Annotated in this window: 87 protein-coding genes (1 of these 87 only partly in view); 50 read left to right on the top strand and 37 right to left on the bottom strand. The window is 61.1% G+C overall.

The annotated features are described in order from the left end of the window. From DT23_RS15330 to lpdA, 4 genes are all read left to right on the top strand, one after another. Positions 1-821, top strand: partial view of a 2-oxoglutarate dehydrogenase E1 component gene (locus DT23_RS15330; RefSeq protein ID WP_038132618.1) — the 3' end only. The gene continues 2131 nt to the left of window position 1, outside the view; only the last 821 of its 2952 coding nucleotides appear in the window; its start codon lies beyond the left edge, outside the window; it ends in the stop codon at positions 819-821. 3 nt (positions 822-824) lie between these two features. Then, on the top strand, positions 825-2348 hold the full coding sequence (odhB, locus tag DT23_RS15335; RefSeq protein ID WP_038132620.1) for a 2-oxoglutarate dehydrogenase complex dihydrolipoyllysine-residue succinyltransferase: 1524 nt from the start codon (positions 825-827) through the stop codon (positions 2346-2348). Positions 2349-2452: 104 nt separating this feature from the next. Beyond that, entirely contained in the window at positions 2453-2848 is a 396-nt protein-coding gene (locus tag DT23_RS15340) for an MAPEG family protein (protein WP_038132622.1), read from the top strand. A 49-nt stretch (positions 2849-2897) separates the two neighbouring features. Then, positions 2898-4286 carry a dihydrolipoyl dehydrogenase gene (gene lpdA / locus DT23_RS15345; protein WP_038132623.1) on the top strand — a complete coding sequence of 463 codons (1389 nt, stop codon included), beginning with the start codon at positions 2898-2900 and terminating at the stop codon, positions 4284-4286. A gap of 92 nt (positions 4287-4378) precedes the next feature. Here the strand turns inward: lpdA and DT23_RS15350 are convergent, their stop codons facing one another. The 3 genes from DT23_RS15350 to panB are packed head-to-tail and all read right to left on the bottom strand — an operon-like array spanning position 4379 to position 6558. Continuing rightward, positions 4379-4882: an acyl-CoA thioesterase gene (locus DT23_RS15350; RefSeq protein WP_038132625.1), complete on the bottom strand. Its 504-nt coding sequence runs from the start codon at positions 4880-4882 to the stop codon at positions 4379-4381. Between the two features lie 15 nt (positions 4883-4897). Next, positions 4898-5737: a pantoate--beta-alanine ligase gene (gene panC, locus DT23_RS15355; protein ID WP_038132626.1), complete on the bottom strand. Its 840-nt coding sequence runs from the start codon at positions 5735-5737 to the stop codon at positions 4898-4900. After that, positions 5734-6558 (bottom strand): 3-methyl-2-oxobutanoate hydroxymethyltransferase, encoded by an 825-nt coding sequence (gene panB, locus DT23_RS15360; protein ID WP_038132627.1) that lies wholly within the window; start codon positions 6556-6558, stop codon positions 5734-5736. The genes panC and panB overlap by 4 nt, the downstream gene beginning before the upstream one ends. 206 nt (positions 6559-6764) lie before the next feature. Between panB and DT23_RS15365 the strand changes: the two genes are divergently transcribed. Beyond that, on the top strand, positions 6765-8237 hold the full coding sequence (locus DT23_RS15365; RefSeq protein ID WP_038132628.1) for an ABC transporter substrate-binding protein: 1473 nt from the start codon (positions 6765-6767) through the stop codon (positions 8235-8237). Between the two features lie 99 nt (positions 8238-8336). Beyond that, a complete protein-coding gene (locus tag DT23_RS15370; protein ID WP_038132629.1) occupies positions 8337-9854 on the top strand; it encodes a bifunctional metallophosphatase/5'-nucleotidase in 1518 nt (505 codons plus the stop codon). Between the two features lie 75 nt (positions 9855-9929). Here DT23_RS15370 and DT23_RS15375 read toward each other — a convergent pair whose 3' ends face one another. Beyond that, the gene (locus DT23_RS15375) at positions 9930-10499 is read right to left on the bottom strand and encodes a carboxymuconolactone decarboxylase family protein (RefSeq protein WP_038132630.1); all 570 of its coding nucleotides are present in this window, start codon (positions 10497-10499) and stop codon (positions 9930-9932) included. 127 nt (positions 10500-10626) lie between these two features. Here DT23_RS15375 and DT23_RS15380 point away from each other — a divergent pair, with 127 nt between their 5' ends. After that, on the top strand, positions 10627-11253 hold the full coding sequence (locus DT23_RS15380) for a TetR/AcrR family transcriptional regulator (RefSeq protein ID WP_038132631.1): 627 nt from the start codon (positions 10627-10629) through the stop codon (positions 11251-11253). Positions 11254-11307: 54 nt separating this feature from the next. On the opposite strand, the gene DT23_RS15385 is transcribed toward DT23_RS15380, so the two are convergent. After that, positions 11308-12234 (bottom strand): L,D-transpeptidase, encoded by a 927-nt coding sequence (locus tag DT23_RS15385; RefSeq protein ID WP_240473637.1) that lies wholly within the window; start codon positions 12232-12234, stop codon positions 11308-11310. A gap of 171 nt (positions 12235-12405) precedes the next feature. Here DT23_RS15385 and DT23_RS15390 point away from each other — a divergent pair, with 171 nt between their 5' ends. The 7 genes from DT23_RS15390 to DT23_RS15420 are packed head-to-tail and all read left to right on the top strand — an operon-like array spanning position 12406 to position 20536. Then, complete coding sequence (locus tag DT23_RS15390; protein ID WP_038132632.1) at positions 12406-13350, top strand: ABC transporter permease; 945 nt, start codon at positions 12406-12408, stop codon at positions 13348-13350. After that, positions 13347-14162 carry an ABC transporter permease gene (locus tag DT23_RS15395; protein ID WP_038132633.1) on the top strand — a complete coding sequence of 272 codons (816 nt, stop codon included), beginning with the start codon at positions 13347-13349 and terminating at the stop codon, positions 14160-14162. Before DT23_RS15390 ends, DT23_RS15395 begins: the two co-directional genes overlap by 4 nt. Continuing rightward, positions 14159-15742: an ABC transporter ATP-binding protein gene (locus DT23_RS15400; RefSeq protein WP_038132635.1), complete on the top strand. Its 1584-nt coding sequence runs from the start codon at positions 14159-14161 to the stop codon at positions 15740-15742. Before DT23_RS15395 ends, DT23_RS15400 begins: the two co-directional genes overlap by 4 nt. Then, entirely contained in the window at positions 15739-17184 is a 1446-nt protein-coding gene (locus tag DT23_RS15405; protein WP_038132637.1) for an aldehyde dehydrogenase family protein, read from the top strand. Before DT23_RS15400 ends, DT23_RS15405 begins: the two co-directional genes overlap by 4 nt. Before the next feature lie 38 nt (positions 17185-17222). Beyond that, positions 17223-17963: an SDR family oxidoreductase gene (locus tag DT23_RS15410; protein WP_038132639.1), complete on the top strand. Its 741-nt coding sequence runs from the start codon at positions 17223-17225 to the stop codon at positions 17961-17963. A 48-nt stretch (positions 17964-18011) separates the two neighbouring features. Next, positions 18012-19022 (top strand): P1 family peptidase, encoded by a 1011-nt coding sequence (locus tag DT23_RS15415; protein ID WP_038132642.1) that lies wholly within the window; start codon positions 18012-18014, stop codon positions 19020-19022. Between the two features lie 35 nt (positions 19023-19057). Then, a complete protein-coding gene (locus DT23_RS15420) occupies positions 19058-20536 on the top strand; it encodes an NAD-dependent succinate-semialdehyde dehydrogenase (protein WP_038132644.1) in 1479 nt (492 codons plus the stop codon). A 57-nt stretch (positions 20537-20593) separates the two neighbouring features. Here the strand turns inward: DT23_RS15420 and DT23_RS15425 are convergent, their stop codons facing one another. From DT23_RS15425 to DT23_RS15445, 5 genes are read right to left on the bottom strand one after another with little or no spacing between them, the layout of a single operon-like run. Continuing rightward, a complete protein-coding gene (locus DT23_RS15425; RefSeq protein ID WP_038132645.1) occupies positions 20594-20800 on the bottom strand; it encodes a formate dehydrogenase subunit delta in 207 nt (68 codons plus the stop codon). Then, positions 20797-21567 carry a formate dehydrogenase accessory sulfurtransferase FdhD gene (gene fdhD / locus DT23_RS15430; RefSeq protein ID WP_038132646.1) on the bottom strand — a complete coding sequence of 257 codons (771 nt, stop codon included), beginning with the start codon at positions 21565-21567 and terminating at the stop codon, positions 20797-20799. The genes DT23_RS15425 and fdhD overlap by 4 nt, the downstream gene beginning before the upstream one ends. Then, positions 21564-24428, bottom strand: a complete 2865-nt coding sequence (gene fdhF, locus DT23_RS15435) for a formate dehydrogenase subunit alpha (protein WP_038132648.1) — start codon at positions 24426-24428, stop codon at positions 21564-21566. The genes fdhD and fdhF overlap by 4 nt, the downstream gene beginning before the upstream one ends. Continuing rightward, positions 24425-25948 carry a formate dehydrogenase beta subunit gene (locus DT23_RS15440; protein ID WP_038132650.1) on the bottom strand — a complete coding sequence of 508 codons (1524 nt, stop codon included), beginning with the start codon at positions 25946-25948 and terminating at the stop codon, positions 24425-24427. The genes fdhF and DT23_RS15440 overlap by 4 nt, the downstream gene beginning before the upstream one ends. Further along, complete coding sequence (locus tag DT23_RS15445) at positions 25945-26397, bottom strand: formate dehydrogenase subunit gamma (protein ID WP_038132652.1); 453 nt, start codon at positions 26395-26397, stop codon at positions 25945-25947. Before DT23_RS15445 ends, DT23_RS15440 begins: the two co-directional genes overlap by 4 nt. Before the next feature lie 144 nt (positions 26398-26541). Between DT23_RS15445 and DT23_RS15450 the strand changes: the two genes are divergently transcribed. The 9 genes from DT23_RS15450 to DT23_RS15495 all read left to right on the top strand — a co-directional run bounded on the left by DT23_RS15450 (position 26542) and on the right by DT23_RS15495 (position 33923). After that, a complete protein-coding gene (locus DT23_RS15450) occupies positions 26542-27381 on the top strand; it encodes a S49 family peptidase (protein ID WP_038132653.1) in 840 nt (279 codons plus the stop codon). A 4-nt stretch (positions 27382-27385) separates the two neighbouring features. Next, positions 27386-27562, top strand: a complete 177-nt coding sequence (locus DT23_RS19830; RefSeq protein ID WP_038132654.1) for a hypothetical protein — start codon at positions 27386-27388, stop codon at positions 27560-27562. After that, positions 27559-28515 (top strand): calcium/sodium antiporter, encoded by a 957-nt coding sequence (locus tag DT23_RS15460; RefSeq protein WP_038132655.1) that lies wholly within the window; start codon positions 27559-27561, stop codon positions 28513-28515. The genes DT23_RS19830 and DT23_RS15460 overlap by 4 nt, the downstream gene beginning before the upstream one ends. After that, positions 28512-29288 carry an SDR family oxidoreductase gene (locus tag DT23_RS15465; RefSeq protein ID WP_038132656.1) on the top strand — a complete coding sequence of 259 codons (777 nt, stop codon included), beginning with the start codon at positions 28512-28514 and terminating at the stop codon, positions 29286-29288. Before DT23_RS15460 ends, DT23_RS15465 begins: the two co-directional genes overlap by 4 nt. Positions 29289-29652: 364 nt before the next feature. Then, on the top strand, positions 29653-31494 hold the full coding sequence (uvrC, locus tag DT23_RS15475) for an excinuclease ABC subunit UvrC (protein ID WP_038132756.1): 1842 nt from the start codon (positions 29653-29655) through the stop codon (positions 31492-31494). 3 nt (positions 31495-31497) lie between these two features. Then, on the top strand, positions 31498-32565 hold the full coding sequence (locus DT23_RS15480; protein WP_038132658.1) for a lysine-2,3-aminomutase-like protein: 1068 nt from the start codon (positions 31498-31500) through the stop codon (positions 32563-32565). 45 nt (positions 32566-32610) lie between these two features. Continuing rightward, a complete protein-coding gene (pgsA, locus tag DT23_RS15485; protein WP_038132659.1) occupies positions 32611-33240 on the top strand; it encodes a CDP-diacylglycerol--glycerol-3-phosphate 3-phosphatidyltransferase in 630 nt (209 codons plus the stop codon). After that, complete coding sequence (moaD, locus tag DT23_RS15490) at positions 33233-33481, top strand: molybdopterin converting factor subunit 1 (protein WP_038132758.1); 249 nt, start codon at positions 33233-33235, stop codon at positions 33479-33481. The genes pgsA and moaD overlap by 8 nt, the downstream gene beginning before the upstream one ends. 1 nt (position 33482) lies before the next feature. Then, positions 33483-33923, top strand: coding sequence for a molybdenum cofactor biosynthesis protein MoaE (locus DT23_RS15495; protein WP_038132660.1), 441 nt, complete (start codon positions 33483-33485; stop codon positions 33921-33923). On the opposite strand, the gene DT23_RS15500 is transcribed toward DT23_RS15495, so the two are convergent. Together DT23_RS15500 and DT23_RS15505 are read right to left on the bottom strand one after the other, a co-directional pair. Continuing rightward, positions 33924-34304 (bottom strand): HIT domain-containing protein, encoded by a 381-nt coding sequence (locus DT23_RS15500; RefSeq protein WP_038132661.1) that lies wholly within the window; start codon positions 34302-34304, stop codon positions 33924-33926. 11 nt (positions 34305-34315) lie between these two features. Continuing rightward, complete coding sequence (locus DT23_RS15505) at positions 34316-35890, bottom strand: DUF5928 domain-containing protein (protein ID WP_038132665.1); 1575 nt, start codon at positions 35888-35890, stop codon at positions 34316-34318. Positions 35891-36038: 148 nt separating this feature from the next. On the opposite strand from DT23_RS15505, the gene DT23_RS15510 reads away from it, so the two are divergent. Continuing rightward, positions 36039-36857, top strand: a complete 819-nt coding sequence (locus tag DT23_RS15510; protein ID WP_038132667.1) for a sulfotransferase family protein — start codon at positions 36039-36041, stop codon at positions 36855-36857. 81 nt (positions 36858-36938) lie between these two features. After that, entirely contained in the window at positions 36939-38138 is a 1200-nt protein-coding gene (locus DT23_RS15515) for an MFS transporter (RefSeq protein WP_038132669.1), read from the top strand. Here DT23_RS15515 and DT23_RS15520 read toward each other — a convergent pair. Genes DT23_RS15520 through ectA form a run of 4 tightly spaced genes read right to left on the bottom strand, consistent with a single transcriptional unit; the run spans position 38122 to position 41859 of the window. Beyond that, positions 38122-39552 carry an aspartate kinase gene (locus DT23_RS15520; RefSeq protein ID WP_038132670.1) on the bottom strand — a complete coding sequence of 477 codons (1431 nt, stop codon included), beginning with the start codon at positions 39550-39552 and terminating at the stop codon, positions 38122-38124. The two genes, DT23_RS15515 and DT23_RS15520, sit on opposite strands and share 17 nt — an antisense overlap. Positions 39553-39560: 8 nt before the next feature. Beyond that, the gene (locus DT23_RS15525) at positions 39561-39962 is read right to left on the bottom strand and encodes an ectoine synthase (RefSeq protein WP_038132671.1); all 402 of its coding nucleotides are present in this window, start codon (positions 39960-39962) and stop codon (positions 39561-39563) included. A gap of 39 nt (positions 39963-40001) precedes the next feature. Further along, positions 40002-41285 carry a diaminobutyrate--2-oxoglutarate transaminase gene (gene ectB / locus DT23_RS15530; RefSeq protein ID WP_038132672.1) on the bottom strand — a complete coding sequence of 428 codons (1284 nt, stop codon included), beginning with the start codon at positions 41283-41285 and terminating at the stop codon, positions 40002-40004. A gap of 43 nt (positions 41286-41328) precedes the next feature. Beyond that, positions 41329-41859: a diaminobutyrate acetyltransferase gene (gene ectA / locus DT23_RS15535; RefSeq protein ID WP_038132674.1), complete on the bottom strand. Its 531-nt coding sequence runs from the start codon at positions 41857-41859 to the stop codon at positions 41329-41331. A gap of 251 nt (positions 41860-42110) precedes the next feature. On the opposite strand from ectA, the gene DT23_RS15540 reads away from it, so the two are divergent. From DT23_RS15540 to DT23_RS15565, 6 genes are all read left to right on the top strand, one after another. Next, positions 42111-42590 (top strand): MarR family winged helix-turn-helix transcriptional regulator, encoded by a 480-nt coding sequence (locus DT23_RS15540; RefSeq protein WP_038132761.1) that lies wholly within the window; start codon positions 42111-42113, stop codon positions 42588-42590. 68 nt (positions 42591-42658) lie between these two features. Beyond that, the gene (locus DT23_RS15545) at positions 42659-43843 is read left to right on the top strand and encodes a M24 family metallopeptidase (protein ID WP_038132675.1); all 1185 of its coding nucleotides are present in this window, start codon (positions 42659-42661) and stop codon (positions 43841-43843) included. Between the two features lie 4 nt (positions 43844-43847). Next, positions 43848-44999, top strand: a complete 1152-nt coding sequence (gene argE / locus DT23_RS15550; protein WP_038132676.1) for an acetylornithine deacetylase — start codon at positions 43848-43850, stop codon at positions 44997-44999. A gap of 283 nt (positions 45000-45282) precedes the next feature. Further along, positions 45283-46293 (top strand): ABC transporter substrate-binding protein, encoded by a 1011-nt coding sequence (locus tag DT23_RS15555; protein WP_038132677.1) that lies wholly within the window; start codon positions 45283-45285, stop codon positions 46291-46293. A 94-nt stretch (positions 46294-46387) separates the two neighbouring features. Then, positions 46388-47299 carry an ABC transporter permease gene (locus tag DT23_RS15560; RefSeq protein ID WP_038132678.1) on the top strand — a complete coding sequence of 304 codons (912 nt, stop codon included), beginning with the start codon at positions 46388-46390 and terminating at the stop codon, positions 47297-47299. After that, on the top strand, positions 47292-48410 hold the full coding sequence (locus DT23_RS15565; RefSeq protein WP_051697350.1) for a quaternary amine ABC transporter ATP-binding protein: 1119 nt from the start codon (positions 47292-47294) through the stop codon (positions 48408-48410). The genes DT23_RS15560 and DT23_RS15565 overlap by 8 nt, the downstream gene beginning before the upstream one ends. Positions 48411-48568: 158 nt before the next feature. Here the strand turns inward: DT23_RS15565 and DT23_RS15570 are convergent, their stop codons facing one another. Continuing rightward, the gene (locus DT23_RS15570) at positions 48569-48871 is read right to left on the bottom strand and encodes a hypothetical protein (RefSeq protein ID WP_051697351.1); all 303 of its coding nucleotides are present in this window, start codon (positions 48869-48871) and stop codon (positions 48569-48571) included. A gap of 359 nt (positions 48872-49230) precedes the next feature. Here DT23_RS15570 and DT23_RS15575 point away from each other — a divergent pair, with 359 nt between their 5' ends. Further along, a complete protein-coding gene (locus DT23_RS15575) occupies positions 49231-50409 on the top strand; it encodes an efflux RND transporter periplasmic adaptor subunit (RefSeq protein ID WP_051697352.1) in 1179 nt (392 codons plus the stop codon). Between the two features lie 12 nt (positions 50410-50421). Beyond that, positions 50422-53490 (top strand): efflux RND transporter permease subunit, encoded by a 3069-nt coding sequence (locus tag DT23_RS15580; RefSeq protein ID WP_038132680.1) that lies wholly within the window; start codon positions 50422-50424, stop codon positions 53488-53490. A 288-nt stretch (positions 53491-53778) separates the two neighbouring features. Here the strand turns inward: DT23_RS15580 and DT23_RS15585 are convergent, their stop codons facing one another. After that, complete coding sequence (locus DT23_RS15585; protein ID WP_038132681.1) at positions 53779-55374, bottom strand: GMC family oxidoreductase; 1596 nt, start codon at positions 55372-55374, stop codon at positions 53779-53781. Positions 55375-55542: 168 nt separating this feature from the next. Between DT23_RS15585 and DT23_RS15590 the strand changes: the two genes are divergently transcribed. From DT23_RS15590 to DT23_RS15600, 3 genes are all read left to right on the top strand, one after another. After that, entirely contained in the window at positions 55543-56751 is a 1209-nt protein-coding gene (locus DT23_RS15590) for a 3-deoxy-D-manno-octulosonic acid transferase (protein WP_038132682.1), read from the top strand. A gap of 70 nt (positions 56752-56821) precedes the next feature. Continuing rightward, positions 56822-57262: a DUF1178 family protein gene (locus tag DT23_RS15595; RefSeq protein WP_038132684.1), complete on the top strand. Its 441-nt coding sequence runs from the start codon at positions 56822-56824 to the stop codon at positions 57260-57262. Between the two features lie 51 nt (positions 57263-57313). Next, positions 57314-58717, top strand: coding sequence for an FAD-binding oxidoreductase (locus tag DT23_RS15600; protein WP_038132686.1), 1404 nt, complete (start codon positions 57314-57316; stop codon positions 58715-58717). 110 nt (positions 58718-58827) lie between these two features. Here the strand turns inward: DT23_RS15600 and DT23_RS15605 are convergent, their stop codons facing one another. The 4 genes from DT23_RS15605 to DT23_RS15615 are packed head-to-tail and all read right to left on the bottom strand — an operon-like array spanning position 58828 to position 61624. Beyond that, entirely contained in the window at positions 58828-59370 is a 543-nt protein-coding gene (locus DT23_RS15605; RefSeq protein WP_038132687.1) for an adenine phosphoribosyltransferase, read from the bottom strand. 4 nt (positions 59371-59374) lie between these two features. Next, positions 59375-59521, bottom strand: coding sequence for a DUF2269 family protein (locus tag DT23_RS20215; RefSeq protein WP_338064227.1), 147 nt, complete (start codon positions 59519-59521; stop codon positions 59375-59377). Further along, on the bottom strand, positions 59499-60761 hold the full coding sequence (locus tag DT23_RS15610; RefSeq protein WP_038132688.1) for an SDR family oxidoreductase: 1263 nt from the start codon (positions 60759-60761) through the stop codon (positions 59499-59501). Before DT23_RS15610 ends, DT23_RS20215 begins: the two co-directional genes overlap by 23 nt. Then, positions 60758-61624, bottom strand: a complete 867-nt coding sequence (locus tag DT23_RS15615) for an S-methyl-5'-thioadenosine phosphorylase (RefSeq protein WP_038132690.1) — start codon at positions 61622-61624, stop codon at positions 60758-60760. The genes DT23_RS15610 and DT23_RS15615 overlap by 4 nt, the downstream gene beginning before the upstream one ends. 138 nt (positions 61625-61762) lie before the next feature. Here DT23_RS15615 and DT23_RS15620 point away from each other — a divergent pair, with 138 nt between their 5' ends. Beyond that, positions 61763-62629, top strand: coding sequence for a DMT family transporter (locus DT23_RS15620; RefSeq protein WP_038132691.1), 867 nt, complete (start codon positions 61763-61765; stop codon positions 62627-62629). On the opposite strand, the gene DT23_RS15625 is transcribed toward DT23_RS15620, so the two are convergent. Continuing rightward, positions 62626-63219, bottom strand: a complete 594-nt coding sequence (locus tag DT23_RS15625; RefSeq protein WP_038132693.1) for a flavin reductase family protein — start codon at positions 63217-63219, stop codon at positions 62626-62628. The genes DT23_RS15620 and DT23_RS15625 overlap by 4 nt on opposite strands. Before the next feature lie 68 nt (positions 63220-63287). Between DT23_RS15625 and DT23_RS15630 the strand changes: the two genes are divergently transcribed. Both DT23_RS15630 and DT23_RS15635 read left to right on the top strand, forming a co-directional pair. Next, positions 63288-63770 (top strand): GNAT family N-acetyltransferase, encoded by a 483-nt coding sequence (locus DT23_RS15630; RefSeq protein ID WP_038132694.1) that lies wholly within the window; start codon positions 63288-63290, stop codon positions 63768-63770. A gap of 53 nt (positions 63771-63823) precedes the next feature. Further along, the gene (locus tag DT23_RS15635; protein ID WP_051697355.1) at positions 63824-64579 is read left to right on the top strand and encodes an EcsC family protein; all 756 of its coding nucleotides are present in this window, start codon (positions 63824-63826) and stop codon (positions 64577-64579) included. 13 nt (positions 64580-64592) lie between these two features. Here DT23_RS15635 and ptsP read toward each other — a convergent pair whose 3' ends face one another. The 11 genes from ptsP to coxB form a co-directional block, all read right to left on the bottom strand. Further along, positions 64593-66836: a phosphoenolpyruvate--protein phosphotransferase gene (ptsP, locus tag DT23_RS15640; protein ID WP_038132696.1), complete on the bottom strand. Its 2244-nt coding sequence runs from the start codon at positions 66834-66836 to the stop codon at positions 64593-64595. Positions 66837-66878: 42 nt separating this feature from the next. Beyond that, positions 66879-68132 carry an aspartate kinase gene (locus tag DT23_RS15645; protein WP_038132773.1) on the bottom strand — a complete coding sequence of 418 codons (1254 nt, stop codon included), beginning with the start codon at positions 68130-68132 and terminating at the stop codon, positions 66879-66881. 75 nt (positions 68133-68207) lie between these two features. Further along, positions 68208-68792, bottom strand: coding sequence for a GNAT family N-acetyltransferase (locus DT23_RS15650; protein WP_038132698.1), 585 nt, complete (start codon positions 68790-68792; stop codon positions 68208-68210). Next, positions 68792-70051, bottom strand: coding sequence for a M16 family metallopeptidase (locus DT23_RS15655; protein ID WP_038132702.1), 1260 nt, complete (start codon positions 70049-70051; stop codon positions 68792-68794). The genes DT23_RS15650 and DT23_RS15655 overlap by 1 nt, the downstream gene beginning before the upstream one ends. Beyond that, complete coding sequence (gene thrC / locus DT23_RS15660; protein WP_038132704.1) at positions 70048-71445, bottom strand: threonine synthase; 1398 nt, start codon at positions 71443-71445, stop codon at positions 70048-70050. Before thrC ends, DT23_RS15655 begins: the two co-directional genes overlap by 4 nt. A gap of 9 nt (positions 71446-71454) precedes the next feature. Next, entirely contained in the window at positions 71455-72132 is a 678-nt protein-coding gene (locus DT23_RS15665; protein ID WP_038132705.1) for an SURF1 family protein, read from the bottom strand. 83 nt (positions 72133-72215) lie between these two features. Then, entirely contained in the window at positions 72216-73019 is an 804-nt protein-coding gene (locus DT23_RS15670; RefSeq protein ID WP_038132706.1) for a cytochrome c oxidase subunit 3, read from the bottom strand. An 18-nt stretch (positions 73020-73037) separates the two neighbouring features. Then, on the bottom strand, positions 73038-73625 hold the full coding sequence (locus DT23_RS15675) for a cytochrome c oxidase assembly protein (protein WP_038132707.1): 588 nt from the start codon (positions 73623-73625) through the stop codon (positions 73038-73040). Then, a complete protein-coding gene (locus tag DT23_RS15680; protein ID WP_038132708.1) occupies positions 73622-73828 on the bottom strand; it encodes a hypothetical protein in 207 nt (68 codons plus the stop codon). The genes DT23_RS15675 and DT23_RS15680 overlap by 4 nt, the downstream gene beginning before the upstream one ends. 3 nt (positions 73829-73831) lie before the next feature. Then, complete coding sequence (gene cyoE / locus DT23_RS15685; RefSeq protein WP_038132709.1) at positions 73832-74764, bottom strand: heme o synthase; 933 nt, start codon at positions 74762-74764, stop codon at positions 73832-73834. Positions 74765-74797: 33 nt separating this feature from the next. After that, positions 74798-75676, bottom strand: a complete 879-nt coding sequence (gene coxB, locus DT23_RS15690) for a cytochrome c oxidase subunit II (RefSeq protein WP_420804693.1) — start codon at positions 75674-75676, stop codon at positions 74798-74800. Positions 75677-75844: 168 nt separating this feature from the next. Between coxB and tldD the strand changes: the two genes are divergently transcribed. Together tldD and dprA are read left to right on the top strand one after the other, a co-directional pair. Next, the gene (gene tldD / locus DT23_RS15695) at positions 75845-77272 is read left to right on the top strand and encodes a metalloprotease TldD (RefSeq protein WP_038132711.1); all 1428 of its coding nucleotides are present in this window, start codon (positions 75845-75847) and stop codon (positions 77270-77272) included. Between the two features lie 178 nt (positions 77273-77450). After that, on the top strand, positions 77451-78590 hold the full coding sequence (gene dprA / locus DT23_RS15700; protein ID WP_038132713.1) for a DNA-processing protein DprA: 1140 nt from the start codon (positions 77451-77453) through the stop codon (positions 78588-78590). 5 nt (positions 78591-78595) lie between these two features. Here the strand turns inward: dprA and DT23_RS15705 are convergent, their stop codons facing one another. Continuing rightward, the gene (locus tag DT23_RS15705) at positions 78596-79039 is read right to left on the bottom strand and encodes a hypothetical protein (protein ID WP_038132714.1); all 444 of its coding nucleotides are present in this window, start codon (positions 79037-79039) and stop codon (positions 78596-78598) included. Positions 79040-79190: 151 nt separating this feature from the next. Between DT23_RS15705 and topA the strand changes: the two genes are divergently transcribed. From topA to DT23_RS15745, 8 genes are all read left to right on the top strand, one after another. Continuing rightward, positions 79191-81914 carry a type I DNA topoisomerase gene (topA, locus tag DT23_RS15710; protein ID WP_038132716.1) on the top strand — a complete coding sequence of 908 codons (2724 nt, stop codon included), beginning with the start codon at positions 79191-79193 and terminating at the stop codon, positions 81912-81914. A gap of 153 nt (positions 81915-82067) precedes the next feature. After that, positions 82068-82805, top strand: coding sequence for a CoA transferase subunit A (locus DT23_RS15715; protein WP_038132718.1), 738 nt, complete (start codon positions 82068-82070; stop codon positions 82803-82805). Next, positions 82805-83434, top strand: a complete 630-nt coding sequence (locus DT23_RS15720) for a 3-oxoacid CoA-transferase subunit B (protein WP_038132719.1) — start codon at positions 82805-82807, stop codon at positions 83432-83434. Before DT23_RS15715 ends, DT23_RS15720 begins: the two co-directional genes overlap by 1 nt. A gap of 132 nt (positions 83435-83566) precedes the next feature. Next, positions 83567-84049, top strand: coding sequence for an Lrp/AsnC family transcriptional regulator (locus DT23_RS15725; protein ID WP_038132777.1), 483 nt, complete (start codon positions 83567-83569; stop codon positions 84047-84049). 132 nt (positions 84050-84181) lie between these two features. Continuing rightward, on the top strand, positions 84182-85552 hold the full coding sequence (locus DT23_RS15730) for an aspartate aminotransferase family protein (protein ID WP_038132720.1): 1371 nt from the start codon (positions 84182-84184) through the stop codon (positions 85550-85552). Positions 85553-85669: 117 nt separating this feature from the next. Then, entirely contained in the window at positions 85670-86665 is a 996-nt protein-coding gene (locus DT23_RS15735) for a lysylphosphatidylglycerol synthase transmembrane domain-containing protein (RefSeq protein ID WP_038132722.1), read from the top strand. Positions 86666-86688: 23 nt separating this feature from the next. Further along, on the top strand, positions 86689-87987 hold the full coding sequence (locus DT23_RS15740; RefSeq protein ID WP_038132724.1) for an FAD-binding oxidoreductase: 1299 nt from the start codon (positions 86689-86691) through the stop codon (positions 87985-87987). Next, a complete protein-coding gene (locus DT23_RS15745) occupies positions 87984-88718 on the top strand; it encodes an SDR family NAD(P)-dependent oxidoreductase (RefSeq protein WP_038132726.1) in 735 nt (244 codons plus the stop codon). Before DT23_RS15740 ends, DT23_RS15745 begins: the two co-directional genes overlap by 4 nt. Positions 88719-88850: 132 nt before the next feature. Here the strand turns inward: DT23_RS15745 and DT23_RS15750 are convergent, their stop codons facing one another. Together DT23_RS15750 and DT23_RS15755 are read right to left on the bottom strand one after the other, a co-directional pair. Next, positions 88851-90272, bottom strand: a complete 1422-nt coding sequence (locus DT23_RS15750) for a UbiA family prenyltransferase (protein ID WP_038132730.1) — start codon at positions 90270-90272, stop codon at positions 88851-88853. 2 nt (positions 90273-90274) lie between these two features. After that, positions 90275-91141, bottom strand: coding sequence for a lytic transglycosylase domain-containing protein (locus DT23_RS15755; RefSeq protein WP_038132731.1), 867 nt, complete (start codon positions 91139-91141; stop codon positions 90275-90277). A gap of 363 nt (positions 91142-91504) precedes the next feature. Here DT23_RS15755 and DT23_RS15760 point away from each other — a divergent pair, with 363 nt between their 5' ends. Continuing rightward, positions 91505-91699: a hypothetical protein gene (locus DT23_RS15760; RefSeq protein WP_038132733.1), complete on the top strand. Its 195-nt coding sequence runs from the start codon at positions 91505-91507 to the stop codon at positions 91697-91699. Positions 91700-92293 lie beyond the last annotated feature (594 nt).

Here is a 92293-nt window from a genome sequence, read left to right on the forward strand (position 1 = left end):
CGCTGGCAGAACCGAACACGCTGACCCTGTGGGAAGCCCAGTTCGGCGATTTCGCCAACGGTGCGCAGATCATGTTCGATCAGTTCATCAACTCGGGCGAGCGCAAATGGCTGCGCATGTCGGGTCTCGTCTGCCTGCTGCCGCATGGCTTTGAGGGGCAAGGCCCCGAACACAGCTCGGCCCGTCTTGAGCGCTATCTGCAAAACTCGGCGGAAGATAACTGGATCGTGGCGAATTGCTCGACGCCTGCGAACTACTTCCACATTCTGCGCCGCCAGATCCATCGCGACTTCCGCAAGCCGCTGATCCTGATGACGCCGAAATCGCTGCTGCGTCACCCGAAATGCGTCTCTAAAGCCGATGAATTCACCACCGGCTCTACGTTCCACCGCGTGCTGTGGGATGATGCCGAAATGGGCAACTCGGATCTCAAGCTGAAATCCGACGACAAGATCAAACGCGTCGTGATTTGCTCGGGCAAGGTCTATTACGATCTGCTCGCTCAGCGTGATGAGCGCGGGTTGGACGATGTCTATCTGCTGCGTCTCGAACAGTTCTACCCGTTCCCCGCGCAGGCCATGACCAAGGAACTCACCCGGTTCAAGAACGCCCAGATCGTCTGGTGTCAGGAAGAGCCGAAAAACCAAGGCGCGTGGAGCTTTGTGGAGCCCTATATCGAATGGGTTCTTGCGAAGGTCGACGCCAAACATGCCCGTGCGCGCTATGCCGGTCGTGGGGCTTCGGCCTCGCCCGCAACGGGTCTGGCAAGCCGCCACAAAGCCGAGCAAGAAGCGCTCGTCAACGATGCATTGGAGGGTTGATCAATGTCCACTGAAGTCCGCGTCCCCACGCTTGGTGAAAGCGTCACCGAAGCCACCGTCGCCACCTGGTTCAAGAAGCCCGGCGATCCGGTCGCTGCCGACGAAATGCTGTGCGAATTGGAAACCGACAAGGTAACCGTCGAAGTGCCCGCGCCCGCCGCTGGCACTTTGGGCGAGATCGTTGCCGCCGAGGGGGAAACCGTTGGCGTCGACGCTCTGCTTGCTACAATCGAAGCCGCCGGGGCTGGCACCGCCGCTCCGAAACAACAAGAGAAACCGGCGGAGAAGCCCGCTGCAGCCCAATCGAATGAGGGAAAAATGGTCGATGTAATGGTGCCCAGCCTTGGTGAATCGGTCACCGAGGCGACAGTCTCGACATGGTTCAAAAAGGTTGGCGATGTGGTCGCGGCCGATGAAATGCTCTGCGAGCTGGAAACCGACAAGGTTTCGGTCGAAGTGCCCGCTCCTGCGGCTGGCGTGTTGAAAGAAATCGTCGCCGAAGAAGGCGCGACCGTCGATGCCTCGGCCAAGTTGGCCGTGATCGCCGAGGGCGAAGGTGCCGGTTCCGCCGACAGCGCGCCCAAGGCGGACGAGAGCAAATCCGAGGCCCCCGCCAAAGGTGGCAAGGACGTCGAAGACGCGCCCTCGGCCAAGAAACTGATGGCGGAAAAGAATATCGACCCGTCCTCGGTTCAAGGCTCGGGCAAAGATGGCCGGATCATGAAAGAAGACGTGACCAAAGCAGCGAGCGCGCCCAAGGCCGCCTCTGTTTCGGTCGCCCCCGCCCCCGCATCCGCACCGCGCGGCCCGGTCAATGCCGATGACGGCGCACGCGAAGAACGGGTGAAGATGACCCGCCTGCGCGCCACTATCGCCAAGCGCCTGAAAGACAGCCAGAACACCGCCGCCATGCTGACCACCTATAACGAGGTGGACATGTCGGGCGTCATGGGCCTGCGCAACGAATACAAAGACCTGTTCGCCAAAAAGCACGGCGTGAAACTGGGCTTCATGTCCTTCTTCGTCAAAGCCTGCTGCCACGCGCTAAAAGAAGTCCCCGAGGTCAATGCCGAGCTTGACGGCAACGAGATCGTCTACAAGAACTACGTCCATATGGGCGTGGCCGTGGGCACGCCCTCGGGTCTCGTGGTGCCGGTGGTGCGCGATGCCGATCAGATGGGCTTTGCCTCGATCGAGAAAACCATCGCCGAAATGGGCACCCGTGCGCGTGACGGAAAACTCTCGATGGCCGACATGCAGGGCGGCTCGTTCACCATCTCGAACGGCGGCGTCTATGGCTCTCTGATGTCCTCGCCGATCCTCAACCCGCCGCAATCGGGTATCCTCGGGATGCACAAAATCCAGGAACGCCCGATGGTCGTGAACGGTGAAATCGTGATCCGCCCGATGATGTATCTGGCGCTTAGCTACGATCACCGCATCGTCGACGGCAAAGGCGCCGTGACCTTCCTCGTGCGGGTGAAAGAGGCGCTCGAAGACCCGCGCCGGTTGTTGATGGATCTGTGATCCCTCTGGAAGGCGCCCTCTGCCCTTCCTCTTGATCGAAATATCCCCGGGGGGTCCGGGGGGCAGGCAGCCCCCCGGTCCGTCCTCTCAACCGGGAGCTACCCATGACCCCCGAACTCACCACCCTCGCACTCACGGTTCTGCTGCATATGAGCCTGATGGCCGCCTATTCGGTGAAGGCCAATCGCGAGCTGGGACCGGACTACCCGATGTCGCCGCGCGATGGCGCGCCGCCCAAGCCGCTTTCGCCCGCCTGTGCGCGGATGCAGCGCTCGGTGAACAACTCTTTTGAAAGCCTGATCCTATTCGCGCCCGTCGCGCTGATGGTCGGTCTTACCGGGCAATCGACGGGCGTCACCGCGACGTTTGCGGTGATCTTTCTGATCGCCCGCCTGCTGTATATCCCGGCCTATGTGATGGGGCTGGTGCCTTGGCGCTCAATGATCTGGGGCGTTGGATTTTTCGCAACACTGGCGCTGGCGATTGCCGCGCTGATCTGAACACTGGCGCGCCCAACGCGCCTTAGAATGAACCGTAAGGAGCAAGAAAATGGCTGATTATGATGTGATCGTTATCGGCGCTGGCCCGGGCGGCTATGTCTGCGCCATCCGCTGCGCCCAGTTGGGGCTGAAAACCGCCGTGGTCGAAAGCCGCGAGACGCTGGGCGGCACCTGCCTGAACGTCGGCTGCATCCCCTCCAAGGCGCTGCTGCACGCCACGCATGAGCTGCACGAAGCCGAGCATAACTTCGCCAAGATGGGCCTCAAAGGCAAATCGCCTTCGGTCGACTGGAAGCAGATGCAGGCCTACAAACAGGACGTTGTCGATGGCAATACGAAGGGCATCGAATTCCTGTTCAAGAAGAACAAGATCGACTGGCTCAAAGGGCGTGGCGCGATCCCCGAGGCGGGCAAGGTCAAGGTCGGCGATGACGTCCACAACGCCAAGTCGATCGTGATCGCGACCGGCTCTGAACCTGCCTCGCTGCCCGGTATCGAGGTCGACGAGAAGACTGTCGTGACCTCGACCGGCGCGCTTTCACTCGGCAAGATCCCGAAATCGATGGTCGTGATCGGCGCGGGTGTGATCGGGTTGGAAATGGGCTCGGTCTATGCGCGTCTGGGGGCCGAGGTGACGGTCGTGGAATATCTCGACGCGATCACGCCGGGCATGGATAGCGAAGTCGCGCGCTCCTTCCAAAAGATCCTCACCAAACAGGGGCTGAAATTCGTCCTTGGCGCTGCGGTGCAAGGTGTGGATGTGAAGAACGGCAAGGCCACGGTGAAATACCAGCTGCGCAAGGACGAAAGCGAAGCCACGATTGACGCCGAAACCGTGCTGGTCGCGACTGGTCGCAAGCCGTTCACCGAAGGGCTGGGCCTTGAGGGCGTGAGCGTCGAGCTGCTGCCGCGCGGTCAGATCAAGACCGACGCGCATTGGCAGACCACCGCCAAGGGCATCTACGCAATCGGCGATGCGATTGTTGGCCCGATGCTGGCCCATAAGGCCGAAGACGAGGGCATGGCCGTCGCCGAGGTCATCGCGGGCAAGCATGGCCATGTGAATTACGGTGTGATCCCCGGCGTGGTTTACACCACCCCCGAGGTTGCCTCGGTCGGGCAGACGGAAGACGCGCTCAAGCAAGAGGGCCATGCCTATAAGGTCGGCAAGTTCTCGTTCATGGGCAATGCGCGCGCCAAGGCGGTGTTCCAAGGCGAGGGTTTCGTCAAACTGATCGCCGACAAAGAGACCGACCGTATCCTTGGCTGCCACATCATCGGCCCCGGCGCTGGCGATCTGATCCACGAGATCTGCGTGGCGATGGAATTCGGTGCCTCGGCGCAGGACGTGGCGCTGACCTGCCACGCCCACCCGACCTTCTCGGAAGCCGTGCGCGAAGCCGCACTGGCCTGCGGCGACGGCGCGATCCACGCCTGATCAAGCGCGATCCAGCAATGACAAAGGGCGGCCCCGTGGCCGCCCTTTTCACATTCCGGCAGGGCTTTGATTCACATTCGCCTGTTCCGCCCTCAATCCTCACTGTGATCCGCTGCCGCATCCATCTTCTGCGCAAACTCACGGCGCAACTCGCGGCGCAATTCGGCGGCACGCCAGCGGTGCTTTTCTTCGCGCGTTTCCGGCTCCAACTTGGCCACTTCCACGGGCTTGCCGCCCTCATCGACTGCGACCATCGTGAAATAGCAGCTATTGGTGTGGCGGCGCGTGCCTGCGGTGATGTTTTCCGCCTCAACGCGGATCCCGATCTCCATCGAGGTGCGGCCCGTATGGTTGACGCTGGCGCGAAACGTCACCAGCTCGCCCACGTTGATCGGTTGCTGAAAGGTCACCTGATCCACGCTCAGCGTCACCGCGTAGTGGCGCGAATAGCGCGAAGCGAGGGAAAATGCGACCCGATCAAGCCACGCCAGCAGCGCGCCCCCATGCACCTTACCCGAAAAATTCGCCATCTCGGGCGTCATCAGCACCGACATTTCCAGCCGCTTACGTTCTTCGGGGGTGAGTGGCGTCGTCATAGCATTCCTTTCAGATCACACCGCGATATTGTCGATCAGGCGCACATCGCCCAGCCAAAGCGCGGCCAGCATCCGCGCCGGCTGTGACAGATCGGGCGCGGGGCGCAAGCCCTCAACCGTGCGCAACTCTAGATATTCGATGTCGCGAAAGCCTGCCTCTAGCAGTTCGGCCTGCGCATCCATCAGCGCAGTTTGCACCGGCTTGCCCGCGCGCATGTCGCTGGCGGCGGCCTGCATCACCGCATGCAGAACGGGGGCAGTTGCGCGCTCAGTCGCACTCAGGCGGACATTGCGCGACGACATCGCCAGCCCGTCCTCCTCGCGGATCGTCGGGCAGCCGATAATGCGCACGGGGATATTAAGATCGCGGACAAAACGCTGCACGACCTGCAATTGCTGCCAGTCCTTTTCGCCAAAAAACGCGCGCCCTGCCTGCGTCATGCCAAACAGTTTGGAACAAACCGTGGCGACCCCGTCGAAATGGCCGGGGCGAAACGCGCCCTCGAGCGGCTCGGTGATGCCACTGACCGAGACGGTGGTGGCAAAGCCGTCTGGGTAGACCTCATCGACGCCGGGCGCGAACAGCACATCCACACCCTCGCTATCGAGCAGCGCCAGATCATGCGCCTCATCGCGGGGGTATTTTTCCAGATCCGAGGCATTGTTGAACTGCATCGGATTGACGAAAACGGTCACGATCACGCGGTCAGACTGTTCACGCGCGGCGCGGGCCAGCGACAGGTGACCGTCATGCAGCGCGCCCATCGTCGGCACCACACCCACCAACATCCCCGAGCGTTTCCACCCCGCCACCTTCTCGCGCAACTCATCGGCACTGCGGATCACTTCGGTCATTTATTCGCCTCATCGGCAAAGACATGTTCAGGACCGGGGAAGGCGCGCGCGCGCACCTCGGCGGCGTAGTTGGCAACGGCCTGATCGGCGGCCTCACCCAGCGCGCCAAAGCGTTTGACGAATTTCGGTTTGAACTCGGTGAAGAGGCCCAGCATGTCGTCAACCACCAGCACCTGCCCGTCACAGCCCGCCCCCGCGCCAATGCCTACGGTGGGGATGGCGATGTCAGCGGTGATCTGATCAGCCAGCCCTTGCGGCACCTTTTCCAGCACCACCGAGAACGCGCCCGCCTGTGTTACCGCGCGCGCATCGCCGATCAGACGTGCGCGATCATCGCCGCGCCCCTGCACCTTATAGCCGCCCAGCGTGTTCACCGATTGCGGCGTCAATCCGATATGCGCCATCACCGGAATGCCCCGCGCGACGAGAAAGGCGATGGTTTCGGCCATATGCTGACCGCCCTCCAGCTTGACCGCGCCTGCCCCGGTTTCGGCCATCAGAATAGCGGCATTTGCAAAGGCCTGCTGCGGGCTTTGTTCATAGCTGCCAAAGGGCATGTCGATCACCATCAGCGCATTTTGCAAGCCCCGCGCCACCGCCTGCCCGTGCATCACCATCATCTCCATCGTGACGCCAAGGGTCGAGGGCAACCCGTGCAGCACCATCCCCACGGAATCCCCGACCAGCACCAGATCGCAATGCGGATCTACCGTTTTGGCGATCGGCGTGGTGTAGGCGGTCAGGCACACAATCGGCGCGCCGCCTTTCATCGCAGCAATATCGGCGGGCATTTTTTGGCGAACGGTTCCGGTGACACTCATGGCATTCCTCCCTTGCCTTGGGGTCAAATTCCTAGCGGCACTGCCCCGATAAGGAAAGATATCACTGCGCCAACGCCGCGTTACAGGGCAAAGCGGGGGCGAATAGTCTCGCGAAAGCTCTCGTTTGCTCGCCGCGCCGTGATGACACTTGATCGCAAGACGAAACCCGCCGATCATCACCCCGTTCAAAGCTATCGGAGACCCCCATGAAGATGCGCCTTTTCACTGCCCTCGCAGCGCTTGCGCTATCGGCCACAAGCGCTTGGGCTGCCAAGGATACAATCACGCTGGGAATGGTGCTTGAGCCGCCAAACCTTGACCCCACAGCAGGCGCAGCAGCCGCAATTGACGAGGTGGTTTACGCCAACGTCTTTCAGGGCTTGACGCGTTTTGGCCCCGATGGGTCCGTGCGGCCAGATCTGGCGACAAGCTGGGATGTATCGGAGGATGGCACGGTTTACACGTTCAATCTGCAAATGGGCGTGACGTTTCAGGACGGTTCAAGTTTTGACGCCAAGGATGTGAAATTCTCGCTGGATCGCGCGCGTTCGGACGATAGCGTCAATGCGCAAAAGCAGTTGTTTGCGGGGATCGAAAGCGTCGATGTGGTCGATCCGCTGACGGTGAAGGTGACACTGAACGCCCCCGATGGTGCGCTGCCGTTCAAGCTGGCTTGGGGCGATGCGGTGATGGTCGCGCCTGAAAGTGCCGATCAAAACGCAACGCATCCCATCGGCACCGGCCCGTTCATGTTCAAGGATTGGGCGCAGGGCGATCATATCACGCTGAGCGCCTATGAGGGCTACTGGGGCACGCAGCCGAAACTGCGCGAGGCGACGTTCCGGTTTATCTCTGATCCGACTGCGGCGTTTGCTTCGATGATGGCGGGCGATGTCGATGCCTTCCCGAACTATCCCGCGCCCGAAACGGCAGCGCAGTTCAAATCCGATCCGCGGTTCAAGCTGATCATCGGCTCCACCGAGGGCGAAACGATCCTTGCGATGAACGAACGCAACGCACCGCTCAACGATATTCGGGTGCGTGAAGCCATCGCCCATGCGATCAACCGTCAGGATTTGATTGACGGGGCGATGTTTGGCTATGGCACGCCGATTGGCACCCATTTCGCGCCCCATAACCCCGCCTATGTCGATCTGACGGACCTGTCGGATTACGACCCGGAAAAATCCAAGGCGCTGCTGAAAGAGGCAGGCGTGAGCAATCTGAAACTGCGCCTTGCGCTGCCCCCGCCGTCTTATGCGCGCCGCTCGGGCGAGATCATTCAGGCGGAACTGGCCGCCGTGGGTATTCAGACCGAGATCACCAATATGGAATGGGCCGACTGGCTGGAACGGGTGTTCAAAGGCCATGATTACGACCTCTCTATCGTCAGCCATACCGAGCCGATGGATATCGGAATCTATGCGCGCCCCGATTACTATTTTGGCTATCACAGCGATAAATTCAACGCGGTGATGGCGGAGTTGGACAAAACGACCGATGCCGCCAAACGCACCGAATTGCTGCAAGAGGCCCAGCGCATTCTGGCACAGGATTACGCCAACGCCTTCTTGTTCCAACTGCCCAAGATCGGCGTGGCGAATGCCAAGATCGAGGGCCTTTGGGAGAACGCGCCCACGCAGGCCAATGATCTGACCGAGGTTTATTGGGACGATTGAGGGGGGGCTAAAACGCCACCGCGCGCCCCGCCCGTCACGGATTTGACAGACAGCTTGGCCAGACTGCGGCCAACCAAAGCCATCTAACAGGAGATAGAGATGAACCAAATCAAGCGCCGCCTGTCCGCCCTCATGCTGGGGGTCGCCGCAACAGGGATGCTCGCCGGCCCCATTCAGGCCGAGACCGTCAAGCTGACGATCCTTGGCGTGGGCGATATCTACAATTTCGACGGCGACGGCCATCGCGGCGGGTTTGCCCGCCTCAACGCGGTCGCCAAGAAAGAGCGCGCCGACAATCCCAACACTCTGTATGTTTTTGACGGCGATATGCTGTCGCCCTCGCTGCTATCGGGCATTGATGAAGGGCAGAACACGATTGATCTGACCAACCTCGTGCCGTTTGACATTGCGGTGCCGGGCAATCACGAGTTCGATTTCGGCCCCGAAAATTTCGCGCGCAAACAGGCGGGATCGAAATACCCTTGGGCCGCGATCAATGTCACACAGGCCGATGGCTCGCCCATTCAAGGGCTTGGCGGCGTTATGACCAAGGAAATCGCCGGTCTGAAAGTCGCGCTGATCCCCGTCGCGCAAGACACCACCCCCGAGGTCGCGAATTCCGGTGATCTGAAGTTTGAACCCACCGTCGACACCGCCATCGCGGCGGCCAAAAAGGCGCGCGAGGACGGGGCGGATCTGGTGATTGGCGTGGTGCAAACCGATCAAAGCAACGACCGCAAGCTGATCGCAAGCCAGGATTTCGATGTCATCATGTCGGGCGACGATCACCTCAACGCGATGTTTTATGACGGGATCACCGCTTATGTCGAAACCTCGATCGACGCGCGCTACCTGCAACCGCTCGATCTGACGGTCGATATCAGCGAGAAAGATGGCGAGCGCAAAGTCAGCTGGACGCCCACTTTCCGCTGGATTGATACGGCGGATGTGACACCCGACCCGGAATCGATGGAGCTGGTGAACGGCTTCAAAAAGCAACTCGATGACAATCTGGGTCAGGTGCTTGGCACCTCGGAGGGGCCGCTGGATTCGCGCCGCAACGTTGTGCGCTCGCAAGAAAGCGCGATGGGCGATCTGATCGCGGATGCGCTGCGCGATGCGACCAAGGCTGATGTGACGCTGATCAATGGCGGCGGCATTCGCGGTGATACGACCTATGACGCGGGCCACAAGCTGACGATCAAGGACGTGATGACCGAACTGCCCTTTGGCAACAAAACCGTCGTGACCGAAATCCCCGGCTCGCAGCTTCTGGCCGCGCTGGAGAACGGCTTTAGCCAAGTCGAAAAAGGCGCGGGCCGCTTCCCGCAGATCTCGGGGATGGATGTGGTTTATGACCCAAGCGCGCCTGCGGGATCGCGTGTGGCCTCGGTGACGATCGGTGGTGAGCCGCTTGATCCGAACAAGGTCTATAAGGTCGCGACCAATGATTACATGCTAGGTGGCGGCGATGGCTACACCGCATTGGGCGGCGGCAAGGTGATCATCAATGCGGGCAATGGCAATCTGATGGCCAATGACATGATGGGCTATATCGAAAAGAACGGTGCCGTGACGACCAAGGTTGACGGGCGCATCAAGAAGGTCGGCGAGTAAAACCGACCCCAAGCTGAAATGAACCGCATCGCCCTTGGCCGTAGCCTTGGGCGATGCTTTTTTATGCTGGCGACTTTAGGCGTTAACTGCCGTCTTTTTCGTCCATGCGAATTGCTGCATCGGCGCATCTACCGGAGTTTGCGCCAAATGGTTGGTGTAGTTCGACATCACCTTTTGCGCGACGCCAAGGACCACTTCAAGGATCTGACGCTTGGTGTAGCCCGCATCCAAGAACGTCTGCACTTGCGCGTCCGTTACATCGCCACGCTGGCGCACGACCTGCAAGGTGAAGGTCCGCAGCGCCTCGAGATGGGCGTTCGGAAGCGGCGTTTCATCGCGCAACGCATCGGAAATCGCGTCATCCACCTTCATCATTTTCGCAATGCCGGTATGGGCGGGCACACAGTAATGGCAGGCATGCTCGACATTGATCGTCTGCCAAACGACCGTCAGCTCATCTTTGTCAAAGCTGGTGTCCTGCGCGAACAGCCGGTGCAGGTGCTTGTAACCTTCCAGCAAAGCGGGCGCTTCGGCCATCGTGGCGTGCAGACCGGGCACGCGCCCGAACGCCTTGTTGGAGTCTTCCAAAAGCGCGCGGCTCGCTTGCGGGGCGCTGTCGAGTGTGTGGATCGGAAAGTCGGTCATGCGTGTCTCCTGCGGGAATTTTTGAGCGATCACTCAAATTCATATCCCACACCTAACTTTACTTGAGCGATCATTCAATATATATTTTGAGTGATCGCTCAAATATCATGAACCGGGGCTGAAACACATGGCAAGACATGCCAGCTACGACAGGGACGCCGTGCTGAAACGCGCGCTCGAACTCTTTTGGGCCAAGGGCTATCACGCGACCTCGCTGAAGGATCTGGAAGTCGCGCTGGATATGCGCCCCGGTTCGATCTACGCGGCCTTCGGGTCGAAAGAGGCGCTTTATGGCGAGACGCTACGTCTGTATGCGCAGATGTCACAAACCCAGTTTGAGGAACTGCTTGCAAAGGCGCCAACCCGCTTGGCGGGGCTGGCCGCGCATGTGCGCGCCTTGGGATGCGTAGCGCCCGAAAGCGTGCCTTCGCGCGCCTGCATGCTGGTCAAAACGCTACTTGAGACGCCCGATGATGACCCGGTCTTGCGCCAGTTGACCGAAGACATGATGCGCAAGGTCGAAATTGCCTTCGCCAATATCTACCGTGCTGCACGCGACGCCGGAGAAATTCCCGAAACCGCCGATCCCGAGCGACTGGCCAGCCGCTTACAGATCGAGATTTTCGGCCTGCGCGCCTATGCTCAGCGCACCGATTCGGGGGCGCGTGTTGCAGCGCTGGCTGATGATATCGCGCGCGACATCGAAGCCTTGGCCATATCCGAACCCACCACGGCAAACGCCCCCGCACAATAAAAGCGGCGCCGCTTTTAAAAACGACGCCGCCAGATCACTCTCGAGCACGCTACCTTAGTTACTACCGACGCAGGTCCCCGTGCCTGAATAGCCGCAATCGACCGTCGATTGCGCGTTTTCACCCGAGGACCCGACCTGCTCGGCCATTTGCACGGAAGCCTGATGCTGTTCCTGCTCGACCTTGGCGGGGTCCTGGATTTTTCCGGCCTTCCAGGCCTCTTCATCGGCGTTGATCGCAACCTGATTATAGGCTGAAACGACATAGCCCGAATGCAGTTGCACGACCGGACCTTCCATATCGAGGCTTTCTTCGCGGGTGCGCACCTTCACCTCGGTCCCTTTCGGAACTTTTTGGAACAGGTCGATGATGTCCTGATTGAACAGCCGGATACAGCCCGCCGAAGTCGCCCGCCCGATTGAAGACGGGTCCATCGTGCCGTGAATACGGTAATAGGTGTCCCTGCCGTTCTTATACAGATACAGCGCGCGCGCCCCAAGCGGGTTATCCAGACCGCCGGGCAGCCCGTTTTTGAGCGGACCATACAGATCAGGATCTTCCTTGATCATGTTCTGCGTTGGCCTCCAGCTGGGATATTGCTGCTTGCGCTGAATTGTGGCGTCACCGGCAAAGCCTTTGCCCTCGCGACCGACGGCAACGCCATAGCGTTCAGCTTTGCCCGGTGCGGTGATATAGTACAAGAACCGCGCATAGGGATCAATCACGATACTGCCGACGGCCTCGGGTCCATGATAGGGCACCATCTGGCGGCGGTTACGCTCGACCAGATATTTCGGGTTCACGGCCGCGATCTCGTTGCCGTCATCCTCGCGGGCCTGATATTCCGACGGAACAGCTTTGCTGGACTGCGTCGGCTGGGCATATTGATGCGGATCGCTGGCACATGCGGCCAGCGCTACCAAAGCGGCAGCCATCAAGGCGGGGCGGGTTACTCGTTTGATTAGCGTAGAACTCGCGATCACTTAACTTTTCCTGTCTGTCTGCGGGGCATGCGCAAGCTCCCCTCGGCGGAAGGTCAACCCCCCAGATAGTGCAAAGTTCCTCTAGCTCACACTAACATGAATGTGAACAGGCTATATTGGCGGGAATCTGCCCTCTTGACTGTCCGGGAGCGGCAGCGGACCTTGCCGGTTATGCGCCGCTACCTGTTTCGCCGCCTCATCATATTACTGGCCAGCCTGTGGGTGGCAAGCGGAGTGATTTTTCTCCTCGTCGAAGGCGTGCCCGGTGATCCGGCAAGTTTCATGCTGGGCGTCAATGCCGCGCCCGATACTTTGGCGGCGCTGCGCGCGCAGATGGGGCTCGATCAACCCTTCGTGTGGCGCTACCTGCATTGGCTGGGCGGCATGCTGAGCGGCGATTTTGGCACCTCGTTTACCTATAAAACGCCGGTGGCCGGGCTGATCGCGGCGCGGCTGGCGGTGTCGCTACCGCTGGCGGGGATTGCGCTGTTTCTATCGGTGGCGCTGGCCGTGCCGATGGGGCTGCTCGCGGCGGCGCGACGCGGAAAAGTGAGCGATGGCGCAGTGATGGCAGGCACGCAGCTTGGCATTGCGGTGCCTAATTTCTGGTTCGCGATGCTGTTGGTGTTGTTGCTGGCGGTGCGCTGGCACTGGTTTCCGGCGGGTGGCTTTCCGGGCTGGTCCGATCCGCTGATGGCCCTGCGCGCGCTGACCTTGCCCGCGATTGCGCTGGCGCTACCGCAGGCAGCGATCCTGACGCGGGTTCTGCGCTCGGCGCTGATTGAGACCTTGGGGCAGGACTACATTCGCACCGCGCGCGCCAAGGGGCTAAGCCGCGCGCGCGCCCTGACCCGCCATGCGCTGCGCAACGCGCTGATCCCGGTGCTAACGATTCTGGGGCTGCAATTCTCGTTCCTGCTGGCAGGCGCGATCATCATCGAAAACGTATTCTATCTGCCCGGCCTTGGGCGGCTGATCTTTCAGGCGATCACGCAACGCGATCTGATCGTGGTCGAATCAGTGGTGATGGTGCTGGTCTTCGCCGTGATCATGGTGAACTTCCTCACCGATCTGGCCTATGCGGCGGTCGATCCCCGCTTGCGGAGGCGCACATGAAGCTGTCGCTGGTAATTGGCGGGGTTCTCAGCGCGGCGGCCCTGCTGGCCGCGCTGGTCTCGCTGGTCTGGACGCCCTATGACGTCGGCGCGCTCGACATTGCCCACAAGCTGCAAGGGCCGAGTGCCGCGCATTGGCTGGGCACCGATCATTTCGGGCGCGACATTGCCTCGATGCTGATGGCGGGGGCGCGCACCTCGCTGGCGGTCGCGCTGGTGGCGGTCACGATTGGCATGGGGTTGGGTGTGCCGCTGGGGCTGTGGGCGGCGGCGCGGCGTGGCTCGTGGATTGACGAGGGGATCATGCGCGCCAATGACCTGATCTTCGCCTTTCCCGCGCTGGTAATCGCGATCCTGATCACCGCCACTTTTGGCCCCTCGGCCACCAATGCAATCATCGCTATCGGCATCTTCAACATCCCCGTTTTCGCGCGGGTGACGCGGGCGGGCGCACTGAGCCTTTGGCAACTCGACTACATCCGCGCTGCGCAGGTCGCAGGTAAAAACCGTGCGCGGATCTCGGGTGAACATATTCTGCCCAACATCGCCAATCTGCTGATCGTTCAGGGCACGATCCAGTTCAGCCTTGGCATTCTGGCCGAGGCCGGGCTGTCCTATGTCGGGCTTGGCGCGCAGCCGCCCACCCCAAGCTGGGGGCGTATGCTGGCGGAGTCGCAAACGATGGTCGCGCTGGCGCCCCATGTCGCGATCATGCCGGGGCTGGCGATTGTGCTGACGGTGCTTGGCTTGAACCTGCTGGGCGACGGGCTGCGCGATGCGCTGGACCCAAGATTGCGGGGGCGGCTGGCATGACGCTTCTCAGCCTTGATCATCTGACTGTGCAGATCGGCAATCTCGCGATCCTGCGCGATGTGAGCCTGAAACTGGCGCGCGGGGAGATCCTTGGACTGGTGGGCGAAAGCGGGTCGGGCAAGTCGATGAGCGCGCTCGCCGTGATGGGCCTGCTGCCTGATCGCGCGCGGATTTCGGGCGATATTATCTTAGGCGGGGTGAACCTGCGCCACCGATCTGAACGCCAGATGTGCCAGCTACGCGGCAATGACATTTCGATGATCTTTCAGGAACCGATGAGCGCGCTCAACCCGATGATGAGTATCGGCGATCAGGTGGCCGAGACGCTGATGCTGCACCGCAAGATGCCGCGCAGCGAAGCCCGCGCCATCGCACGCGAGAAACTGGACCGGGTGGGGCTACGCGCGCCGCGCTTTCCGCTCTCGCTCTATCCGCATGAACTGTCGGGCGGGCAGCGCCAGCGGGTGGCGATTGCAATGGCGATTGCGCTGCACCCCAAGCTGCTGATCGCGGATGAGCCGACCACGGCGCTGGACGTCACGACGCAGGCCGAGGTGTTGGATCTGCTGCGCGATCTGGCGCGCGAAGAGGGCATGGCGCTGATCCTGATCACACATGATCTCGCGGTCGTGGCGGGCATGGCCGACCGGGTAGCAGTGATGCAAGCAGGCCAGATTGTGGAAACCGCGTCGACCGAGCCGCTGTTTCGCACACCACGCGCGCTTTACACACAAGCGCTGCTCGCCGCCTCGACCCATCAACCACCGCCTGCGCGCCGCGCAAGCGCCAAGCCGTTGCTACAGGTTGAAAACGCCACGCGCACATACCCCCTGCCCCGCCCCTCCGCCTTTGCACCCCATCCCGAATTGCGCGCCGTCGACGACGTGTCTTTCACCATCCATGCCGGGGAATCGCTGGGGTTGGTTGGTGAAAGCGGCTGTGGAAAATCCACCCTCACCCGCGCGATCCTTGGCCTTGATGCGCTGCAAGGCGGTGCGATTCATCTGGACGGCCACCCCATCAGCCCCGCGATACCCAGCGCCCAGCGCGCCAATATGCAGATCGTGTTTCAGGACCCTTACGGCTCGTTCAACCCCCGCCAAAGGGTCGAGCGGCTGATCTGCGAACCCTTTCACCTGACGGGTCGCCCCACTGATTGGCGCGACCGCGTAGCCGAGGCGCTGCGCGAGGTCGGTCTGTCACCGGATGACAAAACCCGCTTCATCCATGAGTTTTCCGGCGGCCAGCGACAGCGCATCGCAATTGCGCGCGCGCTGATCATTCGCCCCAAACTGATCGTGCTGGATGAGGCGGTTTCCGCGCTGGATGTGCAGGTGCGCGCTCAGGTGCTCGATCTGCTGAGCCATCTGCAAGCCACGCATGATCTGGCCTATCTGTTTATCTCGCATGACCTGTCGGTGGTGCGCGCCGTGACCTCGCGCTGCCTTGTGATGCAGGCGGGAAAAATCGTCGAAGAAGGGCCGACCGAGGCGCTCTTCACCGCCCCGCAAAACCCCTATACACAAAGTTTGATCGCTGCCACGCCGCGCATTCCCCAACATTGGAAGGAGCCTGCATGACCCTGCCCCTCTGGTTCGACCCGACCGAAATCCTGATCGGCGGAACATGGCAAAGCACCCCGCGCACCCTGCCCGTCGAAAACCCTTCCAATGGCGAAGAAATCGCGCAGATCGCACGCGGCGAGGCCCGCGATATCGACGCCGCCGTTAGCGCCGCGCAAGCCGCGTTAGAAGGCGAATGGGGCCAGTTGAGCGCCGCCGAGCGTGGCCGCCTGTTGCTGGCAATGTCGCGCCGCGTCACCGAGCGCGCGGTGGAACTGGCAACGCTTGAAGCGATGGACGTGGGCAAGCCGCTGGCCCAAGCGCGCGCCGATGTCACGGCACTGGCGCGTTATCTCGAATTTTATGGCGGTGCGGCCGACAAGGTGATGGGGCAAACGATCCCGTTCCAGCAGGGTTATACCGCTTACACCCTGCGCGAACCCCATGGCGTGACCGCCCATATCGTGCCGTGGAACTACCCGATGCAGATCATCGGGCGCTCGGTCGGGGCGGCGCTGGCGATGGGCAACGCGGCGGTGCTCAAACCTGCTGAGGAAGCCTCGTTGACGGCGCTGGCCTTCGCGCGCATCGCCGATGAGGTCGGCATGCCGCCCGGCGCGATCAACATCGTGCCCGGTCTTGGCGAAGAGGCAGGTGCGGCGCTCTCGGCCCATCCCGGCGTGAACCACATTTCCTTTACCGGATCGGTGGCCGTCGGACAAAAAATCCAAGAGGCGGCGGCAGCCAACGTCGTGCCGGTGACGCTGGAACTGGGCGGCAAATCCCCGCAACTTGTGTTTGGGGATGCCGATTTAGGCCGCGCGCTGCCATTTCTGGTCAATGCCGGTATTCAGAACGCCGGTCAGACCTGTTCAGCCAGTTCCCGCATTCTGGTGCAGCGCGCGATTTACGATGATGTTCTTGAGCAAATGGCCGCGCGCTATCGCGATCTGGTGGCTGGTCCTGCGATGGCGGACCGCGACCTCGGGCCGCTGATTTCCGCGCGCCAGAAAGAGATCGTCGCGGGCTATCTGCGCCTCGCTTCTGATCTGCCGATTGCCGCGCGCGGCCAGATCGCGCCCGATGCGCCTGAGGGCGGGCATTACGTCGCGCCCACGCTGATCGGCGGCGGCTTTGGCGCGCATCGCTTGGCGCAAGAGGAGATCTTTGGCCCCGCGCAGATCGTGATCCCGTTCGAGGATGAGGAAGAGGCCATCGCGATTGCCAACGGCACCGAATACGGGCTTGTCGCCTCGGTCTGGTCGGAGAATGGCGGGCGCACGATGCGGCTGGCGAAACGGTTGCGCGTCGGGCAGGTGTTTCTGAACAATTACGGCGCAGGTGGCGGGGTCGAGCTGCCCTTTGGCGGCGTCGGCAAGTCGGGTCATGGGCGCGAAAAGGGCTTTGAGGCGCTTTACGGATTTTCCGCGCTCAAGACGGTTGCGGCGTGGCACGGATAGGGATTTGATCGGGCAGACGAAGTGGGGGGGGAGACGGGATGAGACTTGAGGGGAAAACCGCGATCATAACCGGCGCGGCGTCAGGCTTTGGCGCAGGCATCGCACGCCGTTTCGCGCTTGAGGGCGCGCAGGTGATGGTCGCTGATCTGAACGGCGCGGCGGCGCAATCGGTCGCGGATGAAATCGGCGGGATCGCCTGTGAGGTCGATGTCAGCCGCGATGCCTCAGTCAAGGCGATGGTGCAGGCGGCGCAGGTCGCTTGGGGGCGCATCGACATTCTTGTGAACAACGCTGGCACCACCCATCTGCCCAAGCCGATGGACGAGGTCACCGAGGAAGAGTTTGACCGCGTGCTCGCGGTGAACGCGAAATCGGTTTACCTTGGCGCGCGTCATATCGTGCCGCTGATGAAATCGGCAGGAACTGGCGCAATCCTCAACGTCGCCTCGACCGCCGGGGTCAGCCCGCGCCCCAACCTGAGCTGGTATAATGCCTCGAAGGGCTGGATGATCACCGCGACCCGCGCGATGGCGGTGGAACTGGCCCCGATGGGCATCCGGGTGAACGCGATCAACCCGGTGGCAGGCGAGACGCCCTTGCTGAAAAGCTTTATGGGGCAGGATACGCCTGAAATTCGCGCGAAGTTTCTCGCGACAATCCCGCTGGGGCGATTTTCGACGCCCGAAGATATGGCGAATGCGGCCTTGTTTCTGTGCTCGGACGAGGCCAGCATGATCACCGGCGTCGCAATGGAAGTGGATGGCGGGCGCTGCATCTGACACCTGCGCGGGGGCCAGCCCCCGCACCCCCGGAGTATTTTGAGCTAGATGAAACAAGGGCCAAGAAATCTGATTACCGATGTGGAGGGTCTGCTTGTGGGCAATGCCCATGACGCAGGCTTGCGCTCGGGGGTGAGCGTGCTGACGGGAGCGCGCCCCTTTACGGCGGGGCTGCATGTGATGGGCGGCGCGCCGGGCACGCGCGAAAGCGATTTGCTGGCACCCGACCGGCTGGTGCAACAGGTCGATGCGCTGGTTCTTTCGGGCGGCTCGGCCTTTGGGCTGGCGGCCTGTGACGGGGTGATGGCGGGGCTACGTGCGCAGGGGCGCGGGTTCGCGGTGGGTGATCAAAGCGTGCCGATTGTGCCCGGCGCAATCTTGTTCGATTTGCTCAACGGCGGGAATAAGGCGTGGCAGGCGAACCCCTATCCGGCGCTGGGGCTGGAGGCGTTGAACGGGGCAAGCGACAGGTTTGCGATTGGCACGGCGGGCGCAGGGTTTGGCGCGATGACGGGCACGCTGAAGGGCGGGCTGGGATCGGCCTCGGCGGTGCTGTACAGCGGCTTGACGGTCGGCGCGCTGGTGGCGGTGAATGCGTTGGGATCGGTGAATGTGGGTGAAGGCGCGCAGTTCTGGGCCGCCCCTTGGGAGATGGATGCAGAGTTTGGCGGGCTGGGTGCGGCGCGCGCCTACGATCCGCATTTCGAACCCGAACCCGCCAAACGCGCGGGCGAGGCCACGACGATTGCCATCATCGCAACCGACGCGGCGCTGGATCAGGCGCAGCTGACGCGGATGGCCACGGCAGCGCATGACGGGATGGCGCGCGCGATCCATCCCTCGCACAGTTTGCTGGATGGCGATCTGGTGTTTGGCGCAGCGACCGGTGCCAAAGAGTTGACCGATCCGCTGCGCGACATCTTCCAGCTTGGCCATGCCGCCGCTTGCGTGCTTGCCCGCGCGATCGCGCGCGCCATCTATGAGGCCAAGGCGATGCCGGGCGATCTGCAGCCGTGCTGGCAGGATGTTTACGGAACACAAACGCGGGCTGCTCATTGAGCCTGCAAACAAGCACCGAAATTGCGGAGGACACTATGCTTGACGACAAAACTGACCTGAAATCGATCCTCAAAGATCCCTCGTTGCTGGTGAGCAAGGCCTTCGTGGCGGGCGAGTGGGTCGATGCTGATGACGGCACGACTTTTGACGTGACCAACCCAGCACGCGGTGATGTGATCTGCACCGTGCCCGATCTGGGGCGCGCCGAGACCGCGCGCGCCATTGAAGCGGCGCGGATCGCGATGAAAGCGTGGGCAGCGCGCACCGGCAAAGAGCGCGCGCAGGTGCTGCGCAAATGGTTCGATCTGATGATGGAAAATCAGGACGATCTGGGGGCGATCCTGACCGCGGAAATGGGCAAACCGCTGGTCGAGGCCAAGGGCGAGGTCGCCTATGGCGCGGGGTTCATCGAATGGTTTGGCGAAGAGGCCAAGCGCGTTTACGGCGAAACCATTCCCGGCCATATGCCCGACAAGCGCATCACCGTCATCAAGCAGCCGATTGGCGTTGTCGGCTCGATCACGCCGTGGAATTTCCCCAATGCGATGATCGCGCGCAAGGCGGGGCCTGCTCTGGCGGTGGGCTGCGGGTTTGTGTGCCGTCCGGCCTCGGAAACGCCGCTTTCGGCGCTGGCGATGGCGGTGCTGGGGGAACGCGCGGGCCTGCCCAAGGGGATATTGTCGGTCGTGACCTCAGGCAAAGCGTCTGACATCGGCAAAGAGTTCTGCGAGAACCCGACCGTGCGCAAGCTGACCTTCACCGGCTCGACCGAGGTCGGGCGCATCTTGCTGCGCCAAGCGGCGGATCAGGTGATGAAATGCTCGATGGAGCTGGGCGGCAATGCGCCGTTTATCGTGTTCGATGATGCCGATCTGGACGCGGCGGTGCAGGGCGCGATGGCCTCGAAATTTCGCAATAACGGCCAGACCTGCGTTTGCGCCAACCGGATTTATGTGCAGGCCGGGGTGTATGATGCGTTTGCCCAAAAACTTGCCGATGCGGTCGATGCACTGAAGGTGGGTGATGGGCTTGAGGATGGCACCGATGCCGGGCCGCTGATCAACGAAAAGGCGGTCGAAAAGGTGCAGGATCACATCAAGGATGTGGTGGATCACGGCGGTCAGGTCGTCACCGGCGGTGCGCGCCACTCCAAGGGCGGCACCTTCTTTGAGCCAACGGTTCTGACGGGCGTGACGCAGGATATGAAGGTCTCGACGGAAGAGACGTTTGGCCCCGTCGCTCCGCTGTTCAAATTCGACACCGAACAAGAGGCGATCGACAAGGCCAATGCCACGATCTTCGGTCTTGCGAGCTATTTCTACGCCCGTGATGTGGGACGTATCACACGCGTGCAGGAGGGGCTGGAATACGGGATTGTCGGCGTGAATACCGGCATCATCTCGACCGAGGTTGCGCCCTTTGGCGGGGTCAAGCAATCGGGGCTTGGCCGTGAAGGTTCGCATCACGGGATCGAGGATTACCTTGAAATGAAGTATATCTGCCTGTCGGTTTAACGCCGGAAATCAGGCACTGTCCCCGCATTGACCAAGGTCGGTGCGGGGCAGCGCCGCTCAGGCCGGGCGGCGGATCTCTGGCAGCGCTGCGGTAACCAGTGGATGCAGCGCCTGTTCTGGCGCGCCATCCAGAAATTGCGCGCGCATCGCTGGCGCCCAATTGGCATTGATATGATCGGCCACGGCGCGCGCCTGATCGCCCGGTTGGCTTTCAAAGAACATCGCGATCTGATTGGCCATATGACCGAGTTTCTCGGGGCTCATGATATGGCCTCCTGCGGTTGGGTGAATATGGCAAGGGTCCGCCCGGCCCTTGCGATCAGGGTCAGGCCAGCGGCCTCGGCCTCGGTTACTGCAAGGGCGGTGGGGGCAGAGGGACCAGCGATCATCGGGATGCCGTAGATCGCGGCCTTTTGCACCAGATCGACCGATAGCCGCGAGGTCATCACCAGCGCGCCACTTGCGCCTGCGATGCCAGCACGTGCGAGCGACCCGATCAACTTGTCCAGCGCATTATGGCGGCCTACATCCTCGCGCAGCGCCACGATTCCGCGACCGGGCTGCCAGAACGCGCTGGCATGGGCGGCGCGGGTTTCGTCTTGCAGCGGTTGATGATGGCGCAGGGCATCAATCGCTGCCTCGGCTTGCTGCGGCGTGATCTGCCACTGCGGCGCAGCGACACGCGGCAGGTTGCGCCGTGCCTGCTCGAGTTGCTCGATCCCGCAAAGCCCGCAGCCGACCGGGCCAATCGTGGCGCGCCTGCGCTGCGCAAACCGCGCACCGGCGGGGGCGGCAAGCCAGCTGCGCAACTCGATCCCGGCTTCTTGATGGGCGATCTCATGGCGGGTGATTTCGGCGGGCGTTTCAATCAACCCCTCGCTCAGCGCAAAGCCCAAGGCGAAATCCTCAAGATCGCCGGGCGAGGCCATCATCACCGCCTGCGCGACCCCGTCATAAACAAGCGCAACCGGCACTTCCTGCGCCAGTTGCACCCGCCCGCCACCGGGCAAAGCCCAATCGCTTATGCTCATTGCGCGGGCTCGATCTGGCGCGTCAATTCGCTTTGCGCCTCGTAAAGCTCCTGCCAGTCAGACGGGCCGTTTGACAGCGCCACCTGCACCGCCGTGACCTTGTATTCGGGGCAGTTCGTGGCCCAGTCGGAATTGTCGGTGGTCACCACATTGGCCTGCGTATCGGGGTGGTGAAAGGTCGTGTAGACCACACCGGGCGAGACCCGATCCGTCAGCGTCACGCGCAAGGACGTCTCGCCTGCACGCGAGGCCAGACGCACCCAATTCCCATCCGAAATACCGCGCGTTTCCGCATCATGAGGGTGCATTTCCAGCAGATCCTCGCCATGCCAGACCGAGTTTTCCGTACGCCGGGTCTGCGCACCCACGTTATACTGCGACAAGATCCGCCCCGTCGTCAGCAGCAACGGGAAGCGCGGTCCGGTGCGTTCATCTGTGGCAACATAGGCGGTGCGCATAAAGTGCCCCTTGCCGCGCACGAACCCGTCGATATGCATCACCGGAGAGCCCTCCGGATGGGCCTCGTTACAAGGCCATTGGATCGAGCCTTGTGCGTCAAGCAAATCATAGGTGACGCCTGCAAAACTGGGTGTGGTGCGCGCGATTTCGGCCATGATTTCAGACGGGTGCGTGTAGTTCCAATCTGCGCCCAGCGCATTTGCCAGTGCCTGCGTCGCCTCCCAATCGGCCAAACCCGCCTTGGGGGCCATCACGCGACGCACCGGGTTGATCCGGCGCTCGGCATTGGTGAAGGTGCCGTCCTTTTCCAGAAAGGTCGAGCCCGGCAAAAACACATGCGCATAGCGCGCGGTCTCGTTGAGAAACAGGTCATGCACGATCACGCAATCCATCGCGGCCAGCCCGGCCGCGACGTGGCGCGTATCGGGATCGGATTGCAAGATATCCTCGCCCTGAATGTAGAGCGCCTTGAATTGGCCCGACACCGCCGCGTCCAGCATATTGGGGATGCGCAAGCCCGGTTCGGGATCAAGCGTGGTGTTCCACTCGGCCTCAAACATCGCACGCGCGCTGTCATCGGACACATGGCGATAGCCCGGCAATTCATGCGGGAAGCTGCCCATATCGCAGCTGCCCTGCACGTTGTTCTGGCCGCGCAACGGGTTCACGCCCACGCCGGGACGCCCGATATTGCCCGTCATCATCGCAAGGTTGGCAATCGCGATCACGGTGGTCGAGCCTTGGGAATGTTCCGTCACACCCAGCCCGTAATAGATCGCCCCGTTGGGCGCGCTGGCATAGGTGCGCGCAGCTTGGCGCAGGGTTTCAGCGGGCACGCCGGTCAATTCGGCCACCGCCTCGGGGGAATGGGCGGGATCGGCGGCGAATTCGGCGTAATCAGCCCATTCATCCCAATCGCAACGGCTGCGGATAAAACCTTCGTCAAACAGCCCTTCGGTCACGATCACATGCGCCAGCGCGGTCAGCACCGCAACATTCGTGCCCGGACGCAGCGGCAGATGCAGCCCCTCGCCCATGTGCGCGGTTTCCAGCAAGTCGATCCGGCGCGGATCCACGACGATAAGCGAGGCCCCCTGACGCATCCGCTTGCGCAGGCGCGAGGCAAAGACCGGGTGGCCATCGGTCGGGTTTGCGCCGATCACCACGGCGCAATCCACCTGCTCGACGCTATCGAAATCCTGCGTGCCTGCCGAGGTGCCAAAGGTCTGTTTCAGCCCGTAGCCGGTGGGCGAATGACAGACCCGCGCGCAGGTGTCGGTGTTGTTCGTGCTCATCACCGCGCGCGCGAGTTTTTGCACGAGGAAGGTTTCCTCATTGGTGCAGCGCGACGAGGTAATGACGCCAGCCGCATCCTTGCCGTGATCGGCCTGCGCCTTGCGGATGCCTTTGGCGGCGAACGCCAGCGCCTCGTCCCAGCTCACTTCGCGCCAAGGGTCGGTGATGGCGTCGCGGATCATCGGATTCAAGATCCGGTCGCCGTGATTGGCATAGCCCCAGGCAAAGCGCCCCTTCACGCAAGAGTGGCCACGGTTCGCCTTGCCCTCTTTCCACGGCACCATGCGCACCAATTGATCGCCGCGCATCTGTGCCTCAAAGCTACACCCTACGCCGCAATAGGCGCAGGTCGTCACCACCGCGTGCTCGGGAATGCCGATGTCCTCGACGGTTTTCTCCTGCAAGGTGGCGGTCGGGCAGGCCTGCACGCAAGCGCCGCAACTAACGCAATCGGAGTTCAGGAAATCATCCGTGCCGGTTGAGATACGCGCATCAAAGCCGCGCCCCTCGACAGTCAGCGCGAACGTGCCTTGCACCTCTTCGCAGGCCCGCACGCAGCGCATGCAGACGATGCATTTCGCCGGGTCATAGGAAAAATACGGATTAGAGACGTCCTTGGCGATATAAAGCGGGTTCTCGACCTCGGCGGCACGGGTTTCGAAATGGTTTTCGCCCTTGGCATAGCGCACATCGCGCAGCCCCACCGCACCCGCCATATCCTGCAATTCGCAATCGCCATTGGCCGCGCAGGTCAGGCAATCGAGCGGATGATCCGAGATATACAGCTCCATCACGCCACGGCGCAAACGGCCAAGCTGATCGGTCTGGGTCTTGACCACCATACCCTCGCGCACCGGGGTCGTGCAGGAGGCCGGCGTGCCGCGCATTCCCTCGATCTCGACCACGCAAAGCCGACACGAGCCGTAGGCGTCCAGCATGTCGGTGGCGCACAGCTTGGGCACGCTGATTCCGGCCTCGGCAGCGGCGCGCATCACGCTGGTGCCTTCGGGGACGGTGATATTCATGCCGTCGATGGTCAGGCAAACGGGCGCACCAGTTTTCGCGGGTGTGCCCTTGTCTTTGGATGGGATGATAAAGTCCTTCATTCCGCAGCCTCCCGCACCGGGGTGAATTCATCAGGGAACAACCGGATCGCCGAGCGCACGGGATACGGCGTAAAGCCCCCCATCGCGCAAAGCGATCCCTTTTCCATAATCTCGCACAGATCCTGCAACAAAGCGATTGCTTGCTCGTCCCCCGCCGCGATCCGGTCCAGCGTTTCCATGCCCCGCACGGCGCCGATCCGGCAGGGCGTGCATTTCCCGCAGCTTTCAATCGCGCAGAATTCCATCGCGTAACGGGCGAGCGCCAGCATGTCGGCGCTTTCGTCATGCACAACGAAGCCAGCATGACCAACCAAGCCGCCCTGCTCGGCAAAGGCCTCGTAGCAGACGGGCAGATCGAAATCCTCGTCGCTGTGATAGGCGCCCAAAGGCCCGCCCACCTGCACCGCCTTAAAGGGCCGCCCCGAGGCCGTGCCGCCGCCGATATCATTGACCAACTCGCCCAAGGTCAGGCCGAAGCCGGTTTCAAACAGCCCGCCATGGGCGACATTGCCCGCGATCTGGATCGGGATCGTGCCGCGTGACCGCCCAAGGCCATAGTCGGCATAAGCCGGCCCGCCATGCGCCATGATCCATGGCACAGCGGCCAGCGACAGCACGTTATTCATCACGGTGGGTTTGCCAAATGCGCCTTCAAGCGCTGGCAAAGGCGGCTTGGCGCGCACCATGCCGCGCTTGCCTTCAAGCGAGTTCAGCAGCGACGTTTCCTCGCCGCAAATATAGGCCCCCGCACCCACGCGCACCTCAAGGTCAAAACGCGGTCCCTGCCCCAGCAGCGCAGGCCCGATGATGTTCGCGTCACGGGCATTGGCAATCGCGCCCTCGAACACACGGATCGCATCCGGATATTCCGAGCGGATATAGACAAAGCCCTTGGTCGCGCCCACCGCCAGCGCGGCAATCGCCATGCCTTCGATCAGGCAGAACGGGTCGCCCTCCATCAACATGCGATCCGCGAACGAGCCGCTATCGCCCTCATCGGCATTGCACACGATGTATTTCTGCGCGGCGTCTGCGTCAGCAACGGTTTTCCATTTGATCCCGGTCGGGAACCCCGCGCCGCCGCGACCGCGCAGGCCCGAAGCGGTGATTTCCTCGATCGTGGCACTCCCGCCGATCTCAAGCGCACGCCGCAGCCCCTGCCAGCCCTCAGCCGCCTCGTAGTCGGCCAGAGACAGCGGGTCGCTGCGCCCGCAGCGGGCGAAGGTCAGCCGCGACTGGCGCGCAAAAAACGGGATCTCCTCAACCGGGCCAAGCGCCTTGGGATGGGTGCCATCCTCGAACAGGGCGGGCACGTCTTCGGGGGTCATCGGACCAAAGCCGTGGCGCGCCCCGTCCACCTCAATCTCGACCAGCGGCTCCAGCCAGACCATGCCGCGCGTGCCGTTGCGAATGATCGTAACCTCGCGCCCGCGCAGCCCCGCTGCCGAGGCAATCGCCGCCGCCACCTCATCGGCCCCGCAAGCTTTGGCTGCTGCATCGCCGGGAACCCAGATCTTCATGCCGTCACCTCCGCGACCAGCGCTTCAAGACGCGCGGCACTTGCGCGCCCGATCAACTGCCCGTCGACTTGCGCAGCCGGACCACAGGCGCACAGGCCCAGACAATAGACCGCCTCCAGCGTGATATCGCCCTTGGTTTCGCCAAGTTTCATCCCCAAAGCCGCCTCGAGCCGCGCGATCAAATCGCTGCCGCCCATCGACTGGCAGGCCTCGGCACGGCAGAGCTTGATCACGTGGCGCCCAGCGGGTTGCGCGCGGAAGTCATGGTAAAACGAGACCACCCCCGCGACTTCAGCCCGACCAAGGCGCAACGCATCGGCGATCGGCTGATAGACATCCTCGGGCACATGGCCGAACGCCGCCTGCACGTCATGCAAAATGGGCAGCAAAGCCCCCTCGCGCCCGCGATGCACCGCAAGGATTTCGGCCAGCCTGTCATTCGTGTTCATAACGTCCTCCCACGCCCATAGTGCAGCGAGCTTGCCCCACCTGACAAGTCACGGATCTGACAATCGCGAACAGGCGCGGTCCGGATGCGTCATTTGCCGCGCCTGCGCTTGCACGGGCGGGGGGGAGCCTCTACATCCCTAGACATGAAATTGATCCAACGCCTCCCCTTCGTCAAGAAACCGCCCTTCGTCGCCTTGCTGCGGCTGCAAGGCGCGATTGGAATGTCACGGCCCGGCGCGCCCGGCCTGTCCGATGCCGCGATGGCCCCGCTGATCGAGCGGGCTTTCGCGCGCGGCAAACCCGCTGCGGTGGCGCTGCTGATCAATTCGCCCGGCGGCTCGCCGGTGCAATCGGCGCTGATCGCAAGCCGCATTCGTCGGCTGGCCGAGGAAAAGAACATCCCCGTGCATGCCTTTGTCGAGGATGTGGCCGCCTCAGGTGGCTATTGGCTGGCCTGCGCGGCCGATCATATCTGGGCCGATCCGACCTCGGTTGTCGGGTCTATCGGGGTGATTTCAGCCGGGTTCGGACTGGATCAGTTCATCGGCAAATACGGGATCGAGCGGCGCGTGCATACGGCGGGTGGCTCGAAAAGTTTCATGGACCCGTTCCGCCCCGAAAAAGAAGAAGATGTCGCGCGTCTGAAACGGCTGCTTGAAGATATGCATGTCAGTTTCACCGAATATGTGCGCACGCGGCGCGGGGCGAAGTTGGCAAGTGATCGCGACCTGTTCACCGGCGATATATGGACCGGGCGGCAAGCCTTGGCCGAGGAAACCGGGCTGATCGACGGGATTGCGCATGCGGTGCCCAAGCTCGAGGAACTGTATGGCGACAAAATTCGCCTGCTCGATTACGCGCCCAAACGCTCGATCTTTCGCCGCTTTGGCGCGCAGCTTGGGGCTGAGATCGGGATGGGTGCGTCCGGCGCGCTGATCGACACGGCTGAGGAGCGCGCGTTGTGGGCGCGCTACGGGCTGTAATCGCATGTTAATCAAGGGCATGACCCTGTTTCTCGTCGTGATGGCGGTGCTGGCAATGTTTGGCAAGCTGCGCATTCCCGGCTCCAAAACCGCGCGAAAACTGTCGGGGCGCTGCCCTGACTGCGGTCGCCCGAAAATTGGCCGCGCGCCCTGCCCGTGCAAAAAAGGACGGCGCGGATGATCTGGGATTTTGGCTATATCGCGGTCGGGCTCGTCCTGCTCGTCGTTGCTGGCGATTTGCTGGTCAAAGGCGCGGTGGCCTTGTCGCTGCGCTTTGGTATTCCGGCGCTGATCGTGGGTCTGACCGTTGTGGCCTTTGGCACGTCTGCGCCCGAGTTGATGGTGTCGGTCGCGGCGGTGCTTGATCACGCGCCAACGCTGGCGCTGGGCAATGTGGTCGGCTCGAATATCGCCAATATCCTGCTGGTGCTGGGCTTGCCCGCGATCATCTCGGCCATTCGCACCGATGAACAGGACATGCGCGAAAGCTTTATCCTGATGATCGGGGCGACGGTGTTGTTCATGATCGTGGCCTATCTTGGCCCGATCCGCTGGCCGCAGGCGCTGGTGCTGCTGGCGGGCCTGGGGCTGATCCTGTTTCGCCAGATCTGCGAGGCCTTGGCCCATCGCGCCAATCGCACCCCCGATGACGAGATCACCTCGGTTGACCCACACACGCCGGGCTGGCGGATTGCATTGTTGCTGCTGGCCGGGCTTGTCGGACTGCCGATCGGCGCGGATTTGCTGGTGGATGGCGCAAGCGATATCGCCTCGGCAATGGGCGTTTCGGATGCGGTGATCGGTCTGACGCTGGTGGCGTTGGGCACATCTTTGCCCGAGCTGGCGACCTCAATCACAGCCGCCACCAAGGGGCGCTCTGATGTGGCGCTGGGCAATGTCGTTGGGTCCAACATTTTTAACCTGCTCTGCATTATCGGGGTGGCGGGGATGTTTGGCGCAATCCCGGTGCCCGCGCAGATGCTGCATTTCGACTTTTGGGTGATGCTGGGCGCGTCACTTTTGCTGATCCCGTTTATCTTTCGCAAACGCGCGATTGGACGTTGGGTGGGCGTGGCATTCACGCTGATCTATCTGGTCTATGTCGTAGCACTCTTGATTGGGGGGCGGGTATGAAGCGGGCTTTGGTAACAGGCGGGGCCAAGCGGCTGGGTCGTGCGATGGCGCTGTACCTGGCGGCACGCGGCGTTGACGTGGCGATCCATTATCACGGCTCGGATACCGAGGCCGAGGCCACGGCGGATGAGGCCCGCGCCAAGGGCGTGCGCGCCGCAATACTGCAGGCCGATTTGCTGGATGAGGGCGCAACCGCCGATCTGGTCGCACGCGCGGCGCAGGCGCTGGACGGGCCGCTTGATGTGCTGATCAACAACGCCTCGATCTTTGAATATGACACGTTGAAATCGGCAAGTCGCGAAAGCTGGGACCGTCACTTTGACTCCAATCTGCGCGCGCCTTTTGTTCTGATGCAGCATTTCGCAGCCCAAGCCCCGCGGGCTGAAACAGTCGAGGGTGAACCGAGCGCGCGCGCCATGGTGCTGAATATGCTCGATCAACGGGTGCGCAAACTGACGCCCGAATTCATGACCTACACGCTGGCCAAGATGGGGCTGTGGACGCTGACCCAAACGGGCGCGCAGGCGCTGGCCCCCGATATCCGCGTCAATGCGATTGGCCCCGGCCCGACCCTGCAAGGCGCGCGCCAATCGACCGAGCATTTCAGAAAACAGCGTGCCGCCACGATCCTGGAGCGCGGCGCAAACCCCGATGATATCTGCGCCGCTTTGGGCTATTTCATGGATGCACCCGCCGTCACAGGGCAGCTTCTTTGTGTCGATGGCGGGCAACATCTGGGGTGGAAAACGCCCGATGTTCTCGGCCCGGAATAGAATGAGTTGGGGCGACGCAACGTCAAGTTGTGCACCGCTCTCAGTCTCGTTACGAATCCGTTACAAAAGTCCTAATTTTTTCAACACCTTGCAGGATGTTCAAAAAGTTTCCTTTTGTTTTCAATCCTCTAACTATGTGCCTCTTTATTGTGCAAATCAGTTTTCTGCCAAGACTCCAAGGCAGAATCCCCGCTCAAAGGAATTTGCCAACAGTGTTATCCACAGAAATGGTGGACATGTTTATCCTTGATCACATTCACGTAAGGTTGCAGCCAAAGCAGAGAATCAAAACCGAGATATGACCGAGACTGACGACACCCCAGAGAATGCCCAGCCCCCCGCCGCGACACGCCCCGCGCATGGGATGACGGGGCATGCGCTGATCGCGGATTATCTGCGTCGGCTCGATGGTTCGCCCGGCGTTTACCGGATGCTGAATGCCAAGGGCGAGATCCTCTATGTCGGCAAAGCGCGCAATCTCAAGGCGCGGGTGTCGAACTATGCGCGCCCCTCTGGGCATAGCGCGCGGATCGCGCGGATGATCCGCGAAACCGCCTCGATGATGTTTCTCACGACGCGCACCGAGACCGAGGCGCTGCTGCTGGAACAGAACCTCATCAAACAGCTCAAGCCGCGCTACAACGTGCTGGCGCGTGATGACAAGAGCTTTCCCAATATTCTGATCGCGACCGATCACCCCTATCCGATGATCAAAAAGCATCGCGGCGCGCGCAAGGAGAAGGGTCATTATTTCGGCCCCTTCGCAAGTGCTGGCGCGGTCAATCGCACGCTCAACCATCTGGAGCGGGTGTTTTTGCTGCGCAACTGTTCAGATTCGATGTTTGAAAGCCGCACCCGGCCTTGCCTGCAATATCAGATCAAGCGCTGTTCGGGGCCGTGCGTGGGCAAGATTTCCGAGGCCGCGTATGGCGCGCTGGTCGATGACGCCAAGCGGTTCCTTGAGGGGAAATCGACCACGATCCAGCGCGAGTTGGCCGAGCAGATGCAGGCTGCTTCCGAGGAGATGGAGTTCGAGCGCGCCGCCGCTTTGCGCGACCGGATCAAGGCGCTGACCAATGTGCAGCAAAGTCAGGGGATCAACCCGCGCACCGTGCCCGAGGCCGATGTGATCGCGCTGCATAGTGAGGGCGGACAGGCCTGCGTGCAGGTGTTTTTCATCCGCGGCAACCAAAGCTGGGGCAATCACGATTTCTACCCGCGCACAGGCTCGGGCGCCGAGGCCCCCGAGATCCTGCAAGCCTTTATCGCACAGTTTTACACCCACCGCCCGCCGCCGCGCCTGTTGCTGCTGTCTCATCCGGTCGAGGATGAAGCGTTGCTGGCCGATTTTCTGTCCGAACGCGCCGAGCGCCGCGTCGAGATCGCCGTGCCGCAGCGGGGCGAAAAGGCCGAGCTGGTGGAAAACGCCGCGCGCAATGCCCGCGAAAGTCTGGGCCGGAAGATGTCGGAAAGTGCCGCGCAGGCAAAACTGCTGACAGGTGTGGCCGAGGCGTTCGGCCTGTCCTCCCCGCCCGCGCGCATCGAGGTCTATGACAACTCGCATATTCAGGGCGCGCATGCCGTAGGCGGTATGATCGTGGCAGGGCCGGACGGTTTCATCAAAAGCCAGTATCGCAAGTTCAACATCAAGGGCACCGATCTGACGCCGGGCGATGATTTCGGCATGATGAAAGAGGTTCTGACCCGCCGCTTCACGCGCCTTTTGAAGGAAGACCCCGAACGCAAATCCGATGCCTGGCCCGATCTGTTGCTGATTGATGGCGGCGCGGGGCAGGTCTCGGCGGTGCATGAGATCATGGTCGAAATGGGCGTGACCGACATTGCGATGGTGGGTGTTGCCAAGGGGATCGACCGCGATCACGGCAAGGAAGAATTCCACCGCATCGGTCAGCGCCCCTTTGCTTTGCCGCGTCAAAGCCCGGTTTTGTATTACATCCAGCGCCTGCGCGACGAGGCCCACCGCTGGGCGATTGGCACGCATCGCGCCAAACGCGCCAAGGCGGTGATGGCGAACCCGCTCGATGAAATCCCCGGCATCGGGGCTGCGCGCAAACGTGCGCTGTTGCAGCATTTCGGATCGGCCAAGGCGGTTAGCCGCGCCGCCCCGATTGACCTGATGGAGGTCGAGGGGATATCGGAGGCGATGGCCGAGACGATCCATAACTTCTTCAACGAAAAGGGCTAGGCGATGAATGATCACAGCCCGCGCCCGCGCGCCCTTTCGCGCGTTGATGATCTTGAGGCGGCGGGGCTGACCGCGCCCGAAGCACGCACCGATCTGCAAGCCGTGGCCGCAGAGTTCCGCATTCGCCTCACGCCCGAGATGCGCACGGCCATCGCAACCCCTACCGATCCGGTGGCCGCGCAATTCGTGCCCAGCGTGGCCGAATTGGTGACCCGCCCCGAGGAACTGGTCGATCCGATTGGCGATGACGCGCATTCCCCGGTGGCGGGGCTGACGCATCGCTACCCCGACCGGGTGATCTTGCACATCACCAAGACCTGCGATGTCTATTGTCGGTTTTGTTTTCGCCGCGAAACGGTGGGCGAGACCGGACCGTTGCCACAAGATCAGCTAGATGCCGCGCTGGACTATATCGCGGCAACTCCGGCGGTGCGCGAGGTGATCCTGACGGGTGGCGATCCGCTGACGCTGTCGCAGCGGCGCCTGACCGAGGTGCTGACCCGGCTTGGCGCGATTGCGCATGTCGATCAGATCCGTCTGCACACCCGCGTGCCGGTTGTCGCGCCCGAACGCATCACGCCCGATCTGTGCCAGGCCCTGCGCGCCGCGCGTCCGGCTGTTTGGGTCGTGCTGCATACCAACCACGCGCAAGAACTGACGCCCAATGCCCGGCCCGCGATTGCGCGGCTAGTGGATCACGGTATTCCGATGCTCTCGCAAACCGTGTTGCTTGCTGGGATCAATGACGATGCCGACAGCCTTGAGGGGCTGATGCGCGCGCTGACATCCCTGCGCGTCAAACCTTATTACCTGCATCATTGCGATCTGGCGCGGGGCACCTCGCATTTTCGCACCACGATTGCCAAGGGCCGCGCGTTGATGGCCGAGCTGCGCCGCCGCGTCTCGGGGACGATGGTGCCGACATACGTTCTCGACATCCCCGGCGGGCATGGCAAAGTGGCGATCAATGCCGATCACGTTGCGCCCAGCCCGACGCCGGGCCACTGGCGTATCACCGACCGTCTGGGCAATATCCATGATTACGCAGACCCCGTGCCTGAGACGCGGTGACGCGCCCTCTTTCGCTTTGCCCACCGCCCCGCTAGGTTGCCCGATATGAAATGGAACATCCCCAATATCCTGACTGTGCTCAGACTTCTGGCTGCCCCCGGCGTGGCGCTGATGTTTTTGTATTTCCATCGCCCTTGGGCGGACTGGTTTGCGCTGGCGCTGTTTGTCGGGGCCGCGGTCACCGATTGGTTTGACGGCTATCTGGCGCGGTTGTGGAAGCAGGAAAGCAAGTTTGGCGCGATGCTCGACCCGATTGCCGATAAGGTGATGGTGGTGATCGCGCTGGTCGTTCTGACGGGTTATTCGGGGATGAACCCGTGGCTGATCCTGCCTGCGACGGTGATCTTGTTTCGTGAGGTATTCGTGTCTGGCCTGCGCGAGTTTCTGGGCGCGGATGCGGGGCGTTTGCGCGTCACCAAGCTGGCCAAGTGGAAAACCACGGCGCAGATGGTGGCTATTGCGGTGCTGTTTCTTGGCACCGGATTGGCCTATCTCGAACAGGGCCGCGCGCCGCGCGCAGGCGAGGGCGACATTCCGATGGGGGCCAGTCTGGCCGATATCGCAACCCATATCGGGCTAGTGCTGATCTGGATCGCAGCGATTTTGACGGCGATCACCGGCTGGGATTATTTCCGCAAGGCGCTGCCCTATCTGAAGGATCCGGATGATGGTTGACGTGCTTTATTTTGCGTGGGTGCGCGAACGCATCGGCCTGCCGCGCGAGCAGATCGAGACGCAGGCGGCCACGGTGAATGATCTGGTGGCAGAACTGCGCGCGCGCGAGCCACGATATGAGGCGGCCTTTGCCGATCTCACCGCCCTGCGTGTGGCACTGGATCAGGAGCTCGCGACCTTTGACAGCCCGCTTGCCGACGTGCGCGAGGTTGCCTTTTTCCCGCCGATGACGGGAGGCTAAGATGAAAGTCTCGGTCCAGCCCGAGCCCTTTGATCTGGGCGCTGAACTGGCAGGCTTTGGCGCTGGCCGGTCCGATGTCGGCGCGGTGGTCAGCTTTACCGGCGTGGTGCGTGATGACAGCGGCGCCATGGAGGCGCTGGAGCTGGAACACTACCCCGGCATGACGCAGCGCGCGATTGCCCAGATTGTCGATCAGGCCGTGACACGCTGGGATTTGGCGGATGTGATCGTGATCCACCGCCACGGGCGGCTGGGCATTGGCGAGCAGATCATGATGGTCGCCACCGCCGCACGCCACCGGGCTGCCGCGTTCGAGGCCGCCGAGTTCCTGATGGATTACCTCAAATCCCGCGCTCCGTTCTGGAAGAAAGAGCACGGGCGCGATGGCACGTCTTGGGTCGTGGCAAAAGACGAAGATGAAGACGCCTTGAAACGCTGGTGATCAGCGCATCAGCAGCATCGGACCCAACGGACGACCGGCCAGAATGTGCAGATGATAATGGGGCACTTCCTGCACGCCATCCTCGCCCGCATTGGTGATCGCGCGAAACCCTGCGCCCCCCTCCCCCGGCTCGGCACCGATCATCTTGCAGATCTGCCCGGCGGTGCGGGTGAAATCGAGGATCTCGGCGTCCGAAGCCGCATTGCAGAAGTGATCGAAGGTCACATACGGCCCTTTCGGGATCACCAGCACATGCTCGGGGGCCTTGGGCGAGATGTCGCGAAAGGCCAACGTGTGCTCGGTTTCAAGCACGGTATTGTTCGGGATCTCGCCACGCAAAATCTTGGCGAAAATATTCTGATCGTCATAGGCGTAAGCCATCGCGCCGCTCCTCAGTCTTTGAACAGGTATTCGATTTGTGCCAACTCTTGCGCCAGCTCGAATGAGATGTCGAGCGTCTGAACCAGCGCGCGAGTGTTATCTTCAAGCGAGCCATCCTCGCGCATCAGGGCGAAATGCTCAAACTCAGCGTCGCGCAGACGTTCGCTTTCAAAGGCCATATCGGCGCGGATTGTGGGCAACACCTGCTCCAGCACCTGAGGCGGTGTTGTCTGTCCGGCCAGCCCGACGCGGCGGGCATGTCCTGCAAGATAATCATCGCTGAACGCGCATTCGATTTCCAGCAGCCGCGTCTCGCATTTATCAGCGGCAAAATCGCGGATCACGTCGAACGCCGCCGGATCAAGGCAGATCAGCATCCGGTCCGTTCTCGCATGTTCAAACAGCATCCGCATCAGCGCGCGACGATGGCGATTGCGCTTTTCCTTGGTCTTTTCGATACCCCCGAGGTCGGGCAATTCGCCCATCTCGTCAAAGATATATTCCATCGCCGTGACCTCGTGGCGTTTGCGCAGCTCGGCCACCAAGCGCTTGGCAACATGCCATTTTTTGCACGTCACAATGATCAAGGTGCGTTCACGCCCCAGCGTCGATTCCGTTTCCCAGAAACGCGGGGCAAACCGGCGCCCTTCACGCCCGCGCCCGGTCAAGAACGCATGCAACGCGCGCCCTTCGTTCGAGATTGCGAATCCGGTATCGTCCTGCGTCCAAAGCGCCCCGAGCCGCGCCTTGAGATCACTGGCCTCGGCGCTGATTTTGCGCGCGAACAGATAGTCCTGCGACAGCAGCAAGTCGTAGTGATCATTGTAGAAATGCGCCGGCATCCCGTAATCGGTGAACATCAAAAACGTCAGCGTGCGGGTGCGAATTTCGGATTCAGGGACCACATGGCGCACGATGGTCTGGAAAAACGTCTCATCAGGAATCCAGCTCGTGCGGAAGAACTTCATCACATCGGGGCGGGTGCGCGTAAAATCGAGCACCCATTCGATCGTGCGACGCCGCAGGCACCACCATTGCGAGCCGATCATCATCTGGATATCGGCGGGCACCTCACGTGCCAGGCCAAAGCGTTTTTGCAAATTGTAGCTGGCGTAGAATCGCTTGGGTTGTGTGCGCTCGTTAAAGTAGTGACGATAGATCAGCCGGTCTTCCTTCATCCCGGTCTTGATCCAGCCCGAGGTGAAGAAATCGAAACTCTCGATGTAATCCGCCTCTTCGGCGTCGAGAAAATCATGGGCATATTTCGCCGTCTTGATCTGCATGCAATCGCCTGAAAGCATGTAGAAATGGGTGGCGCGCGGGAAGTCCTCGACCGCGGCTTTCACCGCCTCTAGCGTGGCGGCCACAAGGCTCCACTCGCCCCACCCGCATTTCAACCGTTTGCGCGCGAATGTGACGTTAGGATTGGGATCAAGCGCCGCGTGCAGCTTGCGAAAATCAGCCGGAGCCGCGCTGGCATCGAAGTGGATCGACACGAAATCGCCCGCCGCCGTCAACCGCTCGGCTTGCGCGATAAGGCCTTCGGGGTCTTTATGCGTTAGCAAGATGAAGGCGATTCGGGCCATGCGGGAAACGATGCCGTGTTTATTGCGCTAATTATCTGCCTTGTTAGCGTCAATTGACGTTGAAAAGACAGTGCTTCTTTGATCTTTAAGGCATATTTATTGCGTCTTGGCTAAGATGACCATGATGGACGCATGCGGAGGATTGTTTATGGGGTTTCCGGGAACCTGGATGACAGAAAGCGAAAGCATGGTGTACCGCGTGGTGCCCAAATGCGCTTGCTCCTCCATTGGTCAGATCATGTTCTACAGCGATCACGGGCGCTTCTTTGACGGCGATATCCACGACTCGACTGACGGCCTGCATAAGTGGGCGCAAGACAACAGCCAAAAGCTGATCACGGCGAATGTGAAATCCCATAAAAGCTATGCGTTTACCTGTGTGCGTAACCCCTATGGGCGCATCCTGTCGTCCTTCTTCGACAAGATCGCGGGCATTCAGCGCAACGGCAAACGCTATCGCGGCAATCTGGTGCCCAAGCTGGTGCAAAATTACGGGATTGAGGTTGGCTCACCCGAGGATGAGTTTGATTTCGACCAGATCGCCTCGTTCCGCCGCTTCTTGCTGTTTGCGCGCGACACCATTCGCTGGCGCCGCCCGATGGAGCCTGACATTCACTGGTCGGCCATGTCGGGCCATGTCTCGACATTCATCGTCAATGGCGGGCGCTACAACAACATCTTCTTTACCGAGAAATTCGACGAGGGCATGCAAAGCGTGCTGGATGACATCGAAACGCCGGTCAAAATCGACCTGAAAAAAGTGCCGCGCTTCAACGAATCCGAGGGGCATGGCCCCAAGCGCGCCCACAAGATTAGTGAGTATTTTGACGATCTCTCGCGTCATCTGGTCTGGGAAATCTACAAGAAGGATTTCCAGCTTTTCCAGTATGATTTCGACGATCCCGACAACAAAATGCCAATCGGTGAGATCGATCTCGACGAGGTTCACGCGAAACTCGGCGACTGATCTGCGTAAGGGCGCTTGTCGCCATCCGGGCGCGCTCTACTTGGGGCGGGTCTTTCCCTCCAGACTGTGGAGCCCTTCCCGATGACGCTTAGTCCCCGCGACGCACGCGCCGTGATTTTTTCACTGGCCCTTGGCACCTTTGGTATCGGCGTGATCGAGTTCGCCTCGATGGGGTTGTTGCCGTTTTATGCCGCCGATTTCGGCATCAGCGAGGCACGCGCCGGGCACGCGATTTCGTCTTATGCGCTGGGGGTGGTTATTGGCGCCCCGATCTTGGCAGTGTTGGGGGCCAAGCTGCCGCGCAAAGGCTTTCTGATCGCGTTGATGGCGTTTTACGCGCTGGCCAATCTGGCAGCCGGGGCCGCGCCCAGTTTCACCAGCTTCGTTATTGCGCGGTTTTTCTCGGGACTGCCGCATGGCGCTTATTTCGGCATGGCGATGCTGTTTGCTGCCGATCTGATGCCCGAAGGCAAGCGCGCGCAGGGGATTGCCTGGGTGATCACCGGGCTGACGGTCGCCAATATTATCGGCGTCCCACTGGCCGGGGCCATCGGGCAATATTTCGGATGGCGCTGGGGCTTTGCGATTGTCGCGGTGATCTGCGGCGGGTCGGCGATGCTGATCGCACGCACCGCGCCAAGTGTTGCGCCCGATCCCAATGCCAGCCCCTTGCGAGAACTGGGTGCGCTGACCAATCGCTCGGTCTGGTTGACGCTGGCAGTGGGCGCGATCGGCTTTGGCGGGGTGTTTGCGGTCTATTCCTATTTATCAGCGGCGATGATCGCGACCCATGCGGGGCCGGACTGGACGATTCCGCTTGCGCTTTCGGCGTTCGGGGTTGGCGGGACGGTGGGCAATATGATCGCGGGAAAGCTGTCGGACTGGTCGCGGTTTGGCGCCGGGCTGATCCTGCTCTGCGGAATGATCATCGTGCCGCTGCTCTATACGCTGACCATCGGCGACTGGCGGGCGATGGCGCTGGCCATGGTGGCGTTGGGAATGACCGCAGGTATGGTTATTCCGATGCAGGTGCGCCTGATGGAGGTCGCGGGCGATGCCCAGACACTGGCCGCCGCGCTCAACCACGCGGCGTTTAATTTTGCCAATGCGCTGGGGCCGTTTCTGGCGGGACTGGCGCTGAGCGCGGGCTATGGCTGGCAGGCGACGGGCTATGTCGGCTCGGCGCTGGCCATCGCGGGACTGGCGTTCTTGGGTATCGCCTACCTACACGCGCGGCGCACCACCCCGCTTAAGGCGGCCTCGATCAGGCCGCCTGCTTAAGGCCGACCTCGGCGGGGATAAACACCTCATGCAGCGCCTTGATCGCGGGTTGCAGATCATCGCGCTCCAGCACGAATTGCACATCGACATTGCGCGGCCCCTGCGTCGCCCCCACGCTTTCAAGCCCGGCATCGGCAAGCGCCTGCAAGCCCCGCGTCAGCGTCGAAAGACCCCGCAGATCGCGCCCGATCACCGAAGCCATCGCCAGCATCCGCGCCGAAACCTGCGCCGAAGGATAGCGCTTGCTCAGGTCTTTTTCGACGCGTTGCAGCACGTTGATCGGCGCATCGACGTAATGCGTGATCGTGTTGGCATTCGACGCCTTGGACACGATGCGCACGTCATGGCGCGTCAGCGATTCAAGGATCGCCGCGTCATAGCCTTTGACGCCAACCATATCCTGTTCGAACACCTCAAGAGAGATGATCTCAAGCCCCGTCACGATTTCCACGGCGGGCGTGTCGGCGGGTTTGTCGTCAATCAACGTGCCCGGATCGCCCGGCTCAAACGCATTGGTCACGCGCAAGGGCACATCGGCCTGACGCAGGGTCTTGGCGGCTTTCGGATGGATCGCCTCCATCCCCATGTTCGACAGCTGATCGGCCACGTCGTAATTCGTATGACCCAGCTTGCGCACGCTGTCCGCGCCGACCAGATTCGGATCGGCCGAGGACAGGTGGAATTCCTTGTGAATGATCGCTTCGCGCGCGCCGGTCAGTGCCGCGAGACGCGAGAACGTCACCTCGGAATAGCCGCGATCAAACTCGCGCATCAGCCCCTCGGAGCATTGCGCATAGCCCGTCACAATGGGCATTTCGGTTCTGGGATCGACATCTTTCAGCGCGTTCAGGATGCGCGAGTCCAGATCGTGATCATGTTCATCGCGCCATCCCGACAGATCCACCAGCCGCGCATTCACGCCCGCGCGTTGCAGCAACAGCGTGGTGACATAGGCCGAGTGCGCCTCGCCCAGGCCCGACAGCAATTCGCGGATGTGCAGCATGTGCTGGGACAGCCGGAAATGCCCGTAGGAACACAGCCGTTGCAGATCGATCAGGCAGTTGCGCGCCCCTTCGATGCGTTCGCGCACGAACTCGCTGGCCTGTGCGATGTCGCCGGGATGATCCAGCACAGCTTCATGCGCCGCGATCATCGCGCTCGACACGCGGGTTAGCGCCTCGTGCCAGCCGTGATCGCTATCGGACTTGGCAAACTGCGCATAGACCCCGGATTCACCGGTTTTCTTATGCTCCAGCAAAAGGTTTGTGATGCCACCAAAGGCCGAAACCACGAAAATCCGATTATACAGATCTGCGCCCTCGCGGCCGCCGATGAACAGCGTCTTGCGCAGCTCATCGACGCGGCTCATTGAGCTACCGCCGACCTTCTCAACAGTGTGTTTTTGCTGGGTCATATCAGCCCTCATGCCTGTGCGAGATCTTCAGCCGGGGCGTAAGATCCATCCTCGCGATGCACCTCGGTGCCCGTCACGGGCGGATTGAAACAGCACGCCATCACAAGGTCTTCGTCCCCTGCCACCAAGCGGTGATGGTCATGCAGGTTGAGCGCATACATCACGCCGGGCTTGATTTCGTGGCGGGTGCCATTGTCGAGCTCGGTGATGTGGCCATTGCCCGAGATGCAGTAGACGCTCTCGAAATGATGCTTGTAGTGGAAGGTGTGATCCGACCCCGCCTTGAGCGTGGTGATGTGGAACGAAAAGCCCATCTTGTCATCGGCCAGCAGCATGCGCACGCTGGTCCAATCGGCATCCGCCACGGCGCGGTCAGTCGTCTTGAGTTCGTTGAAGTCGCGAACGATCATATCGTGTCTCCGTATCTGTGTATTTCGGTGTCGAGGCGCTTATTCTGCCGCGATTTTGGTGCCCGAAGCCATCACTTCGCTGGTCGCCTCACGCAGGATTGCCAGACCCGTGCGGAAAGTTTCCATCGGCGTGGTCAGCGGCGCAAGCACCTTGACCACCTGATCCTCATTGCCCGAGGTCTCGATCACGAGACCTTTTTCAAAGCACAGCCCGCAGATTTCCGAAGCCAGTTCGCCAGTGCCGACATCAACGCCCTGCATCAGCCCGCGTCCCTTAAGGAATGCGTCCGGCACCAGATCGGCCACGGCTGCCAGACCTTCGCGCAGCACGTCCGCCTTCACGGCCAGTTCACGCTGGAACGTATCATCGGCCCAGAATTTCTGGATCGCCACGGTCGCGGTGACGAAGGCATGGGTGTTGCCGCGGAAGGTGCCGTTATGTTCAGCAGGGCCGAACACGTCGTAATCGGGACGGATAAGCAGCAGCGCCATCGGCAGGCCAAAGCCCGAGATCGACTTGGCCTGCGTCACCAGATCGGGCATCACGCCCATCTCCTCGAACGAGAAAAACGTGCCCGTGCGCCCGCAGCCCGCCTGAATATCGTCGATGATGAACAGCGCGCCATGCTTACGAGCAACCTTTTCGACGCCTTGGATAAATTCGGGGCTGGCGGCGTTCAGACCACCCTCGCCTTGCACGGTTTCCAGCATGATCGCAGCAGGCGCATCCACACCACCCGAGGCATCCGACAGCATCTGATCCAGCAGCGCGACCGAATCCACGCCATCGGCGTAATCGTCATAGGGCAGACGGGTGACGCCCTGCGTCTCCATCCCCGCACCGCCCCGGTGATAACCGTTGCCAGTCGCGGCCAGCGCGCCCATCGTTACACCGTGAAAGCCGTTGGTGAAGGCGACGATATTGGTGCGCCCTGTGGCCTTGCGCGCGATTTTCATCGCCGCCTCGACGGCATTCGCGCCGGTCGGACCGACGAACATCACCTTGTGATCCATCCCGCGCGGAGCAAGGATGTGATCGGTGAACGCGGTCAGGAAATCGGCCTTGCTGTCGGTGTGCAGATCCAGCGCGTGGCCCATCTTGTTTTCTAGCAGATGGTTGATCAGCGCCTCTTTCATATCCGGGTCGTTATGCCCGTAATTGAGCGAGGAGCAGCCCGCGAGAAAGTCGATATAGGTGTTTCCATCGGCGTCGCACAGCTCCGAGCCTTGAGCGCTGGTGAACACCGTATCAAAGCCACGGCAATACGAGCGGGCATTGGATTCGCGCTGGGTGAAGATCGTCTTGTCATTGGGGGAGGTCATGGGGGGCTCCGTCTATTTGGGATGAAAGGGCGTCGCGGCCGGATCAGGCGGCTGCGCGGGCCTCTTGCGGGAATGTGATCGTGACCATGTGCTCGGTCGCGGCATGGCCGTCGAAATGGTCGTCTTCATGGAAATGCGCTTCGTCACTCAGCTCGCCACCGATCGAGCGCGCGAAGGACCGAAACAGCCCCCAGCTTGCGCCGTTGGATTTCGTGATCGTGGTCTTGAGCCGGGTGCAATCGGCGGTCTCATCGCGCGAAATCAGGTGACGCAGCATCCGCTTGCCAAGACCAAGCCCGCGCGCCTCGGGGGCCACAGCGACCTGCCAGACAAAGAAACTTTGCGGATCAGAGGGCGCGATATAGCCCGAGATCCAGCCCAGCAACTGACCGTCACGCTCGACCATCACGCAGGTGTCGCGGAAATGGTCGCATTGCAGTAGGTTGCAATACATCGAGTTTTCATCAAGCGGCTTGCAACGCTGGATCAGCTTCCAGATCTCGCTGCCATCTTGGGCATCGGGTTTGCGGAACACCAGAGAAGGCTTTGACTTGATCGACTCAATTTGCGGCACGTTTCCTGTCCTTTTTTGCTTCGGTTGACTAAGTAACCCACCCAAGCAAAAATTTCAACAAGCGAAAGACAGAAATGCCGCGAATCTCCATTAGCCCTTTAAATAAAGGACAAATTACCCTAGATATCATTCGTATGACAAACCAAAACAACTTCAATCAAACGAGCAAGCTTAGGAAAACAAAGCAATTGAACGCTTCGGCGCTCTCTGCGATATTGGGCCATCTTGATGACAAAGAGGCCCGCCATCTCATGGAACGCGTCGATACCAGCCTGATCGCGCTGCGCCGAATTTTGCGCGCAACCGAGATGTTCGGACGTGATCTGGCCAAGGCGGCGGGGCTGACGCCAGCGCAGTTTCGCGTGCTTCAGGTGGTGGCGGAAAACGGGTTTTCGACGCCCAAAGCCATCGCAACCCGGATGAGCGTAAGCCAAGCCACGATGACGGCGCTGCTCGACAAGCTTGAGCGCAAAGAAATGCTGACACGGCAACGCTCGCAGAAGGATCGCCGCCAGACCGATATCGTGATCACTCCGCTGGGGCGCGCCGCGATGGAGGATGCGCCCGACGCGCTGCAGCAGATTTTCGTGCGCCGCTTTGAGGCGCTTGAGGATTGGGAACAGGCGCAGTTGATCGCCTCGCTGGAACGCGTCGCCTCGATGCTGGATGCGCAAGAAATTGATGCAGCACCGGTGCTGGATTGGGGCGATATTTCCGGTCGTCCCAGCTAGGGCGCGACCGCTATTGCAACTGGCGCAACGCGCCGCCACTGTGGCTTGATCAACGATCGGAGCCATCCATGCCGCTTGCCAAAGCCCCCTTCAGCCAGTCCGAATATGACCGCCGCATCCGGCTTGTGCGCCAGTCGATGGCGGAACGCGGCATCGACGTGCTGTTCGTCACCAACCCTTCGAACCAGTTTTGGCTGACCGGATATGACGGCTGGTCGTTTTACACCCATCAGGGCGTGATCCTGCCGCTTGAGGGCGCGCCGTTCTGGTGGGGGCGTTTCATGGACGCCAATGGCGCGCGCCGCACGGTCTGGATGGAGGAAGAAAATATTCTTCATTACAATGACATGATGGTGCAGTCGGAAGTCTCGCATCCGATGGAAGACCTGGCCTCGCGGCTGCGCATCATGGGCTATGGCGACGCCCGGATCGGCGTCGAGATGGAGACCTATTTCTACACCGCCAAGGCCCATGCCGTTCTGCTTGAAGGACTGCCCGAGGCCGAGATGATCGACGCCAGCGTCTTGGTGAATTGGCGGCGCTTGATAAAATCGGAAGAAGAATTGACGTTCATGCGCCGCGCGGCGCGGATTTCCGAGCTGGTAATCACCCGCGCGATGGATCTGATCGAGCCGGGGATGCGCAAGCATGACCTCGTGGGCGAGTTGTATCGCACCGCCGTTCAGGGCGAGGAGGATAGCTGGGGCGACTACCCCGCGATCGTGCCGATGCTGCCGTCGGGCGAAGATGCCTCTGCCCCACATCTGACGTGGAATGGTGAGGCGCTGAAATCGGGCGAGGCGACCTTTATCGAGCAATCGGGCTGTTATCGCCGCTATCACGCGCCTCTGTGCCGCACGGTGTTCTTAGGCAAGCCGCCACAACATATGGTGGATGCCTCGCAGGCGCTAACCGAGGGGTTGAATGCCGGCATCGAAGTGGCGCGCGCGGGCAACCGTGCCTGTGACATCGCGCGTGCGCTCAACACGGAATTGCTCAAGGTGGGGATCGAGCGGCCCAATCGCGCGGGTTATGCGGTTGGCTGCTCCTACCCGCCCGATTGGGGCGAGCATACCGTGTCAATCCGCGACACCGACGAAACCGTTCTGGAACCCGGCATGACCTTTCATTTCATGCCCGGCTTGTGGATGGACGATTGGGGGATGGAGACGACCGAGACGATCCTCATCCGCGAGAACGGGGCTGCCGAACCGCTTAGCCACATCGCGCGCAAGCTGTTCATCAAGGATTAGGCCAATGCGTCTTGAGATTACCAGCGCGATCCTTGGCGATTTGATCGGTTTTCCCAGCGTTTCGTCGCAAAGCAACCTCGCAATCATCCACTACATCGCCGAGCGGCTTGAGACAGGCGGCGCGCAGGTCGAGGTGATGCTGGATGAGAGCGGGCAGAAGGCGAACCTCTTTGCCACCTTGGGCGCACCGCGTAGCGGCGGGCTGGTGCTGTCGGGTCATTCTGATGTGGTGCCGGTCAGCGATCAGGACTGGTCGAGCGATCCATTCGTGATGCGTGAAGACGATGGGCGGCTTTACGGGCGCGGGGCGTGTGACATGAAGGGTTTCATTGCGGCCTGCCTTGCCAGTCTTGATACGCTGCGCGAGGCCGCCAAAACTCGCCCGGTCCATTTCGCTTTCACCCATGACGAAGAGGTCGGCTGTCTGGGCGCGCAATCGCTGGTCAAACTGCTGGACGCGCGGCCAGTGAAACCCGCGCTTTGCATCATTGGCGAGCCGACCTCGATGCAGGTCTATGACGGCAACAAGGGATGCTGCGAATATACAGTGCGCTTTGAGGGCCGCGCGGGCCATAGTTCAGCCCCCGATAAGGGCGTGAATACGGTCGAATATGCCGTGCGCTATATCAACCGCCTGTTCGATCTGCGCGCCGCGCTGATCCGCCGCTGCCCCGAGGGTTCGCGGTTCGATCCGCCGGAAACGACGCTGAACGTGGGGGCCCTGCACGGCGGCGTGTCGCATAACGTGATCGCCCCGCGCGCCGAGCTAAGCTGGGAGATGCGCCCGATCAACGCTGCCGATATGGCGTTCGTAAAAGACGAAATCGCCGCCTATGTCGCCGACACCCTGCTGCCCGAGATGCGCGCGATTGCCCCCGAAGCCGGGATCACGACCGAGACCGTGGGCGAAGTGTGCGGGTTAGAGCCGATGGATGACAACGCCGCCCGCGATCTGGTTTTTGCACTGACCGGACAGAATCACGCCGGCTGCGTCGCCTTCAACACCGAAGCCGGGTTGTTTCAGGCGATCGGAATGGAGGCGGTGATTTGCGGACCGGGTTCGATCGAGCAGGCGCATAAGGCGGATGAGTTTGTGTCACGCGACCAACTTTCGCAATGTTTGAGCATGTTAGAGCGACTGGGCGCGCCGCGCTAGCGGCTTACGCGCTTGCATATGGCACTAACGCCAAGATTTCCTGACTTATTTCGCGCGCCATCGTCCTGTGAACGCCACGTAGGACCGTCGAAAAGGTTGCGCCCAAGACGAAGTCCATTTACGACATGCATATGTCGGATTTTGACAATTCCAATATTTGCCCCATCATGGGCAACATCTTGCCGACACTGGCCCGGTCGAATTCCGGGCCCGATGGCCAATCCCGCGGCGGCAGCCCGCGCGGCCCTAATCTCATAAATGCTGCCACCACAGGAGGATACGCATGAAGAATTCCACACTCGCCAGTCTGTTTCTGGCACTGCCGCTGGGCGTGCTTGCAGCACCGGCCGCATTCGCCGCTGACGGTGAATGCGGAAAGGTCACCGAAGCCGAGATGAACTGGGCTTCGGCCGGTGTCGCGGCATGGGTGGACAAGATCATTCTTGAAAACGGCTACGGTTGCGATGTGACACTGGTCACCGGCGACACGATGCCGACCTTTACGTCGATGAATGAAAAAGGTGAGCCAGACATCGCCCCCGAGCTTTGGGTGAACGCCGTGAAGGTCGCGCTCGACAAAGCTGTCAGCGATGATCGCATGGTGATCACAGCTGAAATCCTCCAGGATGGCGGCGTCGAAGGCTGGTGGATCCCGAAATACATCCAGGAAGCGCATCCCGACATCAAGACCGTCGATGACGCGCTGAAGCATCCCGACTTGTTCCCCGATCCCGAGGATTCCTCGAAGGGCGGCATCTATAACTGCCCGGCGGGCTGGAACTGCCAGATCTCGACCGCAAACCTGTATCGCGCCTATGGCGCCGAGGAGAAGGGTTTCAATCTGGTCGATACCGGTTCCGCAGCCGGGCTTGATGGCTCGATTGCCAACGCCTACGAGCGCAAGAAAGGCTGGTTGGGCTATTACTGGGCTCCGACCGCGATCCTGGGTAAATACGAGATGGTCAAACTGGATGCCGGTGTTCCCAATGACAAGGCGAACTGGGACGAATGCACCTCGCAGCCCGACTGTCCCGATCCCGTGCCGAACGCCTACCCGGTTTCGGATGTCTTTACGGTCGTGACCAAAGACTTCTCGGAAAAGAACGCCATCGCAATGGGCTACCTGTCCAAGCGCGAATGGTCGAACGACACCGTGGGCAAGTTCCTGGCTTGGCAGACCGACAATCAGGGCACGAACGAGGATACGGCTTACTACTTCCTCGAAAACTACCCGGACGTCTGGAAGGCTTGGGTCTCCCCGGAAGTGGCCAAAAAGGTCGAGGACGCGCTCTGATCGCGACCTGAATATCTTTGGCGCGCGTGGGAAGATCCCTGCGCGCGTCATTCATTTGAACATCGCGTCAGCTCGCGACCAGAGGACTTTATAGATGGCAGCTTCCTGCTGGGGCCTTCCGGAACTCTTGTGTGAGTTCCCCGCCCTCTCCGACAAAAGCCTGCGCCTGATGCGTCTGGGAATCGACAACGGTTTCCGCGACATCGTGCGCCACTATTCCGATCAGATCGACGCGGCGACCCGCCCGTTGCAATGGTTTCTCAACACGCTTGAGAACGCCTTTACCAACACACCTTGGTTTATCGTTCTCGCGATTATTCTTGGCGTGGTCTGGCTGGCATCGCGCAGCATCAAGATCGTGATCGGATCGGCCATCGGCATGTGTCTGATCGGCGTCTTCGGGCTGTGGGAAGACACGATGACCACGCTCGCGATGGTGGCGGTGGCGACCCTGATCGCGATTGCCTTGGGGCTGCCGATTGGCATTCTCGCGGCGCGCTCTGACCGCTTTCAATCGGTGCTCAGCCCGGTGCTGGACGTGATGCAGACGATGCCGTCTTTCGTCTATCTGATCCCCGTCGTGGTGATCTTTGGCATCGGCAAAGTGCCCGGCGTGATTGCTGTGGTGATCTATGCTGTGCCGCCGATGATCCGTCTCACGAACCTTGGCATTCGCCTTGTCGATAAAGAGGTGATCGAGGCCGCAGATGCCTTTGGTGCCAGCTCGCGTCAAAAGCTGTGGGGCGTGCAATTGCCGTTGTCGCTGCCCACGATCATGGCGGGTGTGAACCAAACCATCATGATGGCGCTGGCGATGGTCGTCGTGGCCTCGATGGTCGGCGTTGGCGGTCTTGGTAAGAATGTGCTGCAAGCCATTAACAACCAGTTCTTCACGATCGGGTTCCTGAACGGCTTTGCCCTTGTGGCGATTGCGATCATCTTCGACCGTGCCAGCCAAGCCTTTGGCAAACGGTTGCAGAAACACTCGGAGGTCGGCCATGACTGATAGCTCAACCAATGCTAGCTCGAACAATGCGCCCGAAAACCGCTCGGGGATCGAGATCCGTCACCTCTACAAGATCTTTGGTCCGAACTCCGAACGCTACGTCGATGCCGTGCAAAAAGGCATGAGCAAGGACGAGCTGAACGACAAGCACAACCACGTGCTGGGGTTGCAGGACATTAACCTCGAACTGCCGCCGGGCCAGATTTCGGTGATCATGGGGCTGTCGGGGTCGGGCAAATCGACCCTGATCCGCCATATCAACGGGCTGATCATGCCGACGGCGGGCGAGATCTTGTATAACGGGCGCGACGTTATGAAGATGACGCCCGATGAGCTGCGCGAATTCCGTCGCCACGAAACGGCGATGGTGTTCCAGAAATTCGCGCTTCTGCCCCATCGCACCGTGCTGGAAAACACTCGCTACGGGCTGGACATTCAGGGCATCGCCACGTCGAAATCCAATCCGATTGCACGCAAATGGATCGATCGGGTGGGGCTGTCGGGCTATGAAGATTACTATCCAAACCAGCTTTCAGGGGGCATGCAACAGCGTGTCGGTCTGGCGCGCGCGCTGACCAATGACGCCGATATCTTGCTGATGGATGAGGCGTTCTCGGCGCTTGATCCGCTTATTCGGATGGATATGCAAAAAGTGTTGCTGGACCTTCAGGCCGAGCTGAAAAAGACCATCGTCTTCATCACGCACGATCTCGATGAGGCGCTGCGTCTTGGCGATACGATCGCGATCTTGCGCGATGGTGCGGTGGAACAGGTCGGTACGGGCCAGGAAATTGTGCTGCGCCCGGCCAATGATTACATCGCCGAGTTCGTGCGCGAGGTGAACCGGGGTCGCGTGATTCGCGCGGCAACCGTTGCCACCCCGCTGCCCGAGGGCGATGTCGCCCTGCCCAAGCTGCGGGTGAAGGGAACGACCACGCTGGAACTCGCTGCGCGCAAGCTGGCCGACAAGGATGTGCGCAACGCCACCGTGCTTGGCAAGGATGGGCGCCCGATGGGCGTGATCGACATGCACACGATGCTGACCGCGATGGTCACGCCCGCCGAAGTAGATGACGGCGATGACGATCTGGACGAAGAGGACGCCGCCTGATCGGGCCGCGTTTTCTAAGCGGAGCGCTTGGCCAATGGCTTGAGTGCTCCGCTGCTCATCTGGCGCAGAGGCGCTAAATCAAACTGCAATGGATGTTCGGTTGGGGCAGGATCGCGGCGTCGCCCCGTCTTGGCGCGCCCCGTCTTGCCCCAAAGCGATTAGAACCAGCTCGGGCCGCGTTTGGACAACCGTGCCATATTCGCTTGGGTGTGATGGCCGATGCGGGCCATTGATTCCGAAACCACACGGTCAGGGCTATGCCCTTGCAACAGCGCGGTAAAAGCGGCATGTCCCGCCTCAAGCACGGCCATCGGCTTTTCCTGCACCATGCGGACATTTTCATTTTCGGGAACATTCCAGAGCCCGGCAATGCCGGCTAGGCGCATCGCGATTACCGATTGCGCCTCAAAGCCAATTTTTGCTGCATCGAAACCGATGCGGATCGCTTGAAGGGGGTCCATGTAGTGCCTCGCATTTTTTGCCATTGCAGGCCCGGAAATCCGAGACTTACATATCAGTGTTAAATTAGTGTGCCCTTTGAGCCCGATGCGCCACCCAATTGTCAAATTTACCTCGGGTCACACGCGATCAGTTGAAAAACGCGCCTAATAAGACACGGTCGCGCCCTTACGCACCAATTCGCCTTGATTTCACAGCGTTGTGAGCCAAATTCGTCAGCAATTCGTAAAGTTTGGTGTGCATTGTGCGTCTATGCGCCGCTGAATGTGCATTGACTCCGCCCGCTAAACCGAACCATTCGGTTCAAAACCAGACGAACCTCGCACGAATGTGACCGACTTTAACCGACGGACCCTATCAAATGATCAAACGCCTCCTCATCGCCATCGTGCTGCTTATTCTCATCGTTGGCGGAATCGTCGGCTTCAACATGTTCCGCTCGAAGATGATCGCGCAGTATTTCGCGACGATGAAACAGCCTCCCGTGGCCGTTTCCGTCAGCGAGGTGAAACCGATCACATGGACGCCGGGGCTTGAGGCGATTGGCACGGCATCGGCCGCGCAGGGCACCGATCTGGCCGTTGAAATGGGCGGCACGGTGCAGGAGGTCAATTTCAAGTCCAATGACAAGGTCAAAAAGGGTCAGCTTTTGCTGAAAATCGATGACCGCTCTGAGCGCGCCGATCTGGAAGCCGCCAATGCCGGGTTGGATCTGGCGGAAACGAACCTCAAGCGGTCTCGCGAGTTGTCGCAGCGTGGCGTGTCGGCGACCTCGAACCTTGATCAAGCCGAGGCCACCGCGCAAGAAGCCCGCGCAACCGTAGCAAAGCTGCAAGCCTTGCTTGAGAAAAAGCGTCTTGTTGCGCCCTTTGACGGTGTGGTGGGCATTCCGCAAGTCGAGCTGGGCCAATATGCGGCCACCGGCACGACCTTTGCGACGCTGCAAGACCGCGATCACATGCGGGTCGATTTCACGCTGGCCGAACAGCAGGCGCGTCAAGCCGTGGTCGGTCAGGCGGTGGAAGTCACGACCGAAGACGGCACGCTTGACCTCAAAGGGGAAATCACCGGCGTAGAACCCAAAATTGACGCCAATTCGCGCCTAGTGACCCTGCGCGCCGAAGTCGCCAACGATGATGAGCGCCTGACGCCGGGCCAATTCGTGCATGTCCGCGTGATCCTTCCCGAAGAAAAGAACGTGATCGCGCTGCCGCAAACCGTCGTGAGTTCAAACCTTTATGGCGATTCCATCTTTGTCGTGCGCAAGGAAACGCCTGACGGTGCGGACAAGCCGCAACTGATCGCCAAGCAGGTTTTTGTCACGCTGGGGCGCCGCTCGGGCACGCTGATTGAGGTCACCAAGGGTCTGAAAGCAGGCGACATGGTGGTGAATGCCGGGCAGAACAAACTGAACTCCGGCGCGACGGTGAGCATCGACAACAAGATCTCGCCCGATCCCGATGCCCCGACGCAGGCCGATGTGATGAAAGCGCTCGATATGCATGAAAGCACCGGCCAAGACGCCGCGAAATCGCAGTAAGGGGCGCGGAACATGAACATCTCTGAAATCTTCATCCGCCGCCCCGTCTTGTCGATGGTGCTGGGCGCTTTCATGCTGTTGATCGGCGCGCAGGCCTATTTCAACCTGCCGGTCCGCGAATATCCGGAAGTCGAGGAAACTGTGGTCACGATCACCACCGCCTATCCCGGTGCCTCGCCTGAACTGATCCAAGGCTTTATCACCTCGCCCATCGCGGCTGCTGTCGCGACGACCGAGAATGTCGATTACGTCACCACGCAATCGCGCCCTTCGGCGTCAGTCATCTCGGTGCATATGAAGCTGGGCTCGAACTCGGACGCTGCGATGACCGAGGTTCTCTCCAAGGTGCAGCAGGTCAAAGGCCAGCTTCCCTCGGATGCCAAGGATCCGGTGATCGTAAAAGGTACGGGGCGCACATTCGCGCTGATGTATCTGGCGGCCGTAAACCCCAACATGACGCCCGAACAACTGACCGAATATCTCAATCGGGTCATCAAGCCACGCATGTCCACGATCCCCGGCGTTGCCCAAACGCAGATCATCGGCGCGTCCGATTATGCAATGCGGATCTGGCTCGATCCCGACAAGCTGGCGGCACGCCAGGTGACCGCCTCCGAGGTGCTTGGGGCCATTCGTGCGTCCAACTTTCTGTCGGCACCGGGCAAGACGAAAAACGAGTATGTCGCCCAGTCGATCACCCTGCAATCGACGCTGCAAACCCCCGAAGCGTTCGGAAAATTGCCGATCCGCTCTAACGGCGACGAAGTCGTACGCCTGCGCGATGTTGCCCGGATCGAACTATCAAAAGCCGCAGAAAACGAGATCGTCACGTTTGATAGCAAACAAGGCACGTTCCTTGGCATCTCACCGACGCCCGCAGCCAACCCGCTTGATACAGCGGCAGCGGTGCGCAAGGAACTGCCCGCGATCAACGCCACCCTCCCCGAAGGCATGAAGATCGAACTGGTCTATGATTCCACCGAGACGATCTCGGCCTCGATCAAAGAGGTGTTCAAGACCATCGGCGAGGCAGTGGCCATCGTTGTCGTGGTGATTTTGCTGTTCCTCGGCTCGTTCCGCTCGGTCGCGATGCCTATCGTGACGATCCCGCTCTCGCTGATTGGCGTGCTTGGGGTGCTGATGGCGCTGGGATATTCGATCAATCTGCTGACGCTGCTGGCAATGGTGCTGGCGATTGGCCTGGTGGTGGATGACGCAATTGTCGTGGTGGAAAACATTCACCGCCATATCGAGGACGGGATGAAACCGATCCCCGCCGCCGTGCAGGGGATGAAGGAAATCACCGGTCCCGTGATCGCGATGACGATCACACTGGCAGCCGTGATGACGCCTCTGGGCTTTACCGGCGGATTGACGGGGCAGTTGTTCCGCGAGTTCGCCTTTGCGCTCGCGGGTGCCGTGATTTTGTCGGGTGTCATCGCCTTGACGATCACGCCGATGATGGCGGGACGCTTGCTGGTGCATGGCGATGCCAAAGGCTTCCAAGCCTTTGTGGATCGCAATTTTGAACGGCTTTCAGGCTGGTATGGGCGGCGCGTGGCGGGTTCGCTTGATGTGCGTCCCATAACATTGCTGATTGTGGTCGCGCTGATGGGTGTGACGGGCTTTATGCTTATGAACACTTCGACGGAACTGGCACCAGAAGAAGACAATGGCGCGCTGTTTGCGATCCTGACCGGGCCACAATATGCGACCACCGATTACACGCAGAAATACATCAACCAAGTGGCTAAGGATACCGCCGGCATCCCCGAAGTGCGCACCGATTTTTCGATTGCGGGCTTTGGCGGGGCAACCAATTCGGGCATCTATATCTGGGCGCTCAAGGATTGGTCCGAACGCACCCGCAGCCAGAAAGAAATCCAAACGGAAATTCAGGCCGATCTGGGCAAATCCACCGGTCTTCAAGGCTTTGCCTTCGCCCCCCCCTCGCTGCCGGGAACGGGCGGCGGCCTGCCGATTTCGGTCGTGCTGCAATCAATCCATTCGTCCAAACGCGTCGCCGAGGTGGCTGAAGAAATCAAGACCAAAGCGCAGGCCTCGGGCAAGTTCATCATCGTGCAAAACTCGCTCAATTATGACAGCCCACAGGTCAATGTGACGATCGACCGCGACCGCGCTGCGGCGCTGAATGTGCCGGTGTCTGACATCGGGACAACATTGGGTCTGCTGGTGGGCGAGGCCTCGGTGGCGCAATTTGACCGCGATTCCAACAGCTACGACATCATCCCGCAAGTGCCGCAAAAATTCCGCGCCAACCCCGAGGAGCTGGGCCGCTACTACGTGCGTGCAGCCAATGGCGCGATGGTGCCGCTTTCAGCGCTGGTCAAGATCGAGACCGGGGTGAACGCAGCTTCGATTGAACAGTTCAATCAGCTCAACTCGGCAACGATCACCGCCCTGCCTCTGCCCGGACAATCTACGGGGCAAGGGCTGCAAACGATCACCGATATCGCCGATCAGGTCATGCCCGAAGGCTTCTTCCTGAACTATTCAGGCCAGTCGCGGATCGAGAAAAGCCAAGGCAATACGATCCTGATCGCCTTCGCAGCCGCCGTGCTGGTGATCTATCTCGTGCTGGCCGCGCAGTTTGAAAGCTTCCGCGACCCCTTCATAATCATGATGACTGTGCCGCTAACGATCTTTGGCGCTGTGCTGCCGCTCAACCTTGGTCTTGGCACGCTCAATATCTACTCCGAGGTGGGTCTGATCACGCTTGTGGGCCTGATTACGAAACACGGCATCCTCATTGTCGAATTCGCCAATCAGCAACGCGCGCAATCGGGGCTGACACGGCGACAGGCAATCGTTAGGGCCGCCCAGATTCGTCTGCGCCCCGTCCTGATGACCACGGCGGCTATGGCGCTGGCAGTCGTGCCCTTGATCCTGGCGGAAGGGGCTGGCGCGGCTGCGCGCTCGGCCATGGGCATCGTGATCTTTTCGGGTCTGCTGATCGGCACGCTGTTCACGCTGTTCGTCGTGCCGATGTTTTACACCTTCATCTCGCCCTCGGACAAAGCTTGGGACGCAGCAGAAAAACGGCGCGTCGAGGCGGGCTAAACCGTTGCTCTACCTCCCGGACCGCGCGCGTGTGGCGCGGCCGGGACGCTCCGCGGGGAGTATTTTGAGCTAGATGAAAGGCCGGTTTTGTTAACCCGGCTTTCATCCTCATTTGCTACCCTGCCAGAGCAGGACAGGCTGGAGAGCCGATGACTGCGCTAGGTGAAACGCGCCCGGCCTCCCTTAGCTAGGCTTGGCGGGGCGCGTGACCGCCATTTCATCTAGCCAGAAATACTCCCGCCGGAGGCATTCGCCCTATCGGCACACGCTGGGCATCGCCAGCATCGCCTAGCGTTTTGCATCTTCCAAGATCATCGCTGCCGCCTTTTCCGCGATCATCATTGTGGGCGCGTTAGTATTGCCCGATGTGATCGTCGGCATGATCGACGCATCCGCGATGCGAAGCCCCTCAAGCGCCTTAAGACGCAGCCGTTCATCCACAACCGCGCCGTCATCTGCGCCCATCCGGCAGGTGCCGACGGGGTGAAAGATCGTGGTGCCAATCTCGCCAGCCGCACGCACCAGATCGGCCTCGCTTTGATAGCTCGGGCCGGGTTTGTATTCCTCGGGATGAAACTTGGCGAAGGCGGGCTGTTCGGTCACACGCCGCACTTGCCGGATCGCTTCGGCTGCGACACGCCGATCGCCCTCGGTTGACAGGTAGTTCGGGGCTATCGTGGGATGCGCGCGCCAATCCGGGCTGTTAATATGGATCGAGCCGCGGCTTTCGGGGCGCAGATTGCACACGCTGGCCGTCATCGCGGGAAACGGATGCACCGCGTCGCCGAACTTATCGAGGCTCACGGGTTGCACGTGATATTCCAGATCGGGCGTTTCCTTTTCGGGAAAGCTGCGTGTGAACACCCCCGCCTGCGAGGGCGACATCGACATCGGACCAGACCGGAACAGTGCATATTCCATCCCGATCTTGGCTTTGCCCCATAGGCTCGAGGCCATGGTATTCAGACTTTTGACGCCCTGAACCTTATATATCATCCGCAGCTGCAGGTGATCTTGCAGGTTTTCACCGACGCCTTCCACTTCGGCAACAGGCGTGATGCCGTTTTCACTTAGCACATCGCCGCGCCCAATGCCTGACATCTCAAGGATTTGCACCGAGCCAACCGAGCCCGCCGAAAGCACGACCTCGCCCGCGCGTAGCTCGTGGCTTTCACCGTTCTGATTGTAGCGGAGGCCAATAACCCGACCCTCGTCGATCACCAGACGTTCGACCTGCGCACCCGTTTCGACGCGCAGATTGGGGCGTTTCATCGCCGAGCGCAAAAAGGCTTTGACCGCGCTCCAGCGCCAGCCATTTTTCTGGGTGACGTGGAAATAGCCGCCACCCTCATTAGAGCCAGTGTTGAAATCATCGGTGCGCGGGAAGCCTGCCTGTTCGGCAGCCTCAAGAAACGCATCCAGCATGTCCCAGCGTACCCGCGCCTTTTCGACACGCAACTCACCGCCTGCACCGTGCAAGTCACTGTCGCCTTTGTAGAAATCTTCCTGCTTCTTATAGAGTGGCAAGACGTCATCCCAGCCCCAGCCAGTGCAGCCGAACTGACGCCACATATCGAAATCTTGCGCCTGACCCCGCATGTAGATCATGCCGTTGATCGACGAGCAGCCCCCCAAAATGCGCCCACGCGGATACAGCAATTCGCGCCCGCCAAGGCCCGGATCAGGCGCGGTCTTATAGCCCCAATCGGTACGTGGATTGCCGATGCAATAGAGATACCCAACTGGAATATGCACCCAATGGTAATTGTCGCGCCCGCCCGCTTCGAGCAAAAGCACCCGGTTTTTCGGGTCCGCCGATAGCCGATTGGCCAAAACGCAGCCCGCGCTGCCCGCGCCCACGATGACGTAGTCGAACTGATCCATGCGCCCCTCCCTGACATGCCTCCGCTGGCGAGTGTCGCAAGCACAGCGCGCAGGAACAAGGGCCGCATCGGGCCAAACGCGCAAAACGACTTTGCGAAAACGCCCGATCGGGGCTTGCGCCGCAGTAGGCGCATCCGGTCTAAGACGGGGCAGTATCGGAGACCCCCAGTGTTTGCCTATCGCTTGTTAACCAATCTGATCGCACTGCCCGTTCTGCTGTGGCTGGCCCTGCGTGTGTTGCGCCGCGCCGAGAGTGGTGCGCAGGCGCGTCAGCGTCTGGGGGGTGGGGCGCGTGTTCCCGGTGCGCTTTGGGTGCATGCGGCCTCCAATGGCGAGCTGACCTCGGCGCGCCCGTTGATCGAGGCGCTTTTGGCCGATGATCCCGCGCTGCGCGTGCTGATCACGACAAATACGGTGACGGCACAGGATCTGGCGCATAGCTGGAACGATGCGCGGATCGTGGCGCGGATGGCACCGCTGGATCATCGCGCGGTGGTGGCGCGGTTTTTGAACACCCATCGTCCACGCGCGTTGATCGTAGTGGAAAACGAGCTTTGGCCCAACCGCATGGCGCTGTCAGCGGCGCGCGGGTTGCCGGTGATCGTGATCGGTGCGCGCATGTCAGCCCGCTCGGGCGCGCGGTGGGCCAAGACGGGTTTGGGGCGGCGGGTGGTGGCGCAGATCAGCGCGCTATCGGCGCAGGACAAAGACTCAGAGGTGCGGTTTCTCGCCCTCGGTTTGACGCCGGAACGGCTGCTGCCCCGCATCAACCTCAAGACCGCAATTGCGACGCGCGACGCCCTGCCGCTGGACTGGCCTCGGGCCTCCACGGTGCTGGCAGCTTCGACCCATGAGGGCGAGGAGGCGCAGGTTTTGGCCGCCTTTGCCCAAGCGCGCGCGCACCGCCCCGACTTGCGCCTGATCCTTGCGCCGCGCCACCCGCGCCGCGCCCCCGAGATCGCAGCGCTGATCGCCAAGGCGGGGCTGGCCCATGCCACCCGCTCGATGGGAGATCCACCCGGCGCCGAGGTCTATCTCGCCGACACGATGGGCGAGATGGACAATTGGTATGCCAGCGCCGGGATGTGTTTCGTGGGGGGCTCGCTGGTGGAAAAAGGCGGGCACACCCCGTTCGAACCCGCCGCCCATCACTGCGCCATTTTACACGGGCCGCATGTCGAAAACTTCCGCGAGGCCTATGCCGCGCTTGATGCGCAAGGCGGTGCGGTGGCGTGTCAGACCAAGGCCGATTTAGCGCAAGCGATGGCCAGCCTGAGTGCCGCCGATCAAACCAGATTAACACAGGCCGCAACCGCCGCATTAGGGCCAGCGGCAGATATTTCTGCCTTGGCCAATGCCTTGCGCGCGCGGTTCTGAACATGCCAAACCCCTTGCATTAGGGCGCATTTCGCTTATTTGCTGAAGCATCCGCACGGAGTTTGCCAAGATGATCCGCTACACATTGCAATGCGATCAGGGCCATCGGTTTGATAGCTGGTTCCCCTCGGCCGACGGGTTCGAGGCGCTTGCGACTGCGGGGCAACTCGATTGCGCGATCTGCGGATCCACGGCGATCTCCAAAAGCCTGATGGCCCCGTCGGTGACGCCTGCGCGCAATAAGACAGCGCAATCCGAGCCGCCTGAACGCCCGCTTTCAACCCCGCAAAACGAGACCGAGCAGGCCCTCGCGACGATGCGCCGCCAGATTGAGAAAAACTCGGATTATGTCGGGGTAAATTTCGCCACCGAAGCGCGCGCAATGCATAGCGGCGACAGCCCGACCCGTGCAATTCACGGCGAGGCAAAGCTGGAAGAGGCGCGCAAAATGTTGGAGGAAGGGATACCCGTTCTTCCCCTGCCCTTCCTGAGCGGTCGCAAAACCAACTGAACCGTTTCGGGCGGCCCCAGCGCGAAGCGGTTCAACGTTGAAGGACACAGAATGTTGAATCCCGCCGATCAAGCCTTTGCCGCGCAGTTGACGAAGGCCATCCCCGACTTGCGCATCGAGGCCCCCGAGCCGCGCTATCTGCAAGAGCCGCGCGGGCGTCATCACGGCAATGGCGGGCTGCTGGTGCGCCCGCAAAGCCCCGCGCAGGTGGCGGGCGTTTTGCGCGCCTGCAACGCGGCGCGTGTCGGCGTGCTGCCTTATGGCGGGGGCACCGGGCTGGTCGGTGGGCAGATCATTGAAACCGGCCCCGCACCCGTCATTCTGAGTCTTGAGAAGATGACCGCCGTGCGTGCCGTCACCGGCCATGTTCTGGAAATTGAGGCCGGGGCGAGCCTGCAAGACGCCCATGACGCCGCCGAAAATGCCGGGCGGCTGTTTCCCCTGACGATCGCAAGCCAAGGCAGCGCGCAGATCGGCGGCGTGTTGGGCACCAATGCGGGCGGTGTGAACGTGCTGCGCTATGGCAATGCGCGCGAGCTGTGTCTGGGCGTTGAGGCCGTGCTGGCCGATGGCACGGTGATTTCCGGTCTGCGCCATCTGCGCAAGGACAATACAGGCTATGATCTCAAAGACTTGCTGATCGGCTCGGAGGGGACGCTTGGCATCATCACGGCGGCCACGTTGCGGCTATTTCCGCGCCCCGCCGCGCTTGGCACGGCGATGATGGTCGTCCCCAACCCCGCCGCCGCGCTGGCCCTGCTGGAGCTGGCCGAGACGCGGATGCCGGGCTGTGTCAGCGCGTTTGAGCTGATTTCCGGGCAAGGGCTGGCGTTTCTTGATGCGGTCGGCCCGCAGGTGCATCAGCCCTTCGCCCAGCGCCCCGAGTGGTCGGTGCTGATTGAAATCGGCCTGCCCGCGGGTCTTGATCCGCAAGATGCGCTGGCGGGGCTGTTCGAGGCCGCGGAAGATCTGGTCAGCGACGGGGTGATCGCCAGTTCCGACACCCAGCGTGCGCAGATGTGGACCCTGCGCGAAAATCTACCCGAGGCGAATAAGCGTATCGGCTCGATCTCCAGCCATGATATTTCACTGCCCTTGCCCAAGCTGGCGCAATTTATCGACACCGCGCGGCGCGAACTGGTCGCGCTGGGGGATATGCGGATCAACTGCTTTGGCCATGTCGGCGACGGCAACCTGCATTTCAACGCCTTTCCCGCCGAAGGGCGCAACCGTGGGGAATACGAAAACCTGCGCGGGCGCGTGGCGCAGGTTGTTTACGATCTCGTGGATGGATTTGGCGGCTCGATTTCGGCGGAACACGGGATCGGGCGGTTGAAAGTAGCCGATCTGGAACGCTACGCAGATCCTGGCAAGCTGGCCGCGATGCGCGCAATCAAAACCGCGCTTGACCCGAACGGCATATTGAACCCCGGCGCGGTGCTGGCGCAAAACTGAATGCACCCCGTCAGATCACTCTGACGAGGTGCAGCGCTTTGGTTCACGTGTTTGCAAGCAGCCGAACCATCAGGCCTGCATAGCTTTCCATGGTTCCTATTGAGATTTGGTTAAGCGCCCTCGAATTCGCACAGGACATGCACGTTCATGCCCAGATCTTCCAGCAGCTTGCGCCCGCCAAGTTCCGGCAGATCGACGATAAACGAGCAGCCCACGATCTCACCGCCCACACGTTCGATCAGCTTGATCCCGGCCCCGCAGGTGCCCCCCGTTGCGAGCAGATCATCGACGATCAACACCTTTTCGCCCGGCGCAATCGCGTCTTCATGCATCTCCATCACCGCCTCGCCATATTCCAGACTATAGGCCTGCGAGATCGTCTGGCCGGGCAGCTTGCCCTTTTTGCGGATCGGCACGAACCCCTTGGAAAGCTGATGCGCAATCGCCCCGCCAAGGATGAACCCGCGCGCCTCTAGCCCGACAATCTTGTCAATCTGCTGGCCCGCCCAAGGGTGCAGCATCTGGTCAATCGCCATGCGAAACCCGCGCGGATCGGCGAACAGCGTCGTGACATCGCGAAACAGGATTCCCTCATGCGGGAAATCGGCGATCGTGCGGATATAGTCTTTGACGGTTTTGGTCTGGGGGCTCATCGTTTCAGGCTCCGAATTGGGGTTTGGCCACCATTAGCCAGAAAACGCCGACAAGGCCAAGACAAGCAGGCCAGCCCAGCACAAACCAGAGGCGATAATGCCGCAGGGCGCGCGCAATGCCCGCTCCTTCAACGCTCCTCCACAAGGGCAAGATGGACCAGGATCAGCGCAAGCACGGGCAGATTTTTCAACATCCCGCCAATCGGATCAAGCCACAGCCCCGGCGACAGGATCGACAGGCCAAGCGTATAGCCCGCGACGATCAGCAACTGCGCCAAGGCGACCGTCTTGGGCCGCCAGTTGATCAGCAACGCCGCGCCAAGCGCCAGATCCAGCAGCCCGAAGCCGCGCGCCATTGGCAGGGCAATCGCGGCGGGCAGGCTTGGCACGGTGGCGATCACACCCATCATCGGCGTGAGCAGCCCCGCCACGCCCGAGCCAAGCCACATCACCGCCAGCGCCAGCCGGATCAGCGGCTTGAGCAGATAAAGCCGCGCTTGCCACAGATCCTGCGTGCCAGCGGGGCGCGCGCTGATGAAAGCTGTCGCACCGCGCGGGCGCGTCTCGATCCGTGACAGCAACGCGGTCGGGTCCGCGATCACCCCCGCCTCAAGCTGCGCCACCGCGGTGGATGAAATCGGCCCCAGCCGCAACCAATCGCCCAGCCGCCCCAGCGCGCGCGCCACCGGAGCGGGCAAGCGTAGTTCGGGCACGTCTAGCAAACCCAGCCAACGGCGATACAGTACGCCGATCTGCGATTGCCTCAGGGTCTCGGGGCCGCCGATCTCGTAGGGGCCAAAGCCGGGCGGATTGCACAGACAGTCATGGATCACCGCCGCCAGATCGCTGGCATGGATCGGGTTCATCGGCTGGCTGCCAGACCCGACGACCGGGCGCAGAAACGGCAGCGCCGCAAAGGCGCGCAGCGCAGATGAGCCGCCATACGAGGTCTCGCCCAGCACCAGACCGGGGCGCAGGACGCAGACATTCGGATGATCCGCTAGCATCGCCTCGCTTTCGCGCCGCCAATGCGCGAAACGCGTGCGGGCTGTGTCGATCCCGACAGCAGACACATGCACCATCTGCCCGCCGTCCAGCGCTACAAGAACCGCCTTGGGCGCGTCTAGATGCACGGCGCGAAATGCACCCTGCGATCCCGTCAAAAGCCCCGCGCAATTGATCACATGCGCGCCGCCTGCCAGATGCGGATGCCAGAAGGCAGGCTCATGGGTTTGTGGATCGTTCAGATCGGCGCGCAGCGTGGCAAACCCCATCTGTTCAAGCCGCAAAACCCGGCGCGCAGAAGCCAGAACCTCGACCCCTTGCGCGCGCAAGTAAAACGCCACGTGACGCCCGATAAAGCCATCCGCGCCCAGCAGCAAAACCTTCACAAGACGCGACCTGCCACGGTTTTCAGCTTTGTCATCATCTCGGGATCGCGCTTGGCCGGGGCGGTCATAACAGCGCTATCAAGCGCATGGCTGCACCCCTCGGGGCAATCGCTGACAGGCCCCGCCAAAAGCGCGGGCAGCGCGGCGACAAGGTCACGCGCCTTCGCGGCGTTCTTCTGCGCCACCGCCACGACCTGAGCCACATCCACCGCGTCGTGATCGGGATGCCAACAATCGTAATCGGTGATCATCGCGATGCAGGCATAGCAAATCTCGGCCTCGCGGGCGAGTTTCGCCTCGGGCATACCGGTCATTCCGATCACATCCGCGCCCCAACTGCGATACAGTTCGCTTTCCGCCTTGGTCGAGAATTGCGGCCCCTCCATTGCGATGTAAGTGCCGCCTTGATGCACGCGCACGCCGGTCGTTTGCGCCGCGCTGGTGCAATGTCCCGCCAGCCGCGCGCAGATCGGATGCGCCACTGAGACATGCCCCACTAGACCGGGGCCAAAGAACGATTTCTCGCGCGCGAAAGTGCGGTCGATATATTGATCCACGATCAGGAAATCGCCCGGCGCGTAGGCCTCTTTCAAGGAACCAACCGCCGACACAGCGACCAGATCGGAGACGCCCAGCTGCTTCATCGCATCGATATTGGCGCGGTAGGGCACGGTGGTAGGCGTGTGGACATGGCCCCGCCCGTGACGCGGCAGGAAGGCCATTTTCACTCCGCTCAACGACCCCGTCAAAACCTGATCAGAGGGCGCGCCCCAAGGCGTCTCAAGGCTGACCCAAGTGGCATCTTCCAGCCCGTCGATCTCATAGAGGCCCGAGCCGCCGATCACCCCGATCATCCTGTCCATTGCGCAAATCCTTTGGTTGTCATTTTATATCGCGCCGAGCCTAAGCGCAGCAGGCGGGCGAGAAAAGAGGGATTGCGGCACCGTGATGGGCAGGCTATCGGCGCTTAGGGGCGCAGCGGTTGCGCGAGGGAGCTGGCAGTGGAAAACATACGCGGATCAATCCTGATGGCTGTTGCGATGGCGGCGTTCGCGATGGAGGATATGTTCGTCAAATCTGCGGCCTCCCATGTCGCGGTAGGGATAGTTTTGATGATGTTCGGCCTTGGTGGCATGGCGGTGTTTGCCACGTTGATTGCATCACGCGGACAATCGCTGGGCCATCGCGCGCTTTTGTCCCCGCCGATGCTGACCAAGCTGGGCCTGGACGTCGTGGGGCGGCTTGGCTACACGCTGGGCATCGCGCTGACGCCGCTCTCCAACGCCTCGACCATCCTTCAGGCGACACCCTTGGTGGTAGTTGCCGGGGCCGCGATTGTGTTTTCAGAGCGCGTCGGAACACGGCGCTGGATTGCCGTTGGCATCGGGTTTCTCGGCGTGCTGATCGTGTTGCGGCCGGGGCTTGAGGGGTTTGTGCCAGCCGCCATGTGGACGGTGCTGGGCATGTTTGGCTTTGCGGGGCGCGATCTGGCCACCCGTGCCTGCCCGCCCGTTTTGTCGAATTTCCAGCTTAGCTTTTACGGCTTTGCAATACTGCTGCCTACGGGCGCGCTGATTTTGGCGATCACCGGCGGCGCTGGCCTGCCCGATTGGGTCGCGCTGCGCGATGTCGCGGGTGCGGTGTGTTTTGGCACCTTCGCCTATTGGGCGCTGACCAAGGCGATGCGGATGGGTGAGGTCTCGGTCATCACGCCATTCCGCTACACACGCCTGATATTCGCGCTAATCCTTGGCGCGCTGGTCTTTGGCGAGCGCCCCGATGGCGCGATGATCGTGGGGTCAGTTCTGATCGTGGCCAGCGGGCTTTATACGCTGCTCGAACAACGGCGTGTGCGCCGGTTGGCTTAATCGGGGCGTTTCATCTCGAACAGATCGCTGACGGCGGCATAATCGTGATAGCCCAGCCGCGACAGCCGGTCGGCGGGCAGATAGCGACCGTCATGCAGGCAGGCGTCTTGAATGTGGATGCCCGTCACCTCGCCATGCACAAGGAAATTGGCCTCTCCCAGCAATTCAACCACTTGCACGACCCGACATTCCAGCGCCGCAGGTGCCTGTGCCACACGCGGGCAGATAATCGTTTCACACTCGGCCTTTTCAATCCCGCATTGCACAAACTCATCCGTGCCAGCGGGGAAATTCGCACATGACGCGTTCATCTGATCTCTTAGCGCCGACGTCACAAGGTTCACGCAAAACACCCCCGATTCGCGCAGCTGCACAAAGCTGTCCTTGCTGTCCTCGCGATCCGGTTTCACCCCGGTCGAGGCAAAGATCACCTGCGGCGGCGTATAGGCAACCGCGTTGAAAAACGAATAGGGCGCAAGGTTATCGCCCAACGCGCCGCGCGTGGAAATCCAGCCAATCGGGCGAGGCGCGACGATGGCGTTAAACGGGTTATGGGGCAGGCCATGGCCATCTTGGGGTTTGTAAAACATCGTCACTCCTATTTGATCCCGAACTTAGCGCGTGATACCGCGTCTGACAGGGTAAAAGGGCGCGCGGAATGTATCAGCTCGAAGAAGAGACTGAGGACGACTGGTGGGAGGTAGAGGCGCTCTATGACCTCTGCTTTGCGCCCGGGCGCACGGCGCTGTCGTCTTACCGGCTGCGCGATGGCGTGGAACCGGTGCGCGCGCTTTGCCTGACGCTGCGCCAAGACGGTATTCTCGCCGCTGTGATCCGCTATTGGCCCGTGCAGATCGCTGGCGCGCGGGTGCTGCTGCTTGGCCCGATTGCCGTGCATCCGACGCGTCAGGGCGAGGGTTTGGGCGGCTTTTTGATGCATGAAAGCCTGACCGAGGCCCATCGGCTGGGATGGGAGCGCGTGCTGCTGGTGGGTGATGCACCCTATTACGCGCGTTTTGGCTTTGAGCGCCTTGAAGGTGTCGAGATGCCCCCGCCGACAAACCCCGACCGCGTCTTGGGTCTTGAGCTGGTGATAGGGGCCTGGAACGACGTGCACGGCCTGGTCGAGAAAGCCAGCTAATTGCCGAACCGCCTCATCCGCCCCATATATGAGGTTAAGAGATGGAGGCAGTGATGGCAGAGATTCTTCCCCCGGTGACCGATCCGGTCCTACTCAAGCAAATCGACCTGTTGGCCAAACGCCACCGCGCGGCGGGCGGTGTGGTGATGCATCTGATTGGCTATATCGGCGGCTCTGCCGAAAGCCTGCTGGGCAAGCTGCCCGCTCCCGTGCGCTCGGGGCTTGAGGGGGCAACGGAACGTGCTTTGTCAGGCGCGATGGTCGCTGCAGAGCATTCGCGCGGAATCGTGGCCGATCGCCCCGACTGGATGAACCGCACGCTGACGGCGGCGATGGGGGCTGCGGGCGGTGCGGGGGGCTTAGGCAGTTCGCTGGCGGAGTTGCCCTTTACCGTCACGATGCTGCTGCGCGCCATTCAGGGCATCGCGGCGGAACACGGGTTTGACCCCGCCTCGGAAGAAGTTCGGGTGGAATGCCTGCGCGTTTTCGCCTCGGCGGGTCCGCTGGATGATGATGACGGGATGGATCTTAGCTTTCTCGCCGCGCGCACCACGATCACCGGACCAAGTTTGAAATCGCTGGTGGCCAAAGTTGCGCCGCGCTTATCCGCCGTGCTGGGCCAAAAACTTGCCGCACAGGCCGCTCCGGTTTTGGGGGCGGTGGCGGGCGCTGCGGTGAATTATTCCTTCACCAGCTACTATCAGGAAATCGCGCGTGTGCATTTCGGGCTAAAACGACTGGCGCGTGACAGCGGTGCGGATGAGGGCGTTTTGCGCGAAGAACTGGTGGCGCGGCTAACGAAAAAATAAGCCGCCACACCCCTTATAAATGCGCCAGATAACTGGTCACGGCAGAGCGCACCGAGGCTTGCCCCTCGTTCCGCGCACGCTGAATAATCTGGCGCAACTCATTCAGGTCAGAGCGCCGGATCAGGTGTTTGACCGGCCCGATCGACGCCGGACGCATCGAAAGCGAGCGAATACCCAGCGCGGCGAGGGTCAGCGCCTCAATCGGGCGACCTGCATCTTCGCCACAAAAACTAAGCGGCGTACCAGACACGGCGCAACGCGCGATGATGCGCTCGAGGAAGGTCAGGAAGGACGTATCCAGCGTGTCATAGCGCTTACGCACACGTTCGTTTTCACGATCCGCCGCAAAGAAGAATTGCTTGAGGTCATTGCCCCCGATCGAGATGAAATCACAGGCCTCGTAAAAGCTGTCAGGCGCAAAGCCCAAAGAGGGCGTCTCTAGCATCGCGCCGATGCTGAGTTCCTCGGGCACGGCGCGACCCAGTTGCGCCTCACGGTCGCGCACCCGCAACAGCATATCGCGCGCGGCGTAAAATTCTTCGGGCAGCGCAATAAACGGAAACATGATCGACATCGCGCGCCCGTTGCCTGCGCGCAGCAGCGCCTGCAACTGCATCCGCAACACGCCGGGCTTGTCCAAGCCCACCCGCAACGCGCGCCAACCCATTGCGGGGTTGGGTTCGTCCTGCGGCTTCATATAGGGCACGACCTTATCCGAGCCGATATCGAGCGTGCGGAAATACACTCGCTTGCCATCGGCGGCATCCATCACCTTGGCGTAAAGCTGCGCCAATTCGCCCCGGCGCGGCACGCGGGTGCGCGTCAGGAATTGCAACTCGGTGCGAAACAGCCCGACGCCCTCGGCACCGGACCCTTTGAGCGAGGGCAGATCCGCCATCAGCCCCGCATTCATCACCAGCGAAACCGTCTGCCCCGACAAATCGGTCGCGGGTAGATCGCGCAAATCGGCATAGCGTTTCTGTGCCTCGGCCTGCATCGCGATCTTGTCGCGGAAGGCATGAGCGACACTTTCCTCGGGGCGCAAATGCACCACGCCCTGATCGCCGTCGACAAGGATCGGATCGCCGTTCAGCGCCTCGGCGGTGATGCGCCCGGCATGGATCACCAGCGGAATCGACAGCGCGCGCGCCACAATCGCGGCATGACTGCCCACAGACCCCTCTTCCAGCACCACGCCCTTGAGCTTGCGGTCATAATCCAGCAGTTCCGCAGGTCCGATATTGCGCGCCAGAAGCACCGGATTTTCCGGCATTTCCGCCCCGGTATCGCTGCCCTGCCCCGTCATGATGCGCAGCAGGCGGTTCGAGAGATCGTCGAGATCGTTCAACCGCTCGCGCAGATAGGGATCGGGGGCCAGCTTCATGCGGGCGCGCGCCGCGTTCTGCTCTTTCTCGACCGCAGCTTCGGCGGACAGGCCGGCGTCGATGTCCTCACTCATGCGGCGTTTCCAGCCCTTGGAGGCCGCCATCATTTTGAACGTCTCAAGCACCTGACGCTGATCTTTGTCGATCACTTTGGTGTTTTTCAGCATCTCATCGATGCGCGCGCGCAACTCCTTGATGCCAGCCTCAAGGCGGGCCTGTTCGGCCTCGGGGTCTTCGCCGACGGGGTTGGTCACGACGACGCGCGGCTCGTGCAGCCAGACGCGGCCCTCGGCAGCACCCTCTTGTCCCGTTGTGCCGCGAAACATGGACGGAAAGCGATGGGTTGCGCCGATCTCGGAGTTTTCACCCCCGACGAACGCCCCCAGTTCCGTCATCTCGGCCAGCACCATCGCGACGACATCAAGCCCGTAAAGCTCGTCTTCGGTGAACGAGCGCTTTTCCTTGGACTGAACCACCAAAACGCCCAGCTTCTCGCCCACGCGCTGGATCGGCACACCAACAAAGCTGGAATAAATCTCTTCGCCCGTCTCGGCCATGTAGCGAAAACCGGGGGCAGAGGGCGCATCAGCGGTGTTGATCGGCTGCCCCGAGCGCGCAACACGCCCCACCAGCCCCTCGCCCAGACGCATCCGCGTGTGGTGCACAGCCTCGGGGTTCAGCCCCTCGGTGGCGCACAATTCCAGCGTTTCAGGGTCGCGAAACAGATAGATCGAGCACACCTGCGTGCCCAGCGAATCCGCGATCAAATTGGTGATCCGGTTCAGCCGATCCTGACCATCGCCATCGGTGGCCAGCGTATCGCGCAGCCGCTTGAGCAGCGTGCGACTATCGCTATCGCTATAGTCCACCATTAAAAAATTCGCGCCCCCGTTCTGAAGGCCTGTTAAATTAGATCAGGCTTTGTCCAGTTCAAACACATCATGCAGGGCCTGAACCGCAAGTTCCAGATATTTGCGGTCCACCAGCACCGAAATCTTGATTTCCGATGTGGCAATGACCTTGATGTTGACGTTTTCAGCAGCCAGCGCTTTGAACATTTGCGCAGCCACACCCGCATGAGAGCGCATGCCAATGCCAACGACCGAAATCTTCGCAACATCTTCATCCGCAACCAGATCATCGAAATTGATCAGCCCGGCATCGCGCGCATCTTCCATCGCCTTGCGCGCCCGCGCGACCTGATTGATCGGGCAGGAAAAGGTCATATCGGTGACTTTCACCGCGTGTTTGGCCTGATGCTCCGAGATGTTCTGAACGATCATATCGACATTCACACCCGCATCCGCGAGCGGCCCGAAAATCGCGCCTGCAATACCGGGACGATCCTCGACCGTGACCAGTGTCATTTTCGCCTCTTCGCGCGAAAAGGCAACGCCGGAGACAACTTTCGATTCCATGATTTTATCCTCGTCGCAGACCAGAGTGCCCGAAGTCTCGTCGGTTTCCTCAAAAGAGCTTAGCACACGCAGCGGCACCTTGTAGCGCATCGCCAACTCGACCGAGCGCGTTTGCAGCACCTTGGCACCAAGGCTCGCCAGTTCCAGCATTTCCTCAAACGCGATCCGGTCCAGCTTGCGCGCCTTGTCCGACACGCGCGGGTCGGTGGTGTAGATGCCATCGACATCGGTATAGATATCGCACCGCTCTGCGCCAAACGCGGCGGCAAAGGCCACGGCGGTGGTGTCCGAGCCACCCCGGCCCAGCGTGGTGATCCGGCCCTCTTGGCTGAGCCCCTGAAAACCGGCGATCACCGCAACCTTGAAACCTTCGGCGAATTTCGCATCCAGATTGTCGCGCGGGATTGATTCGAACCGCGCCGCGCTATGCGCCGAGGTCGTGTTGATCGGCACTTGCCAGCCCTGCCAACTACGCGCGGAAACACCCATTTCCTGCAAGCGCAGCGCCATCAGCCCAGCGGTCACGTTCTCACCCGAAGACACCACGGCGTCATATTCGCGCGCGTCATAAAACGGCGAAGTGGTCTCGACCCAGTTCACCAATTCATTGGTGCGTCCCGACATGGCCGAAACGATGACGATCACATCATAGCCGCGCTCGACCTCGCGCTGCACCTTTACGGCGGCATTCGCGATCCGGTCGAGGTCGGCAACCGACGTTCCGCCGAATTTCATTACCAGAATTGGCATCGAAACCCCCTTGGGCATAATCGCGCCCCTGCTAGCGCGAAGCGCACCTGCACGCAAGAGATTTGGCGCGCGCGCTCAGCCGACATCCGTGCGCCCGCGCCGATCAGATCTCAGGTTGGAATAGAGCACATGATTGCGCCAGCGCCCGTTGATTTGCAGATAGCTTTGCGCCACACCCTCATATTTGAAGCCGGATTTTTCCAGCACCCCACGCGAGGCGGCGTTTTCAGGAAGGCAAGCGGCCTCGATCCGGCTCAGATCGAGCGTGGTGAATGCGTAATGCACCACCGCCTCAATCGCCTCGCGCATATAGCCCTGGCGTGCGTGGCGTTGCCCGACCCAATAGCCCAAAGTGCCCGCCTGCGCCGGTCCGCGCCGGATATTGTCCAGCGTCAACGCGCCCAGAAAGCGTTGGTCTTTGCGCCGGATCAGAAACAGCGGCAGCGCAGTATCGGCTGACACCGCGCGCGCAGCCCAATAGACGCGGTTGGAAAACGCCTTGCGGCTCAGGTGATCGGGCGACCAGCTTGGCTCCCACGGGACCAGAAAATCCCGCCCCTCGGAGCGCAGGCTGGACCAAGCCGTATAGTCGCCGTGCTCGGGCGGGCGCAACGTCATGCGCTCCGTCTCGATGCGCACCTGCCGACGACGCGGGAACATTACGCAGCAAGCCTTTCGCGCACGGATTGCAGTGAGGGCGCGTCATCCACCGGACCATAAAGCGCCAGCGCCGTGCGCCCGCTATCGGCCAGCCGTTCCGCAAAGGCGCGCACGGCGTCGCGCGTCACCCCGTCGATGCGCGCCGAGGCTTCCTCGATGCTGGGCACATGGCCCCAAACATGCAGGCTGCGCGCCATGCGTTCAGCGCGCGCCGAAGCGCCCTCAAGCCCCATCAGCAAGCCCGCCTTGATCTGCACACGGGCGCGCGCAATCTCGGCCTCGGACATATCTTCGGCGGCGCGCTTCATCTCATCCACCGTCAGGTCGGACAGACCCTTGATCTCATCGCCCGAGGTGCCGGCATAGATCGTGAACATGCCGGTATCTTCATAGGCCCCGGCCTGCGAGAAGATCGTGTAGCAAAGCCCGCGCTCTTCGCGGATTTTCTGAAACAGTCGCGAAGACATGCCCCCGCCCATCGCAGTCGAATAGACCTGCACGGTGTATAGATCAGCATCGCGATAGCTTGGGGCCTCAAACCCCAGCGCGAAATGCGCTTGCTCAAGCGTTTTGACCTCACGCCGCTCATTGCCAGCCCAAGCGGCACGTTCGGGCACGGGGTTGAGCGAGGGCGTCATGCCGCCAAAAATCGCCTCGGCGCGTTTGACGATATCGGCGTGATCGACCGCCCCTGCCGCCGACAGGATCATCTGGTCGGGGCCGTAATGTTCGCGCACAAAGCCCGACAGATCGTCACGCGCAAAGGCGCGCACACGCTCGGCCGGGCCAAGGATGGTGCGCCCCATCGGCTGATCGGGATAGGCGGCCTCTTGCAGCCAGTCGAAAATCACATCGTCGGGCGTATCCTGCGACTGCCCGATCTCTTGCAAGATCACGCCACGCTCGACCTCGATCTCGCGCTGATCGAAAATCGGGTTCAGCAGAATGTCGGAAATTACATCCAGCGCAAGCGGCACATCGGCCTGCAAGACGCGCGCGTAATAGGCGGTCATTTCGCGCGAAGTATAGGCGTTGATATAGCCGCCCACATCCTCTATCGCCTCGGCAATTTGCAGCGCAGTGCGCGATTGCGTGCCCTTGAACGCCATATGCTCAAGGAAATGCGCGATGCCGTTCTGCTCGGGGCGCTCGTGGCGACCGCCCGCCGTGACCCAGATGCCAATCGAGGCCGAGGCCAGCCCCGGCATCTTTTCGGTCACGATACGCAGACCGTTTTTCAGCGTGGTCATCTCAATCATGTACGGCGTCTTTCACGGATCAGCACCTCTAGGGCGGCAAGGTCATTGGGGACGCGCGTCACGCGTTCGTCCCGCTCGAATAGGTCGGCCATGCGCGCAGGCAAGGCGGGGCGGATGCCCGTGGCTTCCTCAACGGCATCGGGGAATTTCGCCGGATGCGCGGTAGCGAGTGTCACCATCGGCGTGGCCGGATCACGCGCCAGCGCCTGTTTGGCGACATTCACGCCCACGGCGGAATGCGGGCACAGCAGCTCACCGGTTTCGCGCAAGCTGTCGCCGATCTCTTCCATCGTGCGCCCCTCGCCCACCGCGCCACTGTCATAAATCGCGCGCAAGGCCCCGATGGCATTGGGCGACACTGTAAAGCTGCCGTCGGTTTTCAGCTCATCCATCAAGGCCGAAATTGCCGCGCCATCCTTGCCATAAGCCCAGAACAGCGCGCGTTCAAAGTTGGAACTGACTTCGATATCCATCGACGGGCTGATCGAGGGCGTCACGCCGCGTTTGGTGTAATCGCCCGCCTCAAGGCAGCGATGCAGAATGTCGTTCTGGTTTGTCGCGATCACCAGACGCTCAATCGGCAGACCCATTTCCTTCGCAAGGAAGCCTGCGAAAATATCACCGAAATTGCCGGTTGGCACGGTGAAGCTGATCTTGCGATGGGGCGCGCCCAAGGCCACGGCGGCGGTGAAGAAATACACGATCTGCGCCAGCACGCGGGCGAAGTTGATCGAGTTCACCCCCGCCAGCCCGACCTCATCGCGGAAGGCGAAATCGTTGAACATATCCTTCAGCTTGCCTTGGCAATCGTCGAAATCGCCATCCATCGCAAGCGCGTGGACATTGCCCTCGACCGGCGTGGTCATCTGGCGGCGCTGCACCTCAGACACGCGGCCATGGGGAAACAGGATGAACAGATCGACATTGTCGAGACCGCGAAACGCCTCAATCGCCGCTGATCCGGTATCGCCCGAGGTCGCGCCGACGATGGTGATTTTTTGGTCACGTTTCTCCAGCTCGATCTGGAACAACTGCCCAATCACCTGCATCGCGAAATCCTTGAACGCGAGAGTGGGGCCGTGGAACAGTTCCAGCAAGAAGTGGTTGGGCGCAAGCTGCACCATCGGCGCGCGCGCCGCGTGATCAAAGCCCGCATAGGCGCGCGAGATCGCGCCGCGCAACTCGTCCTCAGAGAACGTCTCAGAGACGAAGGGCTTCATCACCCGATAGGCGACCTCTTCGTAGGGCTGCCCGGCCAGTGCCGCGATCTCATCGCCGGAAAACTGGGGCACGGTTTCGGGGACGTATAAACCGCCATCCCGCGCGAGGCCCGTCAGCATCGCATCGCCAAAATTCAGAACCGGGGCCTGCCCCCGTGTGGAAACATAACGCATGCTCAATCCTTAGATCGGTTGCCGCCTGATACGCCACAGAAGAAAGATTGTCATCCCAGCCCAGACGATTGCCAGCAAAAACCAGGTGATCGCGTATTGCAGGTGATCGTTGGGGATGCCTGTGATGGTAATCGGCTCGGGGGTGATGCCCTGCGCGTCGCCTTGGATTTGCGCGGCGACAACGAGGATCGGTTCAGTTCCCAGCGCCTTGGCCATCGCAGGCACGTCGCGGGCAAACCAAAGGCCCGTTTTGGCATCAGGGGGCGGGGTGTAGCTGTCGGTTTCATTGGGCCAGTGCAGATTGCCGGTCACGATCAGCGCGGTGGGCGGACGAGCCGCATCGCGTCCTGCCTCAGGCAAAAACCCGCGATCCAGTAGAATGCGGCGACCATCGCCGGTCTCGAACGCGTCGATCGCGCGATAGCCAGCCCCGACGCCCTTTTGTCCCGACAGCACCAGTATCTCTTGCCCCGTGGTGCCGCCTGCCATCTCGACGGGCTGGTATTTCAACGCCTGCGTATCGCTGCCCTCAGCCGGAAAATCTTGCGGATCGCCGCCGATCTTGGCGGAAATCTCGGACAGCATCGCGCGTTTCCATTCCAGCCGGTTAAGTTGCCACACGCCCAGCGAAATCAGGATCGCGCAGCCCACCACACCCAGCAGCAACGGAAAGATAAAACGGGTCATTGCCCCTCCAGACATACGGCGCGCCATGAAAACGGCGCGAAGGTCACCCCCCGCGCCGCCTGTAAGCCAGCCAAAAGGGGCGCCTACGCGCTGCCCCAGACATAGATCGAAGCGAACAGGAACAGCCAGACCACATCGACAAAGTGCCAATACCAAGCCGCCGCTTCAAAGCCGACATGACGATCGGGAGTCATTTGACCCTTGGTGATGCGGATCAGGCAGACCAGCAGGAACAGCGTGCCGATGATCACATGTACGCCGTGAAAGCCCGTCGCCATGAAGAAGTTCGCGCCGTAAATATTACCCGACAGGCCAAAGGCCGCATGGGTATATTCATAGGCTTGCAGCAGGGTAAAGCAGAAGCCCAAGATCACCGTCAGGATCAACCCCTGCTTGACCGCCTTGCGATCATTGTCATGCACCAGCGCGTGGTGCGCCCAAGTCAGCGTCACACCCGACAGCAGCAAGATCACGGTGTTGATCAACGGCAGATGCCACGGATCAAACGTCTGAATACCCGCCGGAGGCCACACACCATCCACCGCCGGGCTTTGCGGGCCCATCGGATACATTGCGTGCTTGAAAAAGCTCCAGAACCAGGCGGCGAAAAACATCACCTCGGACATGATGAACAAGATAAAGCCATAGCGCAGCCCGATCGCGACGACAGGCGTATGATCGCCCACCTCGCCCTCATGCACGACATCGGACCACCAACCATACATGGTATAAAGCACAACCAAGAGCCCGGCGAAGAACATGTAATGCGTGATCCCGGCCATCCACATGACGGCCCCGAACAGCATGATGAAACCGCCCAGCGCGCTTAGGAACGGCCAGATCGAGGGCGGCAGGATGTGATAGTCGTGGTTCTTTGCGTGGGCCATGCGTCTCCCTCCGATGGCTTAATTGACCGTCTCTGCCGCCGAAGGCGGGACCGAGGCGTGTTGCTCGGGCAGATCGGTTTCGTAGAATGTGTAGCTAAGTGTCAGCGACTTGATCCGTTTCGCGTCGGCATCATTGACCATCTCCGGGTCGACGAAAAAGCTGACCGGCATCAGCACCCGCTCGCCGGGTTGCAACACCTGCTCGGTAAAGCAGAAACACTGGATCTTGTCGAAATAGTATCCCACGACATCGGGCGAGACATTGTAGCTAGCCGTGCCCGCGACCACGCGGTCGGTCGGGTTGTAAGCCTCGTAAAAGGCCAGCCCGTTTTGCCCGATCTTAAGCTTCATCTCGGTCTTGACGGGCTTGAACTCCCACGGCATATCGCGCGCCACATTGGCGTCAAAGCGCACGGTGATCTCACGGTCCAGCACATGATCGGGCAGTTGTTCGGCGACGTTCGTGGTGCCGCCATAGCCCGTCGTCTTGCAGAACCAGTTGTAAAACGGCACCGCTGCCCAAGCCCCTGCCCCCATCACAACGACCAGCGCAAGCAGTGACAGCACCACCCGCGTGTTCGACTGTTGTTGGGGGGCTTGGCTCACTTTGCGACCTCGGTTTTGGTTGGTTCGGCGGGTAGTTCCGAGACACGCGGCTGATGATCAAAACCCTCTAGCTTGCTGCCACGTTCAACCTTGACCACGGTCAGGCCGAAAACAATGGCGACAAAGCCAAGCAGAACCACTCCCAGCCCCGCATTGCGCGAGAACCGGCGGGTGTGAAGCTCACTGTCACGCGTGATTGCCATGTCTTACCAGATCCCCAATCCGAGATAGCTCAGCCCGGCCTCAGCCAGCAAAGCCAGAAAATGTGCGAAGAGATAGATCAACGAGAAGTAGAAGAACCGCTTTTCAACAGCGTATTTATCGGCCTCTGCCTGCGCTTCAGAACGGCCGTAAATTTCGATTGCACCCTTGATGAACAGCGCATTCATCACAAGCGCCGTCGCAAAATACAGCGGCCCGCCAATTGAGGTGAACCCGATACCCACAGCCAGCGGCGCAAGCACCAGCGCGTAGGCGAGGATATGTTTGCGCGTCACCGTGCGACCATGCGTCGAGGTCAGCATCGGCACTTTGGCCTCGTCGTAATCGGCCTTCATGAACAGCGCGAGCGACCAGAAATGCGGCGGCGTCCACAGGAACACCAGCAGGAACATCGCCACCGATTCGATGGAAATGCCACCCGTCGCCACGGCCCAGCCGATCATCGGCGGGAACGCCCCCGCCGCGCCACCGATCACGATATTCTGCGGCGTCGCGCGTTTGAGCCACATCGTATAGACGACAACGTAGAAGAAGATCGTGAAGGCAAGGAAAAGTCCGGCAAACACATTCGTCGCCAAGGCCAGCATCACGCAAGAAATGCCCGACAGTGCGAGGCCAAAGCCCAGCGCCTCACGCTCAGTGACGCGACCAGCGGGAATCGGACGCGAGCGCGTGCGCCGCATGATCCGGTCGATATCGGCATCATACCACATGTTCAGCGCCCCCGAGGCACCGCCGCCCAGCGCGATGAACAAGATCGCCACAAAGCCGACGAACGGGTGCACCGGATTGGGAGCAACAACCAGCCCGACGAAGGCCGTGAACACGACAAGCGACATCACCCGCGGCTTCAGCAGCGCGATATAATCGCCAAAGCGAGCCTCGTTATCTTGCGGGATATAGCTAATGTCACTCATATGCGCTGCCTTTCAGGTGCCAATGTCACGCGCTCAGTTCTGCGCGACCTGGATCGCCTGCTCCGCCTCGACCGAAGCAAAGTCATTTTTCGCGCGCGCAAGCCAGTCAGCGTAAACCTCGGGTGAAACAACCTTCACCACAATCGGCATATACGCGTGGTTGGTGCCACACAGTTCCGAGCATTGCCCGAAATACACACCTTCTTGATCGGCTTTAAACCACAATTGCGCGATCCGGCCCGGAACGGCGTCTTGCTTCACGGCAAAAGCGGGCACGGTCCAGCTGTGAATCACGTCAGAACCGGTGACCTGCACGACAATCGTCTTGCCCGCAGGCACGACCATCGCATTGTCAGCGGCCAGCAAATACTCATCAGACGCATAGCCGTGTTCTGCCAATTCATCCTTGGCTAGCATGATCGAATCAAAGCTGACTCCCTCATCGGGATACTCATAGCCCCAATACCACTGATAGCCGGTCACCTTGACGGTGATGTCTCCCTCGGGGATTTCCTGCGAATTCCACAAAGCGGGCAACGAGAACGCCCCGATCACGACCAGAATCGCAACTGGAACCAGCGTCCAGGTGATTTCCAGCGGCGCATTATGGGTAAATTTGCGCGGCACCGGATTGGCACGGCTGTTAAAACGAATCAGGGCATAGAAGATCAACGCAAAGACGAAGACGCAGGTCGCAACAACGATGACCAGCAGCATGTGATCCAGCCATTGCTGATCGTCCGCGATATTAGACGAAGCCGGTTGGAAGCCGGTTCCGCCCAGATGCGGCTTGCCGATCACCGGCAGCCCCTTGATCATGTCCTGAGCCGAAGCCTGCCCGGCGACAAAAGCCGTCAGCGAAAACGATGTGACAGCGGCCGCGAAAGCGCGGCTGTTGCTTGCAAAACGCATTATTCCCATTTCTCCCTTACGACGGCACTCCCCGCCGCCTCACAGAAAACCGACACTCCCATATCGGTCACCCGTTGTATGATCTTAGTTTAAAATCATATTAGAGGGAGATCGCAAGCAAAAGCTGCGACAATCTGTCAGAATTGATCACATACGTTTGGAGACCCAATGCCCCAGCAGGACCGTTTTGCCCCGTTCGAGACCGCGCTCGATCAGTCTTCGGCCCTGCACCTGTTGCGTGAGGCAACTGCGGGTGCCGAAGATGGCGAGCTGTTTTTGGAACAACGCCGGTCCGAGGCGCTGGTGTTTGATGATGGGCGCATCAAGACCGCGTCTTACGATGCCTCCGAGGGATTCGGTCTGCGCGCGGTCAAGGGCGAGGTGGCGGGATATGCTCATTCCACCGAGATTTCCGAAGCCGCCCTGCGCCGCGCCAGTGAAACTGCGCGTCTGGCCGTGGGTGATGGCGGCGGCGTGATGGCCCCGCCGCCCCAAGGCACCAACCTGCATCTTTATAGTGACGCCGATCCGGTCTCGGACACGCCGTTTGCCGCCAAGATCGACATCCTGCGCGAGATTGACGCCTATGCTCGCGATCTGGACAAGCGCGTGGTGCAGGTCTCGGTCAGCATGGCGGCCAGCCTGCAAGAGGTCTTTATTCTGCGCCCCGAGGGCGGCTTGGTCAGCGATATTCGTCCGATGGCGCGGCTCAACGTGTCGGTCATCGTCGAGGAGAACGGCAAACGTGAATCCGGTGGCCATGGCGGTGGCGGACGGTTCGGGCTGACAGGATTGATCGAGCCTGCGCATTGGAAACCGGTTGTGTCGGAAGCCCTGCGCATCGCCCTTGTGAACCTGCGCGCCGAACCTGCCCCGGCGGGCCAGATGGATGTGGTGCTTGGCCCCGGCTGGCCCGGCGTGCTGCTGCATGAGGCGGTGGGCCACGGGCTTGAAGGCGATTTCAACCGCAAGAAATCCTCGGCTTTTGCGGGCTTGATGGGCCAGCAAGTCGCGGCCAAGGGCGTGACCGTACTGGATGACGGCACAATCCCGGATCGACGCGGCTCGATCTCGATTGATGATGAGGGCACGCCCTCGGGTAAGAATGTTCTGATCGAAGATGGCGTGCTCGTCGGCTTCATGCAGGACCGCCAGAACGCGCGGCTGATGGGGGTTACGCCCACAGGCAACGGGCGGCGCGAAAGCTATGCCCACGCGCCAATGCCGCGTATGACCAACACCTATATGCTGAATGGCGAGGCCGAGCCGGGTGCGATTTTGTCCGATCTGAAAGACGGGATTTACGCTGTGGGCTTTGGCGGTGGTCAGGTCGATATCACCAACGGCAAGTTTGTGTTCAACTGCACCGAGGCCTATCGCGTGAAAAACGGCGTGGTCGGCGCGCCGGTCAAGGGGGCGACGCTGATCGGTGACGGTCCTACGGCGATGCGCCAGATCAAAGCAATCGGCAATGACATGGCGCTTGATCCCGGCATCGGCAATTGCGGCAAGGCAGGACAATGGGTGCCCGTGGGCGTGGGTCAACCGACGCTGATGATTGGCGGGCTGACCGTTGGCGGGTCGGCGGCGCGCTAAATCTGAGACAAATCCCATTGCGGCTGAGCGGTGCCTGTGTGGTCGCATTTAGAGAATGCAAATATTTTACAACCTAAACGCGAAAAATTTTCACAAAAATCGCCTCAACTCCGGTTTTGGTAACGACTTGTTAACACTAACGAGTCAGAAAGGGAGTGCGATTGAGGCGGAGGATCGGATGAAAGCAGATTTGTTTTCTTACCCCACCCCCTTCACCCCACCCACCACGGAAGAAGATGAACTGTCCTTCCTCCGCCTCATTCGTTCCCGTCGGGTTGGGCCGACGACCTTTCACCGCATGATCCGCGACCACGGCTCGGCGCAAGCCGCGCTAGAGGCATTGCCCGAAGGGGCACGTGAAGCAGGCGTTTCCGATTATCAAATCTGCCCCGAGGGCGTGGCGCTTGCCGAACTCAAGGCCGGGCGGCGCGCGGGTGCAAAGCTGATCTGCCATGGTAGCCCCGCCTATCCGCGCGCACTTGCGGAAATCCACGATGCACCGCCGATCCTTTGGGCGCTGGGGCGGCTGGAATTGCTGCACAGCCCGATGATCGCGATGGTCGGCGCGCGCAATGCCTCGTCGCTGGGGCTGCGCATGGCGCGTCGTCTGGCTGAGGGATTGGGCGAGGCGGGTGTCACCGTAGTGTCGGGCCTTGCGCGGGGCATCGACACAGCGGCGCATATGGCTGCGTTGCCCACTGGCACGATTGCGGTGCAGGCAGGCGGTATCGAGGTGATCTACCCGCAAGAAAACGCGAAACTGGCGGGCCAAATCGCTGAGCACGGCCTGCGTCTGTCCGAAAACCCGCCCGGCACACAGCCTCAGGCGCGTCATTTTCCGCAGCGCAACCGGATCATCTCGGGGCTGTCCTCGGGCGTTGTCGTCGTCGAGGCGGCAACGAAGTCCGGCAGCCTGATCACGGCACGCGATGCGCTTGATCAAGGGCGCGAGGTCATGGTGGTGCCGGGTCACCCGATGGATGGCCGCGCGGGCGGGTGCAATCTGTTGATCCGTGACGGGGCGATTTTGGTGCGCGGGTCTGAAGATGTGCTGGCCGCGCTGCAAGCGGTCGCCGCGCCCGCTCCCCCCGAACATGATCCCGCCGAGCCGCTTGAAATCACGCCGCCACTTGCCCCAACCGATACCGCTTTGGACAAGCGCATCACCGCCTGCCTCACCCCCTCTCCAGTCGCCGAAGACCAGGTGATCCGCGATCTGGGCATCAACGCCGCAGAATTCGCCCGTGCGATCGTCATGCTGGAAATCGAAGGTGCCATCACGCGCCATCCCGGCGGACTGATCAGCCTGCCCGGCTAAGTCGCTCACATTCCTTGGCAGGCATCCGCAATCACCGGGCGATATTCCTTGCAAATCGGGCCATAGGACCACCAGACATCTGTCGCGCCAAAGGTATAGTCTTTCACCACCCAGCGCCCGCCCTCTTTGCGATACAGCGCCTGACCCGAGGTGTGATCCGCATCATACAGGAATTCATTGCGCGCCCATCCGGGGGTTGTTTCGATCTGGATCGGAATGCCGCCGGGGCGTTGTGCGCGCACCATCGCGAAAGCGAGATTGCCCGACACTCGCAGCTCACCCACGACAAATTCGACCGGCGCGCCAAACAGCGACTGCGCAGGACCACGCAGCGCATCCATCAGCGCCTTTCGCTCTGCCGTGCCGCGTTTGGGTTCATGCCAGCCCTGAGCGCCCGCCAGCGTCGCCAAAAACACCCAAAGACCAACCGTCAAAGCAATCCTTCGCATCGCACACCCCCTGTGCCAACCGAGTGCTCTCATTGAACAGGCCCATAGCGATTCCCGCAAGGCTCAAGAAAACCGCCGCATTGACAATCGCCCCCAAACCCCCACATGTTCCGCGCCCAGAGCATTTACCCTAAGAATTGTGAGGACCATTATGGCCGTTGTCGTCGTCGAATCTCCTGCTAAGGCCAAGACGATCAACAAATATTTGGGGTCTGATTACACTGTTCTTGCCTCGTTCGGACATGTTCGCGACCTGCCGCCCAAGGATGGTTCGGTCGATACGGACAACGATTTCGAGATGAAATGGGAAGTCGCGAGCGACTCCAAAAAGCACATGAAGGCGATCACCGATGCATTGGCGGATGACGACACGCTGATCCTTGCAACTGACCCTGATCGCGAAGGCGAAGCGATTTCGTGGCACTTGCAAGAGGCGCTGGAGAAGAAGCTTAAGGGTAAGAATGTCAGCCGCGTGACCTTTAACGCGATCACGAAATCGGCAATTCAAGAGGCAATGAAACATCCCCGCCAGGTCGACGGGCCGCTGGTTCAGGCCTATCTGGCGCGGCGCGCGCTAGATTATCTCGTGGGGTTCAACCTGTCGCCTGTTCTGTGGCGCAAGCTGCCCGGTGCGAAATCGGCGGGGCGCGTGCAATCGGTCTGCCTGCGCTTGATCGTCGAGCGTGAGATGGAAATCGAGGCCTTCAAGGCGCGCGAATACTGGAGCCTGGCGGCGAAACTTCTGACCCCGCGCGGTCAGGAATTTGAGGCACGTCTGGCCGTTCTGGCTGGCAAGAAGCTGGAAAAATACGATCTGGCCAATGAAACCGCTGCCGAAATGGCGGTGCAGGCGGTCAGCTCGCGCGATCTGGCGGTGACCTCGGTGGAGGCCAAGCCCGCCTCGCGCAACCCCTACCCGCCGTTCATGACCTCGACGCTGCAACAGGAAGCCAGCCGCAAATTCGGCATGGGCGCCAAGGCCGCAATGTCGGCGGCACAGCGGCTTTATGAGGCCGGGCACATCACCTATATGCGCACCGACGGCATCGACATGGCCCCCGAGGCCGTGACAGCCGCGCGTGAGGCGATCAAGGATAAGTTCGGCGCGAAATACGTCCCCGACAGCCCGCGCATCTACAAGAACAAGGCCAAGAACGCGCAAGAGGCGCATGAATGTATTCGCCCGACGGATATGGCCAAAAGCCCCGATCAGCTTAAGCTCGCTGATGATCAGTTCAAGCTGTATGACCTGATCTGGAAGCGCACGATTGCCAGCCAGATGGAGGCCGCGCGGTTCGAGCGCACCACCGTTCTGATCGGTTCGGATGACCAGCAGGTCGAGCTGCGCGCAACCGGGTCGGTCGTGACCTTTGACGGCTTCCTCAAAGTCTATGATCAGGGCCGCGACGACGATGAAGGCGAGGATGCTAACCGCTTGCCGCAAATCGCGCAGGGCGAGGCGCTGGCCCCCGCGAAGGCCTCTTTCGAGCAGGCATTCACCAAAGCCAAAGGCGACGAAGACGCTGTGATCGAGTCTGACGGGGGCGCGCTGCGCCGCTGCCCGGCGGCGATTATCGACGGGCTTGGCGCGGTGCTGGGTGCGCAGCATTTCACCCAGCCCCCGCCGCGCTATACCGAGGCCACACTGGTCAAGCGGATGGAAGAACTCGGCATCGGGCGGCCCTCGACCTATGCCTCAATCGTGACGACGATTCAGGATCGCGGCTATGTGCGCAAGGACAAGAACCGCCTGCTTCCCGAAGATACCGGGCGGCTGGTCACGGCGTTCCTAAGCAACTATTTCAAACGCTATGTCGAGTATGATTTCACTGCCGATCTGGAAGATCAGCTGGATGACATCTCGGCCGGGGATCGCGATTACAAAGAGGTTCTGGCGCGATTCTGGCGGGATTTCTCAGCCGCGCTTGAGGAAACCTCCGAACTGCGCATCACAGAAGTGCTCGACAAGATCGACGAGGTTCTCGGCCCCCACATCTACCCCCCGCGCCCCGACGGGTCTGATCCGCGGGTCTGCCCGCTCTGTGGCAAGGGCCAGTTGCATCTGAAAACCGCGCGCTCGGGCGGGGCGTTTATCGGCTGTGGTAATTATCCCGAATGTCGCTTTACGCGCCCCTTGTCGGCCCCTGATGGCGATGATGAGTTGCAGGCGCTGGACGGCAAGGTTCTGGGCTATGACGACGATCAGCCGATTACCCTGCGCGTCGGGCGTTTCGGCCCCTATGTTCAAAAGGGCGAGCCGACCGAGGATGTGCCCAAGCCGCCGCGTGCCTCGCTGCCCAAAGGCTGGAAGCCCGAGGAAATCGACCTTGAAAAGGCGCTGATGCTGCTGAGCCTGCCGCGCGAAATCGGCCCGCACCCCGAAGATGGCGAGCTGGTCGAGGCCAGCATCGGGCGCTACGGACCGTATGTGAAACATGGGCGCGTTTACGCCAATATCCCCGATGTCGATGAGGTCTTCACCATCGGCATGAACCGCGCTGTCGAAGTGCTTGCCCAAAAGGCAGCCAAGGGCGGGCGCGGTGCTGCGGCCACGCCGATCAAGGAACTGGGCGAGCATCCCGATGGCGGACCGGTGCAGGTCATGCCGGGGCGCTACGGGCCTTATGTGAAATGGGGCAAGATCAACGCGACCCTGCCCAGCGGCATCGAACCCGAAGCCGTCACGATGGAAGAGGCCCTGCCCCTGATCGCGGCAAAAGCGGCCAAAAAGGGCGGCGCGAAAAAGAAAGCTGCTCCGAAAAAAGCGGCAGCCAAGAAACCGGCTGCTAAAAAGCCTGCCGCCAAGAAAGCAGCCGCTAAAAAACCGGCGGCCAAGAAGGCCCCGGCGAAGAAGGCTGCTGATGAGGACGAGTGAGGGCGCATTGCCCCACTGCGCGCCCGGCCCATATGCCGGGCGCGTCCCTTTGCCCGCATGAAAGTGACTGCAATCCGTGCACGCGCTGCATTGCGGCAATTGACTCCGCTGCGCCCCCTTGCAAGGATCGCGCGCAAATGAGCGGAGGAATTCATGAACAAGGTTTACGGTTCTGCGAAGGAGGCTCTGGATGGGCTGCTCTTCGACGGGATGCTGATCGCTGCCGGGGGCTTTGGCCTGTGCGGCATTCCCGAATTGCTGATCGACGCGCTGGTCGAAAGCAAGGTCAAAGACATCACCATCGCGTCCAACAACTGCGGCGTGGACGGATTTGGTCTGGGCAAACTGCTGGATACCAAACAGATCAAGAAGATGATGTCCTCTTACGTGGGCGAGAACGCCGAGTTCATGCGCCAGTATCTGAGCGGCGAGCTGGAGCTGGAGTTCAATCCGCAAGGCACTTTGGCCGAACGCATGCGCGCTGCTGGTCACGGCATCCCCGGTTTTTACACCAAAACGGGCGTGGGCACCGTGATTGCCGAGGGCAAAGAGCATAAGGAGTTCAACGGCGAAACCTATATCCTCGAAGAAGGTATCTTTGCCGATGTCTCGATCGTCAAGGCGTGGAAAGCCGATGAGACCGGTAACGCGATTTTCCGCAAGACCGCGCGCAACTTCAACCCGCCCGCCGCGATGTGCGGCAAGACCTGCGTGATGGAGGTCGAGGAAATCGTGCCCGTCGGCTCACTCGATCCCGACTGCATCCACCTGCCGGGCATCTATGTGCATCGTCTGATCAAAGGCGAGCAGGAAAAGCGCATCGAGCAGCGTACGGTACGGCCCCGCAGCGAAAAGAGCAAAACGCCTGCGGGCACGGGGGAGGAAGTCTGATGGCTTGGGATCGCAATCAAATGGCGGCGCGCGCCGCGCAAGAACTGCAAGACGGCACCTATGTGAACCTCGGGATCGGCATCCCGACCTTGGTGCCGAACTTCATCCCCGAGGGTGTGAACGTCACACTGCAATCGGAAAACGGCATGCTCGGCATGGGGCCATTCCCCTATGAGGGCGACGAAGACCCCGATCTGATCAATGCGGGCAAGCAGACGATCACCGAACTGCCCCAAACCTCGTATTTTGACAGCTCGATGAGCTTTGGCATGATCCGGGGTGGCAAGATCGCGATGGCGATTCTGGGCGCGATGGAAGTGGCCGAAAATGGCGACCTGGCGAACTGGATGATCCCGGGCAAGCTGGTCAAAGGCATGGGCGGCGCGATGGATCTGGTCGCGGGCGTTGGCCGTGTGGTCGTGGTCATGGATCACACCAACAAACACGGCGACAGCAAGGTGCTCAAGGCTTGCACCCTGCCGCTGACGGGCACGGGCGTCGTCAATCGCATCATCACCAACATGGGTGTGCTGGATGTAGTCGAAGGTGGGCTGAAGATCGTCGAGACCGCCGAAGGCGTCACCGAAGACGAGTTGCGCGCCGCGACCGAGGCGACCATCGTCAACTGAGCCGGAAAGGGGGCGCTGCCCCCCGCCCGTTCCGGGCTCCCCCCGGGATATTTCGATCAAGAGGAAGGGCGGGCCGTGTGGTTCGCCCTTTGTCTTGGAAAGGGGCGCGCCAGTCCCTATGCTCGCGCCATGATCAAGCTCGACCACCGCGATATTGAAATTTTGCGCGTTTTGGCGCGTGAGGGGCGCGTATCCAAGGCGGTGCTGGCGGAAAAGATCAATCTCTCGGCCACGCCCGCATGGGAGCGGCTGAAGAAGTTGGAAAAACACGGGCTGGTCACCCGTTACTGCGCCGAATTCAACCTGCGCAAACTTGGTCCGCATGTGACGCTGTTCGTTGCCGCCGAGCTGACGGATCATACGGCGGCCAGCTTTCAACGGTTCGAGCGCGCGCTTGAGCGGCATGACGAGGTCGTGGGCTGTTGGGCGCTGGGGGGCGGGTTTGATTATCTACTGCACATCATCACCCGCGACATTGAGGCCTATCAAACTCTGATCGACACCATGCTGGATGCGCGCATCGGAATCGCGCGGTATTTCACCTATATCGTGACAAAACAGGTTAAGGGCCCCTCGGCCCCGCCCTTTGCCTTGCTTGCAGGCCAATCGGACTAGCCGCCCGCCAATATCAGTCCATATCCAGTGCCTCGCCAGTCCTTTTGGACTGTTATCTGACGCGATTTCCGGCACTCTCGGGACGAAACGGGGGTGGCAACACCGCCCCGCCTGACAGCCAAAGGAGAGAGCATGCTGACCAATGACCAACTCGACAAATGGGATCGCGAAAGCTTTTTCCATCCCTCGACCCATCTCGCCCAGCATGCGCGTGGCGAGACTCCGACGCGGATCATCACGGGCGGCAATGGCGTGTTCATTGAGGATCGCGACGGCAACAAGCTGCTGGATGCATTTGCCGGACTGTATTGCGTGAATGTCGGCTATGGCCGCACCGAGATTGCCGATGCGATTGCCGAGCAGGCCAAGGAGCTGGCCTATTATCACGCCTATGTCGGGCATGGCACCGAGGCCTCGATCACACTGGCCCATATGGTGCTGGAGCGCGCGCCCGCCCACATGTCCAAGGTCTATTTTGGTCTGTCAGGGTCGGATGCGAACGAGACCAACGTCAAGCTGATCTGGTATTACAACAACATCCTTGGCCGCCCCGAGAAGAAGAAGATCATCTCGCGCTGGCGGGGCTATCACGGCTCGGGGCTGATGACGGGCTCGCTGACAGGGCTTGAGCTGTTTCACAAGAAATTCGATCTGCCGCTGGCACAGGTGGTCCACACCGAGGCGCCCTATTACTTCCGCCGCCCTAAGGCCGACATGACCGAGGCCGAGTTTACCGCCCATTGCGTGGCCGAGCTTGAGGCGCTGATTGCGCGCGAAGGGGCCGACACCATCGCGGCGTTTATCGGCGAGCCGGTCTTGGGCACCGGCGGCATCGTGCCTCCGCCCGCAGGCTATTGGCAAGCGATCCAAGCCGTGCTGGACAAGCACGACATCTTGCTGGTCGCCGATGAGGTGGTGACCGGTTTCGGCCGACTGGGCACGATGTTTGGCTCGGATCACTACGGCATGAAGCCCGATCTGATTACCATCGCCAAGGGTCTGACCTCGGCCTACGCGCCGCTCTCGGGGTCCATCGTAGGCGAAAAGATGTGGAAAGTTCTGGAACAGGGCACGGATGAAAACGGCCCGATCGGCCATGGCTGGACCTATTCGGCGCATCCGATCGGGGCGGCGGCGGGCGTGGCAAACCTGCAGCTAATCGACAAGCTCGGGCTGGTCGCGAATGCCGGATCGGTGGGGAATTACCTGAACGATGCGATGCGCGATGCGGTTGGCGACCACGCCCATGTCGGCGATGTGCGCGGCGAGGGGATGCTCTGCGCGATCGAGTTTGTGAAAGATCGTGAGTCGCGGACATTCTTTGATCCCGCCGACAAGATCGGTGCGAAACTGGCGGGCGCGATGGTCGAACGCGGCGTGATCGCACGCGCGATGCCGCAGGGCGATATTTTGGGCTTTGCACCGCCGCTTTGCTTGACCGAGGCCGAGGCCGATCAGATCGTTGCAACCACCGCCGAGGCTGTGAAATCCGTGCTCGGCTAAGCTGAACGACCTAAACATCTGAAAGGGGGCGGCTCATCTCGGGTCGCCCCTAAATTTTGTCGCTTCTTGCGAAACAACGCCATATTCCTGCCCCGATCTGTCGCTAAAACCGGGGCAATGAGCAGCACCTTTGAAAATACACCCGCGCCCAAGCGCCCCCTGCCCCACAAATGGCGAGATCGCGCATTGCTGGGCGGGCTTTTGGTGTTGCTCGGGATCGGGCTGATCGGCTTGGTCTCGGCCACGGGCTGGCGCGAGACGCTTGATCAGATCGGGCGTTTGCATCTGTGGCAGATCGCCGGGCTTTTGGGCCTGTCTCTGGCCAATTACCTGTTGCGCGCGCTGCGTTGGCATGTGCTGGCGCACCGTCTTGGCCTGCCCACCGGGTTGTTTCAGGATGCCCGCCATTTCTTGGGTGGATTCGCGATGTCGGTCACGCCGGGTCGCGTGGGCGAACTGGTGCGGATGCGCTGGCTCAAACGCGAAACCGGTTGGGCGGTGGAGCGAACCGCGCCACTCGTGCTGATGGATCGAGCTGGGGATCTCGCCGTGATGGCGCTGATTCTGGGGCTGTCAGTGTCGCTTGCCGCAGGCGGGATTGCAGGCGCTTTGCCTGTCACGCTATTGGCGTTTGGCGCGGCGATCATCGCCACACGCCCGCGCCTTCTGGCCGCGCTGATCACCTATTTCTACCGCGCTACGGGTCGCGCCGCGCGGCTCTTTGCGCGCGCACGCGGGGCGGCGCGCTCGTTGTCGCGCTTTACCCACGGGCCGACCCTGATCGCAGCGCTTGGCCTTGGGCTGATCGGCTGGCTGGCCGAGGGTTATGCCTTTCACCTGCTGCTGGGCTGGATGGGCGCTGATATCGGGCTGTGGAAAGCGGTCGCGATTTTTGTCTTCTCGACGCTGGCGGGCGGGCTGACCGGCGCACCGGGCGGGCTGGGCGGAGCAGAGGCCGCAATGGTCGCTTTGCTTTCGCTGGATGGCGTGCCGCTTGAAGTCTCGGTGCCCGCCACCGCCGTTATCCGGCTGACCACGCTGTGGTTTGCCATTGCAATCGGTCTGGCGGTGTTTCCGCTGGCCGAGCGCGCCTCTCAAAAGGGCCGGAAATAAGGCCCATAAAGACGAGCAGTAAGATGGACTGGAAAGACACTGATTACGCTGGCTGGGGCCGTGCCTTGCGCGCCAAGGGAGCAATTGCGCGCCCTGATACGCGTGCCGCCCTTAACCGGCTTGAGGCCGCCCCCGCCTTTGGCATGCGCCGCTCTTACGGGGATGCGGCGCTCAATTCCGACGGGCGCGCGGTTGATATGAGTGGGCTCGATAGGCTGATCGCCTTTGATCCCGACACCGGCCAGTTGCAGGTTGAGGCCGGAGCGCGCATCGGCGAGATCGCCGCCGCTTTTGCCCCGCGCGGCTGGCTGCCCGCCGTAATGCCGGGCACCGGCTTTGCGACTATTGGCGGCTGCATTGCGCAAGATGTGCATGGCAAGAACCACCATCATATGGGCAGTTTTGGTCAACACGTCAGTCAGATCACCCTGTTACAAAACGGTCAGGAAATCAGCGTCAAACCCGGCACACGCCTGTTCAAGGCGACCGTCGGGGGGCTGGGCCAGACCGGAGTGATCTTGCGCGCGACGATCAAGATGCAGCGTTGCGCGGGCGATGTCATGCTGGTCACCGAACGCCGCGCACCCGATTGGGAAACGCATCTGGCGCTGCTGGATGCCTCGACCGCCAGCTACACCGTAGGCTGGATCGACGCCACCGCGACGGGCGAGGCCCTTGGGCGCGGGATCGTCGAAGAGGGCGAAAGCGCCTCCGGCCTCGTGCGCAAACCGAAAGGTGCGCGCAAAGTGCCCTTTGACGCCCCGCATTTCGCGCTAGCCGCCCCGGTGGTGCGCGCCTTCAACCAGGCCTATTTCTATCGGGTGCCTGCGCGCGGACGCTCGGTCGTGCGCCCGTTGCAGGATTTCTTCTTCCCGCTCGATAAGATCCATGACTGGAACCGGCTTTATGGCAAGCGCGGGTTTCACCAGTTTCAATGCGTCGTGCCGCTAGAGGCCGCGGACAGCCTGCGCGCGATGCTGGCCGAGATCGCGGGGTCGGGGCTGGCCTCGCCGCTGGCGGTACTTAAACGTATGGGGCCGGGGCGCGCGGGGTATCTGAGCTTTCCGATGGAGGGCTACACGCTCGCCATCGACTTTCCCAATCGCCCCGCCGCGCGCGCACTGATCAAACGGCTCGAGGCGCGCGCCGCCGAGGCCGGGGGCAGATTGTATTTCGCCAAGGACAGTCTGGCGCAAGGCGCGCAGATCGCCGCGATGTATCCGGATTTGCCGAAATGGCAGACAGAAGTGGCCAAGGCCGACCCGGCGGGGGCATTGGAAACCGACATGACCCGCCGATTGAAACTCAGGAGTGCGACATGAACAGCAGCTGGATTATCTTGGGCGCGACCTCGGGCATTGCCCGCGCCGTGATCCGCAAACTCGCCGCCCAAGGCCACGGCATGTTTCTGGCCGGTCGCAATCAGACCGAGCTTGAGGCAATCGCTGCCGATTGCCGCCTGCGCGGGGCACGTATGGCCGAAGTGATGACATTTGACGCGCGCGATCACAGCAACTATGGCGACCTCATCACCCGGCTGCGCGATGAAGAGGGCGAACTGAACTGCGCCGTCTTCACAGGCTCGATGCCCGAGCAAGAGGCAATCGACGCCGATCCCAACATGATCGAGGGCGTGCTGGCCGATAGCCTGACCGGCCCCGCGACCTTCCTGCAAATGCTCGCCCCGCTGATGGAAGAACGCGGCTGCGGCGCGATTGCAGGGGTCGGCTCGGTCGCGGGGGATCGTGGACGACTTGGCAACTATGTTTACGGCGCGGCCAAAGCGGGCTTTGCCACCTACCTGTCAGGTCTGCGCAACCGTCTGGGGCGTTCGGGCGTGCATGTGATGACGATCAAGCCCGGCCCGGTGGATACGCCGATGACCTATGGCATGGAATTGCCGCTGATGACGACACCCGACGCGGTGGCCGATGACATCCTCAACGGCCTCGCGCGCAAGACCAACGTGCTTTACACGCGCAAAATCTGGCGCTTGGTGATGGGGATTATCCGGGTCATCCCGGAACCGATCTTCAAGAAAATGTCGATCTAAGGCGCTTGCCTCACGCGCGGATGCCTCCGGCGGGAGTATTTTTAGCCAGATGAAAAGAGATCTTCTTTCATCTGGCCCGAAATACTCCACGGGGGTCTGGGGGTGTGAAACCCCCAGCGCGCGCCGTCAACCTTAGCCGCCGAACCATTGCGCCCAAAGGCCAGCTGCCCAGAACATCAGCGACAGCATGATCATGATCAGCCCGAGGCCGAACTTGTCGCGCATCGCGAAAACAATCGGGTCGTAATCCTGTTTGCCAAACCAGCCGAGCGCGACCATGCGGATCAGCCACCAACCGAGCGGGATCATCGCGATCCACATCAGCCAAGTGTCGGGATAAAGCACCTCTCCTTGATCCGAGACTGTGTAGAGGAAGAACACGAGCAGAGCGCCGAACACTCCGAGTCCCGCGACATTCACCAGATCGCTGCGGTCCCCCCGGCCATAGCCGCGCCCGGGCAGGCGCTCATCCGAGGTCGCGAGCGTCAGTTCAGTCAGCCGCTTGACGCAGCCAAGCGCGATGAACACCGGGAAGATGAAGATCAGCATGTAAACCGACACATCCACTTGCCCCGCAGCCGCCCCCGCCACGACGCGAATCGTATAAAGCGAGGCCAACGTGGCGATGTCGACCCAGCGCATTCGTTTGAGTTTCAGGGAATAGGCGAGGGATGTAAGCGTATAAAGCACCACGATGCCGAAGAACGCCCAATTCAGCGCCGCGGCAATGCCAAGCGCGCTGACAGCCAGCACCACACACGCCATCATGCCGACCCGGATCGGCACAGCGCCGCTTGCGAAGGGGCGGCGGCATTTCTTCGGGTGCAGGCGGTCGGCCTCGAGATCGAGCAGATCGTTGATGATATAGATCGACGAGGCTGCGAAAGAGAACGCAATGATGCCCAGCAGAATCGGCCCGAGGGTATCCAGATCGAAGCGGTGCGATGCGATCAGCGGCAGCAACAACAGCACATTCTTGACCCATTGATGGGGTCGAATTGCCTTGAGCAAACCACGCCATGACCAGCCGCCCTCTAGTTCAGTCACTTTCGGCAGAGGTTTCACCGCCGCCACCTCGCCCACGACATAGGCGCGATCGGCATGGGTCCAGATCGCCATATCGGTGGCTTCATTGCCCGCGTAGTCAAAGCCTTTCTCGCCATAGACCGAAACAAGCGCCTGCGCCTTGGCCTCGCCTTTGAGGTTGGTCTGCCCGTCCGATGCAAACACGCGCTCGGACAGATCATGGGCAGCCGCCAGCGTCTTGACCTGCGTTTCATCAGAGGCCGAGGCCAGCACGACCTCGCGCCCCTCTTCTTTTGCCTGCGCAACCTCAGCCGCCACCGAGGGCGTCACCGGCATCAGATCAAGGCGCAACGTCACGATGCGCGCCAGTTCCGCCTTAAGCTTGGCGGGCTGCGAAAAGTAACGCGCGGCGGCGCGTAGTGTCGGCAGCGGCGCGCGACCAAGTCCGGCCCAAAATGCTTCGAATAAAAGATCGGTCTTTAAAAATGTGCCATCGACATCCAGCACAAGGGGTTTCTTCTGAGTCATTCTTAACCTTTCACCCGAAATACGCAGCCGTCACTCACCAGCTGCGGTGGCGTCAGGCACAAGCCCCGCGCGACCGCCCAAGCGGCCAGCACCTTGGGCACGTAATCGCGCGTCTCAGCGAATGGCGGGACGCCATCGTTTTTCTTCACGTTATTCTCACCCGAGTTATAAGCCGCGATCACCATCAGCGGGTCGCGGTCAAACTCTTTCATCAGCCAGTTCAGATAGGTCACCCCGCCCGAAATATTCTGTGCTGGATCGGTGCTGTCTTCGACGTCAAACCGATCTGCGGTTGCCGGGATCAACTGCATCAACCCGACTGCGCCAGCATGGCTGACGGCGGCGCGATTACCCCCCGATTCCACCGAGATCATCGCCAGCACCAGAGCGGGCGACACCTCGGTTCCAATCGTGGCCTTTAAAATGTCGGTCCCGTGGGCTTGGGCGATCTTGGCAAGATCCGCCAGACGCGGTGCGCGCACGGCCTTACCTTCTGGCCCCTGAGACAATGCCGCCACCGCGGTTTCAAAGCGCCCTGAACGATCTTCCAGCTTGGGCGAGACCTTATTCCAATACCAAGCATATTTCGCACGCCCTCGGGGCGCGCTTGGGCCGCCGCTGGTCTTCTTGTCGCCATCAGCCGACGGCTTCGTCACGGGCTGCCAAGGCGCTTTTGACATCGCGGCCAACTCGCGTTGCTGCTCGGCAGGATCAATCTGGATGGTAATGAATCGCTTTGTGCCCGGCTTCGGCGGCACAACGCGTTTCGCTTTCCAATGATTCACGGTCGGCGTGGACATATCAGCCCACACCGGCACAGCGGCCATCGCCGCAAAGACTGCAATCGTCACTGCCTGTATCGCGCGCATTGCGCCACCCGCTCTTTGCCCCGCGCAGCTCTAACGGCCGCGTCTGTCCTGATTATAAGGGAACCAGAGCAAAAAAATCCAGAAAATCAAGCACTCAGCGGAATGATTCGCGCCAAAGCGGTGATGAAGCAACAGCGAAGCTGGGAGATATCGAAGGTTTTTCTTAATAAGTTATCGATATAATTCAACGACTTAGAGATCAATCTCCAAAAGAATTAAGCCTTCGTAAAAATTCCCCACCCTTGCCCCAATCCCGCCACCTTCTGGGGGCCATATGTACCCATGCCGCAAGACGGGGACCAACGTCAGAACTGGTCGAGAACTCGAGGCGCGGATGTGCAAAGCAAACCTAGGAGAAGACCCATGATGAAATTTTTCAAACTCAAAAAGTTCCACAACGAAGAAGACGGCGCTGTGACCGTTGACTGGGTTGTGCTGACCGCAGCCGTTGTTGGCCTTGGCGCTGCTGCGCTGACCCTGGTGAGCAAAAAGACCGGCGTGCTGACGACCAATATCGGTAGCTACCTGACCGGCGTCGAGATCACGACCAACTTCTAATAGTCCCTGCTTGGCAGACTTGCTGCCTTGCTTCAGAGCCGCGCCCTCGGGTGCGGCTCTTATTTTCTGAGCATCTGATTGTTAAACCCTCGTTAAAAAACCAACAGATTTTCGAGATTCTTCACATCTATGTACAGGCGACGACAAAATCTTGGAGGCACGGGCCATAAAATCATGACCCGTCGTGTAGTCGATGCTCGTGTTGCCTATCTGCAAGGGGTAGGGATAGAGCCCACGAAACGTGCAAATGTCATGATCTGCTCCCCCGCCCGCAACGTGGCGCGCAATGCACTTCCCGGCAGTAGATGAAATGCACCGAACCGTTGGCTCAATCCGTCATGGCCCGGGACTTTCATGGGCAGGGCAAAAGAAAAACCAAACTCACAACGCAGTCCTCACCCGTTTCACAGCCTTGGCCATACCCAACACCGAGGCCGTAAAAGACGCCCGTTCAAAGAAGGGGAAAGCCTGCCCTTCATCCGATTTGTGTATCAAAACTACTCACAAGCCTGGCGGTCGGCGTGGGCATGCTAGCAAAACACGCACAGCACTCATCACTGCCAGTATGTAAACGGTGCGCCGTTCACACCGGAT

Source organism: Thioclava indica (assembly GCF_000714545.1).
In the GTDB taxonomy this organism is placed as follows: Bacteria; Pseudomonadota; Alphaproteobacteria; order Rhodobacterales; family Rhodobacteraceae; genus Thioclava; species Thioclava indica.

Coding starts and splice junctions, on each gene's coding strand:
- odhB (WP_038132620.1), top strand. CDS start 825: ATGTCCACTGAAGTCCGCGTCCCCACGCTTGGTGAAAGCGTCACCGAA.
- DT23_RS15340 (WP_038132622.1), top strand. CDS start 2,453: ATGACCCCCGAACTCACCACCCTCGCACTCACGGTTCTGCTGCATATG.
- lpdA (WP_038132623.1), top strand. CDS start 2,898: ATGGCTGATTATGATGTGATCGTTATCGGCGCTGGCCCGGGCGGCTAT.
- DT23_RS15350 (WP_038132625.1), bottom strand. CDS start 4,882: ATGACGACGCCACTCACCCCCGAAGAACGTAAGCGGCTGGAAATGTCG.
- panC (WP_038132626.1), bottom strand. CDS start 5,737: ATGACCGAAGTGATCCGCAGTGCCGATGAGTTGCGCGAGAAGGTGGCG.
- panB (WP_038132627.1), bottom strand. CDS start 6,558: ATGAGTGTCACCGGAACCGTTCGCCAAAAAATGCCCGCCGATATTGCT.
- DT23_RS15365 (WP_038132628.1), top strand. CDS start 6,765: ATGAAGATGCGCCTTTTCACTGCCCTCGCAGCGCTTGCGCTATCGGCC.
- DT23_RS15370 (WP_038132629.1), top strand. CDS start 8,337: ATGAACCAAATCAAGCGCCGCCTGTCCGCCCTCATGCTGGGGGTCGCC.
- DT23_RS15375 (WP_038132630.1), bottom strand. CDS start 10,499: ATGACCGACTTTCCGATCCACACACTCGACAGCGCCCCGCAAGCGAGC.
- DT23_RS15380 (WP_038132631.1), top strand. CDS start 10,627: ATGGCAAGACATGCCAGCTACGACAGGGACGCCGTGCTGAAACGCGCG.
- DT23_RS15390 (WP_038132632.1), top strand. CDS start 12,406: ATGCGCCGCTACCTGTTTCGCCGCCTCATCATATTACTGGCCAGCCTG.
- DT23_RS15395 (WP_038132633.1), top strand. CDS start 13,347: ATGAAGCTGTCGCTGGTAATTGGCGGGGTTCTCAGCGCGGCGGCCCTG.
- DT23_RS15400 (WP_038132635.1), top strand. CDS start 14,159: ATGACGCTTCTCAGCCTTGATCATCTGACTGTGCAGATCGGCAATCTC.
- DT23_RS15405 (WP_038132637.1), top strand. CDS start 15,739: ATGACCCTGCCCCTCTGGTTCGACCCGACCGAAATCCTGATCGGCGGA.
- DT23_RS15410 (WP_038132639.1), top strand. CDS start 17,223: ATGAGACTTGAGGGGAAAACCGCGATCATAACCGGCGCGGCGTCAGGC.
- DT23_RS15415 (WP_038132642.1), top strand. CDS start 18,012: ATGAAACAAGGGCCAAGAAATCTGATTACCGATGTGGAGGGTCTGCTT.
- DT23_RS15420 (WP_038132644.1), top strand. CDS start 19,058: ATGCTTGACGACAAAACTGACCTGAAATCGATCCTCAAAGATCCCTCG.
- DT23_RS15425 (WP_038132645.1), bottom strand. CDS start 20,800: ATGAGCCCCGAGAAACTCGGTCATATGGCCAATCAGATCGCGATGTTC.
- fdhD (WP_038132646.1), bottom strand. CDS start 21,567: ATGAGCATAAGCGATTGGGCTTTGCCCGGTGGCGGGCGGGTGCAACTG.
- fdhF (WP_038132648.1), bottom strand. CDS start 24,428: ATGAAGGACTTTATCATCCCATCCAAAGACAAGGGCACACCCGCGAAA.
- DT23_RS15440 (WP_038132650.1), bottom strand. CDS start 25,948: ATGAAGATCTGGGTTCCCGGCGATGCAGCAGCCAAAGCTTGCGGGGCC.
- DT23_RS15445 (WP_038132652.1), bottom strand. CDS start 26,397: ATGAACACGAATGACAGGCTGGCCGAAATCCTTGCGGTGCATCGCGGG.
- DT23_RS15450 (WP_038132653.1), top strand. CDS start 26,542: ATGAAATTGATCCAACGCCTCCCCTTCGTCAAGAAACCGCCCTTCGTC.
- DT23_RS19830 (WP_038132654.1), top strand. CDS start 27,386: ATGTTAATCAAGGGCATGACCCTGTTTCTCGTCGTGATGGCGGTGCTG.
- DT23_RS15460 (WP_038132655.1), top strand. CDS start 27,559: ATGATCTGGGATTTTGGCTATATCGCGGTCGGGCTCGTCCTGCTCGTC.
- DT23_RS15465 (WP_038132656.1), top strand. CDS start 28,512: ATGAAGCGGGCTTTGGTAACAGGCGGGGCCAAGCGGCTGGGTCGTGCG.
- uvrC (WP_038132756.1), top strand. CDS start 29,653: ATGACGGGGCATGCGCTGATCGCGGATTATCTGCGTCGGCTCGATGGT.
- DT23_RS15480 (WP_038132658.1), top strand. CDS start 31,498: ATGAATGATCACAGCCCGCGCCCGCGCGCCCTTTCGCGCGTTGATGAT.
- pgsA (WP_038132659.1), top strand. CDS start 32,611: ATGAAATGGAACATCCCCAATATCCTGACTGTGCTCAGACTTCTGGCT.
- moaD (WP_038132758.1), top strand. CDS start 33,233: ATGGTTGACGTGCTTTATTTTGCGTGGGTGCGCGAACGCATCGGCCTG.
- DT23_RS15495 (WP_038132660.1), top strand. CDS start 33,483: ATGAAAGTCTCGGTCCAGCCCGAGCCCTTTGATCTGGGCGCTGAACTG.
- DT23_RS15500 (WP_038132661.1), bottom strand. CDS start 34,304: ATGGCTTACGCCTATGACGATCAGAATATTTTCGCCAAGATTTTGCGT.
- DT23_RS15505 (WP_038132665.1), bottom strand. CDS start 35,890: ATGGCCCGAATCGCCTTCATCTTGCTAACGCATAAAGACCCCGAAGGC.
- DT23_RS15510 (WP_038132667.1), top strand. CDS start 36,039: ATGGGGTTTCCGGGAACCTGGATGACAGAAAGCGAAAGCATGGTGTAC.
- DT23_RS15515 (WP_038132669.1), top strand. CDS start 36,939: ATGACGCTTAGTCCCCGCGACGCACGCGCCGTGATTTTTTCACTGGCC.
- DT23_RS15520 (WP_038132670.1), bottom strand. CDS start 39,552: ATGACCCAGCAAAAACACACTGTTGAGAAGGTCGGCGGTAGCTCAATG.
- DT23_RS15525 (WP_038132671.1), bottom strand. CDS start 39,962: ATGATCGTTCGCGACTTCAACGAACTCAAGACGACTGACCGCGCCGTG.
- ectB (WP_038132672.1), bottom strand. CDS start 41,285: ATGACCTCCCCCAATGACAAGACGATCTTCACCCAGCGCGAATCCAAT.
- DT23_RS15540 (WP_038132761.1), top strand. CDS start 42,111: ATGGAACGCGTCGATACCAGCCTGATCGCGCTGCGCCGAATTTTGCGC.
- DT23_RS15545 (WP_038132675.1), top strand. CDS start 42,659: ATGCCGCTTGCCAAAGCCCCCTTCAGCCAGTCCGAATATGACCGCCGC.
- argE (WP_038132676.1), top strand. CDS start 43,848: ATGCGTCTTGAGATTACCAGCGCGATCCTTGGCGATTTGATCGGTTTT.
- DT23_RS15555 (WP_038132677.1), top strand. CDS start 45,283: ATGAAGAATTCCACACTCGCCAGTCTGTTTCTGGCACTGCCGCTGGGC.
- DT23_RS15560 (WP_038132678.1), top strand. CDS start 46,388: ATGGCAGCTTCCTGCTGGGGCCTTCCGGAACTCTTGTGTGAGTTCCCC.
- DT23_RS15565 (WP_051697350.1), top strand. CDS start 47,292: ATGACTGATAGCTCAACCAATGCTAGCTCGAACAATGCGCCCGAAAAC.
- DT23_RS15570 (WP_051697351.1), bottom strand. CDS start 48,871: ATGGACCCCCTTCAAGCGATCCGCATCGGTTTCGATGCAGCAAAAATT.
- DT23_RS15575 (WP_051697352.1), top strand. CDS start 49,231: ATGATCAAACGCCTCCTCATCGCCATCGTGCTGCTTATTCTCATCGTT.
- DT23_RS15580 (WP_038132680.1), top strand. CDS start 50,422: ATGAACATCTCTGAAATCTTCATCCGCCGCCCCGTCTTGTCGATGGTG.
- DT23_RS15585 (WP_038132681.1), bottom strand. CDS start 55,374: ATGGATCAGTTCGACTACGTCATCGTGGGCGCGGGCAGCGCGGGCTGC.
- DT23_RS15595 (WP_038132684.1), top strand. CDS start 56,822: ATGATCCGCTACACATTGCAATGCGATCAGGGCCATCGGTTTGATAGC.
- DT23_RS15600 (WP_038132686.1), top strand. CDS start 57,314: ATGTTGAATCCCGCCGATCAAGCCTTTGCCGCGCAGTTGACGAAGGCC.
- DT23_RS15605 (WP_038132687.1), bottom strand. CDS start 59,370: ATGAGCCCCCAGACCAAAACCGTCAAAGACTATATCCGCACGATCGCC.
- DT23_RS15615 (WP_038132690.1), bottom strand. CDS start 61,624: ATGGACAGGATGATCGGGGTGATCGGCGGCTCGGGCCTCTATGAGATC.
- DT23_RS15625 (WP_038132693.1), bottom strand. CDS start 63,219: ATGTTTTACAAACCCCAAGATGGCCATGGCCTGCCCCATAACCCGTTT.
- DT23_RS15630 (WP_038132694.1), top strand. CDS start 63,288: ATGTATCAGCTCGAAGAAGAGACTGAGGACGACTGGTGGGAGGTAGAG.
- DT23_RS15635 (WP_051697355.1), top strand. CDS start 63,824: ATGGCAGAGATTCTTCCCCCGGTGACCGATCCGGTCCTACTCAAGCAA.
- ptsP (WP_038132696.1), bottom strand. CDS start 66,836: ATGGTGGACTATAGCGATAGCGATAGTCGCACGCTGCTCAAGCGGCTG.
- DT23_RS15645 (WP_038132773.1), bottom strand. CDS start 68,132: ATGCCAATTCTGGTAATGAAATTCGGCGGAACGTCGGTTGCCGACCTC.
- DT23_RS15650 (WP_038132698.1), bottom strand. CDS start 68,792: ATGTTCCCGCGTCGTCGGCAGGTGCGCATCGAGACGGAGCGCATGACG.
- DT23_RS15655 (WP_038132702.1), bottom strand. CDS start 70,051: ATGATTGAGATGACCACGCTGAAAAACGGTCTGCGTATCGTGACCGAA.
- thrC (WP_038132704.1), bottom strand. CDS start 71,445: ATGCGTTATGTTTCCACACGGGGGCAGGCCCCGGTTCTGAATTTTGGC.
- DT23_RS15665 (WP_038132705.1), bottom strand. CDS start 72,132: ATGACCCGTTTTATCTTTCCGTTGCTGCTGGGTGTGGTGGGCTGCGCG.
- DT23_RS15670 (WP_038132706.1), bottom strand. CDS start 73,019: ATGGCCCACGCAAAGAACCACGACTATCACATCCTGCCGCCCTCGATC.
- DT23_RS15680 (WP_038132708.1), bottom strand. CDS start 73,828: ATGGCAATCACGCGTGACAGTGAGCTTCACACCCGCCGGTTCTCGCGC.
- cyoE (WP_038132709.1), bottom strand. CDS start 74,764: ATGAGTGACATTAGCTATATCCCGCAAGATAACGAGGCTCGCTTTGGC.
- coxB (WP_420804693.1), bottom strand. CDS start 75,676: ATGCGTTTTGCAAGCAACAGCCGCGCTTTCGCGGCCGCTGTCACATCG.
- tldD (WP_038132711.1), top strand. CDS start 75,845: ATGCCCCAGCAGGACCGTTTTGCCCCGTTCGAGACCGCGCTCGATCAG.
- dprA (WP_038132713.1), top strand. CDS start 77,451: ATGAAAGCAGATTTGTTTTCTTACCCCACCCCCTTCACCCCACCCACC.
- DT23_RS15705 (WP_038132714.1), bottom strand. CDS start 79,039: ATGCGAAGGATTGCTTTGACGGTTGGTCTTTGGGTGTTTTTGGCGACG.
- topA (WP_038132716.1), top strand. CDS start 79,191: ATGGCCGTTGTCGTCGTCGAATCTCCTGCTAAGGCCAAGACGATCAAC.
- DT23_RS15715 (WP_038132718.1), top strand. CDS start 82,068: ATGAACAAGGTTTACGGTTCTGCGAAGGAGGCTCTGGATGGGCTGCTC.
- DT23_RS15720 (WP_038132719.1), top strand. CDS start 82,805: ATGGCTTGGGATCGCAATCAAATGGCGGCGCGCGCCGCGCAAGAACTG.
- DT23_RS15730 (WP_038132720.1), top strand. CDS start 84,182: ATGCTGACCAATGACCAACTCGACAAATGGGATCGCGAAAGCTTTTTC.
- DT23_RS15735 (WP_038132722.1), top strand. CDS start 85,670: ATGAGCAGCACCTTTGAAAATACACCCGCGCCCAAGCGCCCCCTGCCC.
- DT23_RS15740 (WP_038132724.1), top strand. CDS start 86,689: ATGGACTGGAAAGACACTGATTACGCTGGCTGGGGCCGTGCCTTGCGC.
- DT23_RS15745 (WP_038132726.1), top strand. CDS start 87,984: ATGAACAGCAGCTGGATTATCTTGGGCGCGACCTCGGGCATTGCCCGC.
- DT23_RS15750 (WP_038132730.1), bottom strand. CDS start 90,272: ATGACTCAGAAGAAACCCCTTGTGCTGGATGTCGATGGCACATTTTTA.
- DT23_RS15755 (WP_038132731.1), bottom strand. CDS start 91,141: ATGCGCGCGATACAGGCAGTGACGATTGCAGTCTTTGCGGCGATGGCC.
- DT23_RS15760 (WP_038132733.1), top strand. CDS start 91,505: ATGATGAAATTTTTCAAACTCAAAAAGTTCCACAACGAAGAAGACGGC.